At 66.0% G+C, this 115,343-nt stretch carries 96 protein-coding genes, 4 tRNA genes and 1 pseudogene (2 of these 101 cut by a window edge); 55 read left to right on the top strand and 46 right to left on the bottom strand.

Going from position 1 to position 115,343, the window contains the following annotated elements; translation table 11 throughout:
- The 10 genes from BG61_RS06135 to BG61_RS06090 form a co-directional block, all read left to right on the top strand.
- Positions 1–1,261: the 3' portion of a RelA/SpoT family protein gene (locus BG61_RS06135; RefSeq protein ID WP_035933948.1), read on the top strand. The gene continues 965 nt to the left of window position 1, outside the view; the window shows 1,261 of its 2,226 coding nt (coding positions 966–2,226); the start codon falls outside the window, past its left edge; its stop codon occupies positions 1,259–1,261.
- Between the two features lie 140 nt (positions 1,262–1,401).
- Positions 1,402–1,478: transfer RNA gene (locus tag BG61_RS06130), tRNA-Val, on the top strand.
- A gap of 301 nt (positions 1,479–1,779) precedes the next feature.
- Positions 1,780–3,687 carry a threonine--tRNA ligase gene (thrS, locus tag BG61_RS06125; RefSeq protein WP_035933949.1) on the top strand — a complete coding sequence of 636 codons (1,908 nt, stop codon included), beginning with the start codon at positions 1,780–1,782 and terminating at the stop codon, positions 3,685–3,687.
- Positions 3,688–3,736: 49 nt separating this feature from the next.
- Positions 3,737–4,261, top strand: a complete 525-nt coding sequence (gene infC / locus BG61_RS06120) for a translation initiation factor IF-3 (RefSeq protein ID WP_075584120.1) — start codon at positions 3,737–3,739, stop codon at positions 4,259–4,261.
- 188 nt (positions 4,262–4,449) lie between these two features.
- On the top strand, positions 4,450–4,647 hold the full coding sequence (gene rpmI / locus BG61_RS06115; RefSeq protein WP_006052501.1) for a 50S ribosomal protein L35: 198 nt from the start codon (positions 4,450–4,452) through the stop codon (positions 4,645–4,647).
- A gap of 29 nt (positions 4,648–4,676) precedes the next feature.
- The gene (gene rplT / locus BG61_RS06110; protein ID WP_035933956.1) at positions 4,677–5,036 is read left to right on the top strand and encodes a 50S ribosomal protein L20; all 360 of its coding nucleotides are present in this window, start codon (positions 4,677–4,679) and stop codon (positions 5,034–5,036) included.
- Positions 5,037–5,206: 170 nt separating this feature from the next.
- Positions 5,207–6,220, top strand: coding sequence for a phenylalanine--tRNA ligase subunit alpha (gene pheS, locus BG61_RS06105; protein WP_035933957.1), 1,014 nt, complete (start codon positions 5,207–5,209; stop codon positions 6,218–6,220).
- Positions 6,221–6,295: 75 nt separating this feature from the next.
- The gene (pheT, locus tag BG61_RS06100; RefSeq protein WP_035933959.1) at positions 6,296–8,728 is read left to right on the top strand and encodes a phenylalanine--tRNA ligase subunit beta; all 2,433 of its coding nucleotides are present in this window, start codon (positions 6,296–6,298) and stop codon (positions 8,726–8,728) included.
- Between the two features lie 46 nt (positions 8,729–8,774).
- Positions 8,775–9,185 (top strand): integration host factor subunit alpha, encoded by a 411-nt coding sequence (locus BG61_RS06095; RefSeq protein WP_035933961.1) that lies wholly within the window; start codon positions 8,775–8,777, stop codon positions 9,183–9,185.
- A gap of 61 nt (positions 9,186–9,246) precedes the next feature.
- Positions 9,247–9,630, top strand: a complete 384-nt coding sequence (locus BG61_RS06090) for a MerR family transcriptional regulator (protein WP_035933963.1) — start codon at positions 9,247–9,249, stop codon at positions 9,628–9,630.
- A gap of 162 nt (positions 9,631–9,792) precedes the next feature.
- Here the strand turns inward: BG61_RS06090 and BG61_RS06085 are convergent.
- The 5 genes from BG61_RS06085 to BG61_RS06065 form a co-directional block, all read right to left on the bottom strand.
- Positions 9,793–9,869 (bottom strand) — tRNA-Pro (locus BG61_RS06085).
- Between the two features lie 125 nt (positions 9,870–9,994).
- Positions 9,995–10,369, bottom strand: coding sequence for a hypothetical protein (locus BG61_RS06080; RefSeq protein ID WP_035934043.1), 375 nt, complete (start codon positions 10,367–10,369; stop codon positions 9,995–9,997).
- Between the two features lie 149 nt (positions 10,370–10,518).
- Positions 10,519–11,409 (bottom strand): LysR family transcriptional regulator, encoded by an 891-nt coding sequence (locus BG61_RS06075; RefSeq protein ID WP_035933965.1) that lies wholly within the window; start codon positions 11,407–11,409, stop codon positions 10,519–10,521.
- A gap of 82 nt (positions 11,410–11,491) precedes the next feature.
- Positions 11,492–12,415, bottom strand: coding sequence for a LysR family transcriptional regulator (locus tag BG61_RS06070; RefSeq protein WP_035933967.1), 924 nt, complete (start codon positions 12,413–12,415; stop codon positions 11,492–11,494).
- Between the two features lie 128 nt (positions 12,416–12,543).
- The gene (locus BG61_RS06065; RefSeq protein WP_035933971.1) at positions 12,544–13,386 is read right to left on the bottom strand and encodes an IclR family transcriptional regulator; all 843 of its coding nucleotides are present in this window, start codon (positions 13,384–13,386) and stop codon (positions 12,544–12,546) included.
- A gap of 286 nt (positions 13,387–13,672) precedes the next feature.
- Here BG61_RS06065 and BG61_RS06060 point away from each other — a divergent pair, with 286 nt between their 5' ends.
- From BG61_RS06060 to BG61_RS06025, 8 genes are all read left to right on the top strand, one after another.
- Positions 13,673–14,365 carry a 3-oxoacid CoA-transferase subunit A gene (locus BG61_RS06060; protein ID WP_035934047.1) on the top strand — a complete coding sequence of 231 codons (693 nt, stop codon included), beginning with the start codon at positions 13,673–13,675 and terminating at the stop codon, positions 14,363–14,365.
- 26 nt (positions 14,366–14,391) lie between these two features.
- The gene (locus tag BG61_RS06055; protein WP_035934049.1) at positions 14,392–15,048 is read left to right on the top strand and encodes a 3-oxoacid CoA-transferase subunit B; all 657 of its coding nucleotides are present in this window, start codon (positions 14,392–14,394) and stop codon (positions 15,046–15,048) included.
- A gap of 22 nt (positions 15,049–15,070) precedes the next feature.
- A complete protein-coding gene (gene pcaF, locus BG61_RS06050; protein WP_035933973.1) occupies positions 15,071–16,273 on the top strand; it encodes a 3-oxoadipyl-CoA thiolase in 1,203 nt (400 codons plus the stop codon).
- 4 nt (positions 16,274–16,277) lie between these two features.
- Positions 16,278–17,636 (top strand): 3-carboxy-cis,cis-muconate cycloisomerase, encoded by a 1,359-nt coding sequence (locus tag BG61_RS06045; protein ID WP_035933975.1) that lies wholly within the window; start codon positions 16,278–16,280, stop codon positions 17,634–17,636.
- Between the two features lie 22 nt (positions 17,637–17,658).
- On the top strand, positions 17,659–18,453 hold the full coding sequence (gene pcaD / locus BG61_RS06040; protein WP_035933977.1) for a 3-oxoadipate enol-lactonase: 795 nt from the start codon (positions 17,659–17,661) through the stop codon (positions 18,451–18,453).
- Positions 18,450–18,845: a 4-carboxymuconolactone decarboxylase gene (gene pcaC / locus BG61_RS06035; protein WP_035933978.1), complete on the top strand. Its 396-nt coding sequence runs from the start codon at positions 18,450–18,452 to the stop codon at positions 18,843–18,845. Before pcaD ends, pcaC begins: the two co-directional genes overlap by 4 nt.
- A gap of 496 nt (positions 18,846–19,341) precedes the next feature.
- On the top strand, positions 19,342–22,170 hold the full coding sequence (locus BG61_RS39145) for a YadA family autotransporter adhesin (RefSeq protein ID WP_051672307.1): 2,829 nt from the start codon (positions 19,342–19,344) through the stop codon (positions 22,168–22,170).
- Between the two features lie 78 nt (positions 22,171–22,248).
- A complete protein-coding gene (locus BG61_RS06025) occupies positions 22,249–23,313 on the top strand; it encodes an OmpA family protein (protein WP_035933980.1) in 1,065 nt (354 codons plus the stop codon).
- A gap of 57 nt (positions 23,314–23,370) precedes the next feature.
- Here the strand turns inward: BG61_RS06025 and BG61_RS06020 are convergent, their stop codons facing one another.
- From BG61_RS06020 to BG61_RS06010, 3 genes are all read right to left on the bottom strand, one after another.
- On the bottom strand, positions 23,371–24,648 hold the full coding sequence (locus BG61_RS06020) for a DUF3443 domain-containing protein (protein WP_035933982.1): 1,278 nt from the start codon (positions 24,646–24,648) through the stop codon (positions 23,371–23,373).
- A 9-nt stretch (positions 24,649–24,657) separates the two neighbouring features.
- Positions 24,658–25,122, bottom strand: coding sequence for a DUF2844 domain-containing protein (locus tag BG61_RS06015; protein WP_051672306.1), 465 nt, complete (start codon positions 25,120–25,122; stop codon positions 24,658–24,660).
- Positions 25,123–25,318: 196 nt separating this feature from the next.
- Positions 25,319–25,585 (bottom strand): hypothetical protein, encoded by a 267-nt coding sequence (locus BG61_RS06010; RefSeq protein ID WP_035941601.1) that lies wholly within the window; start codon positions 25,583–25,585, stop codon positions 25,319–25,321.
- On the opposite strand from BG61_RS06010, the gene bamC reads away from it, so the two are divergent.
- Entirely contained in the window at positions 25,584–26,795 is a 1,212-nt protein-coding gene (bamC, locus tag BG61_RS06005) for an outer membrane protein assembly factor BamC (protein ID WP_035933984.1), read from the top strand. The two genes, BG61_RS06010 and bamC, sit on opposite strands and share 2 nt — an antisense overlap.
- A 531-nt stretch (positions 26,796–27,326) precedes the next feature.
- Positions 27,327–27,614 carry a putative quinol monooxygenase gene (locus BG61_RS06000; protein ID WP_035933986.1) on the top strand — a complete coding sequence of 96 codons (288 nt, stop codon included), beginning with the start codon at positions 27,327–27,329 and terminating at the stop codon, positions 27,612–27,614.
- 36 nt (positions 27,615–27,650) lie between these two features.
- Here the strand turns inward: BG61_RS06000 and BG61_RS05995 are convergent, their stop codons facing one another.
- The 3 genes from BG61_RS05995 to BG61_RS05985 all read right to left on the bottom strand — a co-directional run bounded on the left by BG61_RS05995 (position 27,651) and on the right by BG61_RS05985 (position 29,392).
- Complete coding sequence (locus tag BG61_RS05995) at positions 27,651–27,911, bottom strand: hypothetical protein (protein ID WP_035933987.1); 261 nt, start codon at positions 27,909–27,911, stop codon at positions 27,651–27,653.
- Between the two features lie 243 nt (positions 27,912–28,154).
- A complete protein-coding gene (locus BG61_RS05990; RefSeq protein ID WP_035933990.1) occupies positions 28,155–28,406 on the bottom strand; it encodes a hypothetical protein in 252 nt (83 codons plus the stop codon).
- Positions 28,407–28,762: 356 nt separating this feature from the next.
- On the bottom strand, positions 28,763–29,392 hold the full coding sequence (locus BG61_RS05985) for a YdcF family protein (RefSeq protein ID WP_306434182.1): 630 nt from the start codon (positions 29,390–29,392) through the stop codon (positions 28,763–28,765).
- 375 nt (positions 29,393–29,767) lie between these two features.
- Between BG61_RS05985 and BG61_RS05980 the strand changes: the two genes are divergently transcribed.
- The gene (locus tag BG61_RS05980; RefSeq protein WP_035933993.1) at positions 29,768–30,079 is read left to right on the top strand and encodes a hypothetical protein; all 312 of its coding nucleotides are present in this window, start codon (positions 29,768–29,770) and stop codon (positions 30,077–30,079) included.
- A gap of 290 nt (positions 30,080–30,369) precedes the next feature.
- Here BG61_RS05980 and BG61_RS05975 read toward each other — a convergent pair whose 3' ends face one another.
- Together BG61_RS05975 and BG61_RS05970 are read right to left on the bottom strand one after the other, a co-directional pair.
- Positions 30,370–30,630, bottom strand: a complete 261-nt coding sequence (locus BG61_RS05975) for a hypothetical protein (RefSeq protein WP_075584118.1) — start codon at positions 30,628–30,630, stop codon at positions 30,370–30,372.
- Between the two features lie 255 nt (positions 30,631–30,885).
- Entirely contained in the window at positions 30,886–31,287 is a 402-nt protein-coding gene (locus BG61_RS05970; protein WP_035933996.1) for a transposase, read from the bottom strand.
- Positions 31,288–31,700: 413 nt separating this feature from the next.
- Here BG61_RS05970 and BG61_RS05965 point away from each other — a divergent pair, with 413 nt between their 5' ends.
- From BG61_RS05965 to truB, 9 genes are all read left to right on the top strand, one after another.
- On the top strand, positions 31,701–32,615 hold the full coding sequence (locus BG61_RS05965) for a LysR family transcriptional regulator (RefSeq protein WP_035933998.1): 915 nt from the start codon (positions 31,701–31,703) through the stop codon (positions 32,613–32,615).
- 110 nt (positions 32,616–32,725) lie between these two features.
- A complete protein-coding gene (locus BG61_RS05960) occupies positions 32,726–33,994 on the top strand; it encodes a pyridoxal phosphate-dependent aminotransferase (protein WP_081867989.1) in 1,269 nt (422 codons plus the stop codon).
- Positions 33,995–34,460: 466 nt separating this feature from the next.
- Positions 34,461–35,534 (top strand): SMC-Scp complex subunit ScpB, encoded by a 1,074-nt coding sequence (gene scpB, locus BG61_RS05955; protein WP_035934000.1) that lies wholly within the window; start codon positions 34,461–34,463, stop codon positions 35,532–35,534.
- A 122-nt stretch (positions 35,535–35,656) separates the two neighbouring features.
- Complete coding sequence (gene rluB / locus BG61_RS05950; RefSeq protein WP_035934002.1) at positions 35,657–37,474, top strand: 23S rRNA pseudouridine(2605) synthase RluB; 1,818 nt, start codon at positions 35,657–35,659, stop codon at positions 37,472–37,474.
- A 441-nt stretch (positions 37,475–37,915) separates the two neighbouring features.
- The gene (gene rimP / locus BG61_RS05945) at positions 37,916–38,374 is read left to right on the top strand and encodes a ribosome maturation factor RimP (protein WP_035934004.1); all 459 of its coding nucleotides are present in this window, start codon (positions 37,916–37,918) and stop codon (positions 38,372–38,374) included.
- Positions 38,371–39,846, top strand: coding sequence for a transcription termination factor NusA (gene nusA, locus BG61_RS05940; protein WP_035934005.1), 1,476 nt, complete (start codon positions 38,371–38,373; stop codon positions 39,844–39,846). The genes rimP and nusA overlap by 4 nt, the downstream gene beginning before the upstream one ends.
- Before the next feature lie 92 nt (positions 39,847–39,938).
- Positions 39,939–42,896 (top strand): translation initiation factor IF-2, encoded by a 2,958-nt coding sequence (infB, locus tag BG61_RS05935; protein ID WP_035934006.1) that lies wholly within the window; start codon positions 39,939–39,941, stop codon positions 42,894–42,896.
- A gap of 107 nt (positions 42,897–43,003) precedes the next feature.
- Positions 43,004–43,381, top strand: coding sequence for a 30S ribosome-binding factor RbfA (gene rbfA, locus BG61_RS05930; RefSeq protein WP_035934008.1), 378 nt, complete (start codon positions 43,004–43,006; stop codon positions 43,379–43,381).
- A gap of 3 nt (positions 43,382–43,384) precedes the next feature.
- Positions 43,385–44,326: a tRNA pseudouridine(55) synthase TruB gene (gene truB, locus BG61_RS05925; protein WP_035934010.1), complete on the top strand. Its 942-nt coding sequence runs from the start codon at positions 43,385–43,387 to the stop codon at positions 44,324–44,326.
- Positions 44,327–44,432: 106 nt separating this feature from the next.
- Here the strand turns inward: truB and BG61_RS41765 are convergent, their stop codons facing one another.
- The 5 genes from BG61_RS41765 to BG61_RS05905 all read right to left on the bottom strand — a co-directional run bounded on the left by BG61_RS41765 (position 44,433) and on the right by BG61_RS05905 (position 49,617).
- Positions 44,433–44,576, bottom strand: a complete 144-nt coding sequence (locus BG61_RS41765) for a DUF3079 domain-containing protein (protein ID WP_129572171.1) — start codon at positions 44,574–44,576, stop codon at positions 44,433–44,435.
- 68 nt (positions 44,577–44,644) lie between these two features.
- Entirely contained in the window at positions 44,645–46,204 is a 1,560-nt protein-coding gene (locus BG61_RS05920) for a DHA2 family efflux MFS transporter permease subunit (RefSeq protein WP_035934013.1), read from the bottom strand.
- 31 nt (positions 46,205–46,235) lie between these two features.
- On the bottom strand, positions 46,236–47,462 hold the full coding sequence (locus BG61_RS05915) for an HlyD/EmrA/EmrK family protein (RefSeq protein ID WP_035934014.1): 1,227 nt from the start codon (positions 47,460–47,462) through the stop codon (positions 46,236–46,238).
- A 39-nt stretch (positions 47,463–47,501) separates the two neighbouring features.
- The gene (locus BG61_RS05910) at positions 47,502–49,013 is read right to left on the bottom strand and encodes an efflux transporter outer membrane subunit (RefSeq protein WP_035934015.1); all 1,512 of its coding nucleotides are present in this window, start codon (positions 49,011–49,013) and stop codon (positions 47,502–47,504) included.
- A gap of 85 nt (positions 49,014–49,098) precedes the next feature.
- Entirely contained in the window at positions 49,099–49,617 is a 519-nt protein-coding gene (locus BG61_RS05905) for a MarR family winged helix-turn-helix transcriptional regulator (RefSeq protein WP_035934016.1), read from the bottom strand.
- 370 nt (positions 49,618–49,987) lie between these two features.
- On the opposite strand from BG61_RS05905, the gene typA reads away from it, so the two are divergent.
- From typA to BG61_RS05875, 6 genes are all read left to right on the top strand, one after another.
- Complete coding sequence (typA, locus tag BG61_RS05900) at positions 49,988–51,814, top strand: translational GTPase TypA (RefSeq protein WP_035934017.1); 1,827 nt, start codon at positions 49,988–49,990, stop codon at positions 51,812–51,814.
- Between the two features lie 345 nt (positions 51,815–52,159).
- Positions 52,160–55,018, top strand: coding sequence for a 2-oxoglutarate dehydrogenase E1 component (locus BG61_RS05895; protein WP_035934019.1), 2,859 nt, complete (start codon positions 52,160–52,162; stop codon positions 55,016–55,018).
- Positions 55,019–55,182: 164 nt separating this feature from the next.
- Positions 55,183–56,484 (top strand): 2-oxoglutarate dehydrogenase complex dihydrolipoyllysine-residue succinyltransferase, encoded by a 1,302-nt coding sequence (gene odhB, locus BG61_RS05890; RefSeq protein ID WP_035934022.1) that lies wholly within the window; start codon positions 55,183–55,185, stop codon positions 56,482–56,484.
- A gap of 69 nt (positions 56,485–56,553) precedes the next feature.
- Positions 56,554–57,984, top strand: a complete 1,431-nt coding sequence (lpdA, locus tag BG61_RS05885; RefSeq protein ID WP_035934024.1) for a dihydrolipoyl dehydrogenase — start codon at positions 56,554–56,556, stop codon at positions 57,982–57,984.
- A 90-nt stretch (positions 57,985–58,074) separates the two neighbouring features.
- Positions 58,075–59,172, top strand: coding sequence for a cell division protein ZapE (gene zapE, locus BG61_RS05880; protein WP_035934026.1), 1,098 nt, complete (start codon positions 58,075–58,077; stop codon positions 59,170–59,172).
- 138 nt (positions 59,173–59,310) lie between these two features.
- On the top strand, positions 59,311–59,751 hold the full coding sequence (locus BG61_RS05875; RefSeq protein ID WP_051672305.1) for a transposase: 441 nt from the start codon (positions 59,311–59,313) through the stop codon (positions 59,749–59,751).
- A gap of 85 nt (positions 59,752–59,836) precedes the next feature.
- On the opposite strand, the gene BG61_RS05870 is transcribed toward BG61_RS05875, so the two are convergent.
- From BG61_RS05870 to BG61_RS05820, 11 genes are all read right to left on the bottom strand, one after another.
- Positions 59,837–60,301: a DUF2147 domain-containing protein gene (locus tag BG61_RS05870; RefSeq protein WP_035934027.1), complete on the bottom strand. Its 465-nt coding sequence runs from the start codon at positions 60,299–60,301 to the stop codon at positions 59,837–59,839.
- Between the two features lie 245 nt (positions 60,302–60,546).
- Positions 60,547–61,335 carry a 5'/3'-nucleotidase SurE gene (gene surE, locus BG61_RS05865; protein ID WP_035934032.1) on the bottom strand — a complete coding sequence of 263 codons (789 nt, stop codon included), beginning with the start codon at positions 61,333–61,335 and terminating at the stop codon, positions 60,547–60,549.
- Between the two features lie 95 nt (positions 61,336–61,430).
- On the bottom strand, positions 61,431–61,670 hold the full coding sequence (locus BG61_RS05860) for a hypothetical protein (RefSeq protein ID WP_035934034.1): 240 nt from the start codon (positions 61,668–61,670) through the stop codon (positions 61,431–61,433).
- A gap of 155 nt (positions 61,671–61,825) precedes the next feature.
- The gene (locus BG61_RS05855) at positions 61,826–62,785 is read right to left on the bottom strand and encodes a DUF1571 domain-containing protein (protein WP_075584117.1); all 960 of its coding nucleotides are present in this window, start codon (positions 62,783–62,785) and stop codon (positions 61,826–61,828) included.
- An 18-nt stretch (positions 62,786–62,803) separates the two neighbouring features.
- Complete coding sequence (locus BG61_RS05850; protein WP_035934035.1) at positions 62,804–64,555, bottom strand: AMP-binding protein; 1,752 nt, start codon at positions 64,553–64,555, stop codon at positions 62,804–62,806.
- A gap of 82 nt (positions 64,556–64,637) precedes the next feature.
- On the bottom strand, positions 64,638–65,948 hold the full coding sequence (locus BG61_RS05845) for an acetyl-CoA C-acetyltransferase (protein ID WP_035934038.1): 1,311 nt from the start codon (positions 65,946–65,948) through the stop codon (positions 64,638–64,640).
- Positions 65,949–66,033: 85 nt separating this feature from the next.
- The gene (locus BG61_RS05840; protein ID WP_035934039.1) at positions 66,034–66,924 is read right to left on the bottom strand and encodes a MaoC family dehydratase; all 891 of its coding nucleotides are present in this window, start codon (positions 66,922–66,924) and stop codon (positions 66,034–66,036) included.
- 2 nt (positions 66,925–66,926) lie between these two features.
- Positions 66,927–68,369, bottom strand: a complete 1,443-nt coding sequence (locus tag BG61_RS05835; RefSeq protein ID WP_035934040.1) for a 3-oxoacyl-ACP reductase — start codon at positions 68,367–68,369, stop codon at positions 66,927–66,929.
- Positions 68,370–68,373: 4 nt separating this feature from the next.
- Positions 68,374–70,878, bottom strand: a complete 2,505-nt coding sequence (locus tag BG61_RS05830) for an acyl-CoA dehydrogenase (protein WP_035934041.1) — start codon at positions 70,876–70,878, stop codon at positions 68,374–68,376.
- 519 nt (positions 70,879–71,397) lie between these two features.
- Entirely contained in the window at positions 71,398–72,618 is a 1,221-nt protein-coding gene (locus BG61_RS05825) for an MFS transporter (protein ID WP_035930601.1), read from the bottom strand.
- A 379-nt stretch (positions 72,619–72,997) separates the two neighbouring features.
- A tRNA-Leu gene (locus BG61_RS05820) sits at positions 72,998–73,084 on the bottom strand.
- Positions 73,085–73,382: 298 nt separating this feature from the next.
- Between BG61_RS05820 and BG61_RS05815 the strand changes: the two genes are divergently transcribed.
- The gene (locus BG61_RS05815; RefSeq protein ID WP_129572121.1) at positions 73,383–74,186 is read left to right on the top strand and encodes a hypothetical protein; all 804 of its coding nucleotides are present in this window, start codon (positions 73,383–73,385) and stop codon (positions 74,184–74,186) included.
- Positions 74,187–74,368: 182 nt separating this feature from the next.
- Here the strand turns inward: BG61_RS05815 and BG61_RS05810 are convergent.
- Positions 74,369–74,455: transfer RNA gene (locus BG61_RS05810), tRNA-Leu, on the bottom strand.
- Positions 74,456–74,705: 250 nt separating this feature from the next.
- Here BG61_RS05810 and rnr point away from each other — a divergent pair.
- The 6 genes from rnr to BG61_RS05780 all read left to right on the top strand — a co-directional run bounded on the left by rnr (position 74,706) and on the right by BG61_RS05780 (position 81,443).
- Positions 74,706–77,174 (top strand): ribonuclease R, encoded by a 2,469-nt coding sequence (gene rnr, locus BG61_RS05805; protein WP_035930597.1) that lies wholly within the window; start codon positions 74,706–74,708, stop codon positions 77,172–77,174.
- 107 nt (positions 77,175–77,281) lie between these two features.
- Positions 77,282–78,025, top strand: coding sequence for a 23S rRNA (guanosine(2251)-2'-O)-methyltransferase RlmB (gene rlmB / locus BG61_RS05800; RefSeq protein ID WP_035930594.1), 744 nt, complete (start codon positions 77,282–77,284; stop codon positions 78,023–78,025).
- Between the two features lie 7 nt (positions 78,026–78,032).
- The gene (locus BG61_RS05795) at positions 78,033–78,884 is read left to right on the top strand and encodes an N-acetylmuramoyl-L-alanine amidase (RefSeq protein ID WP_081867988.1); all 852 of its coding nucleotides are present in this window, start codon (positions 78,033–78,035) and stop codon (positions 78,882–78,884) included.
- Between the two features lie 36 nt (positions 78,885–78,920).
- On the top strand, positions 78,921–79,316 hold the full coding sequence (locus BG61_RS05790; protein WP_035930592.1) for a SirB2 family protein: 396 nt from the start codon (positions 78,921–78,923) through the stop codon (positions 79,314–79,316).
- Between the two features lie 74 nt (positions 79,317–79,390).
- Positions 79,391–80,089 (top strand): ribose-5-phosphate isomerase RpiA, encoded by a 699-nt coding sequence (rpiA, locus tag BG61_RS05785; RefSeq protein ID WP_035930589.1) that lies wholly within the window; start codon positions 79,391–79,393, stop codon positions 80,087–80,089.
- A 163-nt stretch (positions 80,090–80,252) separates the two neighbouring features.
- Positions 80,253–81,443, top strand: coding sequence for a GAF domain-containing sensor histidine kinase (locus BG61_RS05780; protein WP_035930588.1), 1,191 nt, complete (start codon positions 80,253–80,255; stop codon positions 81,441–81,443).
- Between the two features lie 34 nt (positions 81,444–81,477).
- On the opposite strand, the gene BG61_RS05775 is transcribed toward BG61_RS05780, so the two are convergent.
- Both BG61_RS05775 and BG61_RS05770 read right to left on the bottom strand, forming a co-directional pair.
- Positions 81,478–81,777: a DUF3861 domain-containing protein gene (locus BG61_RS05775; RefSeq protein ID WP_035930585.1), complete on the bottom strand. Its 300-nt coding sequence runs from the start codon at positions 81,775–81,777 to the stop codon at positions 81,478–81,480.
- Positions 81,778–81,792: 15 nt separating this feature from the next.
- Positions 81,793–82,416 carry a PadR family transcriptional regulator gene (locus BG61_RS05770; protein WP_051672304.1) on the bottom strand — a complete coding sequence of 208 codons (624 nt, stop codon included), beginning with the start codon at positions 82,414–82,416 and terminating at the stop codon, positions 81,793–81,795.
- 228 nt (positions 82,417–82,644) lie between these two features.
- On the opposite strand from BG61_RS05770, the gene BG61_RS05765 reads away from it, so the two are divergent.
- Positions 82,645–82,878: a hypothetical protein gene (locus BG61_RS05765; protein ID WP_035930582.1), complete on the top strand. Its 234-nt coding sequence runs from the start codon at positions 82,645–82,647 to the stop codon at positions 82,876–82,878.
- 124 nt (positions 82,879–83,002) lie between these two features.
- On the opposite strand, the gene BG61_RS05760 is transcribed toward BG61_RS05765, so the two are convergent.
- The 3 genes from BG61_RS05760 to BG61_RS05750 all read right to left on the bottom strand — a co-directional run bounded on the left by BG61_RS05760 (position 83,003) and on the right by BG61_RS05750 (position 87,256).
- Entirely contained in the window at positions 83,003–84,400 is a 1,398-nt protein-coding gene (locus BG61_RS05760) for an undecaprenyl-phosphate glucose phosphotransferase (protein ID WP_035930579.1), read from the bottom strand.
- 20 nt (positions 84,401–84,420) lie between these two features.
- The gene (locus BG61_RS05755; protein ID WP_035930731.1) at positions 84,421–85,170 is read right to left on the bottom strand and encodes a Crp/Fnr family transcriptional regulator; all 750 of its coding nucleotides are present in this window, start codon (positions 85,168–85,170) and stop codon (positions 84,421–84,423) included.
- 1,048 nt (positions 85,171–86,218) lie between these two features.
- Positions 86,219–87,256, bottom strand: a complete 1,038-nt coding sequence (locus tag BG61_RS05750) for a DUF1839 family protein (protein ID WP_035930576.1) — start codon at positions 87,254–87,256, stop codon at positions 86,219–86,221.
- Between the two features lie 381 nt (positions 87,257–87,637).
- Between BG61_RS05750 and BG61_RS05745 the strand changes: the two genes are divergently transcribed.
- The 4 genes from BG61_RS05745 (at position 87,638) to BG61_RS05730 (ending at position 92,007) form a co-directional block, all read left to right on the top strand.
- Complete coding sequence (locus BG61_RS05745) at positions 87,638–88,165, top strand: GNAT family N-acetyltransferase (protein WP_035930573.1); 528 nt, start codon at positions 87,638–87,640, stop codon at positions 88,163–88,165.
- A gap of 42 nt (positions 88,166–88,207) precedes the next feature.
- Positions 88,208–89,356: a glycosyltransferase family 4 protein gene (locus BG61_RS05740; RefSeq protein WP_035930569.1), complete on the top strand. Its 1,149-nt coding sequence runs from the start codon at positions 88,208–88,210 to the stop codon at positions 89,354–89,356.
- Between the two features lie 668 nt (positions 89,357–90,024).
- Positions 90,025–90,771 carry a FadR/GntR family transcriptional regulator gene (locus BG61_RS05735; protein ID WP_035930729.1) on the top strand — a complete coding sequence of 249 codons (747 nt, stop codon included), beginning with the start codon at positions 90,025–90,027 and terminating at the stop codon, positions 90,769–90,771.
- Between the two features lie 255 nt (positions 90,772–91,026).
- Positions 91,027–92,007 (top strand): Gfo/Idh/MocA family protein, encoded by a 981-nt coding sequence (locus BG61_RS05730; RefSeq protein ID WP_035930565.1) that lies wholly within the window; start codon positions 91,027–91,029, stop codon positions 92,005–92,007.
- A 77-nt stretch (positions 92,008–92,084) separates the two neighbouring features.
- Here BG61_RS05730 and BG61_RS05725 read toward each other — a convergent pair whose 3' ends face one another.
- The 6 genes from BG61_RS05725 to BG61_RS05700 all read right to left on the bottom strand — a co-directional run bounded on the left by BG61_RS05725 (position 92,085) and on the right by BG61_RS05700 (position 97,217).
- A complete protein-coding gene (locus BG61_RS05725; RefSeq protein WP_035930562.1) occupies positions 92,085–92,744 on the bottom strand; it encodes an amino acid ABC transporter permease in 660 nt (219 codons plus the stop codon).
- A gap of 167 nt (positions 92,745–92,911) precedes the next feature.
- Positions 92,912–93,703, bottom strand: a complete 792-nt coding sequence (locus BG61_RS05720) for a cystine ABC transporter substrate-binding protein (protein ID WP_035930559.1) — start codon at positions 93,701–93,703, stop codon at positions 92,912–92,914.
- Between the two features lie 123 nt (positions 93,704–93,826).
- The gene (locus BG61_RS05715) at positions 93,827–94,849 is read right to left on the bottom strand and encodes a quinone-dependent dihydroorotate dehydrogenase (protein ID WP_035930556.1); all 1,023 of its coding nucleotides are present in this window, start codon (positions 94,847–94,849) and stop codon (positions 93,827–93,829) included.
- 167 nt (positions 94,850–95,016) lie between these two features.
- Positions 95,017–95,835, bottom strand: a complete 819-nt coding sequence (locus tag BG61_RS05710; RefSeq protein ID WP_035930553.1) for an arginyltransferase — start codon at positions 95,833–95,835, stop codon at positions 95,017–95,019.
- A gap of 90 nt (positions 95,836–95,925) precedes the next feature.
- Positions 95,926–96,657, bottom strand: a complete 732-nt coding sequence (gene aat / locus BG61_RS05705) for a leucyl/phenylalanyl-tRNA--protein transferase (RefSeq protein WP_035930550.1) — start codon at positions 96,655–96,657, stop codon at positions 95,926–95,928.
- Between the two features lie 14 nt (positions 96,658–96,671).
- On the bottom strand, positions 96,672–97,217 hold the full coding sequence (locus tag BG61_RS05700) for an NUDIX hydrolase (protein WP_035930546.1): 546 nt from the start codon (positions 97,215–97,217) through the stop codon (positions 96,672–96,674).
- 438 nt (positions 97,218–97,655) lie between these two features.
- Here BG61_RS05700 and BG61_RS05690 point away from each other — a divergent pair, with 438 nt between their 5' ends.
- The 3 genes from BG61_RS05690 to moaE are packed head-to-tail and all read left to right on the top strand — an operon-like array spanning position 97,656 to position 99,659.
- Positions 97,656–98,888, top strand: coding sequence for a molybdopterin molybdotransferase MoeA (locus BG61_RS05690; RefSeq protein ID WP_338152270.1), 1,233 nt, complete (start codon positions 97,656–97,658; stop codon positions 98,886–98,888).
- A 23-nt stretch (positions 98,889–98,911) separates the two neighbouring features.
- Positions 98,912–99,169, top strand: coding sequence for a molybdopterin converting factor subunit 1 (moaD, locus tag BG61_RS05685; RefSeq protein ID WP_035930539.1), 258 nt, complete (start codon positions 98,912–98,914; stop codon positions 99,167–99,169).
- Between the two features lies 1 nt (position 99,170).
- Entirely contained in the window at positions 99,171–99,659 is a 489-nt protein-coding gene (moaE, locus tag BG61_RS05680) for a molybdopterin synthase catalytic subunit MoaE (RefSeq protein WP_035930537.1), read from the top strand.
- 36 nt (positions 99,660–99,695) lie between these two features.
- On the opposite strand, the gene BG61_RS05675 is transcribed toward moaE, so the two are convergent.
- Positions 99,696–100,226, bottom strand: coding sequence for a group III truncated hemoglobin (locus BG61_RS05675; RefSeq protein ID WP_035930534.1), 531 nt, complete (start codon positions 100,224–100,226; stop codon positions 99,696–99,698).
- A gap of 309 nt (positions 100,227–100,535) precedes the next feature.
- On the opposite strand from BG61_RS05675, the gene BG61_RS05670 reads away from it, so the two are divergent.
- The 4 genes from BG61_RS05670 to BG61_RS05655 all read left to right on the top strand — a co-directional run bounded on the left by BG61_RS05670 (position 100,536) and on the right by BG61_RS05655 (position 105,758).
- Complete coding sequence (locus BG61_RS05670; protein WP_035930532.1) at positions 100,536–101,042, top strand: Rrf2 family transcriptional regulator; 507 nt, start codon at positions 100,536–100,538, stop codon at positions 101,040–101,042.
- Positions 101,043–101,220: 178 nt separating this feature from the next.
- Entirely contained in the window at positions 101,221–103,818 is a 2,598-nt protein-coding gene (clpB, locus tag BG61_RS05665) for an ATP-dependent chaperone ClpB (protein WP_035930530.1), read from the top strand.
- Between the two features lie 244 nt (positions 103,819–104,062).
- Positions 104,063–104,377 carry a helix-turn-helix domain-containing protein gene (locus BG61_RS05660; RefSeq protein ID WP_035930726.1) on the top strand — a complete coding sequence of 105 codons (315 nt, stop codon included), beginning with the start codon at positions 104,063–104,065 and terminating at the stop codon, positions 104,375–104,377.
- Positions 104,370–105,758, top strand: coding sequence for a HipA domain-containing protein (locus tag BG61_RS05655; protein WP_081867987.1), 1,389 nt, complete (start codon positions 104,370–104,372; stop codon positions 105,756–105,758). Before BG61_RS05660 ends, BG61_RS05655 begins: the two co-directional genes overlap by 8 nt.
- A 62-nt stretch (positions 105,759–105,820) precedes the next feature.
- Here the strand turns inward: BG61_RS05655 and BG61_RS05650 are convergent.
- The 4 genes and pseudogenes from BG61_RS05650 to BG61_RS05635 all read right to left on the bottom strand — a co-directional run.
- Positions 105,821–106,303, bottom strand: a pseudogene (locus tag BG61_RS05650) (YidB family protein); the annotation flags it as partial.
- A 230-nt stretch (positions 106,304–106,533) separates the two neighbouring features.
- Positions 106,534–107,061 (bottom strand): ComEA family DNA-binding protein, encoded by a 528-nt coding sequence (locus tag BG61_RS05645; protein ID WP_035930522.1) that lies wholly within the window; start codon positions 107,059–107,061, stop codon positions 106,534–106,536.
- Positions 107,062–107,301: 240 nt separating this feature from the next.
- Positions 107,302–109,614 (bottom strand): penicillin-binding protein 1C, encoded by a 2,313-nt coding sequence (gene pbpC / locus BG61_RS05640; protein WP_081867986.1) that lies wholly within the window; start codon positions 109,612–109,614, stop codon positions 107,302–107,304.
- 4 nt (positions 109,615–109,618) lie between these two features.
- Positions 109,619–115,343: the 3' portion of an alpha-2-macroglobulin family protein gene (locus BG61_RS05635; protein ID WP_035930519.1), read on the bottom strand. Its footprint extends 215 nt past the window's final position; 5,725 of the gene's 5,940 nt are visible here — the last part of the coding sequence; its start codon lies off the right edge, out of view; it ends in the stop codon at positions 109,619–109,621.

Raw genomic sequence — 115,343 nt, 5'->3', positions numbered from 1 at the left:
CGACGACGGCCGCGCGTTCGAAGTGCAGATCCGCACGCACGAGATGCATCAGTTCGCCGAATACGGCGTGGCCGCCCATTGGCGCTACAAGGAGGCGGGCACGCGCGGCTACGCCGGCCAGGTGACGGCGAGCGAAAAATACGACGAGAAGATCGCGTGGCTGCGGCAACTGCTCGCCTGGAAGGACGACGTCTCGGACGCCGAGCGGCCCGGCTGGCAGCAATTGCGCGACGCCACGCTCGACGACGACCATATCTACGTGCTCACGCCGCAGGCGCGCGTGATCGCGCTGCCGCAGGGCGCGACAGCCGTCGATTTCGCCTATCACCTGCACAGCGAGCTTGGCCATCGTTGCCGCGGCGCGCGCGTCGACGGCGCGATGGTGCCGCTCAACACGTCGCTGCAAAACGGCCAGACGGTGGAGATCGTCGCGGTGAAGGAGGGCGGGCCCTCGCGCGACTGGCTCAATCCGCAGCTCGGCTACCTGCACAGTCCACGGGCGCGGCAGAAGGTGCGCGCGTGGTTCAACGCGGTCGAGGCTGAGGAAAACATCACGGCGGGCCGCGCGATCGTCGAAAAGACCTTGCAGCGGGAAGGCCGGACGTCGGTGAATCTCGACCAGCTCGCGGCCAAGCTCGGCTTCAAGACGCCCGAGGAGCTGTACGCGCTCGTCGCGAAGGAAGAATTCAGCCTGCGCAACATCGAGCAGGCGTTAAACGACACGCCGCCGCCCGAGCCCGCGCCCGAGGCGCCCGCGCAATTCGAGAAGAGAAGCAGCGGGCAGAGCGTGGCTCAGGGGGCGTCGGCGGGCGTGCTGGTGGTCGGCGTCGACGCGCTCCTCACACAGCTCGCGCGCTGCTGCCGGCCGGCGCCGCCCGATCCGATCGCGGGTTTCGTGACGCGCGGCAAGGGCATGTCGATTCACCGCAGCGACTGCGCGACGTTCAAGCGCATGGCCGAGCGCTCGCCCGAGCGCGTTCTGCAGACCACATGGTCTGCCGATGTGATGAGCGGGCGCGGATCGTCGGTGTATCCGGTGGACCTCGCCGTGGAGTCGTCGGACCGGCAGGGACTGCTGCGCGACATCTCCGAAGTGTTCGCGCGCGAAAAGATCAACGTGATCGGGGTGAAGAGCCAGAGCCGGCGCAATATCGCGTACATGCAGTTCACCGTCGAGGTGTCGAATGCCGCGCAGATCCAGCGCGCGTGCGCGCTGCTCGGCGAGGTGCAAGGTGTGATTCGTGCTTCGCGCCGTGCCTGACGGATCATTTCGAGCACGCCTAACATATTGAATTTGAAGCGTAATCGGCTGGAACTTAAACGTATCGACGAAGTTTTTTGAGGCTGCTGCATAAAAACACTTGCCAGGATTGAAAACGGTCCATATAATTTCGTTTCTTCAGGCTCGTAGCTCAGCTGGTTAGAGCACCACCTTGACATGGTGGGGGTCGTTGGTTCGAGTCCAATCGAGCCTACCAACGAAACCGAAACCCCGGTTCGCCGGGGTTTCAAATCCGCAACAAGCGCCCTGGCGCAAAAGGCGAACAAGAAGATGGCACCGCGAACGTTGACCGAAACAACTTCGGAGCGACGCTAGTCGAGGACCTCTTTCGCCCTTGCGGTTTGTGTGAAAAGTGAATGCGGCCCCTCGATCGTGGGGCCGCATTTTTTTTGCCTGTCGTTTTGCCTGCCTGCTTCGCTGTCGAGTCGTGCGGTGCGATGGCGCAGGCAAGCCTGATTTGAACTTGGTCGCCGCGAATCGGCGTCTTGGAGAACGAAATGGTTTCGATACGTTTGCCCGACGGGTCCGTCCGCCAGTACGACCACCCGGTGACGGTCGCCGAAGTCGCTGCCTCCATCGGAGCGGGCCTTGCCAAGGCTGCGCTCGGCGGCAAGCTCGACGGCGAGCTCGTGGATACGTCGGCGCTGATCGATCACGATGCGTCGCTTGCGATCGTCACGGACAAGGACCCCGAAGGCCTCGACATCGTCCGCCACTCCACGGCGCACCTGCTTGCCTACGCGGTGAAGGACCTGTATCCGGAAGCGCAGGTCACGATCGGCCCTGTCATCGACAACGGTTTCTACTACGACTTCGCGTACAGCCGTCCCTTCACGCCCGAGGATCTCGAAAAGATCGAGAAGCGCATGCAGGAACTCGCGAAGAAGGACGAGCCGGTGTCGCGGCGCGTCATTTCGCGCGACGAAGCCGTCGACTATTTCAAGAGCATCGGCGAAAAGTACAAGGCCGAGATCATCGAGTCGATCCCGGCGAGCGACGACATCAAGCTTTACTCGCACGGCGGTTTCACGGATCTGTGCCGCGGACCGCACGTGCCGTCGACTGGCAAACTGAAGGTGTTCAAGCTGATGAAGGTCGCGGGCGCGTACTGGCGCGGCGACTCGAAGAACGAGATGCTTCAGCGCATCTACGGCACCGCCTGGACCAGGAAAGAAGATCAGGAAGCGTATCTGCACATGCTGGAAGAAGCCGAGAAGCGCGATCACCGCAAGCTCGGCAAGCAGCTCGACCTGTTCCATCTGCAGGACGAGGCGCCGGGCATGGTGTTCTGGCATCCGAAGGGCTGGTCGCTGTGGCAGCAGGTCGAGCAATACATGCGACGCCGCGTGAACGGGGCGGGCTATCTTGAAATCAAGACGCCGATGGTCATGGACCGCTCGCTCTGGGAAGCGTCCGGGCACTGGCAGAACTATCGTGAAAACATGTTCACGACCGAATCGGAAAAGCGCGACTACGCGATCAAGCCGATGAACTGTCCGGGTCACGTGCAGGTGTTCAACCATGGTCTGCGTTCGTACCGCGACCTGCCGCTGCGTTATGCCGAATTCGGGTCCTGCCACCGCAACGAGCCGTCCGGTTCGCTGCACGGGCTCATGCGCGTGCGCGGTTTCGTGCAGGACGACGCTCATATTTTCTGCACGGAAGAGCAGTTCATCCCGGAATCGATCGCCTTCAACACGCTCGCGATGAGCGTCTACAAGGATTTCGGGTTCGAACGCATCGGCATCAAGCTGGCGCTGCGGCCCGACCAGCGGGCCGGTACCGACGAAATCTGGGATCGCGCCGAGCAGGGCCTGCGCGACGCGCTGACCGCCTGCGACGTGCAGTGGGAAGAGCTGCCCGGCGAGGGCGCGTTCTACGGCCCGAAGGTCGAATATCACATCAAGGATGCGCTGGGCCGTTCGTGGCAATGCGGCACGCTGCAGCTCGACATGGTGCTGCCCGAGCGCCTCGGCGCGGAATACGTGTCGGAGGACAACAGCCGCAAGCGGCCGGTGATGCTGCATCGCGCAATCGTCGGTTCGATGGAGCGGTTTCTCGGCATTCTGATCGAGCACCACGGCGGTGCAATGCCGTCCTGGCTCGCTCCGGTGCAGGCGGTTGTACTGAATATCGCGGAAAGCCAGGCGGATTATGCTCGAATGCTGGCCCAATCGTTGCAAAAACAAGGGCTTAGAGTTGAGAGTGATTTGCGCAATGAGAAGATTAGCTATAAAATACGCGAGCACACGCTGCAAAAGGTTCCGTATTTGCTGGTTGTCGGGGACAAGGAGCGTGAGGCGCAAACCGTAGCCGTGCGTGCTCGTGGCGGTGTCGATCTGGGCTCAATGCCGGTCGACGCGTTCCTCGATCGCCTGCAGCAGGACGTGCAGGCATTCAGGTAAGCCCACCCGCAGCGCGGCTTGTTTTTTTAATCTTTAGAGGAAACGTAACATCGCTACTGATAAGTCGTCACATCGCATCAACGGTGAAATTACCGCACCGGAGGTGCGTTTGGTCGGGGTGGACAACGAGCCACTCGGAATCGTGAAACTCGCCGATGCTTTCCGCATGTCGGAACAGCAGGACGTGGATCTCGTCGAAATTGCGCCGCAGGCGGTCCCGCCTGTCTGCCGTTTGATGGATTATGGCAAGTTCAAGTATTCGGAAGCGAAGAAGCAGCACGAGGCGAAACTCAAGCAGAAGATCGTTCAGGTCAAGGAAGTGAAATTCCGGCCGGGCACCGACGACGGTGATTACAACGTGAAACTGCGGAACCTCACGCGCTTTCTCGAAGACGGCGACAAGACGAAAATCACGTTGCGTTTCCGTGGGCGCGAAATGGCTCACCAGGAAATCGGCATGCGCATGCTCGAACGTCTGAGGACGGACCTCGACGAATACGGTCAGGTCGAGCAGATGCCGAAGATGGAAGGCCGCCAGATGATCATGGTGCTGGCGCCGAAGAAGAAGAAGTAATCGATGGATCGCGCGTTTTGCGCGGCGTCGAAGCAGGTTTCAGTGTGATGCCGGGCAACCGGCGTCACACATGAAAATGCGGCGGTTTCAACCGTTCGCACACAAGTGGCACGTGGGTTTCGAAGGGCGGAAGAGGATCGATGGATCGACCGCACACCCATGTCCATCTAATAAACTGGAGTAGTTTCATGCCGAAGATGAAGACCAAGAAGAGTGCTGCAAAGCGCTTCGTGGTGCGTCCGGGCGGTACCGTCAAGCGCGGTCAGGCCTTCAAGCGCCACATTCTTACCAAGAAAACCACCAAGAACAAACGCCATCTGCGTGGCTCCACGGCTGTTCACGATTCCGATCTGAACTCCGTGCGCGCAATGCTGCCGTTCGCCTAACCCTTAACCGACACTCATAGGAGCGCAACATGCCTCGAGTAAAACGTGGGGTTACCGCACGGGCCCGTCACAAGAAAGTCATCAAGCTGGCCAAGGGTTACCGCGGCCGTCGCAATAACGTCTATCGCATCGCCAAGCAGGCGGTCATGCGCGCCGGGCAATACGCCTATCGCGATCGCCGCAACAAGAAGCGTGTGTTCCGCGCACTGTGGATCACGCGTATCAACGCGGCGGTGCGTCAGCACGACATGACGTACAGCGTGTTCATCAACGGCCTGAAGAAGGCGTCGATCGAACTCGACCGCAAGGTGCTGGCTGACATGGCTGTGTTCGACAAGGCTGCTTTTGCTGCGATCGTCAAGCAGGTGAAAGCCGCCGTTGCAGCCTAATTGCGAAATTAGTACTGCGTGGTTCGCCTGAGCGTTGTCCGAAACATGGGTCGCGCTCAGGCAGAAACGGGGCTCTCACCGAGCCCCGTTTTCGTTGGTAGAGCGGATTTGCACGTTAGCCAGCCGGTTTAATCAAGCAGTTGAACTTCGACGTTGAAATGATGGGATCAATGGACCTGGACCAGATTGTTGCCGACGCGAAAAGCGCCTTTGAAAACGCCTCGGATGTCGCCACGCTCGAGAACGAGAAAGCCCGCTTTCTCGGCAAATCGGGTGCGCTCACCGAATTGCTGAAGGGCCTCGGCAAGCTCGATCCGGACACGCGCAAGACCGAGGGCGCGCGCATCAACGTCGTGAAGGCCCAGGTCGAGACGGCGCTCAATGCGCGCCGCCAGGCGCTCGCGGATGCGCTCCTGAATGAACGGCTCGCCGCCGAAGCGATCGACGTGACGCTGCCGGGTCGCGGAATCGGCGCGGGCACGCTGCATCCGGTGATGCGCACCTGGGAGCGCGTCGAGCAGATTTTCAGCACGATCGGTTTCGACGTGGCCGACGGCCCCGAAATCGAAACCGACTGGTACAACTTCACTGCGCTGAACAGCCCGGAGAATCACCCTGCGCGTTCGATGCAGGATACGTTCTATGTCGACGGAAATGATGCCGACGGCCGGCCGCTCCTCTTGCGCACGCACACGAGCCCGATGCAGGTGCGCTACGCGCGCATGAACAAGCCGCCGATCAAGGTGATCGTGCCGGGCCGCACGTATCGCGTGGACAGCGACGCCACGCATTCGCCGATGTTCAATCAGGTCGAAGGCCTTTGGATCGACGAGAACATCAGCTTTGCCGACCTGAAGGGCGTCTACTCCGACTTCCTCAAGAAATTCTTCGAGCGCGACGACATCCTCGTGCGCTTCCGTCCGTCCTATTTCCCGTTCACTGAGCCGTCGGCCGAAATCGACATGATGTTCGAGCAGGGCAAGAACGCGGGCAAATGGCTTGAGATTTCGGGTTCCGGCCAGGTTCATCCGACCGTGATCCGCAACATGGGGCTCGACCCGGAGCGCTATATCGGCTTTGCGTTCGGCAGCGGCCTTGAGCGTCTGACGATGCTGCGTTACGGCGTGCAGGACCTGCGGCTTTTCTTCGAAAACGATCTGCGATTCCTGAGGCAATTCGCCTGAAGGCGTTCGTTGCCCACGATGCCCGGCGCAAGTGAAACCGGGCGCAGACACCACTCATTTCGAACGTAGACACACATGCAATTCCCCGAATCCTGGCTTAGAAGTTTCGTCGATCCGCAACTGACCACCGACCAACTGTCGCACGCGCTGACGATGGCGGGTCTCGAGGTGGAAGGCTTGCAGCCCGTTGCGCCGCCGACCGCGAAGATCGTCGTCGGGCAGGTGCTCGAAGTCGCCAAGCACCCGAACGCCGACAAGCTCAACGTCTGTCAGGTCGATGCCGGCACCGGCGAGACGCTCAACATCGTGTGCGGCGCGCCGAACGTGTCGCCGGGCATCAAGGTGCCGGTCGCGCTAGTCGGCGCCGAGCTGCCGCCGGCGGAAGCGGGTGGCGAGCCGTTCGCGATCAAGCTGTCGAAGCTGCGCGGCGTCGAGAGCCAGGGCATGCTGTGCTCGGCGCGCGAGCTGAAGCTGTCGGACGATCACAGCGGCCTCCTGATACTGCCCACGGACACGCCTGTCGGCCAGGACATCCGCGAGACGCTCAATCTCGACGACACCGTTTTCGAGATCAAGCTCACGCCGAACAAGGCGGATTGCCTGTCGGTGTTCGGCGTCGCGCGTGAAACCGCCGCCATCACCGGCGCGCCGCTCAGGGCGCTCGTCATGCCGCCGGTCGTCGTCACGCTCGACGAGAAGCTGCCGGTCAAGGTGCTGGCGCCCGATCTGTGCGGACGCTTTTCCGGCCGCGTGATTCGAGGCGTCGACGCGCGCGCGAAGACGCCGCAATGGATGGTCGAGCGCCTCGAGCGCTCGGGGCAGCGCAGCATTTCGGCGCTCGTCGATATCTCGAATTACGTGATGCTCGAACTCGGGCGTCCCACGCACGTGTTCGATCTCGACAAGATCCACGGCGGCATCGAGGTGCGCTGGGGCCGCGCGGGCGAATCGCTCAAGCTCCTGAATGGCAACACCGTCGAACTCGATGAAACGGTGGGCGTGATCGCCGACGACCGGCACGTCGAAAGCCTCGCCGGCATCATGGGCGGCGACAGCACGGCCGTGTCGCTCGATACGGCCAACATCTATCTCGAAGCCGCGTTCTGGTGGCCCGACGCGATCCGCGGCCGCGCTCGCAAGTACAACTTCTCGACCGACGCGGCGCATCGCTTCGAGCGCGGCGTTGATTACTCGACGACTGTCGAGCATATCGAGCGCATTTCGCAGCTGATTCTCGACATCTGCGGCGGCCAGGCCGGCCCGGTCGACGACCAGATCCTGAACCTGCCGAAGCGCGAACCGGTGAAGATGCGCGTCGCGCGGGCGCACCGCATCATCGGCGTGAAGATCGGCGCGGAGGAAATCGCGCAGATCTTCACGCGGCTCGGTCTCGCGTTCGAGCGCGACGGCGACACGTTCTCCGTGACGCCGCCTCCGTACCGGTTCGACATCGAGATAGAAGAGGACCTGATCGAGGAAGTCGCGCGCATTTACGGCTTCGAGAAGATTCCGGCGCGCCCGCCCGTCGCGACAAGCGAAATGCGCCCGACCAACGAGACGAAGCGCTCGGTTCACGTGCTTCGCCACGCCGTGGCGGCGCGCGACTATGCGGAAACGGTGAACTTCAGTTTCGTCGATGCCGAATGGGAACGCGATTTCGCTGGCAACGACAATCCGGTCAAGCTGATCAACCCGATCGCGAGCCAGCTGTCGGTCATGCGCACGACGCTCATCGGCAGCCTGATCAGCGTGCTGCGCTATAACCTGAACCGCCGCGCGGACCGCATCCGCGTGTTCGAGGCGGGTCGCGTGTTCCTGCACGACCCGGCAATCAAGGCGGGCGAACTCGCGGTCGAAGGCTTCGCGCAGCCGAAGATGATCGGTGGTCTGGCCTACGGGCCGGCGCTCGACGAGCAGTGGGGCGCACCGTCGCGCACTGTCGATTTCTTCGACGTGAAGGGCGATATCGAAGCGCTTTTCGCGCCCGCTGCGCCGCGCTTCGCGAAGGCGGAACATCCGGCGCTGCATCCGGGGCGCAGCGCGCGCATCGAAATCGATGGGCGCAACGTGGGCTGGATCGGCGAGCTTCATCCGCGCTGGCTGCAGAAATACGATCTTCCGCTCGCGCCGATCGTGTTCGAGATCGAAGCCGACGCGCTGATGGCGCGCTCGCTGCCGGTGCCCTCCGAGGTCTCGAAATTCCCGCCGGTGCGGCGCGATATCGCGATCGTGGTGGACCAGAAAGTGGAGGTTCAGGCGCTTCTCGACGAGCTCGAAAACGCCCGTTCGGAGCCGGTTTGCAGGCACGTCGTGAGGGTTGCGTTGTTCGATGAATTTCGTCCAAAATCAAGCACTTCCGGTGGTTTGGGAGCGCACGAGAAAAGCCTTGCCTTCCGTGTAACGTTGCAAGATACTGGCGGGACGCTTCAGGACGAAACGGTCGAAACGGCCATCAAAACGCTGGTGGATCGCTTGGCTCGAGTGCATGGCGCGCGGTTGCGCGGGTAGCCGTAAGTTGGCCCCTCCGTCTTCTTCGTCACGCCATTTTTTCGATATGAACCAAATGAACTCGAGTGATTTCGAAGCCCTTCTTTCGGCGCAACGTAGCGCCATGATCCGAGATATCCCGACTTCGAATGGCGCGGCGTCCAGCGAGACGCCGACGCTCACGAAAGCCGAATTGGCCGAGATGTTGTTCGACCATGTCGGACTCAATAAGCGCGAAGCAAAAGATATGGTCGAAGCTTTCTTCGAGGTCATTCGCGACGCGCTCGAAAGCGGCGACAGCGTGAAATTGTCCGGTTTCGGTAATTTCCAGTTGCGCGACAAGCCGCAGCGGCCGGGACGCAATCCGAAAACGGGCGAGGCGATTCCGATTGCCGCTCGCCGGGTCGTCACGTTTCACGCGAGCCAGAAATTGAAGGCGCTGGTCGAAACCGGCGCTGAAACGAACTTCAGTCGCTGACGAACGGAAAGCGCGACCGTTACCCCGCGCCACTGCGAACTCACACGATGGTTGATTGACGATGGAAAAAGTCGTCCTGCCTCCGATCCCGGCCAAGCGCTACTTCACGATCGGTGAAGTCAGCGAGCTATGCGGTGTAAAGCCGCATGTGCTGCGTTATTGGGAACAGGAGTTCACGCAGTTGAGGCCGGTAAAGCGGCGCGGTAATCGTCGGTATTATCAGCATCATGAGGTTTTGCTGATTCGACGTATTCGCGAGTTGCTTTACGAGCAGGGTTTCACGATTAATGGCGCGCGCAACCGGCTCGATTCGCATGGTCGTGTGAATGGCGACGACGATGACGAAGCCGAAGTGCAGGCCGAATCGGGTGCGCAGACAACGGCAGTGGATATCGAGCAGTTGAGGAAGGAAATTCTGCAGGTGATTGAACTGCTCGGCGGATAAGCCGAATCAAAGGCGTCGCGATGGTTTCATCGCGGCGCTTTTGCTTTTTGCTTTGTGCGGACTGGTGACGGGGTGCGTCGGCTTTCGATGCCGAAAAACGTAAAGAAGCGCAGCGTAAAGAAAAGGCCTTACGGACATGCGTCCGTAAGGCCTTGATTCTTTTGGTCGGGGCGAGAGGATTTGAACCTCCGACCACCTGCACCCCATGCAGGTACGCTACCAGGCTGCGCTACGCCCCGAAAGAGCGAAAGTATATCAGAGAGCTTCCGCTTTTAGAACCCATCGAATCACTTTAGCGACGATGCTTTGCAATTTCACTCGCAAGGCCGCTGGAGTACGGACGTCGCCTGTGCCGGCTCATCGCTCAAAGCGACATTTCCGAGTGCGTGTAGTCCGAGGTGCTGATTCGCAACGAAGTCGGCGCAGCGCGCTTGCGCTGCCGAAAGCGCACGGCGAGCACGATGCCGACAACGCACGGAATCGCATACGCCACCGTTCGCTTGGTCCACGCGGATGTCGACGACAGGTTCACGTAACGCATGCGGTCGGTGGCGGGTGCGGACGCGAACACCAGCGTCAGCAGCAGGTCGGCCACGATGGCGAGCAGGCAGAAGCCGACGAAGATCAGCGCGCCGTTCCAGACCGGCGCGCCGCGGCTCGCGTTGATCGTCTTGCAGACAAAGAGCGCCACGCCCAGCAGAACAAAATTGAGGCACAACGGAAACCATGGGAAAGTCATCGCGCGTCCGATCGCAATAAATGGGGTGATGGCACCGGTTGCCAGCCTCGGTGCGCGCGCAAGGCGCGCGGGCGGAAGGACGAGGAGGGCGAAATCGGGCGCGATCATCACACGTGCCAGGGGCGCGCTTGAATACGAGTTCTCCTAAATCAGCCGGCCGGTTCGGCCAGCGATTCGGACAGGAAATCGATGAACGTACGGACCTTCGTCGTCATGTATTTGCGGCTCGTGTACACCGCGAAAACCGATGGCGCGAACGCCTCGTACGCGGGCAACACACGCACGAGTCCGCCGGAGGCCAGCTCGGGCGCGACGATCCATTGCGGGAAGTACGCGAGGCCGAGGCCGGCCCGCACGAGCTGAAGCGACATCGACGTGTCGTTGGTCTTGAGCACGGCCTGGTTCTTCACCGTGAACGTTCCGTCCGGGCCCGTCAGGTCGACCGTTTCGATATTGGTGTAAGTCGGCAGCACGATCCGGTGCCGCGAGAGGTCGTCGGGATGGCGCGGCTCGCCGCTTTTCTGCAGATACGCGGGGGAAGCCGCGAGCACGAACGGCACCCTGCACAACGGCCGCACGATCAGCGACGGCGACGGATCCGACGTCGCGCGCAATGCCATGTCGTACCCTTCCTCGACCAGATCGACGAAGCGGTTCTCCAGGCGCAGGTCGATCAGCACTTCCGGATAGCGCTCCCGGTACGCGACGAGAATATCGGCGAACTTGCGTGTCGCGAACCAGCCGGGCGCGGTCACTTTCAGCACGCCCTGCGGACGCGCGCGCTGCGCGCCGACCGCCGCCTCCGCCGCCTGCAGGATGTCGAGCGCCTCACTGCATTGCTCGTAGTACACGCTGCCGGCTTCGGTGAGGCTCAGGTGGCGCGTCGTCCGGTTGAGCAGGCGCACGCCCAGCTGTCGTTCGAGATTCGCGACGTGCTTGCTCGTCATCGCCGTCGAAATATCGAGCCGTTCGGCGGCCTTCACGAAGCTGCCCGCGTCCACGACTTCCCGAAACACCCGCAAGCTCGTCAGCGCGTCCATCGATCGTTTCCCGGGCGGAAATAAAACGTCAATCTTAGCCGGATTTATCCACCATTTGTTTTGTCTCGGGCGACGGCGACGCTCACTTCGGCCATTCGTCGAGCGCGTCGTTGAAGAGCGACGCGACCACGCCGCGCAGCCACGTGGTACGCGGATCGTTGTGAAACTTGCGATGCCAGTGCTGCCGCAGATCGAAGCGCGGCAGGGGCAGGGGCGGCTCGGCGAGGGTGATCGACGCGTGCTCCGCGACATACGCGAAGCCGATTGCGTGCGGGACGGTCGCGATGAGGTCGGTGCGCGAGAGGATGAACGGCAGGCTCATGAAGTGCGGCGTTTCCAGCACGGCGCGACGGCGGATGCGCTGCTTGTCGAGATAGTTCTCGAGAATTTCCTGGCTGCGGCCCTCCGCGCGCACGACGGCGTGACCGCACTCGAGGAACTGATCGAGCGTGAGCGGCGCGCGGGAAAACGGGTGATCGCGCCGCATCAGGCAGATGAAGCGGTGCGAAAAGAGCCGCTGCTGAAAGAAGTTGTTGCCGCCCAGATCGGGGAAATAGCCGACGGCGAGATCGACGTCGCCGGATTCGAGCCCGCGTTCGACATTGCTGTGCGACAGCGACACCGAGCGCAGATTCGCGCGCGGCGCCGCGATCGCGAAGGCCTGCAGGAGACGCGGCAGGAACACGATTTCGCCGACATCCGAGAGCGCGATCGAAAAGGTGTCGGCGGTGGTGGCCGGATCGAAATGCTGGGTGTCGAGCAGGCCGCGCTCGATACGGCTCAACGCGTCGCGGGCCGAGGGCACGAGCGCGAGCGCGCGCGGCGTCGGCTCCATGCCGCGCGAGGTGCGCACGAAAAGCGGATCGTTGAAGTACTCGCGCAGCCGCCCGAGCGCCGTGCTCACGCGCGGCTGGCTCACGCCGAGCCGCTCGGCGGCGCGGCTCACGTTGCGCGTCTCCTCGATGGCCACGAGATACGGGATGAGATTCAGGTCGAGGTCGTTCATGTGGCGGGCGTTATCGGGAGGCGAGATAAAGGGTAGCGCGATATCCGCGATCGCGAATAGTCTCGCTTTTGCCTAGTCCGCGGGCGACAGGCGGCTTCGCCGATCCGCCCGGCGCGGTTTGCCCAGCGTCAGCCGCGCCGCGCAACCATCTCCGAAACGCGCTGCGCCGCTTCCTGCAGCGGTTCGAGAAACGCTTTCACCATTTGCTTCGCGGTCTTGCGCTGGGCGTTCCCGCTGATGTTGAGCGCCGCGATGACGCGTCCCTGCCGGTCGCGGATCGGCGCGGACATCGAGATCAGTCCTTCCTCCAGCTCCTGGTCGACGATCGCCCAGCCCTGCCGGCGCACGATGCCGATCGCTTCCTTCAGCGCGGCCTTGTCGGTGATCGTGCGCGGCGTGCGGGCGACGAGTTCGCTCGCGCCGAGCACGGTGTCCAGCGTGGCTTCGTCGAGCGCGGAAAGCAGCACGCGGCCCATCGACGTGCAGAACGCGGGCAGCCGGCTTCCGATCGACAGGTTCTGCGTGATGATCTTGTGTGTCGGCACGCGCAGCACATACACGATGTCGGTGCCGTTGAGCACGGCGGCCGAACAGCTCTCGTGCACCTGTTCGACGAGCTCCTCCATCACCGGCTCGGCGAGATTCCAGAACGGCATCGACGTGAGATAGGCGAACCCCAGGTCGAGGATCTTCGGCGTAAGCTGGAAGAGGCGCCCGTCGGCCTCGACGTAGCCGAGTGCCTGCAGCGTGAGCAGAATCCGCCGCGCGCCGGCGCGCGTCAGGCCGGACGCCGCGGCCACTTCGGTCAGCGTCTGCGCCGGGCGGCTCGCGTCGAACGAGCGGATCACCGCGAGCCCGCGCGCGAAGGACTGGACGTAGGCATCGCCCGGCCGGGTTGGCGTGTCCGGCGTGTCCGGGGCGTCGGCTTCGCCGGAGGTCGGGCGAGCCGGATCGGTCGGTGAACGGGTCATGTGATCACGAATGAGCGAATGAGCCGCCCTTGCGGGCGAAAGATGCCGAAGCCGTGCAGGTCGGTACAAACCCGCACTTCATTGACACGGCAACGAACACAGGAATAACATCCCAATTGTTCGCTAAACGAATCCATGTTCGCATATCGAACATTTTGAGGCAAGCAGTTCAGTCGTAGCTCATCAGGCAACTCATCTGGCAGCGGTTTAGGCAAATCAACCCCGAGTTTCAGGCCGGCGCATGAATGCACACTCGCCGCCGGCGCGCTCGCAGGAGAAGAACGGCATGATCAACAAGATTTTCGATTCGCTCGCGTCGGCGGTGAAGGACGTGCACGACGGAGCGACCATCATGATCGGCGGTTTCGGCACGGCAGGCATGCCGTCGGAGCTGATCGACGCGCTCATCGAGCAGGGCGCGCGCGACCTCACGATCATCAACAACAATGCGGGCAACGGCGAGACCGGTCTCGCGGCGCTCCTCAAGGCGAAGCGCGTGCGCAAGATCGTCTGCTCGTTTCCGCGCCAGGCCGACTCGCAGGTCTTCGACGCGCTCTACCGCGCGGGCGAGATCGAGCTCGAACTCGTGCCGCAGGGCAACCTCGCCGAGCGCATCCGCGCGGCGGGCGCGGGCATCGGCGGCTTTTTCACGCCGACCGGCTATGGCACCAAGCTTGCCGAGGGCAAGGAAACGCGTCTGATCGACGGCAGGCACTACGTGCTCGAAGCGCCGCTGCATGCCGATTTCGCGCTGACCAAGGCGCTCAAGGGCGACCGCTGGGGCAATCTGGTGTATCGCAAGACGGCGCGCAACTTCGGGCCGATCATGGCGAGTGCGGCGAAGACGGCGGTCGTGCAGGTGTCGAAGGTCGTCGAACTGGGCGAACTCGATCCCGAGAACATCGTCACGCCGGGCATCTTCGTGCAGCGCGTGGTGGAAGTGCCGCAGGCCGTCCATCAAGCCGAACTCGCAGCGTGACTCGCAACATGAGCAAAGGACAAGCCATGAAAAAACTGACCCGCGACGAAATGGCGAAACGCGTCGCCCGCGACATTCCCGAAGGCGCCTACGTGAATCTCGGCATCGGTGTGCCGACGCTCGTCGCCAACCATCTGGCGGCGGACCGCGAAATCTTCCTGCACAGCGAGAACGGCCTGCTCGGCATGGGCCCGGCGCCAGCGCCCGGCGAGGAAGACGACGAACTCATCAACGCCGGCAAGCAGCACGTCACGCTGCTCACGGGCGGCGCCTATTTCCACCACGCCGATTCGTTCGCGATGATGCGCGGCGGCCATCTCGATTTCTGCGTGCTCGGCGCGTTCCAGGTGTCGGCGAACGGCGATCTCGCGAACTGGCACACCGGCGCGCCCGACGCGATTCCGGCTGTCGGCGGCGCGATGGACCTCGCGATCGGCGCGAAGCAGGTCTACGTGATGATGGAGCTCCTCACGAAGCAGGGCGAGAGCAAGCTCGTCGACGCGTGCTCGTATCCGGTGACGGGCGTGAACTGCGTGAATCGCGTGTACACGGACCTCGCGGTGTTCGACGTGACGCCGGAGGGTTTCGTGGTGCGCGAGATCGTAGACGGTCTCTCGTTCGAAGAACTCCAGCAGCTCGCCCAGGTGCCGCTGCAATACGCGCCGCTCACGGAAGCGGCCTGAACCCCATATCCCGGAGACACTGATGAAAGAAGCATTTCTGTGTGACGCGATCCGCACGCCGATCGGCCGCTATGCGGGTTCGCTCTCGGCGGTGCGTGCCGACGACCTCGGCGCCGTGCCGCTGCGCGCGCTGATGGAGCGCAACAAGGACGTGGACTGGAGCGCCGTCGAGGAAGTGATTTTCGGCTGCGCGAATCAGGCGGGCGAGGACAACCGCAACGTCGCGCGCATGTCGGCGCTGCTGGCCGGGCTGCCGGACGGCGTGCCGGGCACGACCGTGAACCGCCTGTGCGGCTCGGGCATGGACGCGATCGGCATTGCCGCGCGCGCGATCAAGTCGGGCGAGGCGAGCTTTTTGATCGCGGGCGGCGTGGAAAGCATGAGTCGCGCGCCGTTCGTGCAGGGCAAGGCGACCTCCGCGTTCTCGCGTCAGGCCGACATCTACGACACGACCATCGGCTGGCGCTTCGTCAATCCGCTGATGAAAAAGCTGCACGGCGTCGACTCGATGCCGGAGACGGCCGAGAACGTCGCCGACGACTACAAGGTGAGCCGCGCCGATCAGGACGCGTTCGCCGTGCGCAGCCAGCAGAAGGCGGCGCGCGCGCAGCAGGACGGCACGCTCGCGCAGGAAATCGTCGCGGTGACGATCGCGCAGAAGAAGGGCGATCCGGTCGTCGTCTCGAAGGACGAGCATCCGCGCGAGACGAGCGTGGAGGCGCTCGCGAAGCTGAAGGGCGTCGTGCGCCCGGACGGGAGCGTGACGGCGGGCAACGCGTCGGGCGTGAACGACGGCGCGGCTGCGCTCCTGATCGCCGACGAGGACAGCGCGAAGCGCTTCGGCCTCGTGCCGCGCGCGCGCATTCTGGGGCTCGCAACGGCGGGCGTGCCGCCGCGCGTGATGGGCATCGGCCCGGCGCCCGCGACGCAAAAGCTGCTCAAGCGCCTGAACATGACGATCGACCAGTTCGACGTGATCGAACTGAACGAGGCATTCGCCTCGCAAGGGCTGGCCGTGCTGCGCATGCTCGGCATCGCCGACGACGATCCCCGCGTGAACCCGAACGGCGGCGCGATCGCGCTCGGCCACCCGCTCGGCATGAGCGGCGCGCGCCTCGTCACGACCGCGAGCTATCAGCTGCAGCGCACCGGCGGCCGTTTCGCGCTCTGCACGATGTGCATCGGCGTGGGGCAGGGCATCGCCATTGCCATCGAACGGGTCTGAGCCCATGTTCGAGGCGACCGGACGGCTCACCGATCTCATCTGCGGCACCGACGCGCTCAACGCCGTCTGGTCGCCGCGGCAGACCGTGCAGTCGATGCTCGACGTCGAGGCCGCGCTCGCGCGCGCGTCGGCGGCGCACGGCGTGATTCCGGCGAGCGCGGTCGGCCCGATCGAGGCCGCCTGCAAGGCCGGCCACATCGACGCCCAGGCGCTCATGACCGGCGCGGCCGCGGGCGGCAATCTCGCGATTCCGCTCGTCAAGCAACTGACGGCGGTCGTCAAGGCCGCCGACGCCGAGGCCGCCAAATACGTGCACTGGGGCGCGACGAGCCAGGACATCATCGACACCGGCACGGTGCTTCAGCTTCGCGCGACGCTCGATCTGATCGACGCCGACCTGCGCGATACGTGCGCCGCGCTCGCCGATCAGGCGCGCAAGCATCGCGCGACGCCGATGATCGGCCGCACGTGGCTGCAGCAGGCGCTGCCGATCACGCTCGGCCTGAAGTTCGCGCAATGGCTCGATGCGCTTACGCGCCATCGCGAGCGGCTCGCCACGCTGCGCTCGCGCGCGCTCGCGCTGCAGTTCGGCGGCGCGGCGGGCACGCTCGCGAGCCTGCGCGACAAGGCGCAGCCGGTCGCGCAGACGCTCGCCGACGAACTCGGCCTCGCGATGCCCGCGCTGCCGTGGCACACGCAGCGCGACCGCATCGCGGAGGCCGCCGCGTGCCTCGGCATGCTGACGGGCACCCTCGGCAAGATCGCGCGCGACATCTCGCTTTCCATGCAGACCGAAGTCGGCGAGCTTGCGGAACCGGCCGCCGCGGGCAAGGGCGGTTCGTCCACGATGCCGCACAAGCGCAATCCGGTCGGCTGCGCGGCCGTGCTGACGGCCGCCACGCGTGCGCCGAACCTCGTCGCGACGATTTTCGCGGGCATGGTGCAGGAGCACGAGCGCGCGCTCGGCGGCTGGCAGGCCGAGTGGGAGGCGCTCCCCGATCTCGCGCGTCTCACGGGCGGCGCGCTCGCGCAGATCAAGGCGATCGTGGCGGGCATCGAGGTCGATGCCGGCCGGCTCGCGGCGAACCTCGGCGCGACGCGGGGCCTCGTGCTCGGCGAGGCCGTGATGCTCGCGCTCGGCGACCGGATCGGGCGGCTCGACGCGCACCGGCTTGTCGAGCATGCGTCGAAGGAAGCGGTCGCGAGCGGCCGCACGCTCTTCGACGTGCTGTCAGCCGATGCCGCCGTCATGCAGCACCTCTCATCCGGTCAGTTGAAACATCTGCTCGATCCGGCGAACTACGCCGGCGAGGCGCAGGCTTTCGTCGATGCCGCGCTCGAGCTTCATCACGCCAACGCGTGACCCCTTTCAGGAGCCAAATGCAATGCCTCTCGCCGCTGTGAACGGTACCCGGATCCACTATCGCATCGACACCGCCGCGGGCGACAGCGCGCCCTGGCTCGTGCTGTCGAATTCCCTCGGTGCAGACATATCGATGTGGGCGCCGCAAGTCGAGGCGTTCGCCGCGAAGTATCGCGTGCTGCGCTATGACACGCGCGGCCACGGTCATTCGGACGCGCCCCCCGGTCCGTACACGATCGACCAGCTGACAGGCGACGTGATCGGGCTGCTCGATGCGCTCGGCATCGGGCGCGCGCACTATTGCGGGCTGTCGATGGGCGGGCTGACCGGCATCGCGCTCGCCGCGCGGCATCCGGAGCGCTTCGCGCGCGTCGTGCTGTCGAATACGGCGGCGCTGATCGGCTCGGACGCTGTCTGGACGCCGCGCGCCGCGAAAGCGCGCGAGCCGGGCGGCATGGCGGCGCTCACCGACGCCGTGATTGCCCGCTGGTTCACGGCGGACTTCGCCGGGCGCGAGCCGCTCGTGCTCGCGAACATCCGCGACGTGTTCCGCCACACCTCGGGCGACGGGTACGCCGCGAACTGCGAGGCGATCCGCGACGCCGACCTGCGCGCCGAAGCGAAGACCATCAAGGCGCCGGTGCTCGTGATCACGGGCACGCACGACCAGTCGACGGCCGCCGCGCAAGGGCGCGAGCTCGCGGGCTATGTCGAGGGCTCGCGCTATGTCGAGCTGGACGCGGCGCACTTGTCGAACATCGAGAAAGCCGGCGACTACACGCGCTACGTGCTGGAATTCCTTGGAGAACAACAATGACCGAAGACGAACGCTACGACGCCGGCCTCGGCGTGCGCCGCGCGGTGCTCGGCGATGCGCACGTGGACCGGTCGCTTGCCAACCGCACCGATCTCACGACCGAGTTCCAGAACCTGATCACGCGCTACTCGTGGGGCGAGATCTGGACGCGGCCGGGTCTGCCGCGCCACACGCGCAGCCTGCTGACCATCTCGATGATGGTCGCGCTCAACCGCAGCGAGGAACTCGCGCTGCACCTGCGCGCGGCGAAGAACAACGGCGTGTCGCGCGACGAGATCAAGGAAGTGCTGATGCAGACCGCGATCTATTGCGGCGTGCCCGCGGCGAACTCGGCGTTCCATCTGGCGCAGAAGATCTTCGACGAAGAGGACAAGGCGTTGCCGCAGGGGTGATCGAAGGGCCGTAGTGCGAAGACTGAGAGACGCGATGAAGGCCGTTCCGGGATACCGGAACGGCCTTTTTTCGTTTGGGGCGCTGCACGTTGCGACGGGTGCGGGCCAAGGAGTCGGGCGGATTGTGGACTTTGGTGAATTTATCTCAAATAGGAGAACTGCAATTCCTTGACCAAATGACATAGACCAATCGGATTTCGCTGAATAAATAGGATTTTTCGCGTATTTAGGATTGCTCTCAGCCGCCATTATTGGCGCACGAGCGTGCTTTATATAGCCTGAACAGGCTACGACAACGGACCGTGCGCGTTCAGTCGGAGAGCTCGCGGGCGAGTCCGTGCGTTCTCCAGCCCCGTGCAATGTGGCGCGCGCGGTGGCCTGCATGCCTGCAAGCACGCTCAAGTTCCAGCCAACGAACGTTTCAGTTTCCTGGCCAGAGTCAACGATTCCGGGGCGCGTTCGCGTGTCTCGATGAACCTGAGAGTGAACCCATAACATGAAGAAGACGCAAAGCGTAGTTCAGAAGACGGCCGTTGCCATCGAGACAGCCGAGCCTGGCTCACCGGCCCGTGGCAACCTGCGGCGCAGCGCGGCCGGTACCGCCGTGCTGGCCGCGTTCGCCGCGCTCGGGATGCAGCAATCGGCGGGCGCGGCGCCGCTTGCCGCCGGGGAGGAAATCGCGGCGCGGGAGTCGAGCGAGACGAGGAGTGTGTACGGGGCGCAGATCGGACAGGCGCTGAAAACGCTGGTGGCGCATCCGGCCGCGAGCACGTCAATGACGCAGCCGCGGGTGGACGCTTCCACCTCCGCTGTCCCCACCTCCACCGCCGATAGCGCCGCGCAGACGCGGGCCGACCGGAGCGTCACGCGGGCAACGAGCAGCCTGCCGCCTGAAGCCCTGATCGCGGCGGGCCCGACGGTCAACGTCAACAACTCCGTCACCGCGCTCGGCACGGACTCGATTGCCGTCGGCCTTACGGTCACTGCGAACGGAAAACGCTCGGTCGCTATGGGCTCCAATGCGCTTGCGAGTGCCGAAGGCGCCGTTTCGGTCGGCTACGGCACGGTTTCCGGTTCCGTGCGGGGTGCGGCCTTCGGCTATCAGGCCAACGTGGTGGCCGCCAACGGGCTGGCGCTGGGATACCTCGCGTCGGTCAACACGAGCGGCGTCGACGCCATCGCCATCGGCTCCGAAACGCTCTCCAACAACAACGCGTCGATAGGCATCGGCCGCGCGAACGTCGTCGACGGCAAGGAGGGTGTGGTCCTCGGCAACAACAGCGCGGTCGCCGGTGACGGCTCGTACGCGCTCGGCAACCGCAGCCACGTCAACGCGGCGAATACGTTCGTCATCGGCAGCGATGTTTTGAAGACCGAGGGTGCCAACAGCGTCGTGCTCGGCTCCGGCAGCGACGGCTCGCAGAACAACGTCGTTTCGATCGGCGCGAAGGATCACGAGCGGCGCATCGTGAACGTGGCCGCGGGCAAATCCAACACCGACGCGGTCAATCTCAGCCAGTTGAAGAACGCGGGCCTCGCGATCGATTCGAGCGGCAACGCCACGAACGCGTTCGTCGCGTACGACGATACGACCCGAGGCGTCGTCAGCCTCGGCGGCACGCAGGGCACGGTTATCAGGAACGTGGCAAAGGGCACGACCGATACCGACGCGGTCAACCTCGGCCAGTTGAAGAACGCGGGCCTCGCGATCGATTCGAGCGGCAATGCGGCGAACGCGTTCGTCGCCTACGACGACACGACCCGAGGCATCGTCAGCCTCGGCGGCACGCAGGGCACGGTCCTCAGGAACGTGGCAAAGGGCACGACCGATACCGACGCGGTCAACCTCGGCCAGTTGAAGAACGCGGGCCTCGCAATCGATTCGAGCGGCAACGCGACGAACGCGTTCGTCGCCTACGAGGACGCGACGAAGAGTCGTGTCAGCCTCGGCGGCACGGACGGCACGGTGCTCTCGAACGTGAAGGCGGGCGTCGCCGACCGGGATGCCGTCAACGTCGCGCAGTTGAAGGAGGCGGGCTTGCTCGACGGGGCGGGCAAGTCGATGGCGGCGGTCGTGTACGACACCCACGCCGACGGCACGGTCAACCGCGCGAGCGTGACGCTCGGCGGCGCGTCCGCGGGCGCGCCCGTTGCGCTGCGCAACGTCGCGGCGGGGCGGCTTGAAGCGGGCAGCACCGACGCGGTCAACGGCGACCAGCTGTTCAACGCCGTCAGCAATCTGCAGAACGGCGGTTCGCTCAAATACTTCGCGACGAACTCGACGCTCGGCGCCGCGCAGGCAAGCGGCGCGAACTCGACGGCGATCGGCGCCAATGCGCTCGCGAGCGCCAGCAACGCCGTCGCGCTGGGCGCGAACGCGGTGGCGGATCGGGCTGACACGGTGTCGGTCGGCGCGGCGGGGCAGGAGCGCCAGATCACGAATGTCAAGGCGGGCACGGCGGACACGGATGCGGTCAACGTGTCGCAGTTGAAGAGCGTCGGTCTCGTCGACAGCAAGGGCAACACGGCCACGGCACTCACCTACGACACGACCGCGGGAGGCGCGGCGAATCTCTCCAGTGTGACGCTGGGAAAGGGCGTCGCCGGTGGGACTGTGCTGCACAACGTCGCGAACGGCACCCTTGCCGGTGACGCTGTGAACGTCGGTCAGCTGAACGACGCAGTCGGCAAGGTGACGAACGTCGCGATCACGACCGGCGCGTTCTTCAGCGCGGACGGCAATGCGTCGACCGAAACGGCGTCGGCCACGGGAACCCACGCGGTGGCCGTCGGTGCGACGGCGCTGGCAAGCGGCGCGAACAGCGTCGCGACGGGCGCGGGAGCAAGCGCGAGCGCGGACAACTCGGTTGCGCTCGGCGCCGGATCGGTGGCGAATCGTGCGTCCTCGGTATCGGTCGGCTCGGCGGGCAGCGAACGGCAGATCACCAACGTGGCAGCGGGCACGGCGGGCACCGACGCGGTCAACCTCGACCAGCTGAATCGCGCGTCGGGTAGCACGCTCGGTCAGGCGAACAGCTACACGGACCAGCGCTTCAACAACACCCAGCAGCAGATCCGCGACCTCGATCACAACACCCGCAAGGGCATCGCGGCGGCTTCGGCGCTCAACGTGGTCACGCCCTACCTGCCAGGCCGCACGGCCGTCAATGCGGGAGTCGCCGCGTACCGCGGTCAGGCGGCGCTTGGCATCGGCGTGTCGCGCTGGAACGAGAAGGGGAACTTCAACTTCAATGCCGGGGTGTCGTCCTCGGGCGGCAACAGCACCATCGTTCGCGCTGGCATCGGCTACGTGTTCGGCAACTGAGCCTTCATTCCGTCATCGGACGGCGCGACACCAAGGCCGCGGCGCGAGCGCGCCGCGGCTTCGACTCGGGTATCACTTATGAAAAACACGATTGTTGCTGCAGCGTGCGTGCTGGCGCTCGCTGGCTGCGGCGGGACGGCGGTCCGCGACAAGCTCGCCATCCAGGACCCCACGGTCCTTCAAACCGGATTCGCAACGGAGCAGAGCCGGCAGGCGGGCGCCGCCGAGCGCGCATGGACCGATGTCTACGGGCAGATCGACTCGCCGCGCGAGATCCTCGCGACGCTGCAAACGCGGCTCGGCGACCTGGGGCCGAAGAAGGAGAACTACTTCGGCTACAAGGACCAGTGCTGGATCGACGTGGCCGGCCAGGAACTCGATGCAGGCAACGGCTGGGGCTTCGTCGAAGAAGCCGTGGGCGAATCCGCCCGGCTGACCGCGGGGCTCGAAGGCGCTCAGCCGCTGTCCGGCGACAACCCGCCGTTGCGCACGGTCGCGCGGGTGCGGCCGGATCTGGCGGCGACCCTCAAGGGCATGCGCGGCGATGCGCGCTTTGGCTACTGTCCGCAGGCGCAGAGGTCGGTTGCGTGCATGGAGGTCAAGCTGATGCATGCAGGACACGACGCCTGGGCCCGCAGTTTCGACGCGGCGCAGGCGAAGGTCGAGGCCGTCGAGCGCGGCATGGCCGAAGCGCGTCAGCAACTGGACGGCTGCGCGGTGCCGCAGGTGGAGGCACCGCCACCTCCGAAGGTCGTCACGCTGTCGGCGGATGCGCTTTTTGCGTTCGACGGCGGTGATATCGCTGCGATCACGCAGGACGGCAGATCGAAGCTCGACGCCGTGACCGCGGACGTGATGCGCTCCGGCGACCTCACGAGCATCACGGTAGCGGGCTACACCGACCGGCTCGGCAGCGCGGCCTACAACCGCGATCTCTCGGAACGGCGCGCGCTTTCCGTGCAGCGGTATCTGCAAGGCAAGGGCGTCACGGTGCCGATACAGGCGCGCGGCTACGGCCCGGCATCCCCTGGCAGCGACTGCCGGATGAAGGACCGTCGCGCGCTGATCGAATGTCTTGCAGCAGACCGGCGCGTCGAGTTGCGGTTCACGCGCAAGGGCGAGACGGCTGAAGGCCCACAGTGACCCTGCGGGCAGGGCTGTCGAACAGGCGCCGCCCCGGCGCCTGTTCGCAACGCGCCGCTAGAACGCGTAGTACGGGCCTTTGCCTGCGGGCGTCACGCGGTTTTCGAGCGCCGTGAACACGCGCCGGCCATAGAAGAACGGCAGGCCCCAGTCGAAGAAATTGCCGACCGGCCCGGCGAGGTTCGCAAAAGCATTGTTGCCGCTTGCGAAGAGCGCCGTCGACGTCGAGACGGCGAAGCTGACGTCGCGGGTCGCGCCGCTGCCCGAGCGAATGCGGGCGGCGAGGTTCTGGGCCGTCGGCGGGCAGTACCAGACGCCGCACACCGTCAGCGTGTTCGACGGAAAGAAGAGGCCGTTCGATCCGCTGTCGATGAAGCTCGTCGCAAAGGTTCTCCCGTCGAATTCCGTCGTGACGTAGCCGGAATAGGCGTTGCCGGGCAGCACGGTGGCGTCGCCGAGCAGGTTGTTCGCCTGCGATCCGATGCCGAATGTCAGCGTGCCGTGTACCTCGGACGCGCCGAGATCCGGCACGGGGGGAAGCTCGATGAGCACGCCGTTGTTGTCGGCGGGAAAGCGGCTCACCGGATTGGCGACCTGTTGCGCGACCGCAAGCGCGCTCGACACGCAGGTGCCCGCGTTGCAGGCGTAATACCAGCGTGGCAGCGGGGAGGACGCGCAGGCGGCGCCGCAATCGGCGCTGAACGGCCCGACGCCCAGGATGCCGTTGCCGCGCAGCCGCGCGGCGGTCAGCATCGGTAATCCCGATTTTGCGCAATCGGTTGCGGCGGCGGGTACGGCCAGATCGGCGATGACCTGAATCGGGGTCGCGCCGGCAACATGTCCGGCGAGCCGGATGTCGGCGCTGCGCACCGCGCCCCAGGTGTATCCCGAACCGAACACGGTGCACGACGCGGCGATCGAGCCGTTGCTGGCTGTGACCGGCGGCAGCGCGAGGGCGGGCGAGATCGCCGAGGCGACGATCCGCAGGCCTTGCGAGCCCGTGTCGACCTGGATGTCGTCGATGGTCTGGCAGTTGCTGGTTCCGGGCACGCAGATCGTCACGCTCGTTTGCAGCATGTTGCGCGTGCCCGTGTCGAGTTTCGTGACGTGGATCGGCTGGACGTTGGGCGTCGTCGATTGGGCGACGGTGTTGTCCGGCGGCGAGGCGGAAGCGGGAGCGGCGCCTGAGGCAACTGTCGTGGAGGAAGCCGGTGCCGCAGCGGCGGGCGTGCCGCCTGCCGGCGCCGAATCGCCGCCGCCTCCGCCGCCACAGCCGTGAAGCATGGCGCTCGCCGCCACGGCGCATGCAATTAGGAGATGCACGTGAACTTTCATCGCCGTCTCCTATTCGATGTCCGACTGCGCGACGCCTGGCGGCAGCGCACGTGCGAGCCACGCGCGGCCGTTGAACTCGCGCAGCCGAACGCTGCTCTCGACGATCAGATCGCCTTCTTCCACGCGAGACGAATGAAGGCCGCTGTACGCTTGCGACGAAAGCGCGCCTGTCCGATAGCGTCCGAAATGGGCGCCGAGGAGCGCCTCGATATCCGGCATCGTGGGGCCTCGCCAGGTGACTGCGTAAACCTCGCCGGATGAATTCACATACTGGCGCACGATGGTGCCGTGGGCATCGACGGTCTCACGGAAGGCGATTTGCCCGGTTTGCGACCGATGCAGCACCGCGCCGTGCGCGTGCCCGGACTCCACGCTGAGTGTCGAGCCGAGTTGCGCGAGAGCGGGCTGGCCTGTCATCGCCGCGGCGCCACTGATGGCGGCGATGAAGTAGTGAGGACTTCTGAAGCGTCGCATTGCACTCTCCGTTCTTAAGGTCATTCTTATTTTTGAGATTGAATTTTAAGATCGGAAAGTCAGGCAGTGTCACGCTCTGATGTGTTCTGAAGGGTTTTATAAGACAAGCTGAAAAATGCTTAATAATGCTTATCAAACAAAGAGTTGGCGCGTGTTTTGGTGTGCCGGCGCGGAGTACTTGGAGTGTCATAAATTGTCATCGCGACGCGTCGGCCGATAATTTCGAGATGCAGCCCGGCGTGCATTCGATACGCCGTTGATACGCCGTTCCGATCTGGAGACGGAAAAAGCAATCGGATTCCATGTGGCGTCCGGCTGCTTTCGGGCACGGCAGCACTCGGGCCGTCGCCATCGCGGCGCTGTCGACCGGTTCCTGTTTTTGCACGGCGACACGCGGGAACGGTAAAATACTTGGTTGATCCACGGAAAACACCGTGGCGTAGCGGAAGGACTTCCCAAACATGACAGATTTTCGTGTGACCAAGCGGTTGGCAGCACTTTCGATGGCGGCTGGGCTCGTGGCCGGATGCGGTACGTCGTCCCCCACCGCGATCGACTACAAGAGCGACTCACGCTCGAAGCAGGCGTCCCTCGCAGTTCCGCCGAACCTGATCGATGAGGCGGCCGACCAGCGCTCCTTGCCCCCGCAGGGCGGGCAGGCCAGCCTGTCGGACCTGCAGCAAGTCCAGAAGGCTGCGCCGAGTGCGCCCACCGTGGTCCCGCCCGTGTCGGGCATGCATATCCAGCGCGATGGCACGGAGCGCTGGCTCGTCATCGACAACAAATCGCCGGAACAGGTCTGGCCGCAAATTCGCCGTTTCTGGCAGGAGCAGGGCTTCCTGCTCGTCGTGGATTCCCGCGACAAGGGCGTGATGGAAACCGACTGGAACGAAACCCATCCGCAGATCTCCGACGGCCTCATCCGCAACACGCTGTCGAAGGCGACCGGCAACTCGTATGTGACGGCCGAGCGCAACAAGTACCGCACGCGCCTCGAAGTCGCGCCGAACGGCGGAACGTACGTGTTCGTGAGCCAGAAGGGAATGCGTGAAGCGCTGACGGGCGTCAACAACGATTCGAGCCAGTGGCAGGCGCGCGCGAACGATCCGGCGCTGGAAAACGAATACCTGAAGCGCCTGATGGCGTCGCTTGCCGCGTCGGATTCGCGTCAGGCGTCGGGCGCCTCGCTGGACAGCGTCTCGCTGGACAAGGCCGCGCCGGCTGGCGGCACGGCGCCGAAGGGCGCGTCGTCGGCGGCTGCCACCACGGCGGCGCAAAACGCCACGCTCGCCGCGCAGACCGCGGCCAAGAACGACACGGTGCCGGAAGCGTCGTCCGCGGAACTGACGCTGCCCGAAGCCTACGACCGCGCGTGGTTGCGCGTCGGCATCGCGCTCGATCGCAGCAACTTCACCGTCGACGACCGCGATCGCGCGCGGGGCATCTATTTCGTGCGCTATGTCGATCCGAAGGACCTGTCGTCGGCGGAGCAGGGCTTCTGGAGCCAGGTCTTCCACGGCAAGAAGGAGAAGGTGGCGAAGCAGTATCAAGTCAACGTACGCGCCATCACGGAAGATCAGACCCGCGTCTCGATCGTCGACGACAAGGGCCAGGTCGATTCGTCGCCGCAGGCGCGCCAGATCATGGCGCTGCTTTCCGATCAGATCGGCTGACGTCCGAAAACTTCGCTCATCGCAATAAGAAACCCGCCTCGAGATTGAGGCGGGTTTTTTCATTTTGGGCCGCGGGTGCTCGCTCCGTTCGGATTCGAAAGCACTTTCGGTATGACCTTAGGATGCGACGCATGTGGCCGAACGCGCAATTTTCCTGCGGGATTGTGTGCGGAAAAGCTTATAAGAATCAAATGTCTGACCGGTAAAGTGCAGAAATGGCATGTAATCTGCTGTCGGCGCGTCGCCGACATTTTCGTATTGGAGGCAAACGAACACTCGATTGATCAGGACGCCGGCCGTCCTGTTCGCAGACGATGGTTCGCGCGTACGCGCGAACCCCTGGTGGCCCCGTCGCCTATCCTCGTAGGGCGACGGTTTTTGCCCGCGTTTCGTCGAAGCGCGGGCTTTTTCTTTGTGCCGCCGGCTGTGTCCCCGGTTGTGCCGCCACCCGGTCCGCCCCGCCCCGCGCCGCCGGGCGGGCAAGCGCCCGCGGGGGTATCCTTGCGCTTCTTTCACTCTAGGATCGAACCCATGTCGGAAATTGCCGTAGTCGCCACGTTTGTCGCGAAGCCGGGTCAGGAAGAAAAGCTGAAGGAGGCGCTGCAAGGCCTCGTCGGGCCGACGCTCAAGGAGCCCGGCGCCTTGCAATACGATCTGCATCGCGACCTGAAGGAGCCGCGCCGCTTCGTCTTCGTCGAACGGTGGGCAAGCCAGGCGGCGCTCGAGGCGCACGGCAAGGCGCCGCATATCGAGGCGCATCGCCGCAATTCGCCCGCGCTGATCGAGACGGGCGAGATTCACGTCCTCGCGAAGCTGTAAGCGGCCGCCGCCCTTCGGCGGAACGCCGCAGGCGCGTCAGTGCGTTTCGTGCGGCACGTCGAGGATCAGGATGATGGTCCAGTCGGCGTCGCCGTCGTGGTGATACTGGCGTTCGGCAACGATGAACGGCTGCTGCTTGCCGTCCGGCCCGAGGAAGAGCACATCGCCTTCCGCCGGCAGGCACTCCACCGGCGGAAGCGCGAGATACGCGTCCTTGTTCGCGCTGCGCGGCATCAGTTTCTCGATCTTGCGTGATGCCGCTTCGGTCCATTCGATATCGAGCTGGATGTTGCTCATGCTGTCCTCCGCACCTGGGTGCGCTTGCGGTTGAAACGGGGAAATGGCGAGGCGCAATTTAGCATATCGACGCGCGCCGATCTGTTGGCAGCGCCGCCCGGTGCGCATTCGTCGCCGATGACGGCGTTCCGCAAGACAAAAGCCGGAAACTGCGCAACGCATTGCGCGGTTTCCGGCTTTCGTTCTCGCAGGCTTTCCGCGTCCCGGCGACCTTCGCCGCGAAGCCCGCCCGGTGCAGCCGCCTTACTGGCTCGATCCCGAGGACGGCGTCGTCTTCGCGCCGGACTTCTTGTGATGGGTCGACTTGCTGCCTTTCGACTGCGATTGCATGTTTTGCATGCTGTCCTGGCGCGCTTGCAGAGCTTGCGCGCGCATTTCGATGTCGGAGATCTTGGCGGGATCCGTGCTCATGGTCACGCCTTTGTCGGTTTGCGCATAGGCGGCCGACGCAACCGCGCTCAGGGACACCAGAACAGCCAGGGACACTCGCTTCATTTTTACCTCCTAGTGGTAGTTGAACCCGGTAAAACGCCTGCCGATTCGGCTGGACATCGCATCCGTGTGAGCAAAATCCGCTCCCGCAGCCGGGCTGAAACAATCGGCGTCATCGTTGCGCCAGATGCGGTCCGCGAGATTCGCGCGGCCCCACGAACATCTGGAATCATAGGATGTCTGTTGCCCGGTGGCAGCCTTATTGCATGCGGCGTCCTGCGCGAGCGATGACGTGGGGCCTGATCATGCCAGCGCGCCGAGGCAATTTCCAGTCCTTATTAAATTGAGATGACGGCGCGGATTGATGCTGCACAAAAGCCGCGATCGCGTCCGCAAGGGCGTCCGCAATCGCGGGCCGGTCAATACAGGCGGAGCAGCCGGAAAACGTAAAAGCGCAACACGCCGACGAGTTCGTGCGCCGCCGTCTCTGCCGCGACGAATCCGTCGATGCGCGGAAAGAAGGTCGTCCGGACCTGCCGGACATTCGAGACGAAAGGTTGCGGCTCGAAGCCAAACGCCTCGAAAGCCAGGACCGAGCGGCGCATGTGATACGCCGAGGTGACGACGATCAACGTTTCGTCATGTTCGAGGCGCAGAATGCCAGCGACATTGCGTGCGTTCTGATACGTATTGAGACTGCGGTCTTCGAGCGTCAGATCCGTCGCGGCGACGCCGCGGGCGAGCAGGTACGGCGCGTAGTTGTCGGCTTCCGCCTGGCCGTGATGCTGGGGATCGCCGCCGCTCACGATCACCCGGCACGCCGCGCCCGTGCGGCGGCATTCGCGGTACAGCTCGGCCGCCGCCTGAATGCGCACGACCGAATCGCGCTTGGGCACGATCCGGGCATTCGCGTCGCGTGTCGTGCCTCCGCCCATCAGGATGATCGTCGTGCGCGCGGCGAATTCGGGCTGGATCGTCCGCTCGAAACCGCGCTGCGCGAGAGCGAGAAGCGGCGCCGACAGCCATCCCGCCCCGAGCGCCCAGAACAACAGGACGCAGACAATTGCGATTACACCCCGCTTTCGTCGCCAAAGCGCAAACAACGCAAAAAAAAGGAGCAATAAAGTTAAAAGAACCAATTTGATTGGGGTAACGTATAGTTTTCGAGATAATCCGCTCCGTCATCGCGTTTCCAGGAATGCATTGGCGGATTTGCGGTAGAGCGCGCGATCAGCGTGCGTACAAACGGGGGCTTGAAACAAAAAAGCAGCACCTAGCGCAAGCGGCGGCTGCGTATTCCGGTCCTTGGCCGCGACGCGGCATTGTGACTGGATTCGGGGCATGCCGCGTTTAGTCGGCGCCGCCAGCGGTCTCTGACCGCCCGCGAGCGACGCCGTCATGGCTGCACAGGAAGAAAGAACGAGATGACCACGTATTCTAACGAAGCCGTACTCGAGGCGCTCCGGCGCGCGCAATACCGTCAGGTTCCGTGGGCGAAGCGCCCTAACGTATTCGATCATCTGCGTGCCCTCGGCCTGCTGGAACTCGTCCGACAGCGCACGGTGGCCCCGGCGCCCGGTTTTCATGCGCCGGTCGACATTGCCGTCGTGACCGAGCGCGGGAAGCTCGAGTTTTCCCGCCTGGCGCGCGACGAACGTTCGATGGACTGGGATCTCCATCGTGCCGAGCCTTATTCGATGGCCGCGCACGAACCGGTGCTGGAAGCGCGGGCCTGAAAGCCGCGCATCGAAAGGGGCGCGTCCGCCATTCGGTGCGCACTGGCACGGCCTCACAGGCCCTGCCGAGCCGCACCAGCGACACCTCTCCGCACGCGGGCGGAAGGGCGGGCTGTCGGCGAGCCCCGGTGCTTCTTCAAACCACGTAGAAAAAAGCCCGTATCACGAGGATACGGGCATACCGGATCTTACTGCTGCCACGCTGTGCTCATGGCACTGGGTGGGACTGGCGCAAGCGCGCACTGGTTCCCCGCCGATGCATCGGAATGCAAACTTCGCTGAATGACAAATCAGTGACGGCGCGGCTTGTCGTCGTGTCCGGTTTCCGGCCGCGCGCGCACGTTGCTCGCGATGTCGCCGCGCAAATCGCCGCGCGGAGCGGGCGGTGTGGTTTCCTTCACGCGCGATCCGTCCTGGGACGATACGGCCGCCCGCGCGCTTGCCTGCAGGCTGATGTCACCCGGTTGCGGCGGTGCCGGCGTTTGACCCGCGGCCATGCCGCCAAGCAATGAAACCACAATGCCGCATCCGAGCAGTGACATTGGTTTCACGTTAAGCCCCCTTCAGGCCCTGTCGAACCTGTTGCTAGCTCATCAAGTTATGCCTGAGCAGCGGGGCACGCTGTAAAGAATGGTAAATAGTTGTTTCGCGACAGGGATGACGGAGGACGCGATGCTGCCGGCGCACGCGGGCGGCGCGGCAGGCAGGGAACGAACGTGGGACGGGCGCTTTACCGCTGCGCGGCCCGGTCCGACGACACAAGACGTGCGGAGCAATCCGCCCGTCTTTCTGAGGGAGCGTTGATATCAGGCCATCTTGGCCGGCGCGCGCCACGATTCCGGATTGGTCCAGAACGCGCCGCGCAGGCGGTCGCGGCTCGGCGGTGCGGGCGGCTTTGCCGCCGTGGAGCCGATGCGGCCGCGCAACGACACTTCACGGCCGTTGTTGCCGAGCCGCTTCACGATTTCGGCAAGCGTGCCGTCCGCCTGCCATTCGTCGAAGCGCCGACGGCACGTCGGCGGCGACGGATAGCGGCCCGGCAGTTTCGACCAGCCTTCGCCAGTCGACAAAACCCACAGCACCGCGTTGACCACGGCGCGTGCTTCGACGCGCGGACGGCCACGTCGCTCGCTGCGAGCCGGTTCGGCGCAGAAAAGCGCCTCAACCAGCGCCCACTCGTTATCTCTCAAATCGTCGAACAGCATCATGTTTCACCTCAGCGAAGCTAACCCCGGTGCGCTGCCCCGCGCCGCGCACTCTGGTCGGAATCCGAAGAACGAATACCAGGCAGGTCGGAGCAGCCACTGCGGCGGACGATTTGCGTTTGATTCCGCAGCGACGCCGACCCTGTGCGCAAGGAAATGCGAGAACCGTGCCATGCGTGCAGCAAATTCCGGGAAACCCGCGTGGCAGTAGGCTGGCGAGATGCCAGCATGGCCCGTATCAGACCCGAAATGCTGTGTTCGCGAAATCGGGACAATCACCAATCCTGTGCAATAGGCCCTTCCTGCGTGCGCGAGCGCCGTTTTGTTGCACCGCAGCGTGTCGCGGATCGAAATAATGTCGGGCGATTGTTTACCTATAATCGCGCATAGACAGGCGCCATCCATGAGATTGATGAATGAATCCGACGCTCAATGTGACGCTGCGGCAACTGCGAGTGTTTATCGAAGTGGCGCGGCTTTCGAGTTTCAGTCGCGCCGGCGACGAAATCGGGCTCACGCAGTCGGCGGTGAGCCGGTGCGTGCGCGAGCTGGAAAGCGAAATCGGCCTCAAGCTGATCGACCGGACGACGCGCGAGGTGCAACTGACCGATGTCGGCATGAATCTCGTTGGCAGCGTGTCGCGGCTTCTGACGGATCTCGACGAGGCGCTGCGTGAAATACGCGATCTCGGCGAGCAGCGGCGGGGGCGGGTGATCGTTGCGGCGAGCCCGACGGTCGCATGCCGGCTGATGCCGCGCGTGATCGCAGCGTGCCTTGCGCAATTTCCGCTGATCGCGCTCAGCCTGCGCGACGACGTGCAAAGTGACGTATTGCGTCAGGTGAAATCGGGCGAGGTGGATTTCGGCGTCGTGATCGGGCCCTTCAGTTCCGACGACCTCCACGGCGAACCCGTGATGACCGATTCGTTCTGTCTCGTCGCGCGGCAGGACCACCGGCTTGCCCGGGAGCACGAAGTGTCCTGGGCGGCGCTCGCAGGCGAGCGGCTCGTGATGCTCGATTACGCGTCCGGCAGCCGGCCGATCATCGACGCCGTCATGCGCGAGCACGCCGTGAGCGCCGAGGTCGTGCAGGAACTCGGGCATCCGGCGACGGTATTCGGGCTGGTCGAGGCGGGAGTCGGCGTCAGCGTGCTGCCGCGGCTCGCCTTGCCGCTGCCGGCGCACTCGGCGCTCGTCGCGCTGCCGCTCACGCCGCGCGCCGAGCGCACGGTGGAGCTCGTGCGGAGGCGGGACCGGTCGCTCTCGCCCGCGGCAGAATCCGTGTGGGGGCTGATCGCGTCGCTCCCGAAGCGCGCCGAGGAACTGGATTGAGCGCATCCGTGACGCCGCACGAGGCCACGGTGCGGGCGGGCACGGCGATCGGAAGCCGGACGGCAAGTTAGACTTGGACATCTGAACATTCAAATTGACGGGGGCGGGTGATGAGGGAGTCGGAAGAGGCGGCGACGGCCGGGACGGGCGCGCCGGAGGGCGATGCGCGCAGCGCCCAAAATGCGGCAGACACACCGGGTGCACCGGGCGCACCAAATGCGCGCGACGCCGTTCGCGCGCTGCGGCCCTCGCAAATTCGCGAGGTAGCGAACGCGGGCTTCGGCGTGCCGGACGTGCTGCCGTTCTGGTTCGGCGAGTCGGACCGGGTGACGCCGCAGTTCATCCGCGACGCCGCGAGCCGCGCGCTCGCCGACGGCGCCACGTTCTACACCCACAATCTGGGCATCGCGCCGCTGCGCGAGGCGCTCGCGGACTACGTGAGCGCGCTGCACGGCGAGACCACGCCCGGCCACGTCGCGGTGACGAGCGCCGGCGTCAACGCGCTGATGCTCGCGGCGCAACTGGTGGTCGGCGCGGGCGACCGCGCGGTCGCGGTCACGCCGCTGTGGCCGAACCTCGTCGAGATTCCGAAGATTCTGGGTGCGAGCGTCGAAACGGTGTCGCTGACCTATGGCGCAGACGGCTGGACGCTCGACGTCGAGCGCCTGCTCGCCGCGCTCACGCCCGGAACGCGCATGCTGATGATCAACTCGCCGAACAATCCGACCGGCTGGACGATGACGCGCGAAGCGCAGCGCACCGTCCTCGAGCATTGCCGGCGGCACGGCATCTGGATCGTCGCCGACGAAGTCTACGAACGGCTCCATTACGGTGCGCACGGACGCCCCGCGCCGTCGTTCCTCGATCTCGCCACGCGCGACGAACGCGTGATCGCGGTCAATTCGTTCTCGAAGGCATGGCTCATGACGGGCTGGCGGCTCGGCTGGCTCGTCGCGCCGGCGGGCCTGATGGACGACCTCGGCAAGCTCGTCGAGTACAACACGTCGTGCGCGCCGTCTTTCGTGCAGCAGGCGGGCGTCGTCGCGGTGCGCGAAGGCGAGCGCTTCACGCAGTCGCTCGTCGCCGATCTGCGCGCGAGCCGCGATCATCTGGTGGCGGCGCTGCAGTCGATTCCGGGCATCGACGTGCGTTCGCCTGCAGGCGCGATGTATCTGTTCTTTTCGCTACCCGGTGGAGAGCACAGCCTGGAACTGTGCAAGGCGCTCGTGCGGGAAGCGGGGCTCGGTCTCGCGCCGGGCAGCGCGTTCGGCGAGGAGGGCGAGGGCTTCGTGCGCTGGTGCTACGCATGCGACCCGGCGCGGCTCGACGCCGGAGTGGCGCGCTTGCGTGGATTCCTGGCGTCGCGGGGGCTCGCCTGAGCGGCCTGTCGAGCGGCTTTCCCGGAATACGCGCCGCGCGGTTCCGGGGCGGCCCCGCGGGCGGCACCAAATGCCGCGTCTGCTGCCCGGACAGCGCAGGAAGTGCTCGACGTGAGCGTTTGCCGGGTCGAATGTTTCACCTTTACGCACCGGTTCTTTTTGCGTAATATGGCGCTCAGTCACGCGCTTCCGCCTTGGAAAGTGCTACTCCGTCCGGCTGGGATGGTTCGGCGGTCCGCCAGAAGTACCGCGATTTTTCTGCATCGCGCTGGCCGATCGCTCGGTTCGCCTCCCCCCGGTGCGTGCTCCCAATCAATATGACCGATCAAAATCGGGCGAGCGCGTCTTGAAATTCCGCGTCCAGTTTCATCGTCCGCAGCGTTCGTTTGGTGCGCTCGAGTTCGCTCCGGCCCGCATACGCCCGATTGATCCGGTTCATTGACCACACAGGGTCGGACCTAGCTGCATGAATACCCAAGAGGCGAAGATCGTCCTCGAGACTGCTTTGATCTGCGCGCAGGAGCCGCTGAAACTCGGTGAGTTGCGCAAGCTTTTCGCCGACGATATATCGGCAGACACCGTTCGCACGTTGCTCGAAGGCCTGAAGCAGGACTGGTCGGGGCGTGGCGTCGAACTGGTCGCGCTGGCGTCGGGATGGCGTTTTCAAAGCAAGCCCGCGATGCGGGGTTATCTCGATCGGCTGCATCCTGAAAAGCCGCCCAAATACTCGCGTGCCGTTCTCGAAACGCTCGCGATTATTGCGTATCGGCAACCGGTTACGCGCGGCGACATCGAGGAAATTCGCGGCGTGACCGTGAACACGCAGGTCGTGAAGCAACTCGAAGACCGCAGCTGGATCGAGGTGATCGGCCATCGCGACGTGCCGGGGCGCCCGGCGCTGTACGCGACGACCAAGCAGTTTCTCGACGACCTCGGTTTGAGCGCGCTCGACGAGCTGCCGGCGCTCGACAATCCGTCCGCGCAGTTCGAGGCGGCACTGCTCGCGCAGCATTCGATCGAGTTTCCCGACAGCGAGGCGGCCGCGGGCCGCGTCGCCGCCGCAGCAGACGGACAAGGCGTGCCGGCGCAGGATCCGGGCGATGCCGGGGAACGCGGCGACGCGCTCGAAGTCCACGTGAAAGAGGAAGCAAAAGCGGCTGCGGCCGAAGCGGCGAACAGCGCCGTCCCGGAAGACGCACAGCCCGAAGCGCTCGCGCAGGACCCGTCAGCGGAACAGGCGCCGGGTCAGGCCGACATCGCCGGCACGCGGGATGCTGAAGAGGCGTACGGCGTCGCCGCGCGGGAAGCCGTCGAAACCAGTGAACCGGCCGGAAAGCCGCAGGCGTTGACCGGCGCGAACGACACAGAACACGCAGTACCCCCGAGCGACCCGGCGCGCCACGAAACACCGATGGTTGCGTCCGGATCGGAGCCGGAGCAGGCGAAAGAGGGCGATCCGGACGATCGCGATACCGCCGCGCCGGACGAAAACGTGCTGACCGACGACGACACCGACGAGCGGACCGCACGCCGCGCCTGATGCAATTGCACGGACCCTGATCCGGCTGTCCATAAAGACCAGCTGAGAAGATCAGCCGACGATCAGCGGATATTTTTGACGCGCCCGCGACGGGCGCGCGACCCGACACATTTGAGGTTGTTTTGACACATTCCCACGACAGCGATTCGCCCGAATCCGAGCGCCCCGTTCGTGCCACGGACGCACAAGGCCCGTCCGATGCCGCCGAGGGCGACGACCGTCCCCGCCGCGGCTTGCGCCGGGGACCGCGCAGCCTGATCGCGCGGCGCCGGGCCGTCGCGAAGACGAAGGGCGCTGAAGCCGCGCCGGCAGCCGGGGCGGTGCCAGAAGCGCCTCCGGATGGCGTCGTCGTCGCGCAGGTGCGCATGCCGCGCAAGGACGCGGCCGGCAAGGCGCCGCGCAACGCCGACGGCAAACGCGAGCCGCGCGAACCGCGCGCACCACGCGAGGGCAATCGCGAGCCGAGGGAGCCGCGTGAAGCCAAGGAAGGCCAGCGAGAGGGCGGACGCCGGCAGGGCGCGCAAAAGCGCGGCAAGCGCGACGACGCGCCCGCACTGGTGCCGAGCGCCGCGGCCGCTGCGGTCGACGACGTGTTCGCTTACGTCACGTCGCCCGCGTTCGACGCCGACAACAACGCAGGCGGCGTGCGCGCCCCGATGCTGCGCCGCGGCCGCAACGCGCCGCAGCAAAAGCGCGTGCTGGAACCCGACGACGATGCGCCGAAGCTCCACAAGGTGCTCGCCGAGGCGGGCATGGGCTCGCGCCGCGACATGGAAGAACTGATCATCGCGGGTCGCGTGTCGGTGAACGGGGAGCCGGCGCACATCGGCCAGCGCATCATGCCGACCGACCAGGTGCGCATCAACGGCAAGCCGCTCAAGCGCAAGCTCGCGAGCAAGCCGCCGCGCATCCTGCTGTATCACAAGCCGACCGGCGAAATCGTGAGCCATGCCGATCCGGAAGGCCGTCCGTCCGTGTTCGACAAGCTGCCGCCGATGAAAACGGCCAAATGGCTCGCCGTCGGCCGCCTCGACTTCAACACGGAAGGCCTGCTGCTGCTCACGACCTCCGGCGATCTCGCGAACCGCTTCATGCATCCGCGCTACAGCGTGGAGCGTGAGTACGCGGTGCGCGTGGTCGGTGAACTCTCCGAAGGCATGCGGCAAAAGCTCCTGAAGGGCGTCGAACTCGACGACGGCCCCGCCAATTTCCTGCGCATTCAGGATGGCGGCGGCGAAGGCACGAATCACTGGTACCACGTGGCGCTCGCCGAAGGGCGCAATCGCGAGGTGCGCCGCATGTTCGAGGCCGCCGGCCTGATGGTCAGCCGCCTGATCCGCACGCGCCATGGCCCGATCGCGTTGCCGAAGGGCCTGAAGCGCGGCCGCTGGGAAGAGCTCGAAGACAATCAGGTGCGCAGCCTGATGGCGTCGGTGGGCCTCAAGCCGCCGGCCGAGGAGAAGGGCGGACGCAGCGCGCCCCAGCGCGTTCAGCCCGATCCGATGCAGACGTCGATGGGATTCATCACGCGTGAGCCGGTTTTGAGCTCGCATTCGCGCATGGCGCAGACGCCCACTCGCGGCGGTGCCGCGGGCGGACGGCGCGGCACGGCAGGCGGGTTCGGCAACGCGGACGGCCTGGGCGGCATCGGCGGGTACGGTGCGCGCGGCGCACGAGAGCCCAACGGCAATCGCGCGGGCGGCGAGGCAAACGGCAATCGCCCGAACGGCGCTCGCGCAGGCTCCGGCCAGCGAGGAGGCCGCCCGCAGGGCGGCGGGCAGGGCGCGGCGGGAATGGGCGCCGGCGGCCCGGGCAAGCGTTCCGCGAATCCGGGTGGTCCGCGCCGTCAGGGTGCGCCGGGTGGGGGGCAGGGAAAACCGGGCGGCGCCGGCCGCGGCCCGCGTCCGGCCACGCCGCGCAATCGCACGCGCGGGCGCTGATGAAGCGCTGGTCGAAAACACGCGGCGCTTGAAAAGCGGCGCCTTGCGCACCATTTTGATCACATCCGGTGAGACCAAAAGCGGTAGCGCGTGAAAGCCGCGCATTCGCGTCGACCGACAGTTCGGCACGCGGCCAGCTATGACCGCGTTTCGAACGCAAACGGCCCGAATCGGCGCCGAAACGGCCCTCATCCGGGCCGTTTCGTTTGCGTTTATCCCGAAAAATAGCTAAAATCACAAAGTCGCTGGGCACGCAGTTTCCGCAGTTTCGTTTTGCCGCCCAGATGCGACCTCGGTTTCAAGAAGATGGGCGTTGCGCCCATTTTTTTTTGGCTGTTCGGTTCGGCATCTTGGGCTGCAGGGCGAGGAAGGGAGGCGCGCCGGCTAAGGCGCGGCCCGCAGGTGTTCCGGCGTGGAGCGCGCGAACACCTTGGAGTCACTGTGCATCTGACGGAATTGATAGAAACCACGGTCTCGGGCCTCGGCTACGAGCTTGTCGATCTCGAGCGATCGGGAGGCGGCATGTTGCGCGTCTATATCGACCAGCCCGCCGGAATTGCCATTGAAGACTGCGAGAAGGTCACGCGTCAGCTCCAGTATCTGCTCGAAGTCGAAAACATCGATTACGACCGGCTCGAGGTTTCTTCGCCCGGTCTCGACCGGCCGCTCAAGAAACTGGCCGACTTCGAGCGCTTCGCGGGCAGCGAAGCCGTAATCACTTTGAAAAAGCCGCTGGACGGGCGCAAGTCGTACCGGGGCATCGTGCATGCGCCGAACGGCGAAACGATTGGTTTGGAATTTGAAGGGAAGGACGGCGCCGCAATGCTCGATTTCACGATCGCGGACCTCGATAAAGCACGTCTCGTCCCCAAGGTTGACTTTAGGAGCCGCAAACAATGAGTCGCGAAGTTTTGATGCTGGCGGATGCGCTGGCGCGCGAAAAAAACGTCAACAAGGACGTGGTGTACGCAGCGCTCGAGGCTGCGCTTGCTTCGGCAACGAAAAAGCTGTTCGAGGAAGACGTGGATATTCGCGTCGCGATCGATCGTGAAAGCGGCGAACACGAAACCTTCCGCCGCTGGCGCGTCGTGCCGGACGAGGCGGGTCTGCAGGAGCCGGATCAGGAGATCCTGCTGTTCGAAGCGAAGGAAGAAAAGCCCGACGCGCAGGTGGACGACTACATCGAGCAGCCGATTCCGTCGATCGAATTCGGCCGCATCGGCGCGCAGGCGGCGAAGCAGGTGATTCTTCAGAAGGTTCGCGACGCCGAACGCGAGCAGATCCTGAACGACTTCCTCGAGCGCGGCGAGAAGATCATGACCGGCTCGGTCAAGCGTCTCGACAAGGGCAATTTCATCGTCGAATCGGGCCGCGTGGAAGCGCTCCTGCGCCGCGACCAGCTGATTCCGAAGGAAAACCTGCGCGTGGGCGACCGCGTGCGCGCCTACATCGCGAAGGTCGACCGCACCGCGCGCGGCCCGCAGATCGAGCTCTCGCGCACGGCGCCCGAGTTCCTGATGAAGCTGTTCGAAATGGAAGTGCCCGAAATCGAGCAGGGCCTGCTCGAAATCAAGGCGGCTGCACGCGATCCCGGCGTGCGTGCGAAAATCGGGGTGATCGCGTACGACAAGCGCATCGACCCGATCGGCACCTGCGTCGGCATTCGCGGCTCGCGCGTGCAGGCAGTGCGAAACGAGCTCGGTGGCGAGAACGTCGACATCGTGCTATGGTCGGAAGATCCCGCCCAGTTCGTGATCGGCGCCCTCGCGCCGGCTGCCGTACAGTCGATCGTCGTCGATGAGGAAAAGCATTCGATGGACGTCGTCGTGGACGAGAACGAACTCGCGGTCGCAATCGGCCGCAGCGGCCAGAACGTCCGTCTTGCCAGCGAACTCACCGGCTGGCAGATCAACATCATGACGCCGGATGAGTCCGCGTTGAAGCAGAACGAAGAGCGCGGCACATTGCGCAACCTGTTCATGGCGCGCCTCGACGTCGATGAAGAAGTGGCCGACATTCTGATCGACGAGGGCTTCACGAGCCTCGAGGAGATCGCGTATGTGCCGCTCAACGAAATGCTCGAAATCGAAGCCTTCGACGAAGACACGGTTCACGAACTGCGCAATCGCTCCCGTGACGCGTTGCTGACGATGGCGATCGCCAACGAAGAAAAGGTCGAGGGCGTGGCGCTCGACCTGAAGAGCCTCGACGGCATGGATAGCGAACTGCTGTCGAAGCTCGCGGAACACCAGATCCAGACGCGCGACGAACTCGCCGAGCTGGCTGTGGATGAGCTGGTCGAAATGACCGGCATGGAAGAGGATGCCGCTAAGGCGTTGATCATGAAAGCACGTGAACACTGGTTCCAGTGAGAAATGACCATGGCGCACTGAAATATCGCGGCCGGTTTGGCCGCATGACCGATCTAACAGCAAGGAACTAGTCCTTGCATCAAGAGGAATGAATGGCGAGTAACAACGTAGCCCAATTTGCCGCGGAACTCAAAATGCCTGCGGGCGTCCTGCTCGAGCAGTTGCAGGCGGCTGGCGTCCAGAAAGCGAGCGCTGACGACGACTTGTCCGAGATGGACAAGGCGCGCCTGCTCGATCATTTGCGCAAGTCGCACGGTTCCGCCGACGCCGACAAGCGCAAGATCACTTTGACCCGCCGGCATACGTCGGAAATCAAGCAATCCGACGCAACGGGTAAAGCTCGCACCATTCAGGTCGAGGTGCGCAAGAAGCGTGTCTTCGTGAAACGCGACGAACACGGCGCCGAACAGGTCGTCGAGGCGGGCAATCACGCCGAGGACGAAGTCGACGAAGCCGAATTGCAGCGTCGCGAGGAAGAGGCGCGGCATGCAGCCGAGCTGCTCGAGAAGGAAGCGCAGGAGCTGAAGGAGCGCCAGGAGCGTCTCGAGCGCGAAGAGGCAGAGCGCCGTGCGCGCGAGGAAGCGGCCGAAGCCGAGCGTCGCCGTGCCGAAGAAGAGGCCGCGAAGCGCGCCGCGGCGCAGGCCGAAGCGGCGGAAGTGTCGCGTGCGGCCGCAGCGGTGCGTCAGGAACCGCGTGCGGACGTGCGCGCCGAGAAGAAGGCCGAGGAACCCGCGCCCGCGGACAACGCTGCACGCCAGAACGAGGAGAAGGCCGCCGCCGAGCGCGCCGCTCAGCGCGAAGCGGCCAAGAAGGCCGAGGACGCCGCTCGGGCCGCGACCGAAAAGGCGCGCGCCGAACAGGAACAGATCGCGAAGCGCCGCGCTGCGGCGGAAGCCGAAGCGCGCGCGATCCGCGAAATGATGAACACGCCGCGCCGCGCGCAGCAGGCGAAGCCGGCCGAGCCGCCGCCTGCCGCGAAGCCCGCGGAAGCGGCGAAGCCCGCCGAAGCGAAGGGCACGCTGCACAAGCCGGCGAAGCCGGAAGGCGCGGTGTCCGCGCGTCCGGCCGCGGCGAAGAAGCCCGCAGCGGGCGCGCCGGCTCCGGCGGCGCCCTCCGCGGCAGACAAGAAAAAGCCCGGCAAGGGCGGCTGGCAGGACGACGCCGCCAAGCGCCGCGGCATCAAGACGCGCGGCGACACGAGCGGCGGCGTCGATCGCGGCTGGCGCGGCGGTCCGAAGGGTCGCGGCAAGCATCAGGAGCAGACCACGTTCCAGGCACCCACCGAGCCGATCGTGCGTGAAGTGCACGTGCCGGAAACGATCTCGGTTGCCGATCTGGCGCACAAGATGTCGGTGAAGGCGTCGGAAGTCATCAAGGTGATGATGAAGCTCGGCCAGATGGTCACGATCAACCAGGTGCTCGACCAGGAAACGGCGATGATCGTCGTCGAGGAACTGGGCCACCGGGCGGTCGCGGCGAAGCTGGACGATCCGGAAGCGCTCCTCACCGAAGGCGAAACGACGGAAGAAGCGGGCGAGCGCCTGCCGCGTCCGCCGGTCGTCACGGTGATGGGCCACGTCGACCACGGCAAGACATCGCTGCTCGACTACATCCGCCGCGCGAAGGTGGCGGCGGGCGAAGCGGGCGGGATCACGCAGCATATCGGCGCGTATCACGTCGATACGCCGCGAGGCGTGATCACGTTCCTCGACACGCCGGGTCACGAGGCCTTCACGGCCATGCGTGCACGCGGTGCGAAGGCGACCGACATCGTGATCCTGGTGGTCGCAGCCGACGACGGCGTGATGCCGCAGACGAAGGAAGCGATCGCCCACGCGAAGGCGGGGGGCGTGCCGATCGTCGTCGCGATCAACAAGATCGACAAGCCGGATGCGCACTCCGAGCGCGTGAAGCAGGAACTCGTCGCGGAAGGCGTCGTGCCGGAAGAGTACGGCGGCGATTCGCCGTTCGTGGAAGTGTCGGCGAAGACGGGTCAGGGCATCGACGATCTGCTGGAAAACGTCTCGCTCCAGGCGGAAGTGCTGGAACTGACGGCACCGGTGGAGGCGCCCGCGAAGGGCCTCGTGATCGAAGCGAAGCTCGACAAGGGCAAGGGTCCGGTCGCAACCATCCTGGTTCAGTCGGGCACGCTGAATCGCGGCGACGTCGTGCTGGCAGGCAGCGCCTACGGCCGCGTGCGCGCAATGCTCGACGAAACCGGAAAGCCGACCAAGACGGCGGGTCCGTCGATTCCGGTCGAGATCCAGGGTCTGTCGGAAGTGCCGGGCGCGGGCGAGGAAGTCATCGTGCTGCCGGACGAGCGCAAAGCGCGCGAAATCGCGCTGTTCCGTCAGGGCAAGTTCCGCGACGTGAAGCTTGCGAAGCAGCAGGCCGCGAAGCTCGAAAACATGCTCGAGCAGATGGGCGAAGGCGAAGTGCAGAACCTTCCGCTCATCGTCAAGGCCGACGTGCAGGGTTCGCAGGAAGCGCTCGTGCAGTCGCTGCAGAAGCTCTCGACCAACGAAGTGCGCGTGCAGATCGTGCACAGCGCGGTCGGCGCGATCAGCGAGTCGGACGTCAACCTGGCGACGGCGTCGAAGGCGGTCATCATCGGCTTCAACACGCGCGCGGACGCTCAGGCACGCAAGCTCGCCGAGTCGAACGGCATCGACATCCGTTACTACAACATCATCTACGACGCAGTGGATGAGGTGAAGGCGGCGATGTCCGGCATGCTCTCGCCGGAGAAGCGCGAAGTGGTGACGGGCATGGTCGAGGTGCGCCAGGTGATTCGCGTGCCGAAGGTCGGCCTGATCGCGGGTTGTATGGTGACGGACGGTTTCGTGAAGCGCAGCTCGTCGGTTCGCGTGATCCGCAACAACGTCGTGATCCATACCGGGGAGCTCGATTCGCTCAAGCGCTTCAAGGACGACGTGAAGGAAGTGCGTCAGGGCTTCGAGTGCGGCATGTCGATCAAGAACTTCAACGACATCGTCGAAGGCGACCAGTTCGAGATCTTCGAAGTCACGGAAGTCGCTCGTACGCTGTAAGGTTGCCCGCCGGGCGCAAGGCGGAGCGGGCCTCAAGGTCCGCTCCGCCTTTTTCTTTATGGGCGCCGGGCGCCACGCAACACCCCAAGCATCAACTGGAAAACATCATGGTCAAGAAACGTACTTCCCCGAATCGCAACGTGCAGATCGCGGATCAGATTCAGCGCGACTTGTCGGAACTCATGCGCGAGGTGAAGGATCCGCGCGTCGGAATGGTGACGATACAGAGCGTCGAGCTGACGCCCGACTACGCGCATGCGAAGGTCTTCTTCACGACCTTGACGGGCGATCCGCAGCAGACGCAGGACGGGCTCAATCACGCGGCCGGCCATCTGCACAATCAGCTTTTCAAGCGCCTGCACATCCACACGGTGCCGACGCTGCATTTCCACTACGACAAGACGATCGAGAAGGCCGTCGAAATGTCGCGCCTGATCGACGAGGCCAATGCGACGCGCGCGAAGGACGACGAGGAAGGTGCCTGACCGATGAAGGGTTCGAATGCCCCGGCGCGCCCGAAGATCGCGCGCCGCGCGATCGACGGCGTCCTGCTGCTGGACAAGCCGCTCAACCTGTCCAGCAATGACGCGCTGATCCGCGCGAAGCGGCTCTATCTGGCGAAGAAGGCGGGCCACACCGGCACGCTCGATCCGCTCGCGACCGGCCTGCTGCCGCTTTGCTTCGGCGAGGCGACCAAGTTTTCGCAAGACCTGCTCGACGCCGACAAGACCTACGAGGCGACGATGCGCCTCGGCATCCGCACGACGACGGGCGATGCCGAAGGCGAGGCGATCGATTCGCGCGAGGTCGCTTGCGACGAGCCGGCCGTGCTCGCCGCGCTCGCGGAGTTTCGAGGCGAAATTACGCAGGTTCCGCCGATGTATTCCGCGTTGAAGCGCGACGGCAAGCCGCTCTACGAGTACGCCCGGGCCGGCGAGACGGTCGAGCGCGAGGGCCGTCAGGTGACGATTCATGCGCTCGAACTGATCGCGTGCGCGCTGCCCGACGTGACCTTTCGCGTGACGTGCAGCAAGGGCACGTACGTGCGCACGCTGGCGGAAGACATCGGCGAAACGCTCGGGTGCGGCGCGCATCTCGTCGCGCTGCGGCGCACGGGCGTCGGCGCTTTGACGCTCGAGCACGCTGTTACGCTCGACGCGTTGTCGGATGCCCCGGAGGCCGAGCGCGACTCGTGGCTCCAGCCGGTCGACGCGCTGCTCTCGACGTTTCCCGCGGTGCATCTCGACGCCGATGCCGCGCGCCGCTTTCTGCATGGTCAGCGGCTGAAATTGTCGGAGGTGTCCGCGGCACCGCTCGGAGACGGTCGCGTGCGCGTGTATGCGGACGACGGCGCGAGGCTGCTCGGTGTCGCGAGGGCGGGCGAGGGCGTGCTGGCGCCGGAGCGGCTCGTCGTGAGCGCGCAGGGCTGAGTGAGATTGACGACGCCGGGTCGGTCGGAGCGCGGCTGTTGCGCTCGAACGATCAGTTCTCGCCGGGCGTCACCGGCTTCGCCGCGGGCTCGATTCCCCAATCGCCCTATTCGAGCCAGTCTGCGCCAAGCAGTTCTATCGGGTGCTGCGTCCGGATGGAGCCGTGTCCGCATCCCGGCGAATCGGCCATGCAGTACCTGTCGCATCCCCAGCAAACCCTCTCGGGATACAAAGGGAATTTCTTCGCCATGTCGAGAGGCCCTGTAGAGAAAGCCCGAAAAGCCTATCGGGCTTCCTCGCCGCCCCTCATGACGGCCGTCAGTGCGCCGCCGATGCCGCCGCAGCCGAATCCCCGCCGCCCGCGCGTTCCGGCCGCGTGATCCAGATCAGCGCGATCAGCGCGACGAAAATCCCCGCCGACAGATAGAACAGGTCGTTCACGCCGAGTTGCGCGGCCTGCTGCGTCGCCATGCTGTTGAAGAGCCCGTACGCCTGCGACTGGTCGAACCCGGCGGCGCGCATCTGCTCGATCGAATGGCTGAACGTCGGGTTGTACGCATTCGCCTGTTCGACGAGTTGCGCGTGATGCACGATCGAGCGGTGCTCCCACGCCGTCGAAAAGATCGACGTGCCGATGCCCCCGCACATGATCCGCACGAAGTTCGACAGGCCGGAGGCCGCCGGAATGCGGTGCCCCGGCAGGCCGGACAGCGTGATCGACACGAGCGGAATGAAGAAGCCCGCCATTCCGATGCCCTGAATCAGCGTCGGCAGCATCAGCGAATAGGTGTCGACGCCAGTCGTGTAGCGCGAGCGCATCCAGAAGCACAGCGCGAACACGAGGAACGCGGCCGTCGCGATCTTGCGCGGATCGGTGCGTGGCAGGAACTTGCCGGTCACGGGGGAGAGCAGGATCGCGAACACGCCGACGGGCGCCATCACGAGCCCGGCGTCGGTCGCCGTGTAGCCGATGTCGGTCTGCAGCCACAGCGGCAGCAGCACGAGGTTGCCGAAGTAGAGGCCGTAGCCGATCGACAGCGCGATCGTGCCGCCCGTGAAGTTGCGCAGCTTGAAGAGCGACAGGTCGACGACCGGGTGCTCCGCCGTCAGCTCCCACACGATAAAGAACGCGAGCGCGATCACGGCGATCAGCGTGAGGACGATGATGGTCGTCGAATTGAACCAGTCGAGGTCCTTGCCCTTGTCGAGCATGATCTGCAGCGAGCCGACCCAGATCACGAGGAGCGCGAGGCCGACGGTGTCGATCGGCGCCTTGCGGATCACGGAGTCGCGCTCGCGGAAGATCGCGAACGTGGCGAGCGCCGCGATGATGCCGACCGGAATGTTCACGTAGAAGATCCACGGCCACGAGATGTTGTCCGAGATCCAGCCGCCGAGAATCGGTCCCGCGACCGGTGCGATCAGCGTGGTCATCGACCACATCGAGAGCGCCATCGGCGCCTTCGCGCGCGGGTAGCTCGCGAGCAGCAGCGTTTGCGAGAGCGGGATCATCGGGCCGGCGACCGCGCCCTGGAACACGCGCGCCGCGAGCAGGAAGGGCAGCGTGGGTGCGAGGCCGCACAGCCACGACGCGATCACGAACAGCACGATCGAGCCGAGAAAGAGGCGCACCTGCCCGATGCGCTGCGTGAGCCAGCCGGTGAGCGGCACCGAAATGGCATTGGCGACCGCGAACGACGTGATGACCCACGTGCCCTGGTCGGACGCCACGCCGAGGTCGCCCGAGATCGACGGAATCGAGACGTTCGCGATCGACGTGTCGAGCACGTTCATGAACACCGCGAGCGACACCGCGATCGTGCCGATCACGAGTTTCGCGCCTTCGAGCGGCGGATGAACGACGTTTGGCTGAGACATTGGCAAGAATCCGAAGTGGCGGGGACCGCGCTTACATCATCGAGGCGGCGGGCTTCGCGCCGCGCGAGACCGCGCCTTTCGCGCCGCCGCCCGAGCCGTCGTTCGCCTGGATGATGCGGGCGATTTCCGCGTTGGCGTCGTCGCCGTACTTGTCGAACACGTTCGTCTGGTAGACGGTGTTCGGCGCGTTGCCGAGCTGGCCGCCTTGCTCGTTCTTGATCGTCACGTCGACGTTCATCGACAGCCCGATGCGAAGCGGATGCTGCTCGAGTTCCTTCGGATCGAGCGCGACGCGCACCGGAAGGCGCTGCACGACCTTGATCCAGTTGCCGGTCGCGTTTTGCGCCGGCAGGAGCGAGAACGCCGAGCCCGTGCCCGCCGAGAAGCCAATCACCTTGCCGTGGAAGACCACGCCCGAGCCGTACAGGTCGGCCGTCAGCTCGACCGGCTGGCCGATGCGCATGTGCTTGAGTTGCACTTCCTTGAAGTTCGCGTCGACCCACACGGCGTTGAGCGGCACGATCGCCATCAGCGGGTTGCCCGGCGACACGCGCTGGCCGACCTGCACCGAACGTTTCGCGACGTAGCCCGTGACGGGCGCCGGCAGCGTGTTGCGCGCGAAGTTGATGTACGAATCGCGGACCCTGGCTGCCGCGGCCAGCACGTTCGGATGGCTCGCGATCGTCGTGTTCGCGGTCAGCGACCGGTTCGACGCGAGTTCCTGCTGCGCGGCGTCGAGTGCGGCCTGCGCGGCGCGCACCGCGTCGCGGGCGTGCGAGATTTCCTCGAGCGACACGGCGCCCGTCTGCGCGACCGTCATGCGGCGGCGCAGGTCGTCCTGTGCCCGCGACAGGTCCGATTTGCGCAACGCGACCTGCGCCTCGTACTGGTTGTCGTTGACGAAGAGCGTGCGCACCTGGCGCACCGTCTGCGCGAGATTCGCCTCGGCCTGGTCGAGCGCGACCTTCGAATCGGCCGGGTCGAGCACGACGAGGGGTTCGCCCGTCCTGACGGTCTGCGTGTCGTCGGCGTTCACGGAGATGACCGTGCCGACCACTTGCGGCGTGATCTGCACGACGTTGCCGTTCACGTAGGCGTCGTCGGTGGCCTCGTGAAAGCGCGCGATCAGGAAGTAATACGCGCCGTACGCAACGGCAACGACGATGATGACGAGCACGATCAGCGTCATCAGCATGCGGCGCTTGGCCGAACTCTGCTTCTGCGCGGGCGTCGCGGCGGTTTGTTGAGAATCGCTCATGATGGCTCCGTTCCTGGTCCTGGTCTTGATGCTTTTTTCTTAGCGAGCCGGCGTCTGGCCGGCCGCTGCGTGCGCCTCGCCGCTGCCGTCGATCGCGAGATTCGTGCTCGTCGCGTCGAACCCGCCGCCCAGCGCCTTGATGAGGCCGATCTGCAGGTCGCGGCGTCTCATCCTCAGGTTGGTGACGGTCTGCTCGTTCGCGAGCCGGTTCTCGTCCGCGGAAAGCACTTGCAGCTGGGGCGAGAGGCCCGCCTTGTAGCGAATCACGGCGAGGTCGTACGCGTGCGTCGCGGCGTCGAGCGCGCGCCCGGCGTCGGCCATCTGGCGGTCGAGCGAGCGGATCGCCGCGATTTGCGTCGCGACGTCGTTGAGCGCGCCGATGAGCGTCTGGTTGTAGTTCGCGACGTCCAGCTCGAAATCGGCGTAGCGGCTCTTCAGCTGCGCGCGCAGCGCGCCGGCGTCGAAGATCGGCAGGCTGATCGCCGGGCCGAACTGCACCTGGCGGCTGCTCGACTGAAGGAATTTGCTCCAGCCGAACGCATCGAAACCGAACGCGGCCGCGAGGTTGATGTCCGGGAAGAACTCGGCCTTCGCTTCCTTGATGTCGTGCGTCATGGCCTCGACCTGCCAGCGCGCGGCGACGATATCCGGCCGGCGCGCAACGAGGTTCGCGGGCACGTTGTCCGGCAGCGCGATCTCGATTTTCGGATTCACAACCGGCTTGGCGATCTGCAGGCCGCGGTCCGGGCCCTTGCCGAGCAGGGCGCCCAGCTGGTAGCGCACGGTCGTGATCTGGCCGTCGAGCTCGGTGAGATTCGACTGACTCGTCGCGACGTTGCCCTCCGCGGTGCGGCGCTCGACGTTCGTGTCGAGGCCGGCGGCGACGCGCCCGTCCGTGATCCGTCCGACGTTCTTGCGGTTGTCGATCTCGCGCTGCGCGACGTCGGCGAGCGCGTAGAGCAGCCCGAGCTGGTTATAGGTGCGCGCAACCGACGCGGCGAGCGCCACGCGCGCCTCCTGCATGTCCGCCTCGGCCGCCTTTTCCCGCGACACGGCCGCGTCGAGGCGCGAGCGGTTCTTGCCCCAGATGTCCAGTTCCCACGACGCGCTCGCGAGCACGTTGTTCTCGCTGTACCAGGTGCCGCCGAAGGGCGGCGGGAAGAGGCCGTTGGCGGAGTACAGCTCGCGGGTCCACGAGTACGAGCCTTCCACCTTCGGGAACAGGTTCGAGCGCGAGCTTTCGATATACGACGACGCCTTCGCGATGCGCGCCTGCGCCTGCGCAATCGACGGGCTGCCGGCGAGCGCCTCGTCGATCAGTTGCGGCAGTTGCGGATCGCCGAACTGCGCGGCCCAGTCGAGCCTGGGCCACTCGCCGCCCTGCGCGGGAATGCTCTGAGTGCTGTCGAAGGTCTCGGGAGCGGCGACCTGCTTGTCGCTCGAAATACCCGCGTAGTTCGCGCAGCCGCCCAGGACGAGCGCGGCAACCGCCGCGGCAACGGCCAGGGCGCCGCGCGTGGCCCGAGGCGCGGGCAGGGAAAGGTGGTTCATCTCTCAGCTCTTGAATATTTGATGTGAAGATGGACGTAGCAACTAATTTCTTTCAAATAACTGACAAAATTGATTGCCTCCGCAATCAATTGCCAGCGGCTTTCTCTTTCTCGCTGCCTCCCAGCAGCGAAGCGCAGGCCGGATCGCAGGAATTCACGAGAATCCGCCGCAGCATGCTCTTGAGAAAGCCGACTTCCTCCGGCGTGAAGCCGCCAAGCAGCTTGTCCAGCACGCGCGTGAAAATCGCGGGAATCTTCTGCGCGAGCGCATAGCCTTCCGGCGTCAGCGCGAGACGCACGACGCGCCGGTCCTCCTCGCTGCGCACCCGCGAAAGCAGGCCGCGCTTTTCCAGGCGGTCGATGAGCCGCGTGACCGCGCTTGCGTCGATGCCGTATTCACGGGCCAGATCGGCGGCCGTCAGCGCGCGGCCGGCCGCGAGCATGAACACGATGCTCGCCTGCGTGCTCGTGATGCCGAGTTCCGCCGTGGTGTGCTGCGTGACCATGTTCCACATGGTCGAGCGCACCCGGCTCATCAGATAGCCGACGCTCTCGCTGAGCTGATAGTCACCGATTACGGAGCCGGGCTTGGGTGCGTCGCTCATGGATTCTCATGCGTTTGCAATAGTTGACTAGGCAAAATTATAGGTTTGCTTCTTTGACGCAGCAAGGGGTTTATGAGAACGCTTAATAGCTGGAGCTTGCGCAGAATGCGCGCGAACAGGCTGACAGCCCTGTTTTTATTGTGATTTCGAGATGAAAGCGGAAATCCGTGCGGCTGCATGTGCCTTCGGATTGCGGGTTTTGTCCTATTGCCAGGGCCGGTGAGAAGCAGACACATCCGCGTGTTATAATTTCGGGTTCCCACAGCGCCGAGCACTCGATTCAGACATCGTTCAGACGTCGAGTTGTCCCTTCCGAGTATTCAGGCGAGCATTCAAGCTCGCTTTGACGGCGCCCAACTGTACAGATCCTATGACCCGCGCCCTTCGCAATATCGCCATCATTGCCCACGTCGACCACGGCAAGACCACGCTCGTCGACCAGCTGCTTCGCCAGTCGGGCACGTTCCGAGAAAACCAGCAGATCGCCGAGCGCGTCATGGACTCGAACGACATCGAAAAGGAACGTGGCATCACGATTCTTGCGAAGAACTGCGCGGTCGAATACGAAGGCACGCACATCAACATCGTCGACACGCCCGGACACGCGGACTTCGGCGGTGAAGTGGAGCGGGTGCTGTCGATGGTCGACTCCGTGCTGCTGCTCGTCGACGCCGTCGAAGGCCCGATGCCGCAAACGCGCTTCGTGACCAAGAAGGCGCTCGCGCTGGGTCTCAAGCCGATCGTCGTGATCAACAAGGTGGACCGGCCGGGTGCGCGCATCGACTGGGTGATCAACCAGACGTTCGATCTCTTCGACAAGCTCGGCGCGACCGAAGAGCAGCTCGACTTCCCGATCGTCTACGCGTCGGGCCTGAACGGCTATGCCGGGCTCGACCCCGAAGTGCGCGAAGGCACGATGCGCCCGCTCTTCGAAGCGATCCTGGAGCACGTTCCGGTTCGCCCGGCCGACCCCGAAGCGCCGCTGCAGCTCCAGATCACCTCGCTCGACTACTCGACGTACGTTGGCCGCATCGGCGTGGGCCGCATCGCGCGCGGGCGCATCAAGCCAGGCATGGCGGTTGCCGTGCGCTCGGGCCCGGACGGCGCGATCATCAACCGCAAGATCAACCAGGTGCTGTCGTTCCACGGCCTCGAGCGCGTGCAGGTGGAAGAGGCGCAGGCGGGCGACATCGTGCTGATCAACGGTATCGACGAGATCGGTATCGGCGTCACCATCTGCGCGCCGGAAACGCCCGAAGCGCTGCCGATGATCACCGTCGACGAACCGACGCTCACGATGAACTTCCTCGTGAATTCGTCGCCGCTCGCGGGCCGCGAAGGCAAGTTCGTCACGAGCCGCCAGATCCGCGACCGCCTGATGAAGGAGCTGAACCACAACGTCGCGCTGCGCGTGCGGGAAACCGGCGACGAAACCACGTTCGAAGTGGCGGGCCGCGGCGAGCTGCACCTGACCATTCTCGTGGAAAACATGCGCCGTGAAGGTTACGAGCTGGCCGTGTCGCGTCCGCGCGTGGTGATGCAGGAAATCGACGGCGTGAAGCACGAGCCGTACGAGAACCTGACCGTCGACATGGAAGACGGCCACCAGGGCGGCGTGATGGAAGAACTCGGCCGCCGCAAGGGCGAAATGCTCGACATGGCGTCCGACGGCCGTGGCCGCACGCGTCTCGAATACCGTATCTCGGCGCGCGGCCTGATCGGCTTCCAGAGCGAGTTCCTCACGCTGACGCGCGGCACGGGCCTGATGAGCCACACATTCGATTCCTACGCGCCCGTCAAGGACGGCGCGGTCGGCGAGCGCCGCAACGGCGTGCTGATCTCGCAGGACGATGGCGCGGCCGTCGCGTATGCGCTGTGGAAGCTGCAGGATCGCGGCCGCATGTTCGTGTCGCCGGGCGACGCGCTCTATGAAGGCATGATCATCGGCATCCACAGCCGCGACAACGACCTCGTCGTGAACCCGATCAAGGGCAAGCAGCTGACGAACGTGCGTTCGTCGGGCACCGACGAAGCCGTGCGCCTCGTGCCGCCGATCCAGATGTCGCTGGAATATGCGGTCGAGTTCATCGACGACGACGAACTCGTCGAAGTGACCCCGCAGTCGATTCGCCTGCGCAAGCGTCACCTGAAGGAGCACGAGCGCCGTCGCGCGAGCCGTGAAGGCGCGGTCGACTGATTGAAAGGGTAGCCGCCTTCCCCTGGCCCGTGGCCTTCTGGCCATCCATGAGAAGCCGCCCACCGAGCCGCCCCCTGGGGCGGCTTTTTTATTGTTTCGCGTGCCGCAAACCACCCTTGCTTTATTCATCGAACGCCCGCACATCCCTGTTGCAGCAAGCGTCTGGCTGCGACCATCGGCTATATCGACTATGTGAACTGTGCTATGCTAGTTAGATGTGTTGCCGATTTTTAGGTCCTTCCAAGCAGACTTGATTCGCGCAATCCGCTAAACGGTCAGGCCGTGTCGCGGAAGGTTTCGTAACCCGCTATTTCTCGAGAAACTCGAAGAAAGGTGAGCGTAAAAATGATGAAGCAATTCCAGCTGAACTCTTATTTGTTCGGCGGCAATGCTCCGTACGTCGAAGAACTGTACGAAGCTTATCTGGATAATCCCGCGTCGGTGCCGGACACCTGGCGCGATTATTTCGATGCGTTGCAAAACGTGCCTGCCTCGGACGGAACGAGTCACAACGACGTGGCCCATGGCCCGATCGTCGAGTCGTTTGCTCAGCGCGCGAAGGCCAATGCCTTCATTCCGCGCGAAAGCACCGGTGACCTCGCCACTGCGCGAAAGCAAGTCTATGTTCAGTCCCTGATCGGCGCGTATCGCTTCCTCGGCTCGCAATGGGCCAATCTCGATCCGCTCAAGCGCCGCGAACGTCCGCATATCCCCGAACTCGAGCCTGCTTTCTACGACTTCACCGAAGCCGACATGGACCAGACGTTCCATGCGCAGAACCTGTATTTCGGCTTCGAGCAGGCAACGCTGCGCGAGATCGTGAAGGCGCTGCGCGACACGTATTGCGGCACGATCGGCGCCGAGTTCATGTACATCAGCGACCCCGAGCAGAAGCGCTGGTGGAAGGAGAAGCTCGAGTCGATCCGCTCCACGCCGAATTTCACCGCCGACAAGAAGAAGCACATCCTCAACCGGCTGACCGCCTCTGAAGGGCTCGAGCGTTTCCTCCACACCAAGTACGTCGGCCAGAAGCGCTTCTCGCTGGAAGGCGGCGAGAGCTTCATCGCGTCGATGGACGAAGTCGTGCGGCACGCGGGCAAGAACGGCGTGCAGGAAATCGTGATCGGCATGGCGCACCGCGGGCGCCTGAACGTGCTCGTGAACACGCTCGGCAAGATGCCGGCGGACCTCTTCGCCGAATTCGAAGGCAAGCACGTTGACGACCTGCCGGCCGGCGACGTGAAATACCACAAGGGTTTCTCGTCGGACGTCTCGACGGACGGCGGCCCGGTTCACCTGTCGCTCGCGTTCAACCCGTCGCACCTCGAAATCGTCAACCCGGTGGTGGAAGGGTCGGCGAAGGCGCGCATGGACCGCCGCGGCGACGAAGACGGCCTGCAAGTGCTGCCGGTCCAGATCCACGGTGACGCGGCATTCGCCGGCCAGGGCGTCGTGATGGAAACGCTGAACCTCGCGCAAACGCGCGGCTACGGCACGCACGGCACGCTGCATATCGTCATCAACAACCAGATCGGCTTTACGACGTCGGACCCGCGCGACTCGCGCTCGACGCTGTACTGCTCGGACGTCGCGAAGATGATCGAGGCGCCGGTCCTGCACGTGAACGGCGACGACCCCGAAGCGGTCGTGCTCGCCACGCAGCTCGCCATCGACTTCCGGACGCAGTTCCACAAGGATGTCGTCGTCGACATCATCTGCTTCCGCAAGCTCGGCCACAACGAGCAGGACACGCCGGCCGTCACCCAGCCGCTGATGTACAAGACGATCGCGAAGCACCCGGGCACGCGCGCGCTCTACGCCGAGAAGCTCGTGCAGCAGGGCGTGATCACGGCTCAAGACGCTGACAACTACGTTAAGGCATACCGTCAGGCGATGGACGAAGGCCACCACACCATCGATCCGGTGCTCTCGAACTACAAGAGCAAGTACGCGGTCGACTGGGTGCCGTTCCTGAACCGCAAGTGGACCGACGCCGCCGACACGGCCGTCCCGCTCGCGGAACTGAAGCGCCTCGCCGAGCGCATCACGACGATTCCCGAGAACTTCAAGCTGCATCCGCTCGTCGAGCGCGTGATCAACGATCGCCGCGCGATGGGCCGCGGCGACGCGAAGCTCGACTGGGGCATGGGCGAGCATCTGGCGTTCGCCTCGCTGGTCGCGTCCGGCTACGCGGTGCGCCTGACGGGCCAGGACTCGGGCCGCGGCACGTTCACGCACCGTCACGCCGTTCTGCACGACCAGAACCGCGAGCGCTGGAACGACGGCACGTACATCCCGCTGCAGAACATCGCCGAAGGCCAGGCGAAGTTCACGGTGATCGACTCGGTGCTCTCGGAAGAAGCGGTGCTCGGCTTCGAGTACGGCTATTCGACGGCCGAGCCGAACACGTTCGTCGCGTGGGAAGCGCAGTTCGGCGACTTCGTGAACGGTGCGCAGGTCGTGATCGACCAGTTCATCTCGTCGGGCGAAGTGAAATGGGGCCGCGTCTCGGGCCTCACGATGCTCCTGCCGCACGGCTACGAAGGCCAGGGTCCGGAGCACTCGTCGGCGCGCATCGAACGCTTCCTGCAACTGTGCGCGGATCACAACATGCAGGTGGTCCAGCCGACCACCCCGGCGCAGATCTTCCACCTGCTGCGCCGCCAGATGATCCGTCTTTTCAGGAAGCCGCTCATCATCGCGACGCCGAAGTCGCTCCTGCGTCACAAGGAAGCGGTGTCGGATCTGTCGGAGCTGTCGAAGGGTTCGTTCCAGCCGGTGATCGGCGAAGTCGACGACGCCATCGAGCCGAAGAAGGTCAAGCGCGTGGTGGTCTGCTCGGGCCGCGTGTACTACGACCTCGTCGCGCATCGCCGCGAAGCGAAGTCGAACGACGTCGCGATCGTGCGTATCGAGCAACTGTATCCGTTCGCCCACAAGCAGTTCGACGCGGAACTCAGGAAGTACGAGAACGCGACCGAAGTGGTCTGGGTGCAGGACGAGCCGCAGAACCAGGGCGCCTGGTTCTACGTCGAGCACCACCTGCGCGATGGCATGAAGGAAGGGCAGAAGCTCGCATACAGCGGGCGTCCGGCTTCGGCTTCCCCGGCTGTCGGCTACTACGCGAAGCACTACGAGCAGCAGAAGGCGCTGGTCGAAGGTGCGTTCGGCCGCCTGAAGGGCGCGCAGACGATCGCGAAGTAAGTGCAACGCGCGAAGGGCCCGTGAAGGGCCCTTGAAGGGCCGGGCGGGTTTCAGGCAAACCTTTCCGGTCCGCTCGTGTGGCTGCGTCGCGGCGCTCGCAATCGATCGATGCGCGCGGCGGCCACAGGGTTCGTTCTCACAAGACACGTATTAGGACAATCAGAATGGCTATTGTAGAAGTCAAGGTTCCCCAGCTTTCCGAATCGGTTTCGGAAGCCACCATGCTGCAGTGGAAGAAGAAGCCCGGCGAAGCGGTCGCGCAAGACGAAATCCTGATCGAAATCGAAACCGACAAGGTCGTGCTCGAAGTGCCCGCGCCGTCCGCCGGCGTGCTCGCGCAAGTGATCAAGCATGACGGCGACATCGTCATCGCCGACGAAATCATCGCGAAGATCGACACGGAAGCGAAAGCGGGCGCAGCGCCTGCCGCGGTTGCCGCTGCCGGCGACGCCGAAGTGAAGCCCGCGCCCGTCGCAGCAGAGGCTGCCGCGCCGGCCGCCTCTGCCAGTGCTGGCAGCACCGCATCGCCGGCTGCGGGCAAGATCCTGGCCGAGAAGGGCATCGCGGCCGACGAGGTCGCGGGCTCGGGCCGCGACGGCCGCATCACCAAGGGCGACGCGCTTGCCGCGACGCAAGGCGCACCGGCCGTGCCGGCCACTCCCGCGGTCTCCGCTCCCAAGGCCGCGCCGGCACCGGCTGCCCGTGCAGCCAAGCCCGCGCTGCCGGACGTGAAGGCGCCCGGATCCGCAGACCAGTGGCTGAAGGACCGTCCGGAGCAGCGTGTGCCGATGTCGCGCCTGCGTGCGCGCATTGCCGAGCGTCTGCTCGAATCGCAGCAGACCAACGCCATCCTGACGACGTTCAACGAAGTCAACATGGCGCCGGTCATGGACCTGCGCAACAAGTACAAGGACCGCTTCGAGAAGGAACACGGCGTGAAGCTCGGCTTCATGTCGTTCTTCGTGAAGGCCGCCGTCCACGCGCTCAAGAAGTTCCCGCTCGTGAACGCGTCGATCGACGGCAATGACATCGTCTATCACGGCTACTTCGACATCGGTATCGCGGTCGGCTCGCCGCGCGGCCTCGTGGTGCCGATCCTGCGCAACGCGGACCAGATGAGCCTCGCGGACATCGAAAAGAAGATCGCCGAATTCGGCCAGAAGGCGAAGGACGGCAAGCTTTCCATCGATGAAATGACAGGCGGCACGTTCTCCATCTCGAACGGCGGCGTGTTCGGCTCGATGCTCTCGACCCCGATCATCAACCCGCCGCAGTCGGCGATCCTCGGCGTGCACGCGACGAAGGAACGCGCCGTGGTCGAAAACGGCCAGATCGTGATCCGCCCGATGAACTATCTGGCGCTGTCGTACGACCACCGGATCATCGACGGCCGCGAAGCCGTGCTCTCGCTCGTCGCGATGAAGGACGCGCTGGAAGATCCGGCCCGCCTGCTGCTGGATCTGTAAACATTCAGAGACGCACGGCGCGCGCGATAGGCTCGCGCGCGCCGCGACTCCAACAAGAGAAGGAAAGTCATGTCCAAGGAATTTGACGTCGTCGTGATCGGCGCCGGCCCCGGCGGCTACATCGCGGCGATTCGCGCGGCGCAGCTCGGCAAGTCGGTTGCGTGTATCGAGAAGTGGAAGAACCCGGCCGGGGCGCTCAAGCTCGGCGGCACGTGCCTGAACGTGGGCTGCATTCCGTCGAAGGCGCTGCTTGCGTCGTCGGAAGAGTTCGAAAATGCCACGAAGCATCTCGGCGACCACGGCATCAATGTGTCGGATGTGAAGCTCGACGTCTCGAAGATGCTCGCCCGCAAGGAAAGCATCGTCGAGAAAATGACGAAAGGCATCGAGTTTCTGTTCCGCAAGAACAAGATCACGTGGCTGAAGGGCCACGGCAAGTTCACCGGCAAGACGGACGCCGGCGTGCAGATCGAAGTGTCGGGCGAGGGTGAAACCGAAGTAGTCACGGCGAAGAACGTGATCATCGCGACGGGCTCGAAGGCGCGCCATCTGCCGAACATTCCGGTCGACAACAAGATCGTCGCCGACAACGAGGGCGCGCTCTCGTTCGACGCCGTGCCGAAGAAGCTCGCCGTGATCGGCGCGGGCGTGATCGGGCTGGAGCTCGGCTCGGTGTGGCGCCGCCTCGGCTCGGACGTGACCGTGCTCGAAGCGCTGCCGCAGTTCCTGGGTGCATGCGACGACGCGCTCGCGAAGGAAGCCGCGAAGCAGTTCAAGAAGCAGGGCCTCGACATCCACCTCGGCGTGAAGATCGGCGAGGTGAAGACGACCGACAACAGCGTGTCGCTCGCCTACACCGACAAGGACGGCAACGCGAAAGAGCTCGAAGCGGACCGCCTGATCGTGTCGATCGGCCGCGTGCCGAACACCGACAACCTCGGTCTGGAAGCCATCGGCCTGAAGGCGGACGAGCGCGGCTTCATCCCGGTTGACGATCACTGCGCGACCGCCGTGCCGAACGTGTACGCGATCGGCGACGTGGTGCGCGGCCCGATGCTCGCGCACAAGGCGGAAGACGAGGGCGTGCTGGTGGCCGAGATCATCGACGGCCAGAAGCCGCATATCGACTACAACTGCATTCCGTGGGTGATCTACACCGAGCCGGAAATCGCGTGGGTCGGCAAGACGGAGCAGCAGCTGAAGGCCGAAGGCCGCGAGATCAAGTCGGGCCAGTTCCCGATGATGGCGAACGGCCGCGCGCTCGGCATCAACAAGGCCGACGGCTTCGTCAAGATGATCGCCGACGCGAAGACCGACGAGATCCTCGGCGTGCACATCATTGCCGCGGACGCGTCGGACCTGATCGCGGAAGCCGTGGTGGCGATGGAGTTCAAGGCGGCGTCGGAAGACATCGGCCGGATCTGCCATCCGCACCCGTCGCTCTCGGAAGTCATGCGTGAAGCGGCGCTTGCCGTCGACAAGCGCGCGCTCAACATGTAACTCCCAGCAGCACCCGGGCGGCACCACGACGAAGGCGGGCGGGAGTTATCCCGCTCGCCTTTGTCATATCACGGGCAACATCGCGGCATCATGAACGTCAACGAATACTACGAACACGAACTGCAGACTCGGGGTTATCAGTCGGACGCGGCGCAACTCGCGGCAGTCGGGCGCCTGCAGCGCTGCTATGAAGAATGGGTGGCGTACAAGGCCCGCCGCTCCAACGCGTTCAAGAAGCTCCTCGTGCATCCCGATCTGCCGCGCGGCGTGTACATGTGGGGCGGCGTCGGGCGCGGCAAGAGCTTCCTGATGGACAGCTTCTTCGCCGTCGTGCCGGTGCAGCGCAAGACGCGGCTGCATTTTCACGAGTTCATGCGCGAGGTGCATCGTGAACTGGAGGAGCTGAAGGGGCAGGCCGACCCGCTCGACGAACTCGCGCGGCGCGTGGCGAAGCGCTATCGGCTGATCTGCTTCGACGAGTTCCATGTCTCCGATATCGCCGATGCGATGATCCTGTACCGGCTGCTCGACCGCCTCTTCAACAACGGCGTGCAGTTCGTGATGACGTCCAACTACGACCCGGACACGCTGTATCCCGACGGCCTGCATCGCGACCGGCTGCTGCCCGCGATCGAGCTGATCAAGTCGAAGCTCGACGTGATCAACGTCGACGCGGGCACGGACTACAGAAAGCGCACGCTCTCGCAGGTGACGGCGTATCACACGCCGCTCGGCGCAGCCGCGGACAAGGCTCTGCGCGCCGACTTCGCGAAGCTCGCCGCCGTCCCCGACGAAAGCCCGCTTCTGCACATCGAAAAGCGCGAACTGAAGGCGTTGCGCCGTGCGGACGGCGTCGTGTGGTTCGATTTCGCTACGCTGTGCGGCGGCCCGCGCTCGCAGAACGACTACCTGGAGTTGGCGAGCCGCTTTCACGCGGTGATTCTCTCCGACGTGCCGCAGATGTCGCCGCGCATGGCGTCCGAGGCGCGCCGCTTTACGTGGTTGATCGACGTGTTCTACGACCACAAGGTGAAGCTCCTGATGTCGGCGGCGGTTCCGGCGGAGCAGCTTTACGTCGAAGGTCCGATGGCGAACGAGTTTGCGCGCACGGTTTCGCGCATCGTCGAGATGCAGTCGAAGGAATATCTGGAGACGCCGCGACGCATCGTCGATACTTCGCTTACCTGAATACGAGAATCAAAAATCCGTGGCAGGCCAATCGGCTCAAGGCTTGCTCTTCAATTTCAAGATTCGGACATCTCTGATGTCGGCGCTTCGGGCCGACCGGTATCTTCTCTGCACGCCTACTTGTGGATGGAGAAAACCGTGAAGCCTTACCGCGACATGACCGATGAAGAATGGCAGATGGTGGCACCGCTGCTGCCCGAACTGCGTCCGCGCTCGGAACTGCGCGGACGGCCCCTGGCAAATACCCGTGCCGTGCTGAACGGTGTGCTCTGGGTGATGTATAGCGGCGCGTCGTGGTCCACGCTGCCGCGCAAATATCCTTCGTATCAGACTTGCCACCGGCGCTTCAAGGCGTGGCACGACTCCGGCGTGCTGGCGCGCGTCATGCTGCAACTGTTCGGACCGTCGGGCGAAGGGCTCTACTCGCTGATGACATCGCGCATGCGCGTGCCCGCGGAACTCGCGACATCCGTCGCAACCGCCGGGACAACCGCAACAGCCGAGGCAGACAATGCGGCGGTCGACCCCGCAATCATGCCGCTGCGCTATCTGCCCGGTGGAATCCGCCAGGCGGCGTGAGTTCTGGCTCAAGCAACGCACGGCAAACAAAAAAGCCGGTCAAGGACGAACGTCCTTGACCGGCTTTTTTGCGTCGCGCTTTCGTCTACTGCTGGCGCAGCCAGGTCTGCGAGCGCCCCAGCAGCGACACGCCGATATACCCGCGTACCACCAGTTTCTGGCCACCGTCCTCGAGGTGCATCTTGCACTTGTAGAGCTTGCCGCTTTCGGGGTCGAGGATCTGGCCGCCGCTCCAGTTGCTGCCGTCCTGCTTCATTCCGGTGATGATCGTCATGCCCTTGACCAGTTGATCCTTGCGCGCGTCGGTACAGGCGGTGCAGCGGCGCTCGGGCTGGTCGTTTTCACCGAGTCCCCGCAGGATTTTTCCGTTGAGCGCGCCGGCGTCGTCCTCGGTGATCTGGACGATGGCTTTCGGTTTGCCGGTGCTGTCGTCGATGGTCTGCCATGTGCCGACGGGCGTGTCCGATTGCGCCATGGCGAGCCCCGCAGATGCGACGAGCGCCCCGGCAAGCGCCATGCGCCCGAAGGCGTAGGCAGTGAAACGCGTCATGCTTCCTCCCTGAACTGAAATGTCATCGCGCTCAGGTCGTGCCTGGTCGTATTGTTCCGCGCGATGTGGCCGCCAGAATACGCGAATGCGCGGACGTCGTTTTGTAGGAAGTCTTCTAGCAAAGCGTGCGCCGAGGCTCGCGCCCGGCGCAGCGGTTCGAACCAGCCAATGCGTGATTCCGCGCGGTGATCGGCGGGTAGACAAACCAGCACCCCGGCGACCCGCCGCGCGAATGGCGGCACGCGTCAGCGCGCGGCCCGAAGTCCCGCTTCGAGCGTGGCGAACGTGCCGGTGTCGGTGCGGTCGAAGTGCAACGGCGTAACCGACACCCGGCCCGACGCCACCACGGCCGTCTCGCTCTCCGGCGCATTCGCGCGCGGCCCGCGCTGGAACCGCAGCCAGTGGTAGGGCAGGCCGCGTGGATCGATCTCCGTCAGCACATCGATGCCCTCGACCAGACCGAGGCCTTGCGTCGTCACCGTGAGCGGGCCGGCCGCCGACGCATCGCAATCGGGGAAATTGACGTTCAGGCAGGTGGGCGCATTGTGCGAGATCGCAAGCAACTGGCGGATCACGCCCGGCGCAAGGGCGCGGGCGGTGTCCCAGCGGACGTTTTCGCGGTCGGTGAACGTCTGGCTGAGCGCGATCGACGGCAAGCCGAGCAGGAGGCCCGTCATCGCGGCGCCGACCGTGCCGGAAAACATCGTCTCGACGCCGAGATTTGCGCCGCGGTTGATGCCGGACAGCACGAGCGTCGGCGGCGCGTCCTTCATCAGATGGCGCGCGGCCATGACGACGCAGTCGCCCGGCGTGCCCTGCACGCCGAAGCGCCGCTCGCCCTGGCGGCTCACGCGCAGCGGCGAATGCAGGCTGATGGAGTGAGACGTGCCGCTCTGGTCGTGCTCGGGCGCGATGACCCAGACTTCATGCGCGATTTCGGCTGCGACGGCTTCGAGCGCGGCGAGGCCGGGCGCGTCGATGCCGTCGTCGTTGGTGAGCAGCACACGTTGAACAATGGGTTCGATGGCGGGCATTGCGGATATCTCCTCGTCGATCGGTTTTGTGTGGACGATCGATTATTGCAGAGATCGGATGCCCCACGTTCGGCCGCGAACGCCGGCCGCGGCGTTCAGGTCACGCCCAGTCCGCGCAGGACTGCGTCGCCGTCCGGGGTCAGTTGCACCTTCGCCTCGCCGGCCGTCGGCGACACGATCTCGACGTAGCCGTATTCCTGCAGCGAGGCGACATCGGGTGTGGCCGCCAGGACGTCGATCGGCGCGGAGAGCAAAAGCAGCAGCGTGGCGATTTCGTGGTGGCTCAGGAGCCGTTTTATGGCTCGCACGGGAGCCGATGCTGGCCGGAGGTTCATGACGAACTCCTTGTATTATCTTGGGCGGTGTGTGGCTTGTGGCCACGAGAATGTCGATGGAGTGCGGGAAATTTATCGGCCGATTCTTAGCCGAAACTTAAAACGCGCCGGTGGCGTTGTTACATTTGGTGTCGCGGTCTGAGGACGTGGCTCGATCAGAAACTGTAGTCGGGGTTTTTCGGATCGAAGGTGCTGTCGTCGAAGGTTTTCGGCGTGATCGTCTTGAAGAGGATGCTTTCGAAGATATCGCCGTCGTTGTCGAACGATTCCACCGCCCGGAAATACGGGCGACGCAAGTCGAGCCCGAGGATTTCCCTCTTCGCGTAGAAGGTGGGCTGCCCGCCCGGCATGTCGTAGGTGAACGCGACCACCCGCACGCCGTCCACCGTCTTCACCGCGATGCTGCTCGGGCGCATGACGCCGGAACCGGCGAACTTCTTGCCCTCCGTGAGAAACTGCTGCGTGATGTATTCGAGACCGAGATCGCGCAGCGAGTGATTCGACTGCACGCGCGCGAGCGGTCCGTCAAGCGATGCCCACAGCGGCACGACGCTCAGGAGGCCCCCGAGGTGGCCGTACATCTGGTCAGGGCGCTTCGATTCGTCGTAAATGACTTCCTGGCCCGCGTGCGCGCCGTCCGGCAGCCACTTCGCATAGATGCGCAACGGGTTGCGCGTGACGCGCACGAGCATGTGATCGGCCTGATCGGGCCATTTGCCCTTGATGCGCTCGCGCCGCACCATGGTGAATTCGTATGACGGGTAGCCGTTCGGCCCTTCCTTGAGATAGCGCGGCAGCGTGAGCGGGTCGAGCGACTGGAAGAGCGCGACGAGATCCGCATCCTGCATCCTCGCGAGCATGCCGCTTCTGGCCGCGCGGCCGAGCCAGCGGACCTGCTGATCGAGCGTGAGCTTGCCGACCTGCGCGGCGGGCGTGGCCGGCGCGGCGCTGTCGCTTGCCGCGCGCACCGGACTGGTGCCCGCCGCCGCGGCCGGGTTGGAGAGCGCCACCGCCGAGATCTGCGCGTGCGCCTGAAAAAAAGCCTGCGAGCAGAACGCGGCGCAGGCGAGCAGTAGGGCCGATGCCGGTTTCAGGCGAATTCGGGCATGCGGCATGAAGTCGTTCTCCGTGGTCTAGTCCTTCGCTTTGGCCAGTTCCGCGTCGCGCAGTTCACGTCGCAGTATCTTGCCGATGGTCGTTTGAGGCAACGATTCGCGGAACTCGACCGCGACGGGCACCTTGTAGCCTGTCAGGTGTAAACGACAAAAAGCGATCACTTGTTCCATCGTCAGCGATTTTTCGCGCGGCACGACGAATACCTTGACGCGCTCGCCCGCGACCGCATCCGGAATGCCGATCGCCGCCACCGAGCGCACGTTCGGGTGCATCGCCAGCACGTCCTCGATCTCGTTGGGGTAGACGTTGAACCCGGACACGAGAATCATGTCCTTCTTGCGATCGATCAGGCGAATGAAGCCGTGCGCATTCATCACGCCGATGTCGCCGGTCGCGAGCCAGCCGTGCTCGTCGATGACCTGCGCGGTGTCCTCCGGCCGGTTCCAGTAGCCTTTCATCACCTGCGGCCCTTTCACGCACAGCTCGCCCGGCTCGTCGACGCCGGCCCACGTGCCGTCTTCGCGGCGCATGCGGACGAGCGTCGCGGGCGCGGGCACGCCGACGGTGCCGTCGAATTCCCGCTGGTGGCCGATTTCCACCGGCGTCATCGAGACGATCGGCGAGCATTCGGTGAGGCCGTAGCCTTCGATGATCGGCTGCCCCGTCACCTGCCGGAAGCGCTCGGCGACGGCCTTCTGCGTCGCCGTGCCGCCCGCCATCGCGAGCTTGAGCTTCGAGAAATCGCGCTTGCGAAACGCTTCGTTATCGAGAAACGCGCTGTAGAGCGAGTTGAGCGCGGTGATGCCGGTGAACGTCTCGTGGCGCAGGACGCGCATCATGCGCTTCGTGTCTCGCGGATTCGCGATCAGGATATTGCGCCCGCCCAGGCCCATGAAGATCAGCGCGTTCACTGTCAGCGAATAGATGTGATAGAGCGGCAGCGGCGTGAGCACGGTTTGGGCTTCGCCTGCGAGCTGTCCTTCGACCCAGGCCGTCGCCTGCAGCAGGTTCGCGATGACGTTGCGGTGCGTGAGCATCGCGCCCTTCGCGACGCCGGTCGTGCCGCCGGTGTACTGCAGGAACGCGATGTCGCCGTGGCCCGAGCGCACCGGCGCGGGCTCGAGCCTGCGCCTGGCGTCGAGCGCGTCGCACAGGCGCACGGCCTGCGGGAGATGGTAGGGCGGCACCGTCTTCTTCACGTGGCGCAGGATGAAGTTGAGCGCGTGGCCCTTCAGGTTGATGCCGCTTTCGAGCAGATCGCCCAGGCTGGTCACGATCACGTTCTTCACGCGTGTGCCGGGCAGCGCGTCCTCGAGCGTCTTCGCGAAGTTCTCGAACACGACGATGGTCTGCGCGCCGCTGTCCTTCAGCTGATACGCGAGCTCGCGCACCGTGTAGAGCGGGTTGACGTTGACGACGATCGCGCCCGCGCATAGCGTGCCGAAGAGGGTCACGGGGTACTGGAACGTGTTCGGCATCATCAGCGCGACGCGGTCGCCGGGCCGCACGCCGATGCTCTGGAGGTACGCGGCGAACGCATGCGCCATGCGGCCGAGGGCGTCGTACGTGAGGCTCGAGCCGACGCTCACGTAGGCAACGCGCTCGCGGTACCGCGCGACGCATTCGTCGAAGAAATGCACGAGCGAGCGGTGGCGCGACACGTCGATGTCGCGCGGCACGTGCGGCGGATACGACCCATACCAGATGCCGTCGGTTGCGTGCGGCGTGTCCGGCGCGGCCGGGCGGGGCGATGCCTCGAGCGGGTTCATCGTGTGTCTCCATTCGCGCCGCGTGGCGCTTTGTCATGCGGCGCCGGCGTCGAGGCCGGCGCTCGAGTCTCCTGCGGCCGGCTCAGCGTTCCAGTATCGCGACGACGCCCTGGCCGCCCGCCGCGCAAATCGAGATCAGGCCGCGCAACGGCCGGCCGTCGCCGGGCCGCGGCGCCTTCGACAGCATCTTCGCGAGGCTGCCGACGATGCGTCCGCCCGTCGCCGCGAACGGATGGCCGGTCGCGAGCGAGCTGCCGTTCACGTTCAGCCGCGTGCTCTCGATCGACCCGAGCGGCCCGTCGAGACCGAGCGCCGTGCGGCAGTACTCTTCGTCTTCCCAGGCTTTCAGCGTGCACAGCACCTGCGCGGCGAAGGCCTCGTGGATCTCGTAGAAGTCGAAGTCCGGAAGGCTCAGGTTCGCGCGCGCGAGCATGCGCGGCACGGCGTAGGCGGGCGCCATCAGAAGGCCTTCCTTCTTGTCGACATAGTCGACGGCGGCCGTCGCCGAAAACGCGAGGTAGGCGAGCACAGGCAGGTTGCGGCCGGCCGCCCATTCCTCCGACGCGAGCAGCACGGCGGATGCGCCGTCGGTGAGCGGCGTCGAATTGCCCGCGGTGAGCGTGCCGGCGTCGCGGTCGAACACGGGCTTGAGCGCGTTCAGCTTCTCGAGCGTGATGTCGGGGCGCAGGTTGTTGTCGCGCGCGAGGCCCTTGTAGGGCGTCATCAGGTCGTTGAGAAAGCCGCGCTCATAGGCGGCCGCGAGCTTGAGATGGCTTTCGCGGGCAAGCTCGTCCTGCGCCTCGCGCGAGATCTTCCAGCGCTTGGCCATCAGCTCGCAGTGCTCGCCCATCGAAAGCCCGGTGCGCGGCTCGACGTTGCGCGGCAAAAGCGGTCTGAACAGCATGCCGGGGCGAAGTTTCGCGAGCGCGCCGACGCGCTGTCCCGCCGACTTGCTGCGGTTCGCTTCCAGCAGGATCCTGCGCATGCGCTCGTTCACGCCGATGGGCGCGTCGGAGGTCGTGTCCACGCCGCCCGCAATGCCCGCGTCGATCTGCCCGAGCGCGATCTTGTTGGCGACGAGAATCGCCGCTTCCAGGCCCGTGCCGCAGGCCTGCTGCACGTCGTAGGCGGGCGTTTCCTTCGCGAGCGTCGTGGCGAGGAGCGCCTCGCGCGTGAGGTTGAAGTCGCGCGAATGCTTGATGACGGCGCCCGCCGCGACTTCGCCGAGACGCAACCCATGCAGGTCGTAGCGGTCGATCAGGCCGTGCAGCGTGAAGGTCAGCATGTCCTGGTTCGACGCCGTCGCGTACGCCGTGTTCGAGCGCGCGAAGGGAATGCGGTTGCTGCCGATGATCGCGACGCGGCGCACGGCGGGAAGGGCGGAAGCGGTCATGTGCGGGTCTCGGCGGGTTTCATGATCGGGACAATCGGTGCAGTCGTGAAAATCAGGAAAACCGGCGGGCGCGCAGCGATGCGTCTCATGGCAGCTCCCATTCGAACCGGCCGCGCAGATGCGGTTTGTCGCCGGCGAGGTCGCGCACCTCGAAGTCGCGCGACGTGGGCGAGGGCGCCGCGCTCCAGAGCGTGGCTTCGCCGGGCAAAAAGAGCGGCAGCTTGAAGTCGCCGTGCGCGACGGCCGAGCGCACCGTCTTCGACGGATGGAGCGCTGCGATCGTGCGTCCGAGCGTCCACATGCCGTGCGCGATCGCGCGCGGAAAGCCGAACGCCTTCGCCGTCAGCGTGTGCAGGTGAATCGGGTTGAAGTCGCCGGACGCCTTCGCGTAGTCGCGCCCGAGCTGCGCGGGCAGTTGCCAGCGCGCCTCGCGGGCGAGGAGCGGCGCGGGCCCCTTCGCGTCGCCGCTCGAGACCGGCTGGCCGAGCACGCCGCGCTTGAGGTAGACGCTGTCGCCGTCCCAGACCGCCTCGCCGCTGCGGTAGATGCGCGTATGCAGCGTGAACGCCTGGCCCTTTTCGTGCGCGACGAGCGGCCCGCTTTCCACTTCCACGCGCAGCGCCTGCCCGGCCGCGAGCGCGCTGCGCAGGCGCACCGTATTCGCCAGATGAACGAGCCCGATCGCGGGCCACGGAAATGCCGGGTCGGTGAGCAGCATCAGATGCAGCGGGAACGCGAGCACGTGCGGGAAGGTGAGCGGCACGCCCTGCTCGGGGATGAAGCCGCACACCCGCGCATAGCGGCCGATCTGCTCGGCATCGAGCGTGACGCTCGGACGCACGAGCCGCAGCGCAGGCAATTGAGCTGCGTGCGCGCGCTTGAAAAGGCCGGGCAGCGCCCGGCCGTACAGCTTCGCGGGCGGCGGCAGCGTCTCCACGACCACGGTGCGTGCGCGCTGGGTGGGGAGCGCCTGCATCGTCAGGCTCCGATCAGGCTCTGGCCGCACACGCGCACGACGTTGCCCGTGATCCCCGTGCAGCCGGGGCTCGCGAGCCATGCCACGGTCTCTCCCACGTCGACGGGCTGTCCGCCCTGGCTCATCGAGTTCATGCGCCTGCCGGCTTCGCGCAGGCCGAGCGGCATTCTGGCCGTCATCTGCGTTTCGATGAAGCCCGGCGCTACCGCGTTGATCGTGATGCCGCGCGTGCGCAGCACGGGCGCCATGCTGCGCACGCGCCCGATCACGCCGGCCTTCGACGTCGCGTAATTGGTCTGGCCGAGATTGCCCGCGATGCCGCTGATCGACGACACGCCGATGATCCGGCCGCCTTCGCGCAGCACGCCTTGCGCGAGGAGCGCGTCGTCGATGCGCTCCTGCGCCGACAGGTTGATGTCGATCACGCTGTCCCACGCCTCGCGCGTCATCTTGGCAATGGTCCTGTCCTTCGTGATGCCCGCGTTGTGCACGACGATATCGATGCCGCCCATCGCGGCGAGCGCCGCCGCGATCTCGGCGCTCGCCCCGGGCGCGGCGATATCGGCGACGAGCGCCGCGTGGGCGCCGCCCGAGGGCGACGCGTCCTCGATCGCGAGCATGGTCTGATCGAGCGCGTCCTTCGCGGGCGGCACGTCGAGGCCGATCACGTGCGCGCCCTGGCTCGCGAGCACGCCCGCAATCGATGCGCCGATGCCGCGCGCCGCGCCCGTCACGAGCGCGCGCCGGCCTTCGAGCGGGCGGCGCCAGTCGGCGGGCTTCGCGGCCGGTGGTGCGGCCGGCGCGGCGTCGATGCGAACCGCCTGGCCCGACACGTAGGCCGAGCGCGGCGAGAGAAAGAAGCGCAGCGTCGCTTCGATGTCGGCGCCCGGCGCGACCTGGAGGAGGTTCGACGAGATGCCGCTGCGCGCTTCCTTGCCGAGCGAGCGCGTCATGCCTTCGAGCGCATGCTGTGCCGTGGCGGCGTGAGGGTCGGCGCACGAGCCGGGCGGACGGCCGAGCACGATGATCCGGCCGCTTTTCGCGACCGAGCGGATGCCGTCGTGAAAGAAGCCGTAAAGCGAGCGCAACTGCGTGCTTTCGGCAATGCCGGTGCCGTCGAAGATCAGCGCCTGCACGCGCTCGCTCGCCGACGCATCCGGCGCCTGCGGCTCGAAGCGCCCGCTCATCGCGCCGCGGCTGTTGGCAAGCGGCAGCCAGCCGCGCGCGCTCTCGTGCGCGACGCCCGTCATGCCGAGCGCGCCGAGAATGTCGATCAGCGTCTCGAAAAGCGCCGGCGACGGACCCGCGCCGATCGCGGCCATGCCGCCGAACTCCGGCTGGTCCGCGCGGTAGCGGCGCAGCACTTCGGGCCTCGGCAAGCCGATCGAACGCGCGACGCTCGCGCCGAACGGCGAGTTCACGAACTTCAGATAGCGGTCTTTCATGGTGTCAGGCAATGGCTTCGTCCAGTTCACGCTCGAGCGCCTCCTTGCGTCGCTGCAATGCTTCGAGCATACCGAAGTCGGCGGGGAAGTCATCTACCTTCACGGCCAGCGCGCCGTAGTGGGCGTAATCGGCGAGCAACTGGCGCTCGGCGGCGTCGACGAGGCCGCGCGCCTCGGCGTCGGCGGCCCAGGCGTCGAGCTCGGGAAGGCTCTGCGGCATCGGCGCGATCACGCCTTGCTTCACCGCGTCGCGCAGCTTCTGCTCGATCGCCGAGTAGCGCGGATTGAGCGCGAACACCAGCTCGCCGTACCCGAGCGGATCGACCTCGGCGCGCGGCGCGTACGAGTCCGCGATAAGGCGCTCGCGCGCGTCGCCGGGCGTCTGCATCAGCTCGGCGATGGCGCTGCCGAGCGCGTCGCCGGGCACCCGGTGCGGCATCCCGAACGGATAGGCGAGCGCTCGCAGGAGCGCCGCCGGCAGGCGGCGCGGATAGTTCGCGAGCACGCCGTCGATGGCTGTCTGCGCCCGCGCGAGCGAATCCTCGACGCCCCAGCGCACGAGCGGCAGGTCGGCCTCGGGGCGGCCGTCGTCCTCGAAGCGCTTGAGTGTCGCGGAAATCAGGTAGAGCTGCGAGAGCACGTCGCCGAGCCGCCCCGACAGACGCTCGCGGCGCTTGAGCTCGCCGCCGAGCACGAACATCGACACATCGGCGACGAGCGCGAACGTGGTACACAGGCGCGTCGCCCCGCGGTAGTAGCGTGCGAGCCGCGGGTCGGCGCGGGCGGGCGCCGGAATGAGAAAGCTGCCGCCGAGCGCGAACACGAGGCTGCGCATCACGTTTGACGCGACGAAAGCGGCATGGCCGAAGAGGGCGGCGTCGAAATCGCGCAGCGCCTTCGCGCGGTCGGGTTCGCGCGTCGCGGTCATTTCCTTCAGCACGTAGGGATGACAGCGGATCGCCCCTTGCCCGAAGATGATCAGGCAGCGCGTGAGAATGTTCGCGCCCTCGACCGTGATCGAGATGGGCACCTGCTGGTAGGCGCGCGCAAGGAAATTCGACGGCCCCATGCAGACGCCCTTGCCGGCGACGACATCCATGCCGTCATTGATGACCTGCCGCGCGCGCTCGGTGATGTGATATTTCGCGATGGCCGAGATCACCGACGGCTTTTCGCCGAGATCGACCGCCTGCGCGGAGAGCTTGCGCGCCGCGTCCATCACGTACAGGTTGCCGCCCATGCGGCCGAGCGCTTCCTGCACGCCCTCGAACCTGCCGACCGCGGTCCTGAACTGGCGGCGCACGGCCGAGTAGGCGCCGGTGCCGCGCACGGCGAGCTTCGCCATCCCGACATTGGACGACGGCAGCGAGATCGCGCGTCCCGCCGCGAGGCATTCCATCAGCATGCGCCAGCCGTTGCCGACCTGCGCGCGCCCGCCGATCACCCAGTCGAGCGGAATGAAGACGTCGCGTCCCCAGTTCGGGCCGTTCTGGAACACCGCATTGAGCGGCCAGTGGCGCCGCCCGATGTTGACCCCTGGATGGCGCGTCGGAATCAGCGCGCAGGTGATGCCGGGTTCGTCGCCCTCGCCGAGCAGATGATCGGGGTCGAGCGCGCGAAACGCGAGGCCGAGCACCGTCGCGACCGGCCCGAGCGTGATGTAGCGCTTGTTCCAGGTCACCTTGAAGCCGAGCGTCTCGCGGCCGTCGTGCAGCCCGCGGCACACGATGCCGACGTCCGGAATCGCGGCGGCATCGGAACCGGCGTAGGGGCTCGTGAGCGCGAAGCAGGGAATCTCGTCGCCACGCGCGAGGCGCGGCAGATAGTGGTTCTTCTGGTCCTCGGTGCCGTAGTGCATCAGCAGTTCGGCGGGGCCGAGCGAATTCGGCACCATCACCGAGACGGCCGCCGCGGAGCAGCGCGTCGCGAGCTTCATGATCACCTGCGAGTGCGCGTAGGCGGAGAACTGCCGCCCGCCGTACTGCTTCGGGATGATCATGCCGAGAAAGCCCTGCTCCTTGACGTACGCCCACGTTTCGGGCGACAGGTCCTGCCAGACGGCGGTCGTGTCCCAGTCGTTCGCGAGGTCGCACAGGCGCGTGCATTCGTTGTCGATGAAGCCTTGCTCCTCGGCGGTGAGCGTCGCCGGCCCGTGCGCGAGCAGCGTGTCCCAGTGCGGGCGGCCGGAGAAGAGCGCGGCGTCCCACCAGACGGTGCCCGCTTCGATGGCGTCGCGCTCGGTCGGCGACATCTCCGGCAGGATCCTCCTGAACACGCCGAAGAGGCGGCGCGTCACGAGCGCGCGGCGCAGCGGCCGGATCGCGAGCACGAGCGCGGGCAGCACGAGGACGAGCGCGAGGAGCGTCGTCGTGACCGGGCCGGTGACGCCCGCGAACCACCCGCCCGCGACCCACGCGGCCATGCAGGCGAGCCAAGCGGCGGCGTGCGCCCGCATGTAGACGAGCGCGCCGCTTATGACTACGAGCGCGATCACGAAGCCTGCTGTCATGACAACCTCCCTCTCTGTTTGCTTCGATGTTCTATCGCGAGGACCCGGTTTGCGGGAGGCAGCATCCGGCGTTCCCGCAAGCACCGGGCGCGGCGCGGCGCGAGGCGGTCTCGACCGCGATCGGTTCGGGCGGGCGCGAGCGGGCGCGGGGGCGGCCGGGCGGGCCGTAAGCGTTTTGGGGGTGGGGCGGTCGGTCGCGACCGTGGGTTTCGTCGGGGTGGGGCGAGCGCGTCGCGGGAATCCGTGTCACCGGGGGGCGGCGCAAACGAGCGTCGCTGGTCGCAAGCCCCGCCCCGGCACGCGAGACCACGCTGAAACGGACTGCCACGTGCGCCTCCTGTGCCGGCGGGCCGGCCGCGAAGATGCGATTCGACTCCCTGACCGAAACTTGTGTTTACCTTTCAAGATAAAAATGATCGGACGCATCGGCAAGTTTTTTTCATCGAGCGCCATCTCTAAATGATGCAAGGCGCCCGCAGGCGCCTTGCGTTCCTGCCCTTGGGCTGCGCGCGAAAGCCGCTAGGTCGCCGCCCCGACGTGCCGCGCCGACTGCGTCATGTCGATGCCGCGCCGCTCCCGGCTGAAGAAGATGAGCCCCGCGATCACCACCGCGACCGTGCCCGCGACAATGGCCATCGCCATCCCGTAGTTGTTGTCGTGGGTGACGGCGAGCGACGCCTGCAGCGTCGCGTTCACCGAAGCGAGCAGGTTGCCGAGCTGGTACACGAGGCCGGGGAAGGTTGCGCGGATCTCGTCGGGCGAGACTTCGTTCAGGTGCACCGGAATCACGCCCCACGCGCCCTGCACCGAGATCTGCATGAGGAATGCGCCGGAGGCGAGCGCGACCGGGCCGCTCGAGAACGCCCAGAGCGGCAGCACCGGCAGCGCGATCAGCGACGCGATGAAGATCGCCCAGCGCCGCCCGATTTTCTCCGACATCGAGCCGAAGAAGAGCCCGCCGATGATCGCGCCGATATTCAGCACGATGGTGATCCACGACACCGTGTGGGGCTCGAAGTGATGCTGTTCGCGAAGGAAGGTCGGGTAGAGATCCTGCGTGCCGTGCGAGAAGAAATTGAACGCGGTCATCAGCACGATCGCGTAGACGGAGAGCTTCCAGTTCTGCTTGAGCGTGAGCAAGAGGCCCGGGCGCGGGCGCTTTTCCATCGCGCGCCACGCGGGCGACTCCGGCACGTGCGCGCGCACGTAGAGGACGAGCAGCGCCGGCGCCACGCCGATAAAGAACATGCCGCGCCAGCCGACATACTGATACAGCACGCCGAACACGATCGACGCGAGCAGGTAGCCGCTCGGATAGCCCGCCTGCAGCAGGCCCGAGACGAAGCCGCGCGCTTTCGGCGGGACCGTTTCCATCGTGAGCGCGGAGCCGACGCCCCATTCGCCGCCCATCGCGATGCCGAAGAGGGCGCGCAGGACGATCAGCGTCATCAGGTTCGGCGAAAAACCGGAGAGCAGTTCCAGCAGCGAATAGCACGCGATGTTGACCATCAGCGTCGGGCGTCGGCCGAACTTGTCGGCGAGCCGGCCGAAGATCAGCGCGCCCAAGGGACGCATGGCGAGCGTGAGCGTAATCGCGACTGCGACGGCGGGGATTTTCGTATTGAATTCGGCGGCGATATCCCTCAATACGAAAACCATCAGGAAAAAATCGAATGCATCGAGTGTCCAGCCCAAATAGGCGGCAATCGTCACGTTTCTCTGTTCGCGCGTCCAGCTCATCGGCGTGTTCTCCCGTTTTTATGCGATTGGTCTGATCGGATTGCGATGCGGCTGGAAGGGCGAGCGGCCCGGCCGCACGAGGCGCCCGCGGTTCCGGGCACGAACGAGTGTACGCCGACGTTTAATCAACTGCTCGTAAAGCACGGAAAAATCCGTATTAACCCGTGTGATATTTTTATTAATCGATACGGTCAGGATTCATATTCCGTTCGAATATCACGGGATATAAATAAAATGAAAGAACATTGAATTGAATTTGTATTGCGCGGCGCGGGGGCGTTTGAAAACGTGCTGAAAACAAAAAACCCCACGAACGACGTTCTGTGGGGTGATCGGTTTGCTGCCGCTTGCTTGTTGCTTATCGCTACTGAAGGGACCTTGGTGCCCAGGAGAGGACTCGAACCTCCACGGTGTTGCCACCGCTAGGACCTGAACCTAGTGCGTCTACCAATTCCGCCACCTGGGCCAAGGGGTACAGCAAGCCCGCTATTTTAGCGGGTTCGGAAATGGTGTCAATTGGAAAGTGGTGCGGGCCTGCGCATCGGCGTTGAACGAAGAGGGCTCGCGCCGTCGGGCGTTCCCGATTCGTTGACCCGCCGTAGCGGTGCTTCTAGACTGAAGTCCAACCATTCCGAGCCAAGGACCCATGGATGCGCGCGCTGCCGATGCCAGCGGAACCCGGAACGACGAGCCTGTGCAGCGACGTGCCCGCCGATGTTCGGCGCCGCGACTCAGGCCGTCGCGCAAGTCGCGCAGTACCCGGGATGCGTGCCGGAGCGCGGCGCCTGATGTGCGCGGCGGCGCTCTTCTTTGCCGTCGCGCTGCCGGCAAGCGCGGAGCGGCTGTGGCTCGTGGCCGGCCCGAGCGATCCTTCCGCGGCGGGGATTGCGAAGAGGGCCGAGCCGCTCTACCGGCTCGTTCCCGACGGGTTCGTCATCCAGACGGCCGACTGCGGCGACAAGCAGAACGTGTTCACCTGGGTGGCCGCCACGGCCACGGCGGACAAGCCCGCGCTGGCCGCGCGGCAGCGCATCCGCAAGCTGGTCCCGGACGCCTACCTGAGGCCTTGCGACGTGCGTCCCGGCTCGCTGCTCGCGCTGAGGGCGAGTGTCGTCGATCGCTCGATCGCGCGGATTCCCGAGGGCGCCTCGAAGTGGGAAGCGGGTGATCGCCTCACGCTCCTGCGGCCGCTCAACGACGGCCGCAGTCTCATCATCGTTCGCTACTTCGTGAGCGAGCCGGACGATCTGCTCGAAGGGCGCCGCGAGCGTGTGGTCCTCGCGAACCGCAAGGGCAGGCATCTTCTGCTGGACAACGACTGCGTCGATCCGGCCGATGCGAGTGCGCAGCGCGCGTACGTCGCGTTCGAATGTGTGCGGGGGCTCTTGTCGGGGCACGTGGTTCACGGCGTGCTGGTCTTCGACGACGCGGGAAAGAAGATCCTCGAATCGAAGAACTGCCGTGATCCGAAGTGGGCAGGAGACCGGGTGATGGCGTGCGACGCGGAGTCGGTCGGAACGGATGGGCAGTTGCAACTGCAGAGGCGGCGTGTCGTCGTGGGTGGCTGACGGTGGCTGACAGGGCGCGGTGTGAGCGCCGACGCTCGCGCGATCCCGGTCCGGCGCATGCCGCGATGAACGCCGGAAAACAAAAAAGCCCGCGATGGCGGGCCTTTTAGCGTGCTACCTGTGCTGCGCGTACTACAACCGTACTACAACTTGTACTACCTCAATCGCGCTCAATCTGCGAATGGTGCCCAAGAGAGGACTCGAACCTCCACGGTGTTGCCACCGCTAGGACCTGAACCTAGTGCGTCTACCAATTCCGCCACCTGGGCAAGGGTGCGTGTGCAGCAAAGAACGCAATTATATCGCGGCCGCGCAGGCTGTCAAGCATTTTGAGATCGGGACCGGGATTGGCTCCAAAGGCCCGCGCAGCCGCCCTGCAAGCCCCGTGTGGCCTCGATGACGGGTGTTAGAATGACTCGCGAACATAGCCGCCGGGCGAGCCCGCCGCGAGCTGGCTATCCATTCACTTGCGCATTCACTGCAACGTCCAGCCAACGAGAAGAAATCATCGATAAGCCCTTGAGCAAATATCCCTATCCGATTCCGAGCCGCGAAGAAATTCTCGGCGTGTTGCGCACGAGCGAAACGCCGCACGCCGCGAATGACATCGCCGAAGCTCTGTCGATCAAGCGCCAGGAGCGCGAAGGATTTTTCAAGCGACTGGCAGCAATGGAGCGCGACGGGCAGATCCGGCTCGACAAGCGCGGCCACTATCAACTCACTCATCCGTCCAATTTCGTCGCGGGCCGCGTGCAGGGCCATCGCGACGGCTTCGGCTTCCTGATCCGCGACGATGGCCAGGACGACCTGTTCCTGCCCAACGGCGAAATGCAGAAGGTCATGCACAACGACCGCGTGCTCGCGCGCATCGTCGGGTATGACCGCCGCGGGCGGCCGGAAGGGCACATCGTCGAGGTGACGGACCGCGCGAACAAGCGGATCATCGGCCGGCTTATCAACGAGAACGGCGCGCTCATCCTCGTGCCGGAAGACAAGCGCATCGGCCACGACATCCTGATCACGCAGAATCCGAAGAAGGCGAAGGTGGGGCAGGTGGTGTCGGTGGAACTCACCGACTTTCCCAGCCGCCATTCGCAGCCGCTCGGCCGCGTGGTGGAGGTGATCGGCGATATCGACGATCCGGGCATGGAAATCGAGATCGCGGTGCGCAAGTACGGCGTGCCGCACGAGTTCGGCGAGGCCGCGCTCGCCGCCGCCGCGAAACTGCCGGACGAAGTGCGGCCGGCGGACGTCCGCCATCGCGTGGACCTGCGCGACGTGCCGCTCGTCACGATCGACGGCGAGGACGCGCGCGACTTCGACGACGCCGTGTATTGCGAGCCGATGACAGTCGGGCGCGGCACGGGTTTCCGGCTGCTGGTCGCGATCGCGGACGTCTCGCATTACGTGCGCCCGAACGAGCCGCTCGACGTGGATGCGCTCGATCGCAGCACGTCGGTGTATTTCCCGCGCCGCGTGATTCCGATGCTGCCCGAGAAGCTCTCGAACGGGCTCTGTTCGCTCAATCCGAACGTGGACCGCTGCGTGCTCGTCTGCGACATGGTCATCACGTCGCGCGGCGAGATCAAGGCGTACCAGTTCTACCCGGGCGTGATGCACTCGGCGGCGCGCCTCACGTACACCGAGGTGGCGGCGGTGCTCGCCAACACGAAGGGGCCGGAAGCCGCGCGCCGCGCCGATCTGCTGCCGTACCTGCAGAACCTCTACGGCGTCTACAAGTCGCTGCATGCGGCGCGCCAGAAGCGCGGCGCGATCGACTTCGACACGACGGAGACCTACATCGTCTGCAATGCGCAGGGCAAGATCGAGCAGATCGTGCCGCGCCATCGCAACGACGCGCACCGGCTGATCGAGGAGTGCATGCTGGCCGCGAACGTCTGCGCGGCGGACTTTTTGAAGCGCCACAAGCATGCGGGGCTGTATCGCGTTCATGCGGGCCCGACGCCCGAGAAGCTCGAGAACCTGCGCGCGTTTCTGCGCGGCGTCGGTCTCACGCTGACGGGCGGCGACAAGCCGCACGCAAGCGACTACGCCGCGCTGATGGCGCAGATCCGCGACCGGCCCGACGCGCAGATGCTCCAGTCGATGGTGCTGCGCTCGATGCAGCAGGCCGTCTACAGCCCGGACAACATCGGGCACTTCGGTCTTGCCTACGAGGCGTACGCGCACTTCACGAGCCCGATACGCCGCTATCCGGACCTGCTCACGCACCGCGCGATCTACGCGATCCTGCAGGGCAAGAAGTACCAGCCCCAGATCGGCCACGACATTTCGCTCAGCACGGGCCTGACGAAAGCCGCCCGCGAAATGCAGAAAGCCGACGACGAATCGCGCAGCCGCTCGCGCAACAACGTCGCGATCTGGGAGGAGCTCGGGCTGCATTGCTCGTCGAACGAACGGCGTGCCGACGAGGCCTCGCGCGACGTCGAGGCGTGGCTCAAGTGCTATTTCATGCGCGACAAGCTCGGCGAGGAATACGGCGGCATGGTGAACGGCGTGACGTCGTTCGGCATCTTCGTGCAGCTCGATTCGCTCTTCATCGAAGGGCTCGTGCACGTCACGGAACTCGGCTCTGACTACTTCCAGTACGACGAGATCAAGAACGAACTGCGCGGCGAGCGCACCGGCATCCGCTACCGGATGTCGGACCGCGTGCGCGTGCAGGTGAGCCGCGTCGATCTGGATTCGCGCAAGATCGACTTCCGGCTCGTGCGGGACACGCCGGTGAAGCCGCCTTCGGGACGCATTGCGCCGAGCGTGCCCGAGCATGCGGGCAACGGTGCGGCGGCGGCGGGTCCGCGCATCCGTTCGTTCGTCACCGACGACACGCCCAGCACGCGGCGGCGCGGCGGCAGCAAGAAGGGCGCGCCGGCGCTCGCGGCGGCGAAGGACGCGGGCGTCGCAAAGAAGCGCGGCGCGGCGCCGAAGTCCGCGGCACAGGGCCGTCCGGCGCGCAAGAAGCGTTGAAGCGCGAGTCCCGCAGGCACGGCGCGGCATTTCACGATGCGCGGCCCGGTGCGCAATACGCGCGCCGGGCCGCGTTTTGGTTTTCTTATTGAAGGTTTGGGTTAGTCATGTCACGTCTCAAGGTTCTTTACGGTTTTCACGCGGTGACCGCGCGCCTGCGCGCGGATGCATCGACGATCGAGGAGGTGCTGTACGACCCCACGCGCAAGGATCGTCGCATGCAGGACTTCCTGCGCGCCGCGAAGGAAGCCGGCGTGCGCCTGATCGCCGCCGACGAATCGCGCCTGTGGGGCCTCGCGGGCAACGTCGGGCATCAGGGCGTGGTCGCGCGCGCGCACGACATGCCGCTCGCGCAGAACCTGGCCGAACTGCTCGACGGCGTCTCCGGCACGCCGCTTTTGCTCGTGCTCGACGGCGTCACCGATCCGCACAATCTCGGCGCGTGCCTGCGCGTGGCCGACGCCGCCGGCGCCCACGCCGTGATCGCGCCGCGCGACCGCTCGGCGGGGCTCAACGCGACCGCCGCGAAAGTCGCGAGCGGCGCCGCCGAGAACGTGCCGTACATCACGGTGACGAACCTGGCGCGCGCGCTGCGCGAACTGAAGGAAGCGGGCGTGTGGGTGGTCGGCACGGCAGGCGAGGCGAGCGCGAGCCTTTACGAGACGAAGCTCGACGGCCCGATCGCGATCGTGGTCGGCGCGGAAGGCGAGGGCATGCGCCGCCTCACGCGCGAGACCTGCGACGAGATCATGCACATCCCGATGGCGGGCACGGTGGAAAGCCTGAACGTCTCGGTGGCGAGCGGCGTGTGTCTGTTCGAAGCGGTGCGGCAGCGTTCGGTAAAGAAATGACGCGCCGATGATCGTGCGCTTTCCCGCAGCCGCGCTTCTCCGCGCGCTTCTCGGCGTGCTCCTCTGCACATTGCTTGGCGCCTGCACCGTGACGAAGACCGATCGCGGCACCTACATCGCCGACAGCAGCTACCAGGCGAAGAACGCCGACTCCCGCGTGCGCTTTCTCGTCGTGCATTACACCGAAATCGACGAGGCGGGCTCGCTCGCCGTGTTGACGGGCGGCGGCGTGAGCGCCCACTACGTCGTGCCCGACGCGCCGCACACCGAGGGCGGCGAGCCGGTGGTCTATCAGCTCGTGCCCGAGGAACAGCGCGCGTGGCACGCCGGCGTGAGCGAATGGCAGGGCACGACGGAGCTGAACGCAGCGTCGATCGGGATCGAGAACGTGAATCTCGGTCCTGTCGATACGCCGCAGGGGCGCACGTGGCAGCCGTATCCGCCCGCCCAGGTCGATGCGCTCGTGCGCCTGGCGAAAGACATCGTCACGCGTTACCGCATCCCGCCTACGCGCGTCGTCGGTCACAGCGACATCGCGCCGCAGCGCAAGATCGATCCGGGCCCGCTTTTCCCCTGGCGCACGCTGTACGATGCGGGCATCGGCGCATGGCCGGACGCCGCCGCCGTGGCGCGGCATCTCGCGGGGCGCGATCCGAAGGCGCCCGCCGACGTGAAGCTGCTGCAGGACAAGCTGCGGCGCTACGGCTACGCGGTCGCGACCGACGGCGTGCTCGACGAAAAGACCCGCCGCGTCTTCAGCGCGTTCCAGATGCATTTTCGCCCGGCCGATTACGCGGGCAACCCGGATGCCGAGAGCGACGCGATCGCCGCCGCGCTCCTCGACAAGTATTTTCCTTGACGTTTCCCCTGACACGCTCCTGAAGGACGACCGACGATGGCCGAACTCTTCATCCCGCTGCGCGCGCTGCACATGGCCTGCGCGGCGCTGAGCATCGCCGGCTTCGTGCTGCGCTGGATCTGGATGCTCGCCGATTCGCCGCTGCTGCACCGGCGCGCGACGAAGATCGTGCCGCACATCGTCGATACGGCGCTCCTTGCGAGCGCGGCCGTGCTCGTCGCGATCATCGGCTTCGGGCCGAATGCGGCGTGGCTCCTGGCGAAGATCGGTGCGCTCGTCGTCTATGTCGTGCTCGGCGCGTTCGCGCTCAAGCGCGGCCGCACGAAGGGCGCCCGCGCCGTGTGCGGCGTGCTCGCGATCGTCGCCTTCGCGTTCATTGCCTCGGTCGCGCGTTCGCACGATCCGCTCGGCTTCCTGCGGGCGTGGTCGTAGCGTTGGGAGCGGCGTCGAAGGTCCGCTAAAATCACGGTTTCCCTCTCGCTGTCTCACTCTCTGGTCTTATTCCTATGACTCAAGACGAACTCAAGCAACTGGTCGGCGCCGCCGCGGCCGACTACGTGAATGCGACCGTGCCTGAGGGCGCGGTGATCGGCGTCGGCACCGGGTCGACGGCGAACTGCTTCATCGATGCGCTCGCCAGATCGAAGGCGCGCTACCGCGGCGCGGTATCGAGCTCGCTTGCCTCCACGGCGCGGCTTCAATCGCACGGCTTCAAGGTGTTTGATCTGAACGACATCGAATCGCTGCCGGTGTATGTCGACGGCGCCGATGAAATCGACGCCGCCGGCGCGATGATCAAGGGCGGCGGCGGGGCGCTCACGCGCGAGAAGATCGTGGCGTCGGTGTCGGACGTGTTCGTGTGCATCGCCGACGCGAGCAAGCGCGTGCAGGTGATGGGCACGTTCCCGCTGCCGATCGAAGTGGTGCCGATGGCGCGCACGGCGATCGGCCGCCGCGTGACGGCGGCGGGCGGCGTGCCGATCGTGCGCGTGCAGCAGGACGGCTCGCCCTACATCACCGACAACGGCAACGAGATCATCGACGTGAAGGGCCTGAAGATCACCGATCCGCGCGCGCTGGAAGCGCAGATCAACGCGTGGCCGGGCGTGGTGACGGTGGGGCTTTTCGCCGCGCGCGGCGCGAATCTGTGCCTGCTCGGCACGGAAAACGGCGTCGAGCGGATCGACTACGTGCAGCAGCAATGAGTCCCGTCGCATGACGGCAAAAACGCGCGGACGCATCACATGCCGCGCGTTTTTTTTCGCGCGGGAGAAGGGGTTTTCCGAACGAATCCACGTTATTGAAGGCCGGCAACCTGAGGTAGGATTGTGAGATCCCTCGCCACTCGAGAACCCGCCCCGGCCCACGATGAACGACAGCAAAGAAGCAATCGCGCGCGACGTTGAGGCGATAGGCCGTATCGGCTCCGTTCCTTCCATGCTGCGCGTCATCTGCAAGAACACGGGGCTGGGATTTGCCGCCGTCGCGCGCGTGACGGAGGGAAACTGGACCGCCTGCGCCGTGCAGGACGACATCCAGTTCGGGCTGAAGGCGGGCGGGCAACTCGATGTCAACACGACGCTGTGCATCGAGGCCCGCGCGGCGCGCAAGCCGGTGGTCATCGACAACGCGAGCAGGGACCCGGTCTACTGCAACCACCACACGCCGCGGCTCTACAACATCGAGAGCTATATTTCGGTGCCGATCGTGCTATCGAGCGGCGAGTATTTCGGCAACCTCTGCGCGATCGATCCGCGTCCGCGTGTCGTCTCCGATCCGCGCACGGTCACGATGTTCACGCTCTTCGCCGAGCTGATCGCGCTCCAGCTGGAAAGCGAGGGGCGGCAACTGGAGACCGAATCGGCGCTCGTGAACGAGCGCGCGGGGTCGGAACTGCGCGAGCAGTTCATCGCGGTGCTCGGCCACGACCTGCGCAACCCGCTTGCCGCCGTCAGCGCGAGCGCCGAGCTGCTCGTGCGGCGCAGCCAGGAGCCCGAGACGGTTTCGATCGCCCGCCGTCTGCAGTCGACGACGCGCCGCATGTCGCGGCTGATCGAAGACGTGATGGACTTCGCGCGCGGCCGGCTGGGCACGGGAATCGGCGTGTCGCTCGCGGCGGAAGGCGATCTCGGCACCGCGCTCGCGGACGTGGTCGCGGAATTGCGCGACGCCAATCCGGGCCACACGGTGGTGGAGCGCATCTCGATCGGCCGCTGCGTCGATTGCGACCGCGGGCGCATCCAGCAACTGGTCTCCAACCTGCTCGGCAACGCGCTCACGCACGGAACGCCCGATCAGCCCGTGACGGTCGATGCATCGATCGACGGCGCGCTGCTCGTCATCGCTGTGTCGAACGCGGGCGCGCCGATCGCGGCCGGCGACCTCCACCGGGTTTTCGAGCCCTACTGGCGTCCCGCGACCAGCAAGCCGGGCGGCGGACTCGGGCTCGGCCTGTATATCTGCTCGCAGATCGTCAAGGCGCATGGCGGCACGCTCGAGGTCACTTCGTCCGCGCAGGCGGGCACGCGTTTCGTCGCGCGGCTGCCCGTGTGCCATTGAATGCGCGCGTGGCGCTGCCCCGCGCCCGTGACGCTCATGCCGCGGGTGCGTTGCGCGCCTTCACCCTGCCGATGAACGCGCGATAAGGCTCGCGCAGGTCCGCGAACAGCGGGTCGTCGCGGTGCTTCAGCATGACCTCGCCGAGCAGCTTGAGCCCCATTGCGAACTGGGCGGCCTCATCGGGCGGGAAACCCGAATTCGCCCGCGCGCGATCGACAATGGCGAGCACCTCGTCGTGATTGATCGCCTCGAACGTGAGCGGCGCGTGCAGTTCGTCCGTGCCTTTCGGATTGGCCGTGTGCTCGACGGTGATGCGGTAGTGATGTCCTTTCATGCGAATTCCCCTCGTTCAAAGCTGGTCGATTTCGTGTGTCGCGCGCGCGAGGATCTCGCGGATCTGCGCGATGCGCTCTGCGTCGAGATCGCCCGAGCGCACCCGCGCGATCACCGCGCCCTTCAGCCGGTGAAACGCATCGCGCAGTTCCGGTGAACGCGCGCGGCCGCCGGGCCCGGGGTTGCCGTGCTCGTTGCCGTGCTCGTCGCCGTGTGTCTCCGCATGTTTCCCGTCGTGGCCCGGACGCGGCAGCCCGCCTGCCAGGCGCGCGTTGATGGCGTTCAGGAACGGCTGGTTTTCCGCGAGATGCGCATTGCCCTCGGCGGTGATCGTGTAGCGCTTCTTGCTGCCTTCCGTCACCTCCACCGTCACGAAGCCCTGGTCCTCGAGCAGCGACAGCGTCGGATAGACGACGCCCGGGCTCGGGCTGTACAGGCCGCCGCAGCGGGCTTCGAGCGCCTTGATCACGTCGTACCCGTGGCGCGGCGTTTCACCGATCAATTCCAGTATCACGAGCCGCAGATGGCCCGAATCGAACATCCTGCGCCGCATGCCGCGCCCGCCGTGGCCGCCATGTCCGCGCAGCGGATGCTCGGCGGGCGTTTCGAACAGCAGGTGGCTTCGATGTCTTCCGAACATGGCGTATCCCTCTTGAGTACGATTAGATATATCTTAACAAAGATATATCTTTTGTGAAGGAGTGTTGTGTTGCCGATTCTTACGACCGGATACGGCCCGAAAGGGCGGGAATCAGAGCGGCGCATCCAGAAACCGATGTCGCGTCGCCGCAGCGGGCGCTTGGGGCGTTGACAGACAGATCGGCGGCTTTGCCTTATCCTCAATCGACATTCCAGGCTATCCCATTCGATGAATCCCGACCTTCGACACACGCTCGACACCGCCTACGAGCGCCTGAGACACATGGACCCTTCACCGACGGCGTTCGCGGGCAACTACGCGCTGTGCCTCGGCATCATCATGGGGGGCGAGACCTGCGGGGGGATGTCGAAGGAGGAGGCGGCGGTGGAGCGCGCGCACCTGTCGATGCTCGCGACGATGTATGAGATCAAGCTCGGCGTGCGAAGCGGCTTCGGCCGGTAGGGGATGCGCCGGCGCGAGGCGCGAGACACAAGACGCGAAACAACGAAGGCCCGGCAGCGACGCTCCGGGCCTTGTGCTTGTGCTTGTGCGGCGCGAGCGCGCAATCGTTAGCGCGAGCGGCCGGTCAGTAGGCGTTGCGGCCGATGAAGCCCTTGATCATCGTGATTGCGACGATCTTGATGTCGAACCAGAACGACCAGTTGTGGATATAGAAGAGGTCGAACTTCACGCGGCTTTCCATCTTCTCGACCTTCGTCGTCGCGCCGCGATAGCCGTTCACCTGCGCCCAGCCGGTGATGCCGGGCTTGATCCGGTAGCGGTACATGTAGCCGTAGACGAGGTCCTTGTACATGTCGTCGTGTTCGATCGCATGCGGGCGCGGGCCGACCACCGACATGTCCCCGAGCAGCACGTTGAGGAATTGCGGCAGTTCGTCGAGGCTCGTGCGCCTGATGAACGCGCCGACCTTCGTCACGCGCGGATCGTTGCGGCTTGCCTGCGTGACATGCCCCGCATGCTCGACGTGCATCGCCATTGAGCGGAACTTGTAGATGCGAAACGGCCGTCCGTCCGCACCCTTTCGATACTGCGTGAAGAGCACCGGTCCCTTCGACGTTGTCTTGATCGCAATCGATATGCCGATCAGGAGCGGCGCGAGCGCGATGAGCGCCGCGGCCGCGAAGCAGCGGTCGAAGAGCAGCTTCGGCCACATCTGCATCGCGGAGACGGGCGACGTCGTGAGGTTGATGGTCGGCAGGCCGGCCACGTCCGTCATCGAATGATTGAAGAGCGACATGCTGCGCGTGTCGGGAATGAGGCGCAGGTTCACGAAGTCGTGGCGCAGCGCGTGCAGGAAGCGATAGATCGTGTGCTCCTGCGAAAGTGGCAGCGCGAGCCACACTTCGTTGATGTCTTCGGCGCGGACCTTGGCGAGAAACTCGTCGAAGTCGTTGAGCACCGGCAGGCGGCCCGTGCGTGCGCTGCCGATCCCGCTTGCGTGGAGCGCTTCGTCGCCGCTGGTGTCGAGGATGCACACCGGGGTGAAGCCCTGTCCCGGCGTGCTGCTCAGATGCGCGAGCAGCGTGCGGGTAAAGCCCTGCGCGCCAACGATTGCGACCGTGCGCTGGTTCAGGCCCCGGCTTCTCATGACGCGCAGGACCGAATACACGAGGCACTTGGACGCGATGATGAGCGCGCCGGAGATGATCGTCGAATACGCGAACCAGAGGCGCGAGACGGCATCCATCCGGTGCAGCGTGAACGCGAGCAGCAGGCCCGCGGCGACCACCGCCATCCACGCGAGCGCGACGCGCGCGAGCATGGCCGCGAGCGGTTTGCCGCGCCAGGTGTCGTATACGCCGAAGGCCGGGAAGATGAGCAGGGCGAGCACCGAGTTGAAGGCGATCAGGAGCCGTTCGGTGTCGCCGAAATCCGTCGACGCGGAGAAACGCATCGAATGCGCGATCAGCCCGCCCGCGATGATGAAACCAACATCGAGGCAACGGGCGGTCCGATCTAGCATGGTCTGGTTCCGTGATTGAATCAGGCGCCGGAGATCGAGTGCGCCGGCTCGGTCGCGCGCAGGCGGGGAAGCAGCCGGTCGAACTCGCGCTTGACCAGACCGTAGCATTCACATGCGCGCGCTTCCAGTCCCTCGCGATTGACCACCTTGATGCAGCCGCGGCTATGATGGATGAGGCCGGCGTCGTGCAGCTTGCCTGCCGCTTCCGTCACGCCTTCGCGACGCACGCCGAGCATGTCCGCGATCAGTTGCTGCGTGACCTGCAACTCGTTCGACGCGGTGCGGTCGATCTCGATCAGCAGCCACCGGCACAGCTGCTTGTTCAGCGAATGATGGCGGTTGCATGCGGCCGTCTGCGCGACCTGCGTGAGGAGCGCCTGCATGTAGAGCAGCATCAGGCGGCGCAGGAAGTCGGAGCGGCCGAACTGTTCGCGCAGGGCTTGCGCACTCATGCGGTATGCGAAGCCGGGGCATTGCACCTGCACGCGCGTCGGCATCGTTTCGCCGCCGGTGAGCACGGGCACGCCCGTCATGCCTTCGCGGCCGACTGCCGCGATCTCGACGGAGCCGCCGTCTTCCATCGTGTGAAGCAGCGAGATGATGGCGGTGGTGGGGAAATAAACGTGATGAATGCGCTGACCCGAATCGCACAGCAGTTGTTCGGTACGAAGTTGAACCAGTTCCAGATGAGGCGTGAGGGCTTGCCATTCGTGCGCCGGAAGCGCTCCAAGCAAGTGGTTGCCATGCAGGTCGGACTGAAGGGTCAGCATGATTTTTCTCTCGTAACTTCGCGCGGTGCGCTTCACTTTTATTTACTGGCGCGAGCGTCTGGTGAAGCGTCTTGAGCGTGCTTCTCCGCAAACCTCTCACCGCCAGCCCCGTAGCAGCCTGGTCGACGCGTTGCTTTTGTTGTTCGGGGCATCGGTCCGGGTTGCGACTCTCTTTTAGCGAGGACCGTGCCAATGTGGGCAGCGCCAATGCCACCATGGAAGCGATCGGACTGTGCGCTGCGTGACGCAGCGCAGCGCAAGATTTTTGTTTCACTCTTGAACATCGCTAGTCTTAGGAATTGGGAAGCATCCTCCGTCCGGGGGGACGGTTTCGTCTGCGCAATGCCTTACTGGAAGGGCTTTCCAGTTTTTGTCCGCCCCTGCAGCAAGCCCGCCCGGCGGGCCTCCCTACCGATGCCAGTCACCATTAGTAGGGTCATTGAAAAATGATTCATAACTGTTGCATCTCATGCGTGGGCTACCGAACGCACGCTTTTTTGGCTCGGCGCGAGTCCGCTCAGAAGCCCGTGTGACAAGGCTCACCGGGAATTTTCGGGGGGCCGTTGCACGCGTATCGGCGTTGCGCGGAAACGTTGCGTGGAGGGCACGAACAGAAATGTGCACGGGTGAATCGTCGATGGCATCGTGCCCGTCAGCCCGTTGCCGATTCATCGACAGCCCCCGCGCGTCAGGATCGCGGGCAGCCCGGGCGCGGCTTGCGACAGTGCGCGGGCGCCGGGCCGAACATGGGCGGCTCGCCGGACAAACCCGAAACGTTTGCGGCAGTCGCACGTTACCCGCGAATCGGTCTCATCTGCGGAGCGCCGCTCGCGCGAGCGGAAATGTTTCAGTTGGCGACAGTGCGAACCGAGCGGCCCCGCACGCGCACTGTTCGCGGTGCCACCGTTAATCGCGGATTGCTGCCCATCGTTGTCGTCGCCCTGACGTCGCACGCAACGGACAGGCGCCGCACTGCGCAATCGTTGCGCAGACAACCAACGGTGGGCGAATCGAGAGAATCGGGGCGATCGGGAAGCCCGCAACCGAATCAGCAGACGAGCGCGGCGAGCACGGGCACGACGCGGTCGTACGCGTCTTCGAGGACGTCGAAGCATGCGTCGCAGAGATCGCGCCGTGAGCGCGACACCGAACGCGCGAGACGGCACTGCATGACCATCGACTCGCTCGCGATCTTCTGTGCGGCGAGAGGCGCGTCGCCCGGGATATCGAAACCCTGCTTGCGCAACCACCGCAGGTACTGTGCGAGGAATTCGAAGTTCGCGCCGAGCTGCCGCATCACGTTGAACGCATAGTGCCGCGTGTGCGGGGCGCCGCGTTCGAGCATCGTCTCGACGTGGGCGGGGAATGCCGCGCGCCAGCGCGTCACCGGATTGTCGTGGGGGCGGCGCAGCAGATGCGCGCAGAGCAGATCGGCCGACATCTCCGCGAGCGCCGTGCCGCTGAGCGCGGGCCGCACGCGCTTGACGAACTCGGCATGCGGAAAGAGGAGCGCCCGATCGGCGGCGAGCGCGGGCGTGCGTTGCAGCACACCATCGTAGTCGTCGCCGTCGAGCACGTGATAGCCGGTGTTGTGGAAATAGCCGAGGCGCCGCCGCTCGGGATCGATGACGTCGATCGCGATCGTGGTCTTCGTGTGTTCGCGGTGATACGAGATCGAGCGGGTATTCGGCAGATGGAACGCGTCGACTTCGATCAGGACCGTGTTCGCGCGCCGCGTCTGCGTGAGCGCGCGCTCTTCCAGCGAATCGAAAATGGAAAGTGCCTGCACCTGCAGGCCGTAGAGCCGCTCGATGTCTTCCGGCGGGAGCCGCGGACAGGCGAACTGATCGCCTTCGAAGTCCTGCGTGACGGTACAGGCGAGCGCGGCACGCGGCTCGAAGCCCTGACCGTGGAGCAGTTCGATCCACAGGTCGATGTGGCCATCGGTGTCGTGCCAGACGCGTTCGCCGCGATGCAGGGTGTGCGCGTGATGACGGCGTGCGCGCATGTGCAGGGGATCGAGGCTCACCACGCGTGCGCGCGTTGCGCCGGAACCTGCGATGCCCGTGGTATGGAGCGCGCTCATGCAATGCCCCCGAGGCGAACCTTGCCCGATCCGATGTCGAAGCCGGACGCAACTACGGGCTCCTTCGCGATGCTGCCCTTGCCGGCGACGGTGATCATGTCGATTTTCCCATGAAGCGTGAAGGTTATGCGAGCGGGAAATCGAGGACGTGCGCGCCCCTTGGCTGCACTGTGTCGTGAAGCGCAGCCGAAAGCGTATGCAGATTCAATCTGCAGAACATAGGGTGCCGGCGTCGATCCCCGCGTCGCCTTGCGTGTGGTCTGCCCCATTTGACTGAGCCGCATGCGCGGTCGTCGGTGCGATGCCGCACGGAAGCCTAGCGGTGGGGGACGTAACGTGTCACTGTCGCAACGTCTGCCGTTGCCGCATGGAGACCGAATAATGAATTGGAAAGCACTGGACTTCGAGCAGCTCACCGCGCGAGAGATTTATCTCATCCTGCGCGCACGCAGCGCCGTGTTCGTGGTCGAACAGTCACATGTGCATCTCGACGCCGACGGCCGCGACGAAAGCGGCGTGCACGTCTTCGCCACCGAGGACATGACGCGGCCGATGCCCGTGCTGGCTTACGCGCGCATTCACGAAGGCGACGCCGAGGATCCCGAAGTAGTGGTCGACAAAATCCTGACAAGCCCGCTCAGGCGCGGCGACGGCACGGCCGAAGCGCTGATCGAGCGCGTGATCGCGGTCGCGGCCGAACGCTGGCCGGGCCGCGGCGTGCGGCTCTCCGCGCCTGTCAGCCTGCGCGCGTTTTACGAGGCGTTCGGCTTTCGCAAGACCGAAGGACCGTTTCTCGAACACGGCATGCCGTACATCGGGCTCACGCGCAAGAGCCGCCAGGCGCGCGATCTCGCCGGTCTGACGAAAGCGCAGCCCGGCGCCTTCACCGATACCAACGAACTCCTCTGAGCAATCCGGAGCCACGCCGATCACATCGACCCTTCGGACCTCATGCGCATCGTTCACCTCGCCAACCATGCACAAACGATAGGCAACGGCACCGTCAACATGATGGTCGATCTCGCGTGCGTGCAGGCGCGCGGGGGACACGACGTGGTCGTCGCGTCGTCGGGCGGCGGCTTCGAGCCGCTCTTGCGGCGCCACGGCATCACGCATGTCGTGCTGCAGCAGTCGCGCCAGCCGTGGCGCGTGCCGTCGATGGTCGCGGGCTTCAACCGCCTGATCGAGCGCTTCGATCCCGAGATCGTGCACGCGCACATGATGACGGGCGCGCTCGTCTCGCGCTTCGGCGGGATGCGGCGGCGCTTCGCGCTCGTCACGACCGTGCATCACGAGTTTCAGAAAAGCGCGGCGCTCGTGCGTTGCGGCGACCGCATGGTCGCTGTCAGCGACGCGGTCGCGGCCGTGCTGACCGAGCGCGGCATCGCGCCCGAGCGCCTGAGCGTGGTGAGAAACGGTACGGTCGGCTCGCCGCGTCTCGCGTGCAGGCCGCCCGCGAAGCCGGTTCGTCTGAAGCATCCGAACATCGTGTGCGTCGCGGGCATGTATCGGCGCAAGGGCATCGCGGATCTGCTGGATGCGTTTGCGCGCGTGCGCGCCGGTGCCGAGGACGAGCGTGAATTCCTGCGCGAGCCGCATCTGTACCTCGTCGGCGACGGTCCCGACCGCGGGCTGCTGGAGGAACGCGCGAACGAACTGGGCATCGGCGCCGCGGTGCATTTCACCGGTTTCGTCGCGGACCCGCGCCCGTACATGGCCGATGCCGACGTATTCGCGCTCGTCTCGCATCAGGACCCGTGTCCGCTCGTGCTGAGCGAGGCGCGCGAGGCGGGCTGCGCGATCATCGGCACGCGCGTCGGCGGCATCCCCGAGATGCTCGACGGCGGCGTCGCGGGCGTGCTCGTGCCGCACGGCAATCCGCCGGAGCTCGCGACGAAGCTGCGCTGGCTCCTGCTCGACACGCACGTGCGCACGCAGTACGCCGCCCGCGCGAGGCGCAACCTGGAGGCGCTGTCCGTCGATCGCGTCGGCAGCGAATACATGGCGATCTATCAGCGCACGCTCGCCGAGCGGCTGTCGATCAATCGCCGCGAAGCGGGCCACGACGCCCGGCGCGCCCGCGCGGACGGCGCGCTGTGAGCGGCGCGCGCGGCGGACGCGACGACGGACTTGATGACGGGTGCGATAACGGCCGCGACGACGGACGCGTCGTCCGGCTCGATGCGGCGATCCGGCGGGGTCGCCGCCTTGCATGTGCGGCACACCCTTGCGCTGCGGGCGTTGCCGGGAGCCAGACGCCGCATGCGGCCTCGCGGTTGATCAGACAAATGGCCCTTGCGCGGCAGGGAACGTACGGGTGCGCACAGAACGCTCATGCGATGCTTGTTCAAATGAATGCGAACCGATTCGATTTCCGAAACGTTTCGGGCAGTGACCGCATGAGCGGGAATCCCGGGCGTTCGTTCGTAAGCCTGACTGACGGACGGCGGCGTGTGCACAGTGTTCGGGCCCGGCTTTCGTCGGACAAATGACTCGCCGCCACGTTCGTGTTTCCAGTGGCAGGCGGTGCGGCCGAAAACGGAGGAGTCGCGGTGGATACATAAAAAGCGGTGCGATACGAAAAGCCGACGCCAGAGGGAATACCCTGTCAGGACTTTCCCAACTGGTGCTCGGTGCAATGAAGACGCAACGTATCGAGCACGATGAATGCGCTGTCGGGCATTTGTCGTGTCTTTCGCAGCTTGGGGAAGCGCGAGGGAGATGCGCAGGGGCATACGGCGAAGGTCAGGCGCAAGGGGAGAAGCGTGATGGATGAAAACAAAGAGCGATCGCTGGTGGCGAAGGTGATGGACGGACTCGTCTCGGGCATCGTCGAGCAGAAGTATGGCGCGATACTGCCGCCGCAGGACATTCTGTCCAAGGAATTCGACGTCAGCCGCACGGTGATGCGAGAGGCGCTCAGCATGCTCCTGGCCCGTCACATGCTCGACGTGCGCCCGAAGACGGGCACGCGCATCCGTCCGATGAGCGACTGGCGGCTGATCGACGAAGACGTGGTGAGCTGGAGGTTTCGCGCAAAGCCGGATCAGACATTTTTGCGCGATGTAATCGAATTCCGCATGCTGATCGAGCCGCGCGCGGCCGCGCTTGCAGCCGTGCGCGCGACGCCCGAGGAAGTCGCCGGCATCCGCGAGGCGCTCGATTCGCTGTCGCAGCTCACCGTCGGCGAGCCCGAGTACCAGGCCGCCGACGAAGTGCTGCACACGCGCATCGTGGCGGCGAGCGGCAACCAGTTTTTTCGCCAGATGACCGCGATCGTGCGCGGTGCGCTGGTGACGGTGAACCCGATCGTCGACGGCATCGAGGCGGTCCGGGAAGCGACGCTCGCCGCGCAGCGCAGCGTCGTCGAGGCGATCGAGGCCAAGGACGCAGCGGGCGCCGAGCGGGCGACCCGCGCGTTGATCGATCTGGCCGCGGAGGAAGTGGGCCGCGCGTTTTCGCTCGACCTCGGCTCGGTGAATCCGCCGGCCGTCGGAGCGTCCGCACAGGCGTAGCGCGCCGGAGTGTTCCGGCATTCGGTTCGAGCGCTGCGAAGCCGGGGTGAGCCCCGGTTTTTGCTTTCTGAGCCGCTCTTTTTGACCGCTCGTTTCAGGTGCGTCGCGCGGGTCGGCGGCGTCCGTAATTCATCCCTTTCCTGAGCCCCTGAACTGCGGTGCCGGCGCGCGGTGCCCGGCATCGTCATGCGCTTGAGGCACAATGCGTCGCGATGCGGATATCTCCGCCACACGACCTCGAGGGAGAAGCAATCGATGAGCAACGACACCACGATCCGCTGGGGCATCGTCGGCGCAGGCCGGATCGCGCGGCGTTTCGCGCAGGGGCTCGCGCACGTGCCGGGCGCCGTGCTGAGCGGCGTCTGGTCGCGGCGGCCGGAACCCGCCCGCGCGCTTGCCGCGGCGTTCGGGGCGCGTGCGTTCGACAGCTTCGACGCGCTCATGGGCGGCATCGACGCGCTCTACATCGCCACCATGCAGGACAGCCACCCGCAGTACGCGCTCGCCGCGTTCTCGGCCGGCAAGCCCGTGCTGTGCGAGAAGCCCGCGGCGGTGAATGCGCGCACGTTGCAGAAGATGATCGACACGGCGCGCGCGTCGAAGCTGCTCTTCATGGAAGCGATGAAGCCGCCGTTCTATCCGCTCTACGGCCAGTTGCGCGCGCATCTGGCGGCCGACCCGATCGGCGCGATCGGGCTCGTGCGCGCGGGCTGCTCGATGGCGAACGTCCCGCTGGACCATCCGTCGTATTCGATGGACAGCGGCGGCGGCGCGCTGCTCGACATCGGCGTCTACGAGGCGTTTCTCGCCGTCGACTGGCTGGGTGAAGCGCTCGACGTGCAGACGATCGGCCGGCTCGGCCCGACGGGCGTCGACACGTTCGCGAGCCTCAACGTGCGCCACGAGCGCGGCGTCGCGCAGCTATTCTGCGGAATGGATTTGCAGGGGCGGGGCGACGCGCTCATCGGCGGCACGCTCGGCACGGCCACGATCCACGAGAACTGGTGGAACCCGGCTCGCGCGACGGTCCGGTATCTCGACGGCCGCACGGTGGAACTCGATGCGCCGTTCGAAGGCGGCGGCCTCAACTACGAGACCGCGCATTTCTGCGAACTGCTGCGCGCCGGGGCGATCGAGAGCCCGGTGATGTCGCATGCCACCTCGATGCGCATGATCGCCATCATCGACGCCGCGCGCCGCGATCTGGGCCTGCGCTTTCCCTTCGAGAGCGAATAGAGGCCTGAAACAGGGGCTTGAAGCAGGCGCTTGCGAACGGGTGCCAGCGGAAGGCGTAAAGGCGTGCGGGCGGCGCCTCAGTGGCGTCCGGGCAGCGCGAGGCGCCGCTCGAAGCGCCGCTGCACGAATTCGAGCACGCTGCACAGCACCCAGTAGACGAACGCCGCCGCGAGATAGAGCGGCAGCGGCTGATAGGTCGCGGCGATCACTTCCTGCGCGCTGCGCAGCAGTTCCGTCACGGTGATGACCGACACGAGCGACGTATCCTTGATGAGGCTGATGAGGCTGTTCGACAGGCTCGGCACCGCGATCCGGAGCGCCTGCGGCCCGATCACGTAGCGCAGCGTCTGCGTGCGCGAGAGCCCCAGGCTGTAGGCGGCGAGCCACTGGCCGGTGTGAATCCCGAGAATCGCGCCGCGCATGCTCTCCGACAGATACGCCGCCACGTTCGCCGACAGCGCGATCACGCCCGCGGGCGTCGGTTCGAGCGAGATGCCGAGGCTCGGCAGCCCGTAATAGATCACGAATATCTGCACGAGCAGGGGCGTGCCGCGCATCACGCTCACGTAGCAGCGGCCGATCGCGACGAGCGCCCGGCTGCGGCTGATGCCCATCAGCGCGAGCACGACGGCCGCAATCAGGCCGAAGAACATCGAATAGAGGGCGAACTTGATCGTCAGGAGGGCGCCCTGCGCGAGCACAGGAGCGGATTGGACGAGCAGGGATGTCGTGGACATGTGGGCGAAAAGTTAGCCGGCAGGTTGGGCAGACGCGCGAAAGCGCACATCATAAACCGGCACCGAAAAAGTGAAGGGCGGCACCGCCACCGGATGCCGCCCTTCGGTTCCCGCGTCCGGCGGGCGCCCGCATGGGGCGCGCCGGCGGTTCGCTGCGGCCGGAGGCCTTACTTGGCAGGCTTCGTCACGTCGATGCCGAACCACTTGTCGGAGATCTTCGTGAACGTGCCGTCCTGTTCGAGCTGGGTCATTGCGTCGTCGATGGCCTTCTGGAACTTCGGATTGCCCTTCTTGAACGGAATGCCCGACGGATTGCCCGCGCCGACGTTCGAGCCCGGGCGCAGCGGCAACTGCGAATTCTTCGTCAGATACGCGAGCATCAGGCGGTCGTTGAGGGCCGCGTCGAGCCGCCCGGCCGCGAGATCGCGCAGGTATTCGGGCGCGCCCGGATACGTCTTCACGTCGATGCCCGGCACGGCCTTCGCCATGTCCATGTAGTTCGTGCCGAGCGCGACACCGAGCTTCTTGCCCTTCAGCTCCTCAAGCGACTTGAACTCGCGCTTGTCGTCCTTGCGCTGGATCAGCTGCGCGTTCGAGTACGTGTAGGCGGGCGAGAAGTCGAGCGTCTGCTTGCGGGCGTCGGTGATGCCGACCTGGTTCACGATCACGTCGAACTTGCCTGCCTGCAGGCCCGCGATGATGCCGCTCCACTCCGTCGTGACGAACTCCGGCTTGACGCCGAGCTTCGCGGCGACGGCCTTCGCGATGTCGATGTCGAAGCCGACCAGTTCGCCCTGCGGCGTCTTCGAGTTGAACGGCGGGAAGGTGCCTTCGACACCCACGCGCAGCGTGCCGCGCGCCTTGACGCTGTCGAGCAGGTCTTCCGCGTGGGCTGCGCCCGAAAGGGACGCGCCGATCAGGCCGGCCACCAGCACTTTCTTCAGCAGGGACAATTTCATCGTGTTCTTTACCTCCTGGTTGATTTTCGTACGACGTGCCGCGTGGTGCTGCCACGGGCATCAAGTGGGGCGATGATAGTCAAAAGCCAATCGCCCATTAAATATCGTTTGTTTATTTCTATATTACGCGAGCGCCTCGACGCATTCGGTCACGAGCGCCGGTCCGCGATAGATGAGCCCGGTGTACAGCTGCACGAGCGATGCGCCCGCCGCGAGCTTCGCCCGCGCGTCTTCACCGGAAAAGATGCCGCCCACGCCGATGATCGGCACTTCCGTGCCGACTTCGGCGCGCAGCTTGCGGATCACGTTGTTCGACGCCTCGAACACGGGCTTGCCCGACAGGCCGCCCGCCTCGTCGCCGTGCGGCATGCCGGTGACCGCCGTGCGCGAGAGTGTGGTGTTGGTCGCGATCACGCCGTCTATCCGGTGGCGCAGCAGCGTGCCCGCGATCGCCTTGATCTGCTCGTCGTCGAGATCGGGCGCTATTTTCAGCGCGAGCGGCACGAGCTTGCCGTGCAGGTCGGAAAGGCGCTGCTGCTTGTCCTTCAGCGCGCCGAGCAGGGAATCGAGCTCGTCCGCGCCCTGCAACTGGCGCAGGTTCTTCGTGTTCGGCGACGAAATGTTGATCGTCACGTAGCTCGCGAACGGATAGACGCGTTCGAGGCAGTAGAGATAGTCGTCGGCGGCGCGCTCGATCGGCGTGTCGGCGTTCTTGCCGATATTGAGGCCCAGAACGCCCTGGTAGCGCGCGGCTTGCACGTTCGCGACGAACTGGTCGACGCCGCGGTTGTTGAAACCCATGCGGTTGATGAGCGCGTCCGCGTCCGGCAGGCGGAAGATGCGCGGGCGCGGGTTGCCCGGCTGGGCGCGCGGCGTGACCGTTCCCACTTCGATGAAGCCGAAGCCGAGCGCCCCGAGCCCGTCGATGCACGCGCCGTCCTTGTCGAGCCCTGCCGCGAGCCCGACCGGGTTCGGAAACGTGAGGCCCATGACCTTGCGCGGCGAGTCCGGCAGGCGCTTCGCGAGCATGCCGGCGAGTCCCGTGCGTCCGGCGGCGCCGAGCATGCGAAGCGTCAGGTGGTGCGCGTCTTCCGCGTCCATGCGAAATAGGCGGGCGCGGGCGAGCGGGTAAAGAGAACTGAGCACGAAGGGGAGGCCGGCGACGGCAAAAATTGGGACCCGCTATTTTACCGGCTTTGGCGGTGCCTCCCCGGGATTTCGGACAATGCCGATTGCAGGAGGCCGGATAGCGGCGCGCATGTCGTGCCGGCGATGGCCCGGCGGCATCGGCGAAGCCGGGCCCGGCGCGGCGGCTAGCGCGAGGGCGGCATTTTTCCCGGCATCGGCGGGGTGCCGGCGGAGTGCGTCGTGGCGGGGTCGAGCAGGGACCAGCGGCCGTCGACGAGTCCTTCCAGCGGCCGGAAATTGGCCTTGTACGCCATCTTGTCGCTTTCGCGGATCCAGTAGCCGAGGTACACGTACGGCAGATCGAGGCTTTTCGCCTGCTCGATCTGCCAGAGGATGTTGTAGGTGCCGAAACTCGTGCGCGAGAGACCCGGCTCGAAGAACGTGTACACCGACGAGAGCCCGTCGCCGAGGATGTCGATCATGCTGATCATGCGCAGTTCGCCGGGCACGTCCGGATGGCCCGGATGCGCGGGCTCGCGGAATTCGACGAGGCGCGAATTGATCCGGCTCTGCAGCAGGAACTGCTCGTACTGGTCGCGGCTGTCGCGGTCCATGCCGCCGCCCGCGTGACGCGCCGACTGGTAGCGCATGTAGAGCGCGTAGTGCTCCTCGTCGTAGTGAAGCGGGGCGACGCTCGCGATCAGGCCGCCATGCTGCTTCCACACGCGCCGCTGCGTGCGGTTCGGCGAAAAGCGCGCGATCGGCACGCGCACCGGCACGCACGCGCGGCAGCCGTCGCAGTACGGGCGATAGGTGAACACGCCCGAGCGCCGGAAGCCCGCCTTGACGAGTTCGGTGTAGACGTCGGAGTTGATCAGATGGCTTGGCGTCGCGACCTGCGAGCGGGCGATGCGCCCGTCCAGATAGCTGCAGGGATAGGGCGCTGTTGCATAGAATTGCAGCGCGGAAAGCGGTGAAAGCGGCAGCTCGTTGGGGTGAGTCACGTTGGCGGCTCTCGCAGTCGTCTTCTCTCGGTCCCGGACGGTTGCGCGACTACGCCAGTCACGCGAGCAGTCATCGAGTCTTGCGTCGTATCAGCGCGCGAGCACATCGAGAAGAGCGGTCTTGTCGAAGTGCCAGGGAATCGGCGGCTGCGCGACCGCGCCGCGCAAGTGCGTGACGAACGCACGGCGCGCGATCTCGCGGCCGCCCAGCGACGCCAGATGCGACGTATTCTGCTGACAGTCTATCATCTCAATTTCATGGCGGCGCAAGTGGCCGACGAGCGCCGCGAGCGCGATTTTCGACGCGTCGCTTCTGTGCGCGAACATCGATTCGCCGAAAAACATCTTGCCGAACGACACGCCGTAGAGGCCGCCCACGCGCTCGCCGTCGAACCACGTTTCGACGCTGTGCGCGTCGCCTGCGCGATGCAGCGTGGAATAGGCCTCGACGATGTCCGCCGTGATCCACGTGCCGCGCTGGCCTTCGCGCGGCGTCTGCGCGCACGCGCGCATCACGGCGGCGAAGTCGTGGTCGACACGCACTTCCCAGCGCGGCTCGCGCAGCACGCGCTTTAGCACCTTGCGCAGCGAATCCGACACCTTGAATTCCCGCGGAAAGAGGACCATGCGCGGATCGGGGCTCCACCAGAGCACCGGCTGGCCGTCCGAGTACCACGGGAAGATGCCGCGCCGATAGGCATCGATGAGCCGCGACGGCAGGAGATCCGCGCTTGCGGCAAGCAGGCCCGGCGCGCCGCTCGTCGCGCCGAGCGCGCGCTCGACGGGCGGAAACGGATCGTCCGGTGCGAGCCACGGAACCATGGTGGGCGCTCCGCTCAGCCGTCGCGCAGGGTGCGGAAGATGTCGCCGGTGTGAAGGGTGTAGTTGCCGGCGGCGCGGTCGGCAAAGAAAAAGCGCAGCGTCTGGCCGACCGTGGGGAACGCGATCTCGTCCCAGGGGATTTCGCTTTCGTCGAAAAGCTTCACTTCGAGGCTTTCCTCGCCGGCGTCGACGTCGATGTCGAGCAGGCGCGCGAGGTAGAAAAGATGCACCTGGTGCACGTGCGGCACGTTGAGGAGCGTGAAAAGGCTCTGGATCTCGACGCGCGCGCCGGCTTCCTCCAGCGTTTCGCGCGCGGCGCCTTCGCTCGTGGTCTCGTCCATTTCCATGAAGCCCGCGGGCAGCGTCCAGTAGCCGTAGCGTGGCTCGATCGCGCGGCGGCAGAGCAGAACCTTGTCGTCCCAGACCGGCACGGTGCCGACCACGTTGCGCGGATTCTGATAGTGAACGGTGCCGCAGTTGCCGCACACGAAGCGTTCGCGATTGTCGCCGGGCGGGATGCACAGGCCGACCTCGTGGCCGCAGACGGAGCAGAATTTCATGGAAAAAGGAGTCGAAAAGTGTGGTGCGAGTGTATCACCGAGGGTGGGGGGCGCGCGTCGGCGCGCGGGGCGGATTCGTTCGTTGTGTGCGGTGTTTCGGGGCAGGCGGGGGTGGAGACGCTCGCGCTCTGCTCGTTCCCCGTTTGGCGTGATTCGGGCTTCGACTGGGCCTGGTTCGGACCTCGCGCGCGGTCACACGACGCTCGCGTCACAGGAGACGCGAGGCCGTTGAGTGCCGCGGAAATGCCGCTCGCGTGATCGGAGGTCCATTTCCGGCGCAGTGGCGGCCGCCCGGTGTGGCCGCCCGCCGCCCCGATCGAGTCGGCCGCTTGTCGCTACAATAGTTGCTTCCGCTTTCACCGACCCTGACGAACGCGTTCACCGGCGCTCAGCTCCCACCCCATGTCATCCACGCCCGCTGCCCCCTCACGCCCGCCCATGCTCGCCACTGCCGAAGCGCTCGAGATCCTGCTCGCCGCGGCGCGCCGCGTCCCGGGCATCGAGACCATCGATACCCTCGACGCCCTCGGGCGCGTCCTCGCCACCGACGTGGTGTCGCCGCTCGACGTCCCGCCGATGCACACGAGTTCCATGGACGGCTACGCGGTGCGCGCGGCGGACCTCGCGGGCGCATCGGAGGGCGCGCCCGTCGTGCTGCCGGTCTCGCAGCGCGTACCCGCGGGGCACGTCGCCGGGCCGCTCGCGGCGGGCACGGCGGCGCGCGTGTTCACCGGCGCGACCGTGCCGCCGGGCGCCGACACGATCGTGATGCAGGAAATGGCGAACGCGTCCGCCGACGGCCATGTCGCGTTCGCACAGGCGCCAGCCAGCGGCGAATGGATCACGCGGCAGGGCGCGGACATCCGCCAGGGCTCGGTGATCCTGCCCGCCGGCACGCGGCTCACGCCGCAGGCGCTGGGGCTCGCGGCATCGGTCGGCTGCGCTGCGCTCGAGGTGGTGAGAAAGACGCGCGTCGCCGTCTTCTTCACCGGCGACGAACTCACGATGCCCGGCGAGCCGCTGCGTCCCGGCGCGATCTACAACTCCAACCGCTTCACGCTGCGCGCGCTGCTCGCGAAGCTCGGCTGCGACGTGACCGATCTCGGCATCGTGCCCGACCGGCTCGACGCCACCCGCGACGCGCTGCGGCAGGCGGCGCGCGATCACGACCTGATTCTCACGTGCGGCGGCGTCTCGGTGGGCGAGGAAGATCACGTGAAGCCGGCGGTGGAGGCGCAAGGGCGCATCGCGATGTGGCAGATCGCGATGAAGCCGGGCAAGCCGCTCGCGTTCGGCGCCGTGCGGCGCGGCGAGCCGGGCGATGGCGACGAGGCGTTTTTCATCGGCCTGCCGGGCAATCCCGTGTCGAGCTTCTGCACTTTCCTGCTGTTCGTGCGGCCGTTCATCCTGCGGCTCGCGGGCGTGGAATCGGTGGCGCCGCGCGTCCACTCGATGCGCGCCGACTTTTCGCAGAAGAAGGGCGACCGGCGCAACGAATTCCTGCGGGCGCGCGTGAACGAGGCGGGCGGCCTCGACGTGTTCGAGAACCAGAGCTCCGCCGTGCTGACATCGACGGTATGGGGCGACGGCCTGATCGACAACCCGCCGAACCACGCGATCATCGCCGGCGAAATCGTGCGTTTCATCCCGTTCTCGGAACTGATGCGCTAGAGGCACAACGGAACAAGGCAATCATGAAAGTGGAACTGAGGTTTTTTGCGAGCGTGCGTGAAGCGCTCGGCGTCGCGAACGAGAGCGTGGAAGTGCCCGATGGCGTGGTGAACGTCGGCGACGTGCGCGCGTGGCTGCGCACGCGCGGCGGCGCATGGGCCGAGACGCTTGCAGAAGGCCGCGCGCTGCGCATGGCGTGCAATCACGTGATGACGGACCCGTCGGAGCGCATCACGGAAGGCTGCGAAGTCGCGTTCTTTCCGCCGGTGACGGGTGGCTGACATGACCAGGGTCAGGGTGCAGGAAGCGGATTTCGACATCAGCACGGAAGTCGCTGCGCTGCGCGCGCAGAATCCGAAGGTGGGCGCGGTGGCGTGCTTCGTCGGCACCGTGCGTGATCTGAATGAAGGCAGCGCCGTCGAGACGATGGAGCTCGAGCACTATCCCGGCATGACCGAAAAGTCGCTCGAGGCGATTGCCGCGCAGGCGCGCGAGCGCTGGCCGGGGTCGGACGTGCTGATCGTGCACCGCATCGGCAAATTGAAGCCGCTCGACCAGATCGTCCTCGTCGCGACGACCGCGATGCATCGCGCCGACGCGTTCGAGTCGTGCGCGTTCGTCATGGACTATCTGAAAACCCAGGCGCCGTTCTGGAAGAAGGAAAAGACGGAAGCTGGCGAGCGCTGGGTGGATGCGCGCGAATCGGACGATTCGGCGCTCGCGCGCTGGGGTGTCGAGGCGGGCACACCGGGCAACGCGCGCAAACAGTAGGGGCAAGCACGAGCATCAGGAGCCAGGCGGCGCCTTTCAGCCCGGCTTTCCCCGTCCGACGAACCTGGCCGGAAACGGCTCGCCGCCGCTGCGAGCGGGCAGGTCGGGCTGCGGCTCGCCCCCCGTGCGCAGGCGCTTGAGCGCGGCGAGCAGTTCCTGCTGCTCGGCCGGAATCGGGTAGTCCCAGCCGAATTTGCTGAGCTGCAGGCTCTGCGCGATTCGCAACGCCGGTTCCATGAACTGCACCGCCGCGGCGGGCTCGTAACGCGCCTCGACCGTGTTCAGGAACAGCGACAGCCAGCGCGCGAAATGCTGCGGCTCGATGTCGCCGAGCGGCCGGTGCGCTTCCTGCACGTTGCCGCGATACTGCTTCGAGCCCAGCACGAGGCTCGACCAGAACGTCGTCATTTTCGCGAGATGCTCGTCCCAGCGGCCGGTCAGCTCGCGCGAAAAAATGGGGCCAAGCAGGGGATCGTCGTCGACTCGCCGGTAGAACGCTTCGACGAGCGAGCGCACGTTCGATTCGTCGGGCTCGGCGTAGCGGGGCGGTTCGGTTTCGTGATTCATGATGTCGTGGCGGCGTCCGGGACGGCGCGTCTTAAGTATTCCGTTAAAAATCCGGCGGTTACATCCGGCCCTGCGCACCTTACGATTGCTGACGGACGGCATCGATCTGACGCACAATGGCGCGATATTCATCTTAAGCGACCCGCTCGACGAGTATCGCGACGGCAGCGGATATTAGACGCTGCGGCTCGCGCAGGGCGAACATCCTTGCCCGCCTCGCGGGTTTCGAGCCGTTGTTTGAGCCATCCGGGACGAACCGTTTCACGCGTTCCTTCGCTTACCGACGCGCCGCCGCGCGTGCGCCCAACCATGCGACTTACCGATTACACCGACTATTCGCTGCGCGTCATGCTCTATCTGGCTGTCAGGCCCGAAGGCCTCTCGACCATACAGGACATCTCGGACGCTTACGGCATTTCCAAGAACCACCTGATGAAGGTCGTGCAGCGGCTCGGCGAGCTCGGCTGGGTGGAGACGGTGCGCGGCCGCAATGGCGGCCTGAGGCTCCACGCGCGTTCCCGAGCGCTCTCGATCGGCGAGGTGGTGCGCAAGACGGAGAACGACTTTTCGATCGTCGGCTGCTTTGCCGACGACGCCGAGGCCCACCGCCGCTGCGTGATCCAGGCGCATTGCCGCCTGAAGGGCGTGTTCGCCGCCGCGCGCGACGCCTTTCTCGCCGAGCTCGACAAGCATACCGTCGGCGACCTGGCGCATCCGGCGGGCGAGCTCGCCGGACTGCTCGGCATCGTGCGCCTCGTGCCGGCCGGTGGCATGGGCCCCGCCGGCGTCGTGCCGCGCGTCGCCGAGGCGAGCTGAGTCCCGCGCTTGCCCGCTCGCGGCTGCCTGCAGACTCGCCCCGCACCCGCCCCGACGAGGCTTCACCGGCCACGGCTTGTCGAAAAACAAAGGAAAATGCGCACCCGCCGCAAATTCACGCTTGAAAGCGCCGAAAAACACCTCATTTTGAACACATTCCGAATTGGAGGTCTCAATAATGAGAATCGACAAGCTAACCACGAAGTTCCAGGAAGCACTGTCCGACGCGCAGAGTCTTGCCGTCGGGCATGACAATCAATACATCGAGCCGCTGCACCTGCTGGTTGCGCTGATCGCGCAGCAGGACGGTTCCGCGCGTTCGCTGCTCGCGCACGCCGGCGTGCAGGTTCAGGCGCTGCAGACCGCGCTCAACGAAGCGATCGGCCGCCTGCCGCAGGTGCAGGGCACGGACGGCAACGTGCAGGTGAGCCGCGAATTGGCGGGCCTGCTCAACAGCGCCGACAAGGAAGCGCAAAAGCTCAACGACACGTACATCGCAAGCGAGATGTTCCTGCTCGCCGTCGCCGACGACAAGGGCGAAACCGGCCGCATCGCGAAGCAGCACGGCCTCACGCGCCGTGCGCTCGAAGCCGCGATCAACGCGGTGCGCGGCGGCGCCCAGGTAACGAGCCAGGACGCGGAAAGCCAGCGCGAGGCGCTCAAGAAGTACACGGTCGACCTGACCGAGCGGGCGCGCTCGGGCAAGCTCGACCCCGTGATCGGCCGTGACGACGAAATCCGCCGCTCCATCCAGATCCTGCAGCGCCGCACGAAGAACAATCCGGTGCTGATCGGCGAGCCGGGCGTCGGCAAGACGGCGATCGTCGAGGGGCTCGCGCAGCGCATCGTCAACGGCGAAGTGCCGGAAACGCTCAAGGGCAAGCGCGTGCTCTCGCTCGACATGGCCGCGCTCCTCGCGGGCGCGAAATACCGCGGCGAGTTCGAGGAGCGGCTGAAGGCCGTGCTCAGCGACATCGCGAAGGACGAGGGCCAGACCATCGTCTTCATCGACGAGATCCACACGATGGTCGGCGCCGGCAAGGCCGAAGGCGCGCTCGACGCGGGCAACATGCTCAAGCCCGCGCTCTCGCGCGGCGAGCTGCATTGCATCGGCGCGACCACGCTCGACGAATACCGCAAGTACATCGAGAAGGACGCGGCACTCGAGCGGCGCTTTCAGAAAGTGCTGGTCGACGAGCCTTCGGTGGAAGCGACCATCGCCATCCTGCGCGGCTTGCAGGAGCGCTACGAACTGCACCACGGCGTCGAGATCACCGATCCGGCGATCGTCGCGGCGGCGGAACTGTCGCATCGCTACATCACCGACCGCTTCCTGCCCGACAAGGCGATCGACCTGATCGACGAGGCGGCGTCGAAGATCAAGATGGAAATCGACTCGAAGCCGGAGGAAATGGACCGGCTCGACCGACGTCTCATCCAGTTGAAGATCGAGCGCGAAGCCGTCAAGAAGGAGAAGGACGAAGCGTCGCAAAAGCGTCTGCAACTGATCGAAGAGGAAATCGAGCGGCTGAATCGCGAATATTCCGATCTGGAAGAGATCTGGACCGCCGAGAAGGCCGCGGTCCAGGGCAGCGCGCAGCTGAAGGAAGAAATCGAGAAGGTGCGCGCCGACATCACGCGGCTGCAGCGCGAAGGCAAGCTGGAGAAGGTCGCCGAGCTGCAGTACGGCAAGCTGCCGGAGCTCGAGGCGCGCCTGAAGCAGGTCACGCAGGCGGAAGCCACCGAGCAGAACAATCCGACGCGTCCGCGTCTCCTGCGCACGCAGGTCGGCGCGGAGGAAATCGCGGAGGTCGTGTCCCGTTCCACCGGCATTCCGGTGTCGCGGATGATGCAGGGCGAGCGCGAAAAATTGCTGCAGATCGAAGGCAAGCTGCATGAGCGCGTGGTCGGGCAGGACGAGGCGATCGGCGCCGTCGCCGATGCGATCCGCCGCTCGCGCGCCGGTCTCTCGGACCCGAACCGGCCGTACGGCTCGTTCCTGTTCCTCGGGCCGACGGGCGTCGGCAAGACCGAGCTGTGCAAGGCGCTCGCGGCGTTCCTGTTCGACTCGGAAGACCACCTGATCCGCATCGACATGAGCGAGTTCATGGAGAAACACAGCGTCGCGCGGCTGATCGGCGCGCCGCCGGGCTATGTGGGGTACGAGGAGGGCGGCTACCTGACCGAGGCCGTGCGCAGGAAGCCGTACAGCGTGATCCTGCTCGACGAGATCGAAAAGGCGCACCCGGACGTGTTCAACGTGCTGCTGCAAGTGCTCGACGACGGCCGCATGACCGATGGCCAGGGCCGCACCGTCGACTTCAAGAACACGGTGATCGTGATGACGTCGAACCTCGGCTCGCAGGTGATCCAGTCGATGGTCGGCGAACCGCACGAGGCGGTGAAGGATGCGGTCTGGGAAGAGGTCAAGCTGCACTTCCGGCCCGAGTTCCTGAACCGGATCGACGATGTGGTCGTGTTCCATTCGCTCGACAGGACCAACATCCAGTCGATCGCGCGGATCCAGCTGCAGCGTCTGCACGACCGGCTCGCGAAGCTCGACATGCAGCTGGAGGTGTCGGACGCGGCGCTCGAGCAGATCGGCAAGGTCGGCTACGATCCGCACTTCGGTGCGCGGCCGCTGAAGCGCACGATTCAGCAGCAGGTCGAGAACCCGGTCGCCAAGCTTATTCTGGCGGGCAGGTTCGGGCCGAAGGACGTGATCCCGGTCGACGTGCGGGACGGGCAGTTCGTGTTCGATCGCGTCGTGCATTAAGCGGCGCGGCTGCGGCACGCGAAGGGCAACGGAGTGATCCGTTGCCCTTTTTTGTCGCCCGGGGAAAATCCATGCAACTGCATGGAAAATGACCTATCCGCTGCCGGTGCAGGAGAAATCTGTGCGACTGCACGGAAATGCTCAAAGCGAATCGACATTCATCGAAAATCCATTCAATTGCATGGATTTTCAGTCCGCATCGGCTTGTTGTGCTAAAATCATTGCAATCGAATGGATTTTTACCGTGAAGATCGAACTCATTGATTCCCACGACATCGGCGTTGCCGTGCGCGCCGCACGCAAGGCCCAACGTCTGCGCCAGGACGATGCCGCGGGCAGCATCGGCGTCAGCGAGAGTTTTCTCGGCAAGGTCGAAAAGGGCGCGGAAAGCGTGCACTGGGGCAAGCTCTTTCGCGTGCTCGAAGGGCTCGGGGTGCGCGTGAGCGTCGATATCCCGGATGACGCCGCCGCGCTCTTCGCGGGCGAGGAACAGAAGCGTTATGCGCGCGTCGAGCGGGCCGAAAAGCGCAAGGCGGCGCGGGAGCGTGCGGATGAATGACGAACCGGGCGGCGCTCTTTCCGACGTCGCATCGCCGGGGGCGGATGCGGTTCAGCCGGTACCGTCGGCGGCGCGCAGCCTGGTCGCGAGCATCAACGGCATCGCAGTCGGCACGCTCACCGCCGACAACGACATCTGGGCGTTCACCTACCTTCCGGCCTGGCGCGAGCGCGCCGACAGCTACGCGCTGAGCCCAGCGCTGCCGCTGCAGCAGGAAACCTGCCGCGACGGCAGCACGCGCCGCTCGGTCCAGTGGTATTTCGACAACCTGCTGCCCGAGGAAGGCCAGCGCACGCTGCTTGCCCGCGACGCCGCGATCCGCAACGAAGCCGACGCCTTCGCGCTGCTCGCGCACTACGGCGCCGAGTCGGCCGGCTCGGTGACGCTGTATCCGCCGGGCGCCGCAGAGCAGAACGCGATCCACGAGCGGCGTCTGACGGACGAGGCGCTTCAGGCCCGCATCGACGCGCTGCCGCGCGTGCCGCTCACGCACGATGCGCTCAAGCGCATGTCGCTCGCGGGCGCGCAGCACAAGCTCGCCGTCGTGCTGCGCGGCGGCGAGTTGTTTGAGCCCGCCGGCCACACGCCGTCCACGCACATCCTGAAGCCCAATCATCAGGACACCGACGACTATCCGCACTCCGTCATCAACGAATGGTTCGTCATGATGCTCGCGGCGAAGCTCCAGCTCGACGTGCCGGCGGTGCACCGCCGCTATGTGCCCTCGCCGGTGTATCTCGTCGATCGCTTCGATCGCGAGGCGCGCGCCGGCGCCTGGCAGCGCCTTCATACGATCGACGCGTGTCAGCTGCTCGACCTCGCGCGCACCTTCAAGTACGAGCAGGGCAGCGTCGAGCAACTCGCGGCGATCGCGGAGCGTTGCCGCAATCAGGCGTCGGCGCGCGCGCGCCTCTTCTCCTGGCTCGTGTTCAACGTGCTTGCCGGCAATTCGGACGCGCATCTGAAGAACCTGAGTTTTCTCGTCTCGCACGACGGCATTCAGCTCGCGCCGTTCTATGACCTGCTGAGCGTCGCCGCGTACGGCACGCCGTCGTATCAGAAGAGCGACTGGCCGGGCCGGGCGGCGTTCGCGTGGGACATTCTCGGCGCGCGGCACTATGCCGACTTCGACCGCGCGCTGATGCTCGCTGCCGCCGACGTGCTCGGCATCGCGCGCAAGACGGCCGAGCGCCTGCTCGATGCGCTCGTCGGCAACATCGCGAAGGCTGCGGGCGACGTGTATGCGCAGGCCGAGGACGCAAATGCCGCGCTGCTCGCGCGCGACCCCCGGCTCGCGGCGCCGCTCGGCGGCGAACTGACGTGCCTGCGCGTGATCCGTCATACGATCATCGCGGACATGGTGCGCAGGCTTCAGAAATGAGAAGCCCCGCCGGGCTGTCGACCCGGCGGGGCTTGCTGAAGAAACAAAAAACGCGGTGCGGTTCAGGCGGTCTTGTCGCCTTCGCTCTTGCCGAAGAGGCCCGCGAGGCCGCCGAGCGATCCGAGCACGCCGGCGAGATCGAGCTGGCCTTCGGCCGGCACTTCGCCGTTCGGCGTGGCGCGGTCGACCACGTTGGGCAGCACCGCCGCGAGCATCCCCGACAACTGGTCGCCCGAGACGCCCGCCTTCTGCGCGAGTGCGCCGACGGTATCCGAGCCGAGCACGTTGTTGAGCGTGTCCGGGCTGATCGGCTTGTTCTCGCCCGTGCCGATCCACGATGAAACGATGTCGCCCGCGCCGTGTTCCTGGAAGCGCTGAATCAGGCCGTTGAGTCCGCCCGGCTGGCTGTTGACGAATTCGAGCGCCGCGGCGATCAGGCTGGACGGGCCGCCGCCGCCTTCTGGCGACGATTTGCCGAGGGAGGATGCGAGGGTATCGAGTAGGCTCATGGCTGTCTCACTTCGAGGTGTTGCGGGTTGGATGCCGCCCGGGGCTTCGCACGGCTGCGACTACGACTACGATTGCGATTACGACGGCGAAGCGCGGACGGGAGGCGCCGCCTTCAGGCTGACGGCGAAAAGTGCTGTTGCTGCTGCAGTTGCTGTTCTCGTTGCAAGGCCGCTGCACGCCGATTGAACGATCCGGCTTCGCGAAGCCGCGCCCCTGCATGGGACGCGGATCCGCTCATTAGGTTCATCGAGGCCGGCCCGGCGGCTCACTGGCTCGCGGCTGCGGCGCTGGCGGCCTTGTCCTTCTTGCTCTTCGACTTGCTCGGCTTCGTCTCGCTCGCGCCGGATGCGGCGTCCGCGCTTGCCTTCTTCGATGTCTTCGTCGCCTTGGTGCCGGATGCCGCGGACGCTGTCCCGGCCGTCGCCGTGGTTGCGGCGGGCGGGGTCGCCGCCGTGGACGGCTTCGCGGTCGGCTTGGCCGCGGAGCCGGACGGCGCGTGCGCAGCCGGCTTGCCCGTGGGCGGCACGGACGAGCCGCCGATCGTCAGTCCGGCTTCCTCGAGCTTCGCCACCGACTTCGTTCCGAGGCCCTTCACGCGGGCGGCGAGGTCGTCGGCGTCCTTGTAGGGGCCGTTCTTCGCGCGTTCGTCGATGATCGCCTTCGACTTCACGGGCCCGAGACCCTTCACCGACTCGAGCGCGGCCTGATCGGCCGTGTTGACATCGACGGCGGCAAATGCGGCGCCAATCGACAGCATAAAGGCAACGCACAGCATCAGCAGCTTTTTCAGCATGACAGGCACTCCAGAGAGAGCTAGGTTGAAAAGTCGGACGGGCGGTGCCGATCGGTGCCGTTAAGCATAGGATAAAAACCGCCCTGGACGTCGACGGCCCGCATTTTGCCCGACGAATCGGGTGTTCATGGCGAAGCCGCTCAATATTTAACGTTGTTGACGCACGCCGGATGACGTTGTCTGGGACAAACCCTGTAAAACTTCGTGATCCCGATGTTGATCGCGATGTTGTTCGAGATGTCATCGGTCCGTATTCGACAGCGAAATGGCGGATTGCGGCGAATCCTGCGGCGGCGCGCGGGGCGTCCGGGACGCACCTGTCGAATGAGCAGCCGCTTTTGTGGCGGAATGTTGCACACGGTCCGGCCTCCGGGCGAACGCGCCGCGCACTTCGAACGCCACCGTATCGAGCACCGCGCCTTTTGCATCGACGAGTTCGAGCGTGTGGCGCCCCGGCCAGGGCTGCCACGCGACGCGAGCGGCGGCGCCGAGCGGCTTGCCGTCGAGCCGCCACGCGTTCGCGCCCGGCGCCCCGCCCGCGCGCTCGAACCAGATGCGCTGGCGTTCGGCGGGAATGTCGGGGTCGAGCGCGAAGATGGTGCCGTCGGTGGGCGCGCCGATCTTCGCCGCGCCGCGTTCCGTCGCCGCCGCGTTTGCCGCGAGTCCGATGTTCGTCATCTGCGTGCCGCGCAGGAACCAGTCGTCGCGGGACGGCTCGACGTGATCCTGATACGCGATGCGCGTCTTCACGACGCCCGCCGGCGCGAGCGGCCCGCGGCTCGCGGCGTCGCGGTGCAGGTAGCCGATCAGCGCGACCCACACGGGTGCCGCGCCGGTGACGCCGGAGACGTCCCACATCGGTGCGCCGTCCGCGTTGCCGACCCACACGCCCACGGTATAGCGCGATGAATAGCCGATTGCCCAGTTGTCGCGCATGTCCTTGCTCGTGCCGGTCTTGACCGCGCTGAAGAAGCGCGTCGCGAGCACGCTGTCGAAGCCGAACGTGCGGGTGCGCGCGTTGTTGTCCGCGAGGATGTCGGTGACGATGAAGCTCGCCTCGGGGCTGAAGACGCGCGTGCCCGGCGGCGGGGGCGCGTGGCGACCGGGATCGAAGACAGCGGGCGCGACAGGACGGGCGACCCCGCCGTTCGCGAGCGCCCGATACGCGTTCGCGAGCGACAGCAGCGTGACGTCGGCGCTGCCGAGCGCGAGGCTGAAGCCGTAGTAGTCGCCCGCCTGCGTGAGCGGCAGGCCGAGCGCGACGAGCGTCTTCGCGAAGCGGTGCGGCGTGACCATCACGAGCGTGCGCACGGCAGGCACGTTGAGCGACGAGCCGAGCGCCGTGCGCACGCTCACCCAGCCCTTGAAATCGTGATCGTAGTTCTGCGGGATGTAGAGGCCGCCGCCCGCGGCGAGATCGAGCGGGGCGTCGTCGAGCAGAGTGGCGGCGGTGAGGCGCTTCTCGTCGATCGCCTGCGCGTAGAGAAACGGCTTGAGCGTCGAGCCGGCCTGGCGCGCGGCGAGCACAGCATCCACTTCCGGCGCATTCGACAGGCCGCCCGCCGAGCCGACCCACGCGAGCACGTCGCCCGAGCGGTTGTCGATCACGATCGCCGCGCCGTCGTGCACGTTGCGCGGCGCCGCGCGCGAGTTGAGCTCGACGAGCGTGCGCGCGAGCGTGTCGCGGGCAAAGCGCTGAAGCCGGGCGTCGAGCGTGGATTGCACGCGCGCGCCCGCCGCGGGATGCACCTCGCCCGCCACGCGGCGCGCGAAATGAGGCGCCAGCGCGTCGTAGCCGGAGGAAACGGGCGAAGCCGACGCCGTGCGCGTGAGCGTGAGCTGCACGTAGCTGTCGAGATTCGCGCAGCCGCGCTCCGTGCGCACGTCGTGCACATCGTGCATCTCGCGCAGGATCGCGCAGGTCCGCGCCGAGACCTTCGCATACGGCGCGTTCGGCGCGCGCACGAGCGCGGCGGCGAGCGCGGCCTCGCGCTCGTCGAGTCCGGACGGCGCCTTGCCGAAGAGCACCTGCGACAACGCCGGCAAGCCGACGATCTCGCCGCGAAACGGCACGAGATTGAGATACGCCTCGAGAATCTGATCCTTGCGCCACGCGTGATCGAGCCACAGCGCGCCTACCGTCTGCTGCGCCTTTTCCCCGAGCGAGCGGCGCCCGGGGGGCTTGCCCGCGTCGTCGATGAGGCCGGTGAGCTGCATCGTCACCGTCGAGGCGCCGCGCGTGCGCGTGTTCCACAGGTTGCCCCACGCGGCGGCCGCGGCGCCGCGCCAGTCGACGCCGCTGTGCTCGTAGAAGCGCTTGTCCTCCGACACGACGATCGCCTCGCGCAGCGCCGGCGACACGTCGGCGAGCGCGACCCAGTCGCCGCGCCGCGCCGTCTTGTCGACGCGCACGCGCTGCACCGGCTCGCCGTCGCGGGCGAGCAGCACCCAGTCGGAGCTGCGCCAGTTGCCGCGCACTTCGTCGAACGTCGGCCACGCGTGCACCGCCGCCGACAGCACGCATCCGATGACGAGGCACGCGGCGCGCTTCATGGCGTCACTTCGCGGCAAGCGGCGCGACGACGACCGGTGCGTTCGGCGCCGCGCCGAACGCCGAGGGCGCGTAGAGCGCTTCGACGCGCGTCGGCGGCAGGCCGAACGTGCCGACGTTGTTGAGCCGCACGGTGTATTCCACCTGCAGCCTGCCCTTCGGCACATGGTCGTAGTACGCGCGATAGCCGTCGAAGCCGCGCTCGATGAACGTTGGCCACGCGCCTTTGGGACTTTTCTCGCCTTCGGTGGCGGCTTCCGAATCGCGGCCGAGCCCGGAGCCGAGGATCGTCGCGCCCGCCGGAACGGGATCGTTGACGACGACCCAGGTCATGTCGCTCTGCGCATCGATGTCGAGCCGCACGCGCACGATGTCGCCGCGCGAGAGCACGCCCTTCACGGCCGGATCGACCGGTGTCATCGTCTTCGTGATCCGGTAGCCCGCCGCGAACGGTGCCTTCAGCGCGACCGCCGCGAGGCTTTCGACCGTCGTCCACGGCTTGCCGCTGCCGGCCTGGGTGAGCGTGAGCGGCGGCGCCGCCCACGGGAGCGTGACGCTCTGCGGCGTGCCGGCGGACTGCCACGCCACCGTCTTTTCGGCCGATCCCAGCCGGATTTTCGTCTCTCCGCTGACCGGCGCGCTCTCGAAAAGCCGCGAAAAGCGCTCGACGGCGAGCGTGCCCCAGAGATTAGCGGTCGTCGTCTGCCAGGCGCCATTCTTCTGCAGCGCCAGCAGGCCGCCGACGAGCCGCGGCATCTCGTCCTTCCAGCCGGGCGCGTCGGCGAAGAGGAGCGCGGTGCGCGCCGCGTTCGACTCGGTGCCGGTCATGAGCCAGTACAGGTCGTCGTCGCGCTCCGTCGAGAACGTGAGGCGCGTGCCCTGATACGTGAGGCGTGCGCGCAGGATCTGCTCGGCCTGCGCGCGCTTGTCGTCGCGCTGCGCGATGCCGTCGACGCGCGACAGGATCGCGTAGTAGTCGAGCAGCGCCGAAGTCGGCCACTGCTCTGGCGCGATCACGATCGAGCCGAGCATGCGCGGCTGCGCCAGGCCGTAGCGCGAGAGCGCCTCGATGGCGGCGAGCTTGCGAAGGTCGAGATCCTGGCGCGGCGCCCAGACGTTGCGCTCGATCCTGCCTTCGACGAAGTTCGCGAGCCCTGCCGCGAGCTTGCCGCGCAGTTCGACGGGCAGCGCGAAGCGGCGATCGGCCTTCGATGCCTCGTCCGCCGCCGCGAGCAGGTAGGCCGTGAGCGTCGGGCTGCCGTTCGGCTTGCTGTCGCCTGCGGGCGGGAAGTAGTTCGCGAGGCCGTCGCGGTCCAGATACGAGGGCAGCCGCGCGAGCACGGCCTGCCATTGCGCGGCGTCGGCGAGACCGAGCGCGCGCGAGCTCTGCTGTTCGAGGCAGGTGTAAGGATAGCGCTCGAACCAGCGGCGCACGCCCGGCAGGCCGTCGGCGAGCTTCGGCTGCAGCGACACCGCGACACCGCCGCGCAGCACCCCGTCGCTCGACGAACTCGCGTCGGCCGGCGGCGCGACGGGCAGCGTGAGCGTGCCGTCGATTTGCGAGATGGTTGCCTGCTGCACCGTCACGGGAATCGCTGCGTAGAGCCGCTGCGTGAGCTTCACGGCGTCGCTCGCCTTTGCGCCGCCTTGCTCGGCGGCGCTCACTTCCCACGCGAGCGCCGCCGCCGGTGCCGCGCCGATCGTGTCGGGCGCCGTCACGTCCCAGGCGATTTCCTGCGACGAATCGGGCGCGAGCGCAACGGTTTGCGCAGTGAGCGCGAGCGGCGGCACGCGCGGTGTCACGACGACCTGCATCGCGCGCGAGGTCGTGTTGCGCAGCGTGAACTGCGCGCGGAAACGGTCGCCGACGCGCACGAGCGGCGGCAGGCCCGAGATCAGCTGCAGGTCCTGCGTGCTGCGGATCGACGCGCTGCCGCTGCCGAACTGGCCCGCGCCGACCGCCGCGATGGCGACGACGCGAAAACGCGTGAGCGCGTCGTTGAGCGGCACGTCGACTGTCGCCTCGCCGTTCGCGTCGAGCCGTATGCGCGGGTTCCACAGCAGGAGCGTGTCGAAAAGCTCGCGCGTCGCGCCGTGGCCGCCGCCGCCGCCCGCGGGCACCGCCTTGCGCCCGAAATGCCGCCGCCCGACGATCTCCATTTGCGCGGTCGAAGTCTCGACGCCGTACGCGCGGCGCTCGAGCATCGCGTCGAGCACATCCCAGCTGCGGTTCGGCATGAGTTCGAGGAGCGCTTCGTCCACCGCCGCGAGCGCGATCTGCGTGCCCGCGGGCGCGGGCGCGCCGCCGGGCAGGGCGACCCGCACCTTCACGTGCGCCTTCGAGCGCACCGCGTACGATTTCGCGTCGGGGCTCACGGTGACGGCGAGCCTGTGCGGCGCCGTGCCGACCCTGATCGCGGCGAGCCCGTAGCGGAACGCTGGCTTCGACAGATCGACGAGCGGCGTCGGCGCCTCGTACTGGCGGCCTTCGTACCAGAACGCGCGCGCCCATTCGACCGGCGCCTTCCAGCCCCACGTGAAGAACGAGTACCACGGCACCTCGTGAATCCGCCCGCGCAGCACGAGCACCGACACGTACACGTTCGGCCCCCAGGCTTCGTCCACCCTCAGGTCGATCGTCGGGTCCTTGCCGCTCAGCTCGATCACGTCCGTCTGGATCACGCCTTCGCGCTCGACGGAGACGAGCGCCGTCGCGAGCCGAAACGGCATGCGCACCTGAAAGCGCGCGGTCTCGCCCGGCTCGTAGCTCGTCTTCTCCGGCAGCACGTCGATGCGGTCGGTGTTGTCGCCGCCGAACCACAACGGGTCCGCGCGCGTGACCCACACCGATGTCGTCGCGTTCGCCGCGCGGCCCTCGCCGTCCTTCGCGACGGCGATCAGGTCGACGTTGCCCGTGTCCGCAAGCGTCGCGTTGCAGGAGAAGAGGCCGTGCTCGTCGCTCTTGCCGCTGCACAGCGTGCCGAGATCCTTCGTTTCCGTGTGGTTGTCGTACGCGTAGAAGCCGCCGACCATGCGCTTGCGCGCACTCGACATCACCCGCGCGACGCCGTGGATCTCGAGCGCGACGCCCGCGCGCGGCTTGCCCTGCAGATCGACGGCGAGCGCCTGCACCGGCACCGCGCCGCCAACCGACACCCACTGTCCCGCCTTGATGCCGGCGGCAACCGACGCGGGCCAGAGCGTCGCATCGCCGCGAATCGTCTGGATCTCGCCGCTCGGGTCGGCGAAGGTTGCTTCGAGCGCGAGACGCCTGGGCGCGTCGAGCACCGGCAGCGGCTTCACCGTGACCGTGCCCGCGCCGTTGCGATCGAGCGTGACGGGAAGCCGATCAGCGACGAGTTTCGCCGTCGATGCCTGTTCTTCCGCGCTTTCGTCGTCTTCCGCGGGGGCGCCCGCGCCGTTGTCGGCGGGCTTTCTGTACGGCGCGAAGCTGAAGCTTTCGTGTTGCGGCGCGAACGCGGGCGACGTGTCCTTCAGCAGCGCTGACACCCGCACCGGCAGGTTCGACGCCGGGCCGCCCGACACATAGTCGAGCTGCACGGCGACGGCAGCCTCCTTCGCGGCGACGAGCGCGCCCGTCGTCTCGCCGCGCACGGCGACCGAGCCCTTGAACACCGGCAGACGGAATTCCTCGACGCGAAAGCTCCCGGATTCGTAGGACCTGCGGGGCGCTGAGGTGCCGCTGGTGTCGTCATCGCCCGATCCGTCGTCGAGCGAGACGGCGTATTCGCCGAGCTTCGCCGCCACCGGCACCGCGAACGCGGAATCGGCGCTGTGATCGGCGGCCCACTTGAGCGGCAGGTGATACGTCTGACCGCTGCCGAGATGGCGGATCGTCACGCGCGACGGATAGTGGTCGGTAAACGCGAATCCGCTCACCGTCTCGACGCGCATCAGATGCTTCATCGACACCGTCTCGCCCGCCCGCACGAGCGTCCGGTCGAACACGGTGTGGGCGAGCGTGGTGCGCTCGAGGCTCATGTCGGTCGGCACGTTGAAGCGCCACGACTCGATGCCGCGATTCCAGTCCGAGCGCACGAACGCCATGTCGGGGCCGGTCGCGGGATCGTCGAGACGCGCCGACACGAAAAAGCCGTCGTAGGCGAAGCTGTTCTCGTCGCACTGCCGCAGCGGCGCGAGCGGCTTGCTGATGGTTGCGAGCCCGTTCACGTCGCTCTTGCCGACGGCGAGCTGGTCGCCGTTGCAATCGGTCACGCGCACCTGTGCATTCGCGACGGGCTTGCCGCTGTCGAGCGCGGTGACCCACACGACGCTCCTTTCGCGTCCCTGTTTGAAGTGCACGCCGAGGTTCGTGACGAGCACGGAGGTGCGCACGTACATCGGCTGGCGCTTGCCGAGCAGCGACGCGCCGAGCGCCGGGGAGGCCAGCTCGACGACATAGAAGCCGGGTTTCGCAAGCGGAATGCCGACGACCTCGAACGGCCTGAGAGACCGGGGATCGGCGGCGGGCAGGCTCAACGCCTCGACGCCCGGCCGGCCGTCCAGCAGCGACAGCGAGCGCACGTCGATCAGCGGATCGTTCGTGCTGCCGCCGCTCGCGTGCACCGGCGCGGCGCCGTCGGCGAGCATCTGCGGCATCGCCCTTGCGATCTCGGAGCGCGGTATCGACACGCGGTCGAAGCGCTCGACGTCGCGCATCCAGCGGCGGATGTCGTCGTCGGCGTCGACCTTGAGCTTCGTCACGCGCGACGCGCCCGCGCTCAGGCCCTTCACGTGCAGGTCGGCCTCGACGTTGCGCAGCGTGACGGGCAGCATCGCGGGCACGTTGCGTTCGGCAAAGCGCTCGATGATGCCGAACGTGGAGGAGGAGAACTTCGCGAGCGGCGGCATCGGCGCGGTCGCCACCTTGAGCGGGAAGAGGTCGGCGTTCGCGAGCGTGCGGCCGCTGACGTCCTTCAGACCGGGCGGCACCGCGATGGTCAGCTCCGCGCGCTCGGGCAGCGGCGCGGCGAACTCGACCGTGTCCACTTCGCTGCGCTTGTCGTTGTCGTCGAAGCGCGGCGCGCGGTCGCCCCCGGGGCCGCGCAGCACGATCTTCCCCGCGTCGGCGCGGGCAACCGGCGCGCTCATGCGCAGCCGCAAGGGCCGCAGCGGCGTGCAGGGCGCCTTCGCGTTTTCACGCTCGCACGAGAAGCTCGCTGTAAACGGCGGGCGCACGGTGAAGTCGAAGCGCCTTTCGACCGCGTTCGCGACGCCCCCCGGTCCCGCGACGCCCCCACCGTAGACGAACTGCATCTTCGCCGCGGACGGCAGCGTCTGCTCGCAGGCGAGCGTGAGCACGCGATCGCTCTCCTTGTCGAGGCGGAAGTGCCTGAGCAGGGCGGCGCGTGCGGGGGCGTCCAGCAATTTGACGGGGATGCGGTTGCCGATCCCGCTCGATTCGCACCAGATGTTCGCGAGCACGGAGCTTTCGGTCGCGGGGCCGGTGAGGCGCAGCACGAACGCCTGGTCTTCCTCGATCTCGCCGCCGCGCGGCAGCATGCGTGTGACGAACGGGCCGCCGGTTTCGAAGGAAAAATGCCGCGTGCCGGCGAGCGCGGTGCCCGCCGCGGACTTGAGTCCGTCGCTGAGTTCGATCGAGCAGCGCACGCCGGGCGGCAGGTCGGCGGGGAAATCGTAGGCCCAGGTCTTCGCGTCGATCCAGCGCGCGGTGCCGGCAAGCGCCGCGGCCGGCGCGCCGCTGCACGCG

Source organism: Caballeronia glathei (genome assembly GCF_000698595.1).
Taxonomy (GTDB): domain Bacteria; phylum Pseudomonadota; class Gammaproteobacteria; order Burkholderiales; family Burkholderiaceae; genus Caballeronia; species Caballeronia glathei.
This window is presented reverse-complemented; position numbering and strand designations above follow the sequence as displayed.

Excerpts from the sequence above, each read along its gene's own strand:
- thrS (WP_035933949.1), top strand. The coding sequence starts at position 1,780 with ATGGTTTCGATACGTTTGCCCGACGGGTCCGTCCGCCAGTACGACCAC.
- rpmI (WP_006052501.1), top strand. The coding sequence starts at position 4,450 with ATGCCGAAGATGAAGACCAAGAAGAGTGCTGCAAAGCGCTTCGTGGTG.
- rplT (WP_035933956.1), top strand. The coding sequence starts at position 4,677 with ATGCCTCGAGTAAAACGTGGGGTTACCGCACGGGCCCGTCACAAGAAA.
- pheS (WP_035933957.1), top strand. The coding sequence starts at position 5,207 with ATGGACCTGGACCAGATTGTTGCCGACGCGAAAAGCGCCTTTGAAAAC.
- pheT (WP_035933959.1), top strand. The coding sequence starts at position 6,296 with ATGCAATTCCCCGAATCCTGGCTTAGAAGTTTCGTCGATCCGCAACTG.
- BG61_RS06095 (WP_035933961.1), top strand. The coding sequence starts at position 8,775 with ATGAACCAAATGAACTCGAGTGATTTCGAAGCCCTTCTTTCGGCGCAA.
- BG61_RS06090 (WP_035933963.1), top strand. The coding sequence starts at position 9,247 with ATGGAAAAAGTCGTCCTGCCTCCGATCCCGGCCAAGCGCTACTTCACG.
- BG61_RS06080 (WP_035934043.1), bottom strand. The coding sequence starts at position 10,369 with ATGACTTTCCCATGGTTTCCGTTGTGCCTCAATTTTGTTCTGCTGGGC.
- BG61_RS06075 (WP_035933965.1), bottom strand. The coding sequence starts at position 11,409 with ATGGACGCGCTGACGAGCTTGCGGGTGTTTCGGGAAGTCGTGGACGCG.
- BG61_RS06070 (WP_035933967.1), bottom strand. The coding sequence starts at position 12,415 with ATGAACGACCTCGACCTGAATCTCATCCCGTATCTCGTGGCCATCGAG.
- BG61_RS06065 (WP_035933971.1), bottom strand. The coding sequence starts at position 13,386 with ATGACCCGTTCACCGACCGATCCGGCTCGCCCGACCTCCGGCGAAGCC.
- BG61_RS06060 (WP_035934047.1), top strand. The coding sequence starts at position 13,673 with ATGATCAACAAGATTTTCGATTCGCTCGCGTCGGCGGTGAAGGACGTG.
- BG61_RS06055 (WP_035934049.1), top strand. The coding sequence starts at position 14,392 with ATGAAAAAACTGACCCGCGACGAAATGGCGAAACGCGTCGCCCGCGAC.
- pcaF (WP_035933973.1), top strand. The coding sequence starts at position 15,071 with ATGAAAGAAGCATTTCTGTGTGACGCGATCCGCACGCCGATCGGCCGC.
- BG61_RS06045 (WP_035933975.1), top strand. The coding sequence starts at position 16,278 with ATGTTCGAGGCGACCGGACGGCTCACCGATCTCATCTGCGGCACCGAC.
- pcaD (WP_035933977.1), top strand. The coding sequence starts at position 17,659 with ATGCCTCTCGCCGCTGTGAACGGTACCCGGATCCACTATCGCATCGAC.
- pcaC (WP_035933978.1), top strand. The coding sequence starts at position 18,450 with ATGACCGAAGACGAACGCTACGACGCCGGCCTCGGCGTGCGCCGCGCG.
- BG61_RS39145 (WP_051672307.1), top strand. The coding sequence starts at position 19,342 with ATGAAGAAGACGCAAAGCGTAGTTCAGAAGACGGCCGTTGCCATCGAG.
- BG61_RS06025 (WP_035933980.1), top strand. The coding sequence starts at position 22,249 with ATGAAAAACACGATTGTTGCTGCAGCGTGCGTGCTGGCGCTCGCTGGC.
- BG61_RS06020 (WP_035933982.1), bottom strand. The coding sequence starts at position 24,648 with ATGAAAGTTCACGTGCATCTCCTAATTGCATGCGCCGTGGCGGCGAGC.
- BG61_RS06015 (WP_051672306.1), bottom strand. The coding sequence starts at position 25,122 with ATGCGACGCTTCAGAAGTCCTCACTACTTCATCGCCGCCATCAGTGGC.
- bamC (WP_035933984.1), top strand. The coding sequence starts at position 25,584 with ATGACAGATTTTCGTGTGACCAAGCGGTTGGCAGCACTTTCGATGGCG.
- BG61_RS06010 (WP_035941601.1), bottom strand. The coding sequence starts at position 25,585 with ATGTTTGGGAAGTCCTTCCGCTACGCCACGGTGTTTTCCGTGGATCAA.
- BG61_RS06000 (WP_035933986.1), top strand. The coding sequence starts at position 27,327 with ATGTCGGAAATTGCCGTAGTCGCCACGTTTGTCGCGAAGCCGGGTCAG.
- BG61_RS05995 (WP_035933987.1), bottom strand. The coding sequence starts at position 27,911 with ATGAGCAACATCCAGCTCGATATCGAATGGACCGAAGCGGCATCACGC.
- BG61_RS05990 (WP_035933990.1), bottom strand. The coding sequence starts at position 28,406 with ATGAAGCGAGTGTCCCTGGCTGTTCTGGTGTCCCTGAGCGCGGTTGCG.
- BG61_RS05980 (WP_035933993.1), top strand. The coding sequence starts at position 29,768 with ATGACCACGTATTCTAACGAAGCCGTACTCGAGGCGCTCCGGCGCGCG.
- BG61_RS05970 (WP_035933996.1), bottom strand. The coding sequence starts at position 31,287 with ATGATGCTGTTCGACGATTTGAGAGATAACGAGTGGGCGCTGGTTGAG.
- BG61_RS05965 (WP_035933998.1), top strand. The coding sequence starts at position 31,701 with ATGAATCCGACGCTCAATGTGACGCTGCGGCAACTGCGAGTGTTTATC.
- BG61_RS05960 (WP_081867989.1), top strand. The coding sequence starts at position 32,726 with ATGAGGGAGTCGGAAGAGGCGGCGACGGCCGGGACGGGCGCGCCGGAG.
- scpB (WP_035934000.1), top strand. The coding sequence starts at position 34,461 with ATGAATACCCAAGAGGCGAAGATCGTCCTCGAGACTGCTTTGATCTGC.
- nusA (WP_035934005.1), top strand. The coding sequence starts at position 38,371 with ATGAGTCGCGAAGTTTTGATGCTGGCGGATGCGCTGGCGCGCGAAAAA.
- infB (WP_035934006.1), top strand. The coding sequence starts at position 39,939 with ATGGCGAGTAACAACGTAGCCCAATTTGCCGCGGAACTCAAAATGCCT.
- rbfA (WP_035934008.1), top strand. The coding sequence starts at position 43,004 with ATGGTCAAGAAACGTACTTCCCCGAATCGCAACGTGCAGATCGCGGAT.
- truB (WP_035934010.1), top strand. The coding sequence starts at position 43,385 with ATGAAGGGTTCGAATGCCCCGGCGCGCCCGAAGATCGCGCGCCGCGCG.
- BG61_RS41765 (WP_129572171.1), bottom strand. The coding sequence starts at position 44,576 with ATGGCGAAGAAATTCCCTTTGTATCCCGAGAGGGTTTGCTGGGGATGC.
- BG61_RS05920 (WP_035934013.1), bottom strand. The coding sequence starts at position 46,204 with ATGTCTCAGCCAAACGTCGTTCATCCGCCGCTCGAAGGCGCGAAACTC.
- BG61_RS05915 (WP_035934014.1), bottom strand. The coding sequence starts at position 47,462 with ATGAGCGATTCTCAACAAACCGCCGCGACGCCCGCGCAGAAGCAGAGT.
- BG61_RS05910 (WP_035934015.1), bottom strand. The coding sequence starts at position 49,013 with ATGAACCACCTTTCCCTGCCCGCGCCTCGGGCCACGCGCGGCGCCCTG.
- BG61_RS05905 (WP_035934016.1), bottom strand. The coding sequence starts at position 49,617 with ATGAGCGACGCACCCAAGCCCGGCTCCGTAATCGGTGACTATCAGCTC.
- typA (WP_035934017.1), top strand. The coding sequence starts at position 49,988 with ATGACCCGCGCCCTTCGCAATATCGCCATCATTGCCCACGTCGACCAC.
- BG61_RS05895 (WP_035934019.1), top strand. The coding sequence starts at position 52,160 with ATGATGAAGCAATTCCAGCTGAACTCTTATTTGTTCGGCGGCAATGCT.
- odhB (WP_035934022.1), top strand. The coding sequence starts at position 55,183 with ATGGCTATTGTAGAAGTCAAGGTTCCCCAGCTTTCCGAATCGGTTTCG.
- lpdA (WP_035934024.1), top strand. The coding sequence starts at position 56,554 with ATGTCCAAGGAATTTGACGTCGTCGTGATCGGCGCCGGCCCCGGCGGC.
- zapE (WP_035934026.1), top strand. The coding sequence starts at position 58,075 with ATGAACGTCAACGAATACTACGAACACGAACTGCAGACTCGGGGTTAT.
- BG61_RS05870 (WP_035934027.1), bottom strand. The coding sequence starts at position 60,301 with ATGACGCGTTTCACTGCCTACGCCTTCGGGCGCATGGCGCTTGCCGGG.
- surE (WP_035934032.1), bottom strand. The coding sequence starts at position 61,335 with ATGCCCGCCATCGAACCCATTGTTCAACGTGTGCTGCTCACCAACGAC.
- BG61_RS05860 (WP_035934034.1), bottom strand. The coding sequence starts at position 61,670 with ATGAACCTCCGGCCAGCATCGGCTCCCGTGCGAGCCATAAAACGGCTC.
- BG61_RS05855 (WP_075584117.1), bottom strand. The coding sequence starts at position 62,785 with ATGCCGCATGCCCGAATTCGCCTGAAACCGGCATCGGCCCTACTGCTC.
- BG61_RS05850 (WP_035934035.1), bottom strand. The coding sequence starts at position 64,555 with ATGAACCCGCTCGAGGCATCGCCCCGCCCGGCCGCGCCGGACACGCCG.
- BG61_RS05845 (WP_035934038.1), bottom strand. The coding sequence starts at position 65,948 with ATGACCGCTTCCGCCCTTCCCGCCGTGCGCCGCGTCGCGATCATCGGC.
- BG61_RS05840 (WP_035934039.1), bottom strand. The coding sequence starts at position 66,924 with ATGCAGGCGCTCCCCACCCAGCGCGCACGCACCGTGGTCGTGGAGACG.
- BG61_RS05835 (WP_035934040.1), bottom strand. The coding sequence starts at position 68,369 with ATGAAAGACCGCTATCTGAAGTTCGTGAACTCGCCGTTCGGCGCGAGC.
- BG61_RS05830 (WP_035934041.1), bottom strand. The coding sequence starts at position 70,878 with ATGACAGCAGGCTTCGTGATCGCGCTCGTAGTCATAAGCGGCGCGCTC.
- BG61_RS05825 (WP_035930601.1), bottom strand. The coding sequence starts at position 72,618 with ATGAGCTGGACGCGCGAACAGAGAAACGTGACGATTGCCGCCTATTTG.
- BG61_RS05815 (WP_129572121.1), top strand. The coding sequence starts at position 73,383 with ATGCGTGCCGGAGCGCGGCGCCTGATGTGCGCGGCGGCGCTCTTCTTT.
- rlmB (WP_035930594.1), top strand. The coding sequence starts at position 77,282 with ATGTCACGTCTCAAGGTTCTTTACGGTTTTCACGCGGTGACCGCGCGC.
- BG61_RS05795 (WP_081867988.1), top strand. The coding sequence starts at position 78,033 with ATGATCGTGCGCTTTCCCGCAGCCGCGCTTCTCCGCGCGCTTCTCGGC.
- BG61_RS05790 (WP_035930592.1), top strand. The coding sequence starts at position 78,921 with ATGGCCGAACTCTTCATCCCGCTGCGCGCGCTGCACATGGCCTGCGCG.
- rpiA (WP_035930589.1), top strand. The coding sequence starts at position 79,391 with ATGACTCAAGACGAACTCAAGCAACTGGTCGGCGCCGCCGCGGCCGAC.
- BG61_RS05780 (WP_035930588.1), top strand. The coding sequence starts at position 80,253 with ATGAACGACAGCAAAGAAGCAATCGCGCGCGACGTTGAGGCGATAGGC.
- BG61_RS05775 (WP_035930585.1), bottom strand. The coding sequence starts at position 81,777 with ATGAAAGGACATCACTACCGCATCACCGTCGAGCACACGGCCAATCCG.
- BG61_RS05770 (WP_051672304.1), bottom strand. The coding sequence starts at position 82,416 with ATGTTCGGAAGACATCGAAGCCACCTGCTGTTCGAAACGCCCGCCGAG.
- BG61_RS05765 (WP_035930582.1), top strand. The coding sequence starts at position 82,645 with ATGAATCCCGACCTTCGACACACGCTCGACACCGCCTACGAGCGCCTG.
- BG61_RS05760 (WP_035930579.1), bottom strand. The coding sequence starts at position 84,400 with ATGCTAGATCGGACCGCCCGTTGCCTCGATGTTGGTTTCATCATCGCG.
- BG61_RS05755 (WP_035930731.1), bottom strand. The coding sequence starts at position 85,170 with ATGCTGACCCTTCAGTCCGACCTGCATGGCAACCACTTGCTTGGAGCG.
- BG61_RS05750 (WP_035930576.1), bottom strand. The coding sequence starts at position 87,256 with ATGAGCGCGCTCCATACCACGGGCATCGCAGGTTCCGGCGCAACGCGC.
- BG61_RS05745 (WP_035930573.1), top strand. The coding sequence starts at position 87,638 with ATGAATTGGAAAGCACTGGACTTCGAGCAGCTCACCGCGCGAGAGATT.
- BG61_RS05740 (WP_035930569.1), top strand. The coding sequence starts at position 88,208 with ATGCGCATCGTTCACCTCGCCAACCATGCACAAACGATAGGCAACGGC.
- BG61_RS05735 (WP_035930729.1), top strand. The coding sequence starts at position 90,025 with ATGGATGAAAACAAAGAGCGATCGCTGGTGGCGAAGGTGATGGACGGA.
- BG61_RS05730 (WP_035930565.1), top strand. The coding sequence starts at position 91,027 with ATGAGCAACGACACCACGATCCGCTGGGGCATCGTCGGCGCAGGCCGG.
- BG61_RS05725 (WP_035930562.1), bottom strand. The coding sequence starts at position 92,744 with ATGTCCACGACATCCCTGCTCGTCCAATCCGCTCCTGTGCTCGCGCAG.
- BG61_RS05720 (WP_035930559.1), bottom strand. The coding sequence starts at position 93,703 with ATGAAATTGTCCCTGCTGAAGAAAGTGCTGGTGGCCGGCCTGATCGGC.
- aat (WP_035930550.1), bottom strand. The coding sequence starts at position 96,657 with ATGGTTCCGTGGCTCGCACCGGACGATCCGTTTCCGCCCGTCGAGCGC.
- BG61_RS05700 (WP_035930546.1), bottom strand. The coding sequence starts at position 97,217 with ATGAAATTCTGCTCCGTCTGCGGCCACGAGGTCGGCCTGTGCATCCCG.
- BG61_RS05690 (WP_338152270.1), top strand. The coding sequence starts at position 97,656 with ATGCTCGCCACTGCCGAAGCGCTCGAGATCCTGCTCGCCGCGGCGCGC.
- moaD (WP_035930539.1), top strand. The coding sequence starts at position 98,912 with ATGAAAGTGGAACTGAGGTTTTTTGCGAGCGTGCGTGAAGCGCTCGGC.
- moaE (WP_035930537.1), top strand. The coding sequence starts at position 99,171 with ATGACCAGGGTCAGGGTGCAGGAAGCGGATTTCGACATCAGCACGGAA.
- BG61_RS05675 (WP_035930534.1), bottom strand. The coding sequence starts at position 100,226 with ATGAATCACGAAACCGAACCGCCCCGCTACGCCGAGCCCGACGAATCG.
- BG61_RS05670 (WP_035930532.1), top strand. The coding sequence starts at position 100,536 with ATGCGACTTACCGATTACACCGACTATTCGCTGCGCGTCATGCTCTAT.
- clpB (WP_035930530.1), top strand. The coding sequence starts at position 101,221 with ATGAGAATCGACAAGCTAACCACGAAGTTCCAGGAAGCACTGTCCGAC.
- BG61_RS05655 (WP_081867987.1), top strand. The coding sequence starts at position 104,370 with ATGAATGACGAACCGGGCGGCGCTCTTTCCGACGTCGCATCGCCGGGG.
- BG61_RS05645 (WP_035930522.1), bottom strand. The coding sequence starts at position 107,061 with ATGCTGAAAAAGCTGCTGATGCTGTGCGTTGCCTTTATGCTGTCGATT.
- pbpC (WP_081867986.1), bottom strand. The coding sequence starts at position 109,614 with ATGAAGCGCGCCGCGTGCCTCGTCATCGGATGCGTGCTGTCGGCGGCG.